At 34.9% G+C, this 115,343-nt stretch carries 99 protein-coding genes and 3 pseudogenes (2 of these 102 cut by a window edge); 21 read left to right on the top strand and 81 right to left on the bottom strand.

Annotation, left to right across the window (positions count from 1 at the left end; all coding sequences use genetic code 11):
• The 10 genes from NST98_RS16610 to NST98_RS16565 all read right to left on the bottom strand — a co-directional run.
• Window positions 1-852 carry the 5' portion of a murein hydrolase activator EnvC family protein gene (locus NST98_RS16610; protein ID WP_016839255.1) on the bottom strand. Its footprint begins 378 nt before the window's first position, so 852 of the gene's 1,230 nt are visible here — the first part of the coding sequence; the start codon lies at window positions 850-852; its stop codon lies beyond the left edge, outside the window.
• 20 nt (window positions 853-872) lie between these two features.
• Window positions 873-1,772, bottom strand: coding sequence for a permease-like cell division protein FtsX (gene ftsX, locus NST98_RS16605; RefSeq protein ID WP_340715756.1), 900 nt, complete (start codon window positions 1,770-1,772; stop codon window positions 873-875).
• A complete protein-coding gene (ftsE, locus tag NST98_RS16600; protein ID WP_016839253.1) occupies window positions 1,762-2,448 on the bottom strand; it encodes a cell division ATP-binding protein FtsE in 687 nt (228 codons plus the stop codon). Before ftsE ends, ftsX begins: the two co-directional genes overlap by 11 nt.
• A 633-nt stretch (window positions 2,449-3,081) precedes the next feature.
• The gene (locus NST98_RS16595; protein ID WP_016839252.1) at window positions 3,082-3,534 is read right to left on the bottom strand and encodes a GNAT family N-acetyltransferase; all 453 of its coding nucleotides are present in this window, start codon (window positions 3,532-3,534) and stop codon (window positions 3,082-3,084) included.
• A gap of 219 nt (window positions 3,535-3,753) precedes the next feature.
• Window positions 3,754-4,983, bottom strand: a complete 1,230-nt coding sequence (locus NST98_RS16590) for a DUF4097 family beta strand repeat-containing protein (protein WP_340715588.1) — start codon at window positions 4,981-4,983, stop codon at window positions 3,754-3,756.
• A gap of 683 nt (window positions 4,984-5,666) precedes the next feature.
• Window positions 5,667-6,218 (bottom strand): ECF transporter S component, encoded by a 552-nt coding sequence (locus NST98_RS16585; RefSeq protein WP_340704372.1) that lies wholly within the window; start codon window positions 6,216-6,218, stop codon window positions 5,667-5,669.
• A 276-nt stretch (window positions 6,219-6,494) separates the two neighbouring features.
• Window positions 6,495-9,362, bottom strand: a complete 2,868-nt coding sequence (gene uvrA / locus NST98_RS16580) for an excinuclease ABC subunit UvrA (RefSeq protein WP_096550490.1) — start codon at window positions 9,360-9,362, stop codon at window positions 6,495-6,497.
• Window positions 9,363-9,497: 135 nt separating this feature from the next.
• Window positions 9,498-11,480 carry an excinuclease ABC subunit UvrB gene (gene uvrB / locus NST98_RS16575; protein ID WP_340715587.1) on the bottom strand — a complete coding sequence of 661 codons (1,983 nt, stop codon included), beginning with the start codon at window positions 11,478-11,480 and terminating at the stop codon, window positions 9,498-9,500.
• 544 nt (window positions 11,481-12,024) lie between these two features.
• On the bottom strand, window positions 12,025-12,357 hold the full coding sequence (locus NST98_RS16570) for a hypothetical protein (RefSeq protein WP_340715586.1): 333 nt from the start codon (window positions 12,355-12,357) through the stop codon (window positions 12,025-12,027).
• A 344-nt stretch (window positions 12,358-12,701) separates the two neighbouring features.
• Window positions 12,702-12,938 carry an IDEAL domain-containing protein gene (locus NST98_RS16565; protein ID WP_340715585.1) on the bottom strand — a complete coding sequence of 79 codons (237 nt, stop codon included), beginning with the start codon at window positions 12,936-12,938 and terminating at the stop codon, window positions 12,702-12,704.
• Between the two features lie 333 nt (window positions 12,939-13,271).
• Between NST98_RS16565 and NST98_RS16560 the strand changes: the two genes are divergently transcribed.
• Window positions 13,272-13,808 (top strand): competence protein ComK, encoded by a 537-nt coding sequence (locus NST98_RS16560; protein WP_016839246.1) that lies wholly within the window; start codon window positions 13,272-13,274, stop codon window positions 13,806-13,808.
• On the opposite strand, the gene NST98_RS16555 is transcribed toward NST98_RS16560, so the two are convergent.
• On the bottom strand, window positions 13,798-14,175 hold the full coding sequence (locus NST98_RS16555; RefSeq protein ID WP_016839245.1) for a hypothetical protein: 378 nt from the start codon (window positions 14,173-14,175) through the stop codon (window positions 13,798-13,800). The two genes, NST98_RS16560 and NST98_RS16555, sit on opposite strands and share 11 nt — an antisense overlap.
• A 444-nt stretch (window positions 14,176-14,619) precedes the next feature.
• On the opposite strand from NST98_RS16555, the gene NST98_RS16550 reads away from it, so the two are divergent.
• Both NST98_RS16550 and NST98_RS16545 read left to right on the top strand, forming a co-directional pair.
• Window positions 14,620-14,982, top strand: coding sequence for a transposase family protein (locus NST98_RS16550; protein ID WP_340715584.1), 363 nt, complete (start codon window positions 14,620-14,622; stop codon window positions 14,980-14,982).
• Entirely contained in the window at window positions 14,946-15,437 is a 492-nt protein-coding gene (locus NST98_RS16545) for a transposase (RefSeq protein ID WP_340715583.1), read from the top strand. Before NST98_RS16550 ends, NST98_RS16545 begins: the two co-directional genes overlap by 37 nt.
• A 95-nt stretch (window positions 15,438-15,532) precedes the next feature.
• Here the strand turns inward: NST98_RS16545 and NST98_RS16540 are convergent, their stop codons facing one another.
• From NST98_RS16540 to NST98_RS16525, 4 genes are all read right to left on the bottom strand, one after another.
• Window positions 15,533-16,129: a hypothetical protein gene (locus tag NST98_RS16540; protein ID WP_340715582.1), complete on the bottom strand. Its 597-nt coding sequence runs from the start codon at window positions 16,127-16,129 to the stop codon at window positions 15,533-15,535.
• Between the two features lie 210 nt (window positions 16,130-16,339).
• Window positions 16,340-16,546 (bottom strand): hypothetical protein, encoded by a 207-nt coding sequence (locus NST98_RS16535; RefSeq protein WP_340715581.1) that lies wholly within the window; start codon window positions 16,544-16,546, stop codon window positions 16,340-16,342.
• 187 nt (window positions 16,547-16,733) lie between these two features.
• Entirely contained in the window at window positions 16,734-17,042 is a 309-nt protein-coding gene (locus NST98_RS16530) for a hypothetical protein (protein WP_340435523.1), read from the bottom strand.
• Between the two features lie 157 nt (window positions 17,043-17,199).
• Complete coding sequence (locus NST98_RS16525) at window positions 17,200-17,358, bottom strand: hypothetical protein (protein WP_340715580.1); 159 nt, start codon at window positions 17,356-17,358, stop codon at window positions 17,200-17,202.
• A gap of 330 nt (window positions 17,359-17,688) precedes the next feature.
• Between NST98_RS16525 and NST98_RS16520 the strand changes: the two are divergent.
• From NST98_RS16520 to NST98_RS16510, 3 genes and pseudogenes are all read left to right on the top strand, one after another.
• Window positions 17,689-18,999 (top strand): annotated as a pseudogene (locus NST98_RS16520) (transposase).
• Window positions 19,000-19,205: 206 nt separating this feature from the next.
• On the top strand, window positions 19,206-19,709 hold the full coding sequence (locus NST98_RS16515; RefSeq protein WP_340715579.1) for an RNA polymerase sigma factor: 504 nt from the start codon (window positions 19,206-19,208) through the stop codon (window positions 19,707-19,709).
• Complete coding sequence (locus NST98_RS16510) at window positions 19,699-20,760, top strand: hypothetical protein (RefSeq protein WP_340433142.1); 1,062 nt, start codon at window positions 19,699-19,701, stop codon at window positions 20,758-20,760. The genes NST98_RS16515 and NST98_RS16510 overlap by 11 nt, the downstream gene beginning before the upstream one ends.
• Window positions 20,761-20,994: 234 nt before the next feature.
• Here the strand turns inward: NST98_RS16510 and NST98_RS16505 are convergent, their stop codons facing one another.
• Window positions 20,995-22,044, bottom strand: coding sequence for a 2,3-butanediol dehydrogenase (locus NST98_RS16505; protein WP_340715578.1), 1,050 nt, complete (start codon window positions 22,042-22,044; stop codon window positions 20,995-20,997).
• 281 nt (window positions 22,045-22,325) lie between these two features.
• Between NST98_RS16505 and NST98_RS16500 the strand changes: the two genes are divergently transcribed.
• Window positions 22,326-23,762 carry a DDE-type integrase/transposase/recombinase gene (locus NST98_RS16500; protein ID WP_340714312.1) on the top strand — a complete coding sequence of 479 codons (1,437 nt, stop codon included), beginning with the start codon at window positions 22,326-22,328 and terminating at the stop codon, window positions 23,760-23,762.
• A gap of 347 nt (window positions 23,763-24,109) precedes the next feature.
• A pseudogene (locus NST98_RS16495) lies at window positions 24,110-25,465 on the top strand (transposase).
• 145 nt (window positions 25,466-25,610) lie between these two features.
• Here NST98_RS16495 and prfB read toward each other — a convergent pair.
• Window positions 25,611-26,721 (bottom strand): peptide chain release factor 2 gene (gene prfB / locus NST98_RS16490; protein ID WP_184656240.1). Its coding sequence is split into 2 segments (ribosomal slippage): window positions 25,611-26,660 and window positions 26,662-26,721, totalling 1,110 coding nucleotides; the frame shifts between segments, so codons are not numbered across the junction.
• A 168-nt stretch (window positions 26,722-26,889) separates the two neighbouring features.
• Between prfB and NST98_RS16485 the strand changes: the two genes are divergently transcribed.
• Window positions 26,890-28,326, top strand: a complete 1,437-nt coding sequence (locus NST98_RS16485; RefSeq protein ID WP_340714634.1) for a DDE-type integrase/transposase/recombinase — start codon at window positions 26,890-26,892, stop codon at window positions 28,324-28,326.
• Between the two features lie 479 nt (window positions 28,327-28,805).
• Here the strand turns inward: NST98_RS16485 and secA are convergent, their stop codons facing one another.
• Complete coding sequence (secA, locus tag NST98_RS16480) at window positions 28,806-31,310, bottom strand: preprotein translocase subunit SecA (protein ID WP_340715577.1); 2,505 nt, start codon at window positions 31,308-31,310, stop codon at window positions 28,806-28,808.
• 175 nt (window positions 31,311-31,485) lie between these two features.
• On the opposite strand from secA, the pseudogene NST98_RS16475 reads away from it, so the two are divergent.
• A pseudogene (locus NST98_RS16475) lies at window positions 31,486-31,861 on the top strand (VOC family protein).
• A 63-nt stretch (window positions 31,862-31,924) separates the two neighbouring features.
• Here the strand turns inward: NST98_RS16475 and thiD are convergent.
• The gene (gene thiD, locus NST98_RS16470) at window positions 31,925-32,755 is read right to left on the bottom strand and encodes a bifunctional hydroxymethylpyrimidine kinase/phosphomethylpyrimidine kinase (RefSeq protein WP_340715576.1); all 831 of its coding nucleotides are present in this window, start codon (window positions 32,753-32,755) and stop codon (window positions 31,925-31,927) included.
• Between the two features lie 868 nt (window positions 32,756-33,623).
• Here thiD and NST98_RS16465 point away from each other — a divergent pair.
• Both NST98_RS16465 and NST98_RS16460 read left to right on the top strand, forming a co-directional pair.
• Window positions 33,624-33,908 carry a hypothetical protein gene (locus NST98_RS16465; RefSeq protein WP_340715575.1) on the top strand — a complete coding sequence of 95 codons (285 nt, stop codon included), beginning with the start codon at window positions 33,624-33,626 and terminating at the stop codon, window positions 33,906-33,908.
• 362 nt (window positions 33,909-34,270) lie between these two features.
• Window positions 34,271-35,167, top strand: a complete 897-nt coding sequence (locus NST98_RS16460; protein WP_340715574.1) for a DMT family transporter — start codon at window positions 34,271-34,273, stop codon at window positions 35,165-35,167.
• 237 nt (window positions 35,168-35,404) lie between these two features.
• On the opposite strand, the gene NST98_RS16455 is transcribed toward NST98_RS16460, so the two are convergent.
• From NST98_RS16455 to NST98_RS16435, 5 genes are all read right to left on the bottom strand, one after another.
• On the bottom strand, window positions 35,405-35,848 hold the full coding sequence (locus NST98_RS16455) for a hypothetical protein (RefSeq protein ID WP_016838018.1): 444 nt from the start codon (window positions 35,846-35,848) through the stop codon (window positions 35,405-35,407).
• A 23-nt stretch (window positions 35,849-35,871) separates the two neighbouring features.
• Window positions 35,872-36,687: a DUF3100 domain-containing protein gene (locus NST98_RS16450; protein ID WP_026019050.1), complete on the bottom strand. Its 816-nt coding sequence runs from the start codon at window positions 36,685-36,687 to the stop codon at window positions 35,872-35,874.
• Window positions 36,688-36,710: 23 nt separating this feature from the next.
• Window positions 36,711-37,583: an NAD(P)-dependent oxidoreductase gene (locus NST98_RS16445; protein ID WP_232019911.1), complete on the bottom strand. Its 873-nt coding sequence runs from the start codon at window positions 37,581-37,583 to the stop codon at window positions 36,711-36,713.
• Between the two features lie 23 nt (window positions 37,584-37,606).
• Window positions 37,607-38,011 carry a carboxymuconolactone decarboxylase family protein gene (locus tag NST98_RS16440; protein ID WP_340715573.1) on the bottom strand — a complete coding sequence of 135 codons (405 nt, stop codon included), beginning with the start codon at window positions 38,009-38,011 and terminating at the stop codon, window positions 37,607-37,609.
• A gap of 97 nt (window positions 38,012-38,108) precedes the next feature.
• On the bottom strand, window positions 38,109-39,308 hold the full coding sequence (locus NST98_RS16435; RefSeq protein WP_340715572.1) for a M20 metallopeptidase family protein: 1,200 nt from the start codon (window positions 39,306-39,308) through the stop codon (window positions 38,109-38,111).
• A gap of 224 nt (window positions 39,309-39,532) precedes the next feature.
• On the opposite strand from NST98_RS16435, the gene NST98_RS16430 reads away from it, so the two are divergent.
• Window positions 39,533-40,876, top strand: coding sequence for a hypothetical protein (locus NST98_RS16430; RefSeq protein ID WP_016838011.1), 1,344 nt, complete (start codon window positions 39,533-39,535; stop codon window positions 40,874-40,876).
• A gap of 443 nt (window positions 40,877-41,319) precedes the next feature.
• Here the strand turns inward: NST98_RS16430 and NST98_RS16425 are convergent, their stop codons facing one another.
• The 38 genes from NST98_RS16425 to NST98_RS16240 all read right to left on the bottom strand — a co-directional run bounded on the left by NST98_RS16425 (window position 41,320) and on the right by NST98_RS16240 (window position 75,993).
• A complete protein-coding gene (locus NST98_RS16425) occupies window positions 41,320-41,535 on the bottom strand; it encodes a hypothetical protein (protein ID WP_340715571.1) in 216 nt (71 codons plus the stop codon).
• A 158-nt stretch (window positions 41,536-41,693) separates the two neighbouring features.
• On the bottom strand, window positions 41,694-42,248 hold the full coding sequence (hpf, locus tag NST98_RS16420) for a ribosome hibernation-promoting factor, HPF/YfiA family (RefSeq protein WP_016838010.1): 555 nt from the start codon (window positions 42,246-42,248) through the stop codon (window positions 41,694-41,696).
• A gap of 134 nt (window positions 42,249-42,382) precedes the next feature.
• On the bottom strand, window positions 42,383-42,787 hold the full coding sequence (locus NST98_RS16415) for a PilZ domain-containing protein (protein WP_016838009.1): 405 nt from the start codon (window positions 42,785-42,787) through the stop codon (window positions 42,383-42,385).
• Between the two features lie 319 nt (window positions 42,788-43,106).
• A complete protein-coding gene (gene fliS, locus NST98_RS16410; RefSeq protein WP_016838008.1) occupies window positions 43,107-43,511 on the bottom strand; it encodes a flagellar export chaperone FliS in 405 nt (134 codons plus the stop codon).
• Window positions 43,512-43,604: 93 nt separating this feature from the next.
• The gene (locus tag NST98_RS16405) at window positions 43,605-43,964 is read right to left on the bottom strand and encodes a flagellar protein FliT (protein WP_016838007.1); all 360 of its coding nucleotides are present in this window, start codon (window positions 43,962-43,964) and stop codon (window positions 43,605-43,607) included.
• Between the two features lie 24 nt (window positions 43,965-43,988).
• Window positions 43,989-46,565, bottom strand: coding sequence for a flagellar filament capping protein FliD (gene fliD, locus NST98_RS16400; RefSeq protein ID WP_340715570.1), 2,577 nt, complete (start codon window positions 46,563-46,565; stop codon window positions 43,989-43,991).
• A 26-nt stretch (window positions 46,566-46,591) separates the two neighbouring features.
• Entirely contained in the window at window positions 46,592-46,957 is a 366-nt protein-coding gene (locus tag NST98_RS16395) for a flagellar protein FlaG (protein WP_339289073.1), read from the bottom strand.
• Between the two features lie 204 nt (window positions 46,958-47,161).
• Entirely contained in the window at window positions 47,162-47,671 is a 510-nt protein-coding gene (locus NST98_RS16390; protein ID WP_016838004.1) for a hypothetical protein, read from the bottom strand.
• Window positions 47,668-48,873, bottom strand: coding sequence for an ATP-grasp domain-containing protein (locus NST98_RS16385; RefSeq protein WP_340715569.1), 1,206 nt, complete (start codon window positions 48,871-48,873; stop codon window positions 47,668-47,670). Before NST98_RS16385 ends, NST98_RS16390 begins: the two co-directional genes overlap by 4 nt.
• On the bottom strand, window positions 48,860-49,969 hold the full coding sequence (locus NST98_RS16380; RefSeq protein ID WP_340715568.1) for a hypothetical protein: 1,110 nt from the start codon (window positions 49,967-49,969) through the stop codon (window positions 48,860-48,862). The genes NST98_RS16385 and NST98_RS16380 overlap by 14 nt, the downstream gene beginning before the upstream one ends.
• Before the next feature lie 61 nt (window positions 49,970-50,030).
• A complete protein-coding gene (gene rfbB, locus NST98_RS16375; protein WP_016838001.1) occupies window positions 50,031-51,053 on the bottom strand; it encodes a dTDP-glucose 4,6-dehydratase in 1,023 nt (340 codons plus the stop codon).
• Window positions 51,054-51,061: 8 nt separating this feature from the next.
• Window positions 51,062-52,141, bottom strand: a complete 1,080-nt coding sequence (locus tag NST98_RS16370) for a DegT/DnrJ/EryC1/StrS family aminotransferase (protein ID WP_340710226.1) — start codon at window positions 52,139-52,141, stop codon at window positions 51,062-51,064.
• Window positions 52,138-53,004 carry a glucose-1-phosphate thymidylyltransferase RfbA gene (rfbA, locus tag NST98_RS16365; protein WP_016837999.1) on the bottom strand — a complete coding sequence of 289 codons (867 nt, stop codon included), beginning with the start codon at window positions 53,002-53,004 and terminating at the stop codon, window positions 52,138-52,140. The genes NST98_RS16370 and rfbA overlap by 4 nt, the downstream gene beginning before the upstream one ends.
• Before the next feature lie 27 nt (window positions 53,005-53,031).
• On the bottom strand, window positions 53,032-54,207 hold the full coding sequence (locus NST98_RS16360; protein ID WP_340715567.1) for a glycosyltransferase: 1,176 nt from the start codon (window positions 54,205-54,207) through the stop codon (window positions 53,032-53,034).
• A gap of 215 nt (window positions 54,208-54,422) precedes the next feature.
• A complete protein-coding gene (locus NST98_RS16355; RefSeq protein WP_172597779.1) occupies window positions 54,423-54,566 on the bottom strand; it encodes a hypothetical protein in 144 nt (47 codons plus the stop codon).
• 528 nt (window positions 54,567-55,094) lie between these two features.
• Complete coding sequence (gene pseI, locus NST98_RS16350; RefSeq protein ID WP_016837997.1) at window positions 55,095-56,141, bottom strand: pseudaminic acid synthase; 1,047 nt, start codon at window positions 56,139-56,141, stop codon at window positions 55,095-55,097.
• 1 nt (window position 56,142) lies between these two features.
• Window positions 56,143-56,709, bottom strand: a complete 567-nt coding sequence (locus NST98_RS16345) for a formyltransferase family protein (RefSeq protein ID WP_016837996.1) — start codon at window positions 56,707-56,709, stop codon at window positions 56,143-56,145.
• Between the two features lie 15 nt (window positions 56,710-56,724).
• On the bottom strand, window positions 56,725-57,741 hold the full coding sequence (gene pseG, locus NST98_RS16340; RefSeq protein WP_016837995.1) for a UDP-2,4-diacetamido-2,4,6-trideoxy-beta-L-altropyranose hydrolase: 1,017 nt from the start codon (window positions 57,739-57,741) through the stop codon (window positions 56,725-56,727).
• Window positions 57,742-57,749: 8 nt separating this feature from the next.
• Window positions 57,750-58,478: a cytidylyltransferase domain-containing protein gene (locus tag NST98_RS16335; protein WP_016837994.1), complete on the bottom strand. Its 729-nt coding sequence runs from the start codon at window positions 58,476-58,478 to the stop codon at window positions 57,750-57,752.
• Window positions 58,475-59,632, bottom strand: a complete 1,158-nt coding sequence (pseC, locus tag NST98_RS16330) for a UDP-4-amino-4,6-dideoxy-N-acetyl-beta-L-altrosamine transaminase (RefSeq protein WP_016837993.1) — start codon at window positions 59,630-59,632, stop codon at window positions 58,475-58,477. Before pseC ends, NST98_RS16335 begins: the two co-directional genes overlap by 4 nt.
• 33 nt (window positions 59,633-59,665) lie before the next feature.
• Window positions 59,666-60,640, bottom strand: coding sequence for a UDP-N-acetylglucosamine 4,6-dehydratase (inverting) (pseB, locus tag NST98_RS16325; protein ID WP_016837992.1), 975 nt, complete (start codon window positions 60,638-60,640; stop codon window positions 59,666-59,668).
• A 14-nt stretch (window positions 60,641-60,654) separates the two neighbouring features.
• Window positions 60,655-60,996, bottom strand: coding sequence for a hypothetical protein (locus tag NST98_RS16320; protein WP_339289081.1), 342 nt, complete (start codon window positions 60,994-60,996; stop codon window positions 60,655-60,657).
• Window positions 60,993-62,696, bottom strand: coding sequence for a motility associated factor glycosyltransferase family protein (locus tag NST98_RS16315; RefSeq protein WP_340715566.1), 1,704 nt, complete (start codon window positions 62,694-62,696; stop codon window positions 60,993-60,995). The genes NST98_RS16320 and NST98_RS16315 overlap by 4 nt, the downstream gene beginning before the upstream one ends.
• Window positions 62,697-62,796: 100 nt before the next feature.
• Window positions 62,797-63,618, bottom strand: a complete 822-nt coding sequence (locus tag NST98_RS16310) for a flagellin N-terminal helical domain-containing protein (protein ID WP_340715565.1) — start codon at window positions 63,616-63,618, stop codon at window positions 62,797-62,799.
• Window positions 63,619-63,828: 210 nt separating this feature from the next.
• Entirely contained in the window at window positions 63,829-64,050 is a 222-nt protein-coding gene (csrA, locus tag NST98_RS16305) for a carbon storage regulator CsrA (RefSeq protein ID WP_016837988.1), read from the bottom strand.
• On the bottom strand, window positions 64,050-64,493 hold the full coding sequence (gene fliW / locus NST98_RS16300; protein WP_340715564.1) for a flagellar assembly protein FliW: 444 nt from the start codon (window positions 64,491-64,493) through the stop codon (window positions 64,050-64,052). The genes csrA and fliW overlap by 1 nt, the downstream gene beginning before the upstream one ends.
• A 14-nt stretch (window positions 64,494-64,507) precedes the next feature.
• A complete protein-coding gene (locus NST98_RS16295) occupies window positions 64,508-65,071 on the bottom strand; it encodes a DUF6470 family protein (protein WP_016837986.1) in 564 nt (187 codons plus the stop codon).
• Window positions 65,072-65,182: 111 nt separating this feature from the next.
• Window positions 65,183-66,094, bottom strand: a complete 912-nt coding sequence (gene flgL, locus NST98_RS16290; RefSeq protein ID WP_016837985.1) for a flagellar hook-associated protein FlgL — start codon at window positions 66,092-66,094, stop codon at window positions 65,183-65,185.
• Between the two features lie 41 nt (window positions 66,095-66,135).
• A complete protein-coding gene (flgK, locus tag NST98_RS16285; protein WP_340715563.1) occupies window positions 66,136-67,764 on the bottom strand; it encodes a flagellar hook-associated protein FlgK in 1,629 nt (542 codons plus the stop codon).
• Window positions 67,765-67,843: 79 nt separating this feature from the next.
• Window positions 67,844-68,341: a flagellar protein FlgN gene (locus tag NST98_RS16280; RefSeq protein WP_340715562.1), complete on the bottom strand. Its 498-nt coding sequence runs from the start codon at window positions 68,339-68,341 to the stop codon at window positions 67,844-67,846.
• A gap of 119 nt (window positions 68,342-68,460) precedes the next feature.
• A complete protein-coding gene (gene flgM, locus NST98_RS16275) occupies window positions 68,461-68,724 on the bottom strand; it encodes a flagellar biosynthesis anti-sigma factor FlgM (RefSeq protein ID WP_016837982.1) in 264 nt (87 codons plus the stop codon).
• 151 nt (window positions 68,725-68,875) lie between these two features.
• On the bottom strand, window positions 68,876-69,298 hold the full coding sequence (locus NST98_RS16270; RefSeq protein ID WP_016837981.1) for a TIGR03826 family flagellar region protein: 423 nt from the start codon (window positions 69,296-69,298) through the stop codon (window positions 68,876-68,878).
• A 274-nt stretch (window positions 69,299-69,572) separates the two neighbouring features.
• Complete coding sequence (locus NST98_RS16265) at window positions 69,573-70,193, bottom strand: ComF family protein (protein WP_016837980.1); 621 nt, start codon at window positions 70,191-70,193, stop codon at window positions 69,573-69,575.
• 26 nt (window positions 70,194-70,219) lie between these two features.
• Complete coding sequence (locus tag NST98_RS16260) at window positions 70,220-71,644, bottom strand: DEAD/DEAH box helicase (protein WP_340715561.1); 1,425 nt, start codon at window positions 71,642-71,644, stop codon at window positions 70,220-70,222.
• Window positions 71,645-71,716: 72 nt separating this feature from the next.
• Window positions 71,717-72,568, bottom strand: a complete 852-nt coding sequence (locus tag NST98_RS16255) for a DegV family protein (protein WP_016837978.1) — start codon at window positions 72,566-72,568, stop codon at window positions 71,717-71,719.
• Between the two features lie 622 nt (window positions 72,569-73,190).
• A complete protein-coding gene (locus NST98_RS16250) occupies window positions 73,191-73,736 on the bottom strand; it encodes a nuclear transport factor 2 family protein (protein ID WP_016837977.1) in 546 nt (181 codons plus the stop codon).
• A gap of 384 nt (window positions 73,737-74,120) precedes the next feature.
• Complete coding sequence (locus NST98_RS16245) at window positions 74,121-74,795, bottom strand: response regulator (protein ID WP_016837976.1); 675 nt, start codon at window positions 74,793-74,795, stop codon at window positions 74,121-74,123.
• Window positions 74,796-74,820: 25 nt separating this feature from the next.
• Complete coding sequence (locus tag NST98_RS16240; RefSeq protein ID WP_168412862.1) at window positions 74,821-75,993, bottom strand: sensor histidine kinase; 1,173 nt, start codon at window positions 75,991-75,993, stop codon at window positions 74,821-74,823.
• A gap of 168 nt (window positions 75,994-76,161) precedes the next feature.
• Here NST98_RS16240 and NST98_RS16235 point away from each other — a divergent pair, with 168 nt between their 5' ends.
• Complete coding sequence (locus NST98_RS16235; RefSeq protein WP_016837974.1) at window positions 76,162-76,797, top strand: YigZ family protein; 636 nt, start codon at window positions 76,162-76,164, stop codon at window positions 76,795-76,797.
• A gap of 218 nt (window positions 76,798-77,015) precedes the next feature.
• Window positions 77,016-78,101 carry an LCP family protein gene (locus tag NST98_RS16230; RefSeq protein ID WP_168412861.1) on the top strand — a complete coding sequence of 362 codons (1,086 nt, stop codon included), beginning with the start codon at window positions 77,016-77,018 and terminating at the stop codon, window positions 78,099-78,101.
• A 263-nt stretch (window positions 78,102-78,364) separates the two neighbouring features.
• Here NST98_RS16230 and NST98_RS16225 read toward each other — a convergent pair whose 3' ends face one another.
• The 7 genes from NST98_RS16225 to NST98_RS16195 all read right to left on the bottom strand — a co-directional run bounded on the left by NST98_RS16225 (window position 78,365) and on the right by NST98_RS16195 (window position 86,887).
• Entirely contained in the window at window positions 78,365-79,279 is a 915-nt protein-coding gene (locus tag NST98_RS16225; protein ID WP_340715560.1) for an ABC transporter ATP-binding protein, read from the bottom strand.
• Complete coding sequence (locus NST98_RS16220) at window positions 79,269-80,324, bottom strand: ABC transporter ATP-binding protein (RefSeq protein ID WP_016837971.1); 1,056 nt, start codon at window positions 80,322-80,324, stop codon at window positions 79,269-79,271. The genes NST98_RS16225 and NST98_RS16220 overlap by 11 nt, the downstream gene beginning before the upstream one ends.
• 14 nt (window positions 80,325-80,338) lie before the next feature.
• Window positions 80,339-81,232, bottom strand: a complete 894-nt coding sequence (locus NST98_RS16215) for an ABC transporter permease (RefSeq protein WP_238536185.1) — start codon at window positions 81,230-81,232, stop codon at window positions 80,339-80,341.
• A 41-nt stretch (window positions 81,233-81,273) separates the two neighbouring features.
• The gene (locus tag NST98_RS16210; RefSeq protein ID WP_016837969.1) at window positions 81,274-82,206 is read right to left on the bottom strand and encodes an ABC transporter permease; all 933 of its coding nucleotides are present in this window, start codon (window positions 82,204-82,206) and stop codon (window positions 81,274-81,276) included.
• 125 nt (window positions 82,207-82,331) lie between these two features.
• On the bottom strand, window positions 82,332-83,954 hold the full coding sequence (locus NST98_RS16205; RefSeq protein WP_340715559.1) for a peptide ABC transporter substrate-binding protein: 1,623 nt from the start codon (window positions 83,952-83,954) through the stop codon (window positions 82,332-82,334).
• Window positions 83,955-84,383: 429 nt separating this feature from the next.
• A complete protein-coding gene (locus tag NST98_RS16200; RefSeq protein ID WP_016837967.1) occupies window positions 84,384-85,448 on the bottom strand; it encodes a glycosyltransferase family 4 protein in 1,065 nt (354 codons plus the stop codon).
• Between the two features lie 323 nt (window positions 85,449-85,771).
• Window positions 85,772-86,887 carry an IS4 family transposase gene (locus NST98_RS16195; protein ID WP_340715558.1) on the bottom strand — a complete coding sequence of 372 codons (1,116 nt, stop codon included), beginning with the start codon at window positions 86,885-86,887 and terminating at the stop codon, window positions 85,772-85,774.
• 252 nt (window positions 86,888-87,139) lie between these two features.
• On the opposite strand from NST98_RS16195, the gene secA2 reads away from it, so the two are divergent.
• Window positions 87,140-89,500, top strand: coding sequence for an accessory Sec system translocase SecA2 (gene secA2, locus NST98_RS16190; RefSeq protein ID WP_340715557.1), 2,361 nt, complete (start codon window positions 87,140-87,142; stop codon window positions 89,498-89,500).
• Complete coding sequence (locus NST98_RS16185; RefSeq protein WP_340715556.1) at window positions 89,500-90,396, top strand: accessory Sec system S-layer assembly protein; 897 nt, start codon at window positions 89,500-89,502, stop codon at window positions 90,394-90,396. The genes secA2 and NST98_RS16185 overlap by 1 nt, the downstream gene beginning before the upstream one ends.
• A 351-nt stretch (window positions 90,397-90,747) precedes the next feature.
• Here NST98_RS16185 and NST98_RS16180 read toward each other — a convergent pair whose 3' ends face one another.
• Window positions 90,748-91,263, bottom strand: coding sequence for a C40 family peptidase (locus tag NST98_RS16180; RefSeq protein ID WP_340715555.1), 516 nt, complete (start codon window positions 91,261-91,263; stop codon window positions 90,748-90,750).
• Window positions 91,264-91,572: 309 nt separating this feature from the next.
• Complete coding sequence (locus NST98_RS16175; protein ID WP_340715554.1) at window positions 91,573-92,508, bottom strand: C40 family peptidase; 936 nt, start codon at window positions 92,506-92,508, stop codon at window positions 91,573-91,575.
• Between the two features lie 230 nt (window positions 92,509-92,738).
• On the opposite strand from NST98_RS16175, the gene brnQ reads away from it, so the two are divergent.
• Both brnQ and NST98_RS16165 read left to right on the top strand, forming a co-directional pair.
• The gene (gene brnQ / locus NST98_RS16170) at window positions 92,739-94,073 is read left to right on the top strand and encodes a branched-chain amino acid transport system II carrier protein (protein ID WP_340715553.1); all 1,335 of its coding nucleotides are present in this window, start codon (window positions 92,739-92,741) and stop codon (window positions 94,071-94,073) included.
• A gap of 480 nt (window positions 94,074-94,553) precedes the next feature.
• Window positions 94,554-95,993 carry a S41 family peptidase gene (locus NST98_RS16165; RefSeq protein WP_168412341.1) on the top strand — a complete coding sequence of 480 codons (1,440 nt, stop codon included), beginning with the start codon at window positions 94,554-94,556 and terminating at the stop codon, window positions 95,991-95,993.
• A gap of 185 nt (window positions 95,994-96,178) precedes the next feature.
• Here NST98_RS16165 and NST98_RS16160 read toward each other — a convergent pair whose 3' ends face one another.
• The 5 genes from NST98_RS16160 to NST98_RS16140 form a co-directional block, all read right to left on the bottom strand.
• Window positions 96,179-96,751, bottom strand: coding sequence for a TetR/AcrR family transcriptional regulator (locus NST98_RS16160; protein ID WP_016837960.1), 573 nt, complete (start codon window positions 96,749-96,751; stop codon window positions 96,179-96,181).
• 674 nt (window positions 96,752-97,425) lie between these two features.
• A complete protein-coding gene (gene murJ, locus NST98_RS16155) occupies window positions 97,426-98,961 on the bottom strand; it encodes a murein biosynthesis integral membrane protein MurJ (RefSeq protein ID WP_016837959.1) in 1,536 nt (511 codons plus the stop codon).
• A complete protein-coding gene (locus NST98_RS16150; protein ID WP_168412342.1) occupies window positions 98,958-100,058 on the bottom strand; it encodes a glycosyltransferase in 1,101 nt (366 codons plus the stop codon). The genes murJ and NST98_RS16150 overlap by 4 nt, the downstream gene beginning before the upstream one ends.
• Entirely contained in the window at window positions 100,055-101,200 is a 1,146-nt protein-coding gene (locus NST98_RS16145; protein ID WP_016837957.1) for a polysaccharide pyruvyl transferase family protein, read from the bottom strand. The genes NST98_RS16150 and NST98_RS16145 overlap by 4 nt, the downstream gene beginning before the upstream one ends.
• Window positions 101,201-101,403: 203 nt before the next feature.
• Window positions 101,404-103,680, bottom strand: a complete 2,277-nt coding sequence (locus tag NST98_RS16140) for an S-layer homology domain-containing protein (protein WP_016837956.1) — start codon at window positions 103,678-103,680, stop codon at window positions 101,404-101,406.
• Window positions 103,681-103,878: 198 nt separating this feature from the next.
• On the opposite strand from NST98_RS16140, the gene NST98_RS16135 reads away from it, so the two are divergent.
• Entirely contained in the window at window positions 103,879-105,792 is a 1,914-nt protein-coding gene (locus NST98_RS16135; protein WP_340715552.1) for an S-layer homology domain-containing protein, read from the top strand.
• A gap of 1,931 nt (window positions 105,793-107,723) precedes the next feature.
• On the opposite strand, the gene NST98_RS16130 is transcribed toward NST98_RS16135, so the two are convergent.
• The 5 genes from NST98_RS16130 to NST98_RS16110 all read right to left on the bottom strand — a co-directional run bounded on the left by NST98_RS16130 (window position 107,724) and on the right by NST98_RS16110 (window position 114,899).
• Window positions 107,724-109,010: an oligosaccharide repeat unit polymerase gene (locus NST98_RS16130; RefSeq protein WP_168412345.1), complete on the bottom strand. Its 1,287-nt coding sequence runs from the start codon at window positions 109,008-109,010 to the stop codon at window positions 107,724-107,726.
• Between the two features lie 392 nt (window positions 109,011-109,402).
• On the bottom strand, window positions 109,403-110,581 hold the full coding sequence (locus NST98_RS16125; protein ID WP_016837953.1) for a DHHW family protein: 1,179 nt from the start codon (window positions 110,579-110,581) through the stop codon (window positions 109,403-109,405).
• Window positions 110,582-110,626: 45 nt separating this feature from the next.
• The gene (locus tag NST98_RS16120; RefSeq protein WP_168412347.1) at window positions 110,627-112,051 is read right to left on the bottom strand and encodes an MBOAT family O-acyltransferase; all 1,425 of its coding nucleotides are present in this window, start codon (window positions 112,049-112,051) and stop codon (window positions 110,627-110,629) included.
• 182 nt (window positions 112,052-112,233) lie between these two features.
• Window positions 112,234-113,691 (bottom strand): N-acetylmuramoyl-L-alanine amidase, encoded by a 1,458-nt coding sequence (locus tag NST98_RS16115; RefSeq protein ID WP_168412348.1) that lies wholly within the window; start codon window positions 113,689-113,691, stop codon window positions 112,234-112,236.
• 296 nt (window positions 113,692-113,987) lie between these two features.
• Window positions 113,988-114,899, bottom strand: coding sequence for a C40 family peptidase (locus NST98_RS16110; RefSeq protein ID WP_339289123.1), 912 nt, complete (start codon window positions 114,897-114,899; stop codon window positions 113,988-113,990).
• A 257-nt stretch (window positions 114,900-115,156) separates the two neighbouring features.
• On the opposite strand from NST98_RS16110, the gene NST98_RS16105 reads away from it, so the two are divergent.
• Window positions 115,157-115,343 carry the beginning of an IS4 family transposase gene (locus NST98_RS16105; protein WP_340715551.1) on the top strand. 938 nt of this gene lie beyond the right edge of the window, so the window shows 187 of its 1,125 coding nt (coding positions 1-187); the start codon lies at window positions 115,157-115,159; the stop codon falls past the right edge of the window.

Genomic DNA, 115,343 nt, shown 5'->3' with positions numbered 1-115,343 from the left:
AACACCGTTAGTCGGTTTCATAAATCCGCTATCTGAAACTGGTAAATTACCTGCAGATTGAGCTTTACTTAATTGTTGTCTTTGGATTTCTGCTATTTGTTCTTGCAGTTCTTTACTGATTTCGAGATACTCGGAATATTGTTTTTCTAATAATTTTTTCTCGTTTAATAGTTTTTGTTGTTCTTGTTCGAGTTCATCAATCAATCTATTTTTTTCTTGTTTTTGAGAAGTTAAAGATGCTTTTAAATTTTCTAGTTTTGATTGTTGTTCTTCAAGTTTACGTTTCGTATTTTCAAGAACTAATTTTTGTTCTTCTAGTTTCTGTTGGTCATTTTTTTGATCACGAATAATTTGTCGATCCGCTTCAATTAATGTATTGACCGCTGAAAAACGATCAATAAAATCAACGAAGCTGTTTGAACCTAACAAAACATCTAAGAAAGTGACAGAACCATTTGCTTGAAGAGCACGTGCCCGTTCTTCCAACAATGCATTTCGCTCATCAATCTTTTTCTGAAGCTCTTCAATTTCTTCTTCTAAAGCTTCAATTTTTTCATTTGCTTGTCCAATCTCTTTTTCTACTTGTTTAATTTCTTCATTTGTTTTCGAAATTTGATTCACAAGCTGATCAATTTGAGCTAACAATTGTTCTTGTTTGGATTGATTTGATTTAATTTCATTGGATTTTTGATGAATTTGTGCATTCAATTGCTTTTTCTGTTGCTCTACTTGACTTTGTTTATTTTTTAAATCCGACAAATTCGCTGCATATGTAACTGGTATCTGTATGAATAATAGTACAGCTACTAGAGCAGCAAATAATTTGAAGTGGTGTTTTACATAGTTCCCCATCAAATGGTTCCTCCTTCAGCTTAATAGACTTTCAGGAATTTCCGTACAGACATGAAGCTACCCCAAACTCCTATAAAGATACCAAGCGCTAAAATTATTAAATTCACTTGATAGATTAGAGGAGTTACTTCTAATAGTTGTAACATTTTGCCATGAATTTTTGGGCTCAATTTATGGTAAAGGTTATAGTAAACGACAGATACGACAATCATTGGAATTATTGATCCAAATAAACCAAGCCACAATCCTTCAAATAAAAATGGAATTCGTACAAAAGAGCTTGTTGCACCTACAAGTTTCATAATTTCTATCTCATCACGACGAGCAATGATCGTAATGCGAATTGTATTGTAGATTAAGAAAATCGCCGTAAATAAAAGACCTAAAATTAATACGAGGCCAATATTGCGACCAGTATTTAGGAAATTAAATAAATTTTCAACTTTTTCTTCTCCGTAAATGACATCATATGTATGGTCAAACTTTTCGATTTTCTTCGCAAGACTCGCTGTTTGTTCCGGCTCTTTTGCCTTTACATATAATACGTTTCTTAATGGATTGCTTTGTTCATATAAGCTAAAATCTTCACCATAGTTTTCTATTAAAATCTGTAATTCATCTTCTTTTGAAGAGTATTTTACTTCTGCAACATCCGGTAAACTTTGCACTTGGCGAATCAACTTATCTTCTGCAATCTTCATTTCTTCAGGATCGTTAATAATATCAATCAAAACGCGAATTTCTACATCATTCTCAATATTGTCTGCAAAATTATTTAAATTCATCATCACCAATGCAAAAATACCAACTAACAAAAGGGTTACAGTAACTGCACTGATGGAAGCGATCGACATCCAACCGTTACGGCTCAAACTTTTCAAACTTTCTCGAAAATGACGTTGGAGGGTTCTATATTTCATAACCATATTCACCTCCGAAAACGTCTCTTACAATCATACCACCTTCAATTGCAATCACTCGCTTGCGAATTTGATTGACAATTTCTCGGTTGTGAGTTGCCATGACAACGGTCGTTCCCATCGTATTAATTTCTTCGAAGATCCTCATAATCTCCCAAGAGTTTTCCGGGTCAAGGTTTCCTGTAGGCTCGTCCGCAATCACAACTTTTGGCATATTCACAATGGATCGAGCAATCGAAACTCGTTGCTGTTCTCCCCCGGATAATTCGCTTGGAAACATGCGAACTTTATGTTTTAGCCCTACCAGTTCCAACACTTCCATAACCCGTTTACGAATCACTTTTGGATGTTCTTCAATTACTTCCATTGCAAAGGCAACGTTTTCGTAAACAGTTAATTTTGGAAGCAATTTAAAGTCTTGGAACACAATACCAAGCTGCCTTCTAAAGTGAGGAACTTCCTTTCGCTTTAATTTTGATGTATTGACGCCATTTATGATGACTTCTCCAGAAGTAGGTACTTCTTCACGATACATAAGTTTAATGAATGTCGATTTCCCAGCCCCTGAGGGACCGACAACATAAACAAATTCACCTTGCTTTATATCTACAGAAATACCGTTTACAGCTACTACACCATTCGGGTATTTTTTGTAAACTTCTTTCATATGTATCATTAATTTTCACCTAAGTTCTATCTATAGTAAATTCACCAATTAATATTATATCACTTTATAGAACGCATAATTTTACATTTTCGTTTCATTCCTCAACAAAACTCACCAATTTCCTAATAAACTAGCAAAAAAAAGCAAGCACCAGAAAATTTAATTCAATAATCAATAAAAAAAATCCTTCTATTTTCAAAAAAATATTAATAATTTATCGAATAGATTTCATATGTTCGATCTTTTTCGAGAAATTTTTTTAGAAGAAATTGTTTCATTACTTTTTGAAAAAAATATTTGCTTACTCTTAAAATTTTATAAATGAGCAATTCTTTTTTTTACATTCCATTTTGTGTTTTCCTCCCCTATAAGCTATAGGTAGACTAAATAAAAAAGGGCTAAGAACCCTTGAAACTTTAGGATTCTTAGCTATTGTAGTTATTAAAATCACGAGAAATATTGTATATCAAGGTTTGAACCATGTTTACTTAGGTTTTTATATTAATAATGAAAATGAATATTTGATTTCAGGACAAGTTTGGGCTGACTTTTGGGTTAAAATACTGATGAGCATGTATATGGTAATAGGTGAGTTGAACACCTTCAGTATGAATTTATAATTTTAAAATGCGTTATCCCCACTTAATTAGAGATATAAATAAGCGAATAATAACCATCTTCATCCGGTATCGAATTTTCAAATGAATATCCGACCGATTCAAAACATTTTAAGCAAGCAATGTTATCTGTCTCAATGTTTGCAATCCATTTTTTAATAGATTGAGTTGATGGTAAAGACATTACTTTTTTTACTAAGGCTTTACCATATCCTTTGCCACGCAAAATCGGGTTAATTACAAGCGCTATATAACCAACATAATTTGATTCTTGCTCTACCATGACGATTCCAATAGGTTGTTTATTTTCATCTAATGCCGTCCACACTTGGTAATCTTCTTTACTTGCGACATAATTATACCACTCGGATAGCGGTTGCATGCCTTCCAAACGACGTTGAACTTCTGCATCTTCAAACCATCCTTTAATCGTTACAATATCACTCTCTCTGAAAACTCTCAGCTCTGTTATACTCAATTTATTTCTACTCTCCTATCAATTATATTTTTTAGCTCGTAACCTATATATTTCAGCATATTGTCCCCCATTACTTATCAATTTCTCATGGGTACCAGTCTATTTTTTTCACTTCAAAATCGAAGGATTTCTTTTGTTTCCTATTTGAACTTACTTTTATTAGATCCATAAACATTCTGTTAGGGCTTATGATAAAAAAGGCCAGGAACCCTGAAAATATCAGGATTCCCCGCCTATCGTTGTATATCGAATGATGATGCTTCCTGTGCGGGATTCACCAGTCATTTTTAATACAGGAGCATTTTCGATAATCTTATCAAAATGCACTGTCTTCGTAAGGAATTGATCTTCTACTATACGTGTCATCACATCAGATAGACCAAGATCTACTTTCCCTACATTTGTTGCTGCAGATCCGTTAATGGAAACCGTTTTTGGAACATATAGCTCCACTGCCCCTGCAACGGTTTGTGCCTTCACTTTTCGAGCATTTTTATCATTGGTTGTCACGATAACTGCTCCGTTCACTGATTCCGCTTCTACTTCTCGAAGTTCTCCATCTACATAAATTCGGCCATTCACTGTTTGAACTTCTAAATCTTCACCTTTTACGCGAACAATTTCAATGGCACCATTTCCGGATTGCACATCGGCATTTTCAAATTGTCCATCCATATATTTTATTGAGCCATTATAAGTTCGTATTTTCACAAGTTTAGCATTTAACTCATTGATGGAAACGCCGCCATTCAGTAGTTTCATTAACACAATATCGTATTCTTTCTCAGGAATCATGATCCGTATATTTACTTGCGTTAATTTAGATGAGCATTTTAACTCTAGTTTCCCATCTTCAAATTTTACAAACTCCCGTTCAAATGCAGCAATTGTTTTCTCTTCATCATTATCGATCATGAATGTTTTTACTTTGGCAACCACTTTCAACTCACTTGTTTCAGAACGTACAGCTTCCACTTTCCCATTTTGAATTTCAATTTGAATTCCTCTCACTTCATTGCCATTAAAGGAATATTGCTTTTCAAAATCAATTTTTGTATTGTTCAATGGGAAATCTAAGTCAAAATCTTTCAGTTTTTTTAACGTTGTCCCAAATACGCCCATTAAACGACTTGAAAACTCGGTCAAATCTTCTTTGATTTCGTTCATGAACTCATCCATCTTTTTATTAAATTCTTTGTTGTTAAAGTTTTTCCCAAAAATATCTTCAAATCCAGTTGTTTTTTGGGAATGATCAGTAGTAGATTGCTGTTGAGATTGGTGACTTTGTTCTTCATTGGAAAGTGGTAATGAAACTGCGCTGGATTGAGATTGAGTTTGTGCTGATGATTCTTGTTTTTTATTTAACGCTTCAAGTAAAGTGATGGCTTCTTCCGCAGAGATGGCACCTTCTTCAACTAATTTAATAATCCGCTTACGTTCATTATCCATAATTACTGCCTCCCTCTATGTTCTATACCATTTATACGTTAGAATTCCCAAAAAAGTTTCTTTTTTCATCAAGTTTTATTTGGAATGCATGACGATATGATGAACGATTTTGAGAGGCATTATTCTATGAAATTTGAAATTTTCTAGTGAAGTTTTGTCTGCGGGTTTTCCGCTTACTTCAATAGAAATATTATTGAATTCGAATCATGAAATTGCCCCTTCAGGAAAACTATTTGTAGCTTCTGCCTTTGAGATATTGCTAAATCTCATAAGTTATTAGCTACTTTGGTTAAAAAATTGGCCACTTTCCCAAATTTATTTTCCTTTCAAAAAAATGCTACTTTTGCTTTTGCTATATTGGCCATTTCCTGTAAGTTATTAGCCACTTGCGATTATTTATTAGCCGCTTTCGCAAATTTATTTGCCTTTCAAATACTACTTCTGCTTTCGCTATATTGGCTATTTCCTGTAAGTTATTAGCCACTTGCGACTATTTATTGGCACTTTCCCAAATTTATTTGCCTTTCGAAAAAATGCTACTTTTGCTTTTGCTATATTGGCCAATTCCTGTATGTTATTAGCCACTTGCGATTATTTATTAGCCGCTTTCGCAAATTTATTTGCCTTTCAAAAGCCACTTTGGATTCTATTTTGGCCAATGTCATAACAATATCGGCCATTCATCATCTAGTAATTGAAGCAAAATAAGGAATTTTTTTCAGTACCATGCAAACTGGAATTGCAATGATTATGCCGATTCCATTTTGTACAAGATCGCCTGGAATAGAAGCTAGCGGCATAATGAAACTTGAAAACATAATCGCTTCACCGATGTAATATACCCCCACCATCACAGGAATGGATACAATCGTTGCAATGATATTTTTAGCAAGGCTATCTCCACGGCTTCCATTTGACCAAGCAATTTTTCCAACAATATACCCTTGTAAAGCTCTAGATATAATTGTGATTGGAGCCCAAACAAGCCATCCGCCAACGAGATCAAATAGCCCCATGCCGACAGCACCCGCAATTGCACCTTTTTTTGGACCAAATAAGATAGAAGCAATAAATAGCATTGCAGTTCCTAAATGTACTAGACCTCCATTTGATGCAATGGGCAACTTAATATTCAAAAATATCGTTGAAATGAAAACTAATGCAACCAACATTGCTTGAATGGCTAAATCGGTCGTTTTTCCACGTTGTTTTGAAAGAGTATTTGTCTTCTGCATTTTTTCAACCCCTCTGATGTAATAAAATTTATCATTACATTAGCAGAAGATTGGCACCTATAAAAGTGTCAATTATTATAAAAACTACAAGGTCAGTTTGATTTGTAAGTATTTTTATGCAAGCGTCGTTTTTGGTTTTGATTATTAAATTCAAAGAAAAATGCACTTGCTTAATAAGACGTTTGTCAACGTTACATTCACATTTACCAAACGAAAAAAATAGCAGCTCAAACGTTATCATCGTTTGAGCTGCTTATTCATATCTAGCTTATTTGCTTACTGATCCGCAATTTGCGCCAATAATTGTTCCATTCTTTTACGATCTCTCTCTAAAATAGGCTTTAAATATTGACCTGTATAGGAATTTTCATGGGCTGCAACCTCCTCAGGTGTACCAGTTGCTACGACTGTGCCCCCTTTATCTCCGCCTTCTGGACCTAAATCGATAATATAGTCTACCGTTTTTATTACATCTAAATTATGCTCAATCACAAGAACCGTATCCCCATTATCAACAAGGCGCTGCAACACTGTTAAAAGCCTTGCAATATCATCTGCATGAAGCCCTGTTGTTGGCTCATCTAAAATGTAGAAGGATTTACCTGTCGAACGACGATGCAATTCAGAAGCTAGCTTTACCCTCTGTGCTTCTCCTCCAGACATCGTTGTGGCAGGTTGTCCTAATTTCATATAACCTAGTCCTACATCTACAAGTGTTTGCAGCTTTCGATGGATTTTTGGAATATTCTCGAAGAACACGGTTGCTTCTTCAATGGTCATATCTAAAACTTCTGCAATGTTTTTGCCTTTATATTTTACTTCCAATGTTTCGCGATTATATCGTTTTCCGTGGCACACTTCACATGGTACATACACATCCGGTAAAAAGTGCATTTCAATTTTAATAATTCCGTCGCCGGAACAAGCTTCACAGCGGCCTCCTTTAATGTTGAAGCTAAAGCGGCCTTTTTTATAGCCCCGCACTTTCGCCTCATTAGTCGCTGCAAAGACATCACGAATATCATCAAATACCCCTGTATATGTTGCTGGATTGGAGCGAGGTGTACGGCCGATTGGCGACTGATCGATATCAATCACTTTGTCTAAATGCTCGAGTCCCGTAATTTCTTTATGTTTCCCTGGTTTTGTTCTTGCACGGTTTAAATCCTGTGCAAGTTTTTTATATAAAATTTCATTGACTAATGTCGACTTTCCAGAGCCTGAGACTCCTGTTACCGCCACAAACATGCCTAATGGAATGTCTACCTTAATATTTTTTAAGTTGTTTTCAGCGGCGCCTTTAATCGTTATTTTTCGACCATCTGGCTTTCTTCGTTCACGAGGAAGAGGGATGAATTTTTTACCGCTTAAATATTGTCCAGTAATGGATTTTTCATTTTTCATCACTTCTTCAGGTGTTCCCGCTGCCACAATTTCTCCACCGCGAGAACCAGCACCAGGGCCGACATCAATTAAATAATCTGCAGCAAGCATTGTATCTTCATCGTGTTCTACAACAAGCAACGTATTACCAATATCGCGCATTGTTCTTAACGTATTAATTAATTTGTCATTATCCCGCTGATGCAAACCAATAGACGGTTCATCCAGCACATATAAGACACCCGTTAACCGAGAACCGATTTGCGTCGCCAAACGAATGCGTTGCGCTTCACCGCCGGATAATGTTCCTGCTGTGCGGCTTAATGTTAAATATTCCAAGCCGACATTTAGTAAAAATTCTAGACGTTCTTTAATTTCTTTTAAAATTAAGCGGGCAATTTGCATATCTTTTTCTGAAAATTGGATGTTAAGAAAATAATTATAGAGTTCCGCTACAGATAAATTTGTCACTTCCGCAATATTTTTTCCGTCAATCCTTACAGCAAGGCTTTCTTTTTTTAGTCGTTGCCCTTTACAGGATGAACATCGCTGCTCATTCATGAATTTCTCCATCGTTTCACGCACCCAATCCGATGAAGAATCTCGATAGCGACGTTCAATATTGTGAACGACTCCTTCAAAGACAATTTCTTTGTTGTGGACGCTGCCATATTCACTTTCATAATGGAAGTGGATTTTTTCATCTTTTGAACCGTATAAAATAATATCCATTTGTTCATCCGACAGTTGGGATACCGGCACATCCATTGGAATGTTGAAATGTTTACATACCGCTTTCAACAATTGTGGATAATATTGGGAACTTGATGATTCCCAAGCAGCTATAGCATTTTCTTCTAATGTTTTATTCCAATCGGGAATCAATAAATCGATATCTACTTTTAATTTGGAGCCGAGCCCATCACATTCTGGACATGCCCCAAAAGGACTGTTGAATGAAAACATGCGAGGCTCTAATTCTCCAATGGAAAAGCCACATATCGGACAAGCATGATGTTCGCTAAATAATAGTTCCTCATGTTCCATTACATCGACAATCACACGACCATCTGCAAGTTTTAAGGCTGTTTCGAGAGAATCGCTTAATCGTACTTCAATGCCTTCTTTTACAACAATTCGGTCAACGACAACTTCAATATTATGCTTTTTATTTTTATCTAGCTCGATATGATCGTCTAAATCGCGCAATTCTCCATCGATTCGAACACGGACAAATCCTTGCTTTTTCAAATCCTCAATGAGTTTGGCATGAGTCCCTTTTTTCCCGGAAATCACCGGAGCAAGTAACTGCACTCTAGTTCGCTCCGGATATTCCATAATACGGTCAACCATTTGTTCAATCGTTTGCGATGTAATTTCAATATCATGAGTTGGACAAACAGGCTTCCCAATCCGAGCAAACAATAATCGCAAATAGTCATAGATTTCCGTAACCGTCCCTACAGTTGAACGAGGGTTACGGCTTGTTGTTTTTTGGTCAATGGAAATTGCCGGTGATAAACCTTCAATGGAATCAACATCTGGCTTGTCCATTTGCCCTAAAAATTGACGGGCATAGCTGGATAATGATTCTACATATCGTCGTTGCCCTTCTGCATAAATCGTATCAAAAGCAAGCGATGATTTACCGGAACCTGAAAGCCCTGTCAAGACAACAAGTTGATCCCGCGGTATCGTTACATCAATATTTTTTAAGTTATGTGAACGTGCCCCTCGCACGACAATTTGTTTATTTTCCACACTCGTCACCTTTCTAAATTCAAATGTATATTGTGCAGCACCTTTTTCACTTAAAGTAGTGAGACTTAAAGCAGTACGGGAAATTCATCTTTCCACTGGCAATCCCAAATTTGTGAAGCTTTTGGCGGTGGTCTGTCACCTTTCTGCTTTTAATTCAAAAATTGTATCTCGCAATTCAGCTGCGCGTTCAAAATCCAATGCTTTCGCAGCCTCTTTCATTTCTTGTTCAAGGGCTGCAATCAGTTTATCCAATTCGGATTTCGTTAATTTCTTACCTTTCGTTACTTTTGTAATATATTTTTCTTCTACTTCTGCTGTCTGTGTTGCACGAATAAGTTCAGGAATTTCTTTTCGAATCGTTTTTGGTGTTATACCGTGATCTTTATTATAAGCTTCTTGAATGGAGCGACGACGTTTTGTTTCTTCAATTGCTTTTCTCATCGAATCTGTTATCGTATCCGCGTACATAATAACATGTCCGTTTGCATTACGTGCTGCTCGTCCTATCGTTTGTATTAAAGATGTTTCCGAACGCAAGAATCCTTCTTTATCGGCATCGAGTATGGCGATTAACGAAACTTCTGGAATATCCAGCCCTTCTCGCAATAAGTTAATGCCCACAAGCACATCAAAGGTACCTTTTCTCAGTTCACGGATGATTTCAATTCGCTCGAGAGTTTTAATTTCAGAGTGAAGATACTCGACTTTAATTCCCATCTCTTTTAAATAATCCGTTAAATCTTCTGCCATTTTTTTCGTTAATGTGGTTACAAGTACTCGCTCATTCTTCTTCGCGCGTTTTTGAATTTCATCCACTAAATCATCAATTTGTCCTTCAATTGGACGAACGTCAATTGTTGGATCAAGAAGCCCAGTTGGTCGAATAATTTGTTCCACCATTTCGGAACAATGCTCTTTCTCGTATGGGCCAGGAGTTGCGGATACATAAATGGCTTGATGAATATGATTTTCAAACTCTTCAAATTTCAACGGACGGTTATCTAATGCTGAAGGCAGACGAAAACCATAATCTACTAATACTTGTTTCCGTGCTTGGTCACCATTATACATTCCCCGAATTTGTGGTAATGTAACGTGACTTTCATCGATTACGATTAAAAAATCATCAGGGAAGTAGTCAAGCAGCGTATACGGAGTTGCCCCTGGCTCACGCAATGTTAAGTGACGGGAATAGTTTTCAATTCCCGAGCAGAAGCCCATCTCACGCATCATTTCCAAGTCATACTTTGTTCGTTGTTCTAAACGTTGTGCTTCTAACAGTTTTCCTTCCGCTCTAAATTTCTCAAGCTGTTCTTCTAGTTCTTTCTCAATGTTTTCAATGGCCTTTTTCATTTTTTCTTCCCGAGTTACGAAGTGGGAAGCAGGATAAATCGCTACGTGGTTTCGTTCTCCTATAATTTCTCCTGTTAATGCATCTACCTCTCGGATACGATCTACTTCATCACCGAAAAATTCGATGCGAATGCAATGCTCATCTCGGGAGGCTGGGAAAATTTCCACAACATCTCCACGTACTCGGAACGTTCCCCGTTGAAAATTCACATCATTTCTTTCATATTGAACATCTACTAGTCGACGGAGCAGCTGGTTACGCTCAATTTCCATTCCTTTACGAATTGATACGACTAACTCGCGATATTCATCTGGATTACCTAAGCCATAGATGCATGAAACCGATGCGACGATGATGACATCTCTTCTTTCGAACAATGCGCTCGTGGCAGAGTGTCGGAGTTTATCGATTTCGTCGTTGATGCTGGCATCCTTTTCGATGTATGTATCCGATTGAGGCACATACGCTTCCGGTTGATAATAGTCGTAGTAACTAACAAAATACTCTACAGCATTATTCGGAAAAAATTGTTTGAATTCGCTATATAATTGACCGGCTAGTGTTTTATTATGAGCAATGACCAACGTCGGTTTATTAACTTCTTTAATGACATTCGAAATAGTAAAAGTCTTTCCAGTTCCTGTAGCCCCGAGCAAAGTTTGATGCTTTTTCCCTTCTCTGATGCCTTGTACAAGCTTTTCAATCGCTTTTGGCTGATCGCCACTCGGCTTATAAGAAGAATGCAGTTCAAAAGTATCGGCCATAGTCAATCGTCCTTTCCCAATATATCGTATGACTATTTTAGCATATCCAATTGTAAATATCATTCATTTTGCGAACGTATATTCTTAAATCGAGTACACTTAGATAGCATTTTTTGGATGTAATTGTGAATATTATGAATCTCACAACGACTATTTTTCTCACAAACGCACAGGACTGATATACTTTTCCACCTATTTCATTAAATATTTCTCCCTGAAATTTATTGATTTCGTATCGAGTAGGGAATACTCTCTAGACAAATAATCTCCACAGCTTTTATTTTTTGTTCCTTTGTATATTGTCGTTGAGAAAAATAAGAATCAAATACAGCTTCACCAATAGCTGCGTATTTTCAAAACTTTCCTTTAAAGTACTTTTTGAATGTATATTGTTTATTTAATATCAATTCCTTTGGATTTTTATAAAAAGACATAATAAAAAGCCCCCTATTAAGTAGAAATGATTTTTCTCTTTCTACTTAATTGGGAGCACTTCATTTTCTGGACAGCAAGCAGTTAAAAATAGTTCAAATAATAAATAACATTATTTTTTTCTTAAATATAATCCTTCAGTTGTAGTAATCGTCTCAATAAGCTTCCTAGATTTTTCATCTTGATAATATAGAGAAACAATTAATTCATTTACCCAAGCAATCACCTTTAATTCTGGTAAATAGATTATAGTTTGTTCATACCCTCTAAGACTCAGTTTTAAGAGACACGCTAATTCTATGGGGTTATTCACTTGAATAAATAGATAATCCTTAATTTTTTTAAAGGTTGCTGGCTCTTCTAGGTTCTTATCGATTTCAACAATTACCTTGAAAAAAAACACCTCATTCTTGGATATAGTGAATTTGAGAGAAAATACCACCAAACAGAAGAGATGCTTCCTTTTGTTTGGTAGAGCATAATATTTGGTGAACAATAAAAGGCTATCTTCGAAGGAATTATACAAGGCGCGCACCTGTTTTCGGCAAGAAAAGCATCATACGATCCATTCAAACCATCATGGCACGCTCACCATATTTTTAGCCCCAAAGATAGCCCCATTTAGCTCCAAAATCATTCATTTTAAATGCACCAATATTCAATTTGAAAATTTAAGTAAACATTGTTCAAACCTTGATATGCCAATATTTTTTGTTTTTAATAACTAAATATTCCTTCTTTAATGGAATATTTTTGTGCAATAGACGACTTCTCATTTATGGGAAATGCCTAATTCAATGAATCCTGCAATTCAATTAATTCTTCAACATACTTATAAAACGCTTCTTCATTTCTTTCATCCAATGCTTGATCGATGAATTCCCTTAATTGCTCAATACGATGTAATCTTTGTAATCTGTTTAAAAACAGATCTACGTAAATCTCATTTAACAATTTTTCAGAATCGTTTACTACTGGATTTGAACCTGCTGCACTAAAATCTGCGTATGAATTATTTTTATCCATCGACATCACCCCGATTCCTTTTTTCTATTATAAAAAATCAGGGGTTAATTTTCAATATATTTAGAAAAATAAAACTCTCACAGTATAATATTAGGAAATTCTACTTTATTTCCCATTTCATTTAGGTGTGAAAATTACTTATGTGTTGAATATTGCCTCCATCCAACGTTAGAAAAGGGGTAAAAATTAAATTTTGGACGCCAAAAAACGCCCAAAAATAAATTTTGTCAGTTTTTTCTGTATATTCCAAATTTTTATTGATTTTATTCCGTTTTCTCATTATTATGATAATAAGACTATGAAATTTCCAATTTTTTAGAAAGGGTGAATTTTATGGTAGATACAGAGGTAATTGATTGGTACTACATAACTCCTAACACGTATTTAATTGAACCTGTAGAGCATAAGGGAAAACATTGCTCGCTTGTCTATGACAAATTCGGCATTTTTTACGTTGACAAAAAACCTTTGAAGCTTGTGGGTGATACTTTAAAAAAATTAGGTACTACTTACAAAGCATCAACAGACTTTTCAAAAAGGTTTTTTGGTAAGGAGAAGCACAAACTTCCAATCGTTTTGTCTTATGATCAACCTTACGCCTTTTTCCCGCTCTTATCACCCTATTCTTCTAAAAATATTTGGATAGCTCAGCACGCGATTATCAACATACAAAAATGTGAAGATAGTACAATCATAACTTTAAAAAATGATTATGAAATTACTTTACCAATACACTATCCTTCTTTTTGCACTCAATACGTATGCGCAACAATGCTTCTGAAATTCGCTTTGAAACAAAGGGAAGCCATTCATAAGGAATTAGGCCTTCTACAGATTGCTAAAGAAAAAGAAAATGCAATTATTGAATAGCTGAATGTGCTTGTGATGCCTTATTTAAGTACAAATTTAGCAATTCTTCAACCCGATTTCTCAACCGAATATTCGAATATCGTCTAACCTCTAAAATTTGTTTGTAATGAAAATGATATTCAGTAAATAATTCATCTCTTTCACCTTGGACAACTTTTAAATAATGGCTTTTTAAATATGCTTTTACATCTTGTAAATCTCTTTGTGCCAATTTTTTTGCTTCTTCAATTAAGTGGACATAAGGGCGCTTTAGCTTAAATTGTCCATGCTCTATTAACTCGTAATCTTTTTCTAAAACGATGAGCAGCATCGGTAAATAGATTGCTGATTCCAAATACGGGACAGCTTCAATGGGAATATGCGCCACAAAAACTCCTCCCTACTAAATTTAATGATACCATCAAGAAGGGAACGTATGTTCTTTTAATATTATAATACATCTTCGTAAGAAAAATGCAATGACTTATAAAAAAATTTGTCTCAGCTATTGACAAAATCGGTGAAATTAGTTAAAAAATATAGTAAATAAAGAAATTGTATCCAGTTCATTCAAGCTTATAAATTATTTAAAGGCTTGAATCAGGATATGATTTCTAATGAGTGCACTTCATTATATAAAGGAGTAATTGCAAAACCCTTTTCATTTCCGATTGGCAACGATGCAACCAATCGGATTTTTTTGGCTCTATAATATTTGGTGTTGGTGAGTATAAACCAGCACCAATTTTTTTGAACAAAAAAAAATGAGACATGTGACAAACTCTGGTAAAATGTAATCGACCAAAACCACATTTACAAGGAGTGATGTCACATGTCTCATCATTATTCTATACGTAATTTATTAAATATTAAAGACAAAAATATCACATTTGATGAAAATTTTTGTGCAGAAGAACTCATTAAAGGGGTCCAATCAAAAGTCTTTTATGGCCAATTAACTTACCAACCAAAAGCTTGTTATGCTTGTGGACATGTCTTCGATGATCAAATCATTAAACACGGTTTTAAAACGTCTCTCATTAAAATGCCTAGCATTTCAGGTTTTCATACATACTTAAAATTGCGTAAACAGCGTTATTTCTGTAAACATTGTCATTCCGCGTTTACTTTAAAAACGAGTGTCGTGGCTAAAAACTGTTGTATTTCCAACAATACCAAAGTTCGATTGCTTTAAACGCCAAAGATAAAATCTCCGAAAAAGATATTGCCATCAAACACAATGTATCTCATGCCACTGTCAGTCGTGTCATTGACAGCTTTTATAGTTACTATCAGCCGAATGTTCACTATCTTCCTAAGCACCTGTGTTTTGACGAGTTTAAATCAGTGAAATCCGCAGCTAGAGCGATGTCCTTTATTTTCTGTGACTCTGGAACGGGGGAGATTGTGGATATCGTGGAGGACCGGAGATTACCTGTCCTCAAAGAGTATTTCTTACGGTATTCCAAGAAGGCGAGAGATGCGGTAAAAACGATTGTCATCGATATGTACAGCCCTTATATTTCCTTAATCCACGAAGTTTTCCCTAAAAAAGTGATTAAACGCATTTCTTTCGGTTATCGATCCTTCTATCACTTTAGAAACCGAATATTCATTACCCAAAACTTAGCGAAAATAAAAACAGCTTAGGGGAACCTCGAATTTCCCCTAAGCCATCCGATTACATATTACCAAATAATGTCACTAACATTTATTCACCAACACCATTTGACAAAGAACCTTAATTATCTTATTACGTATTCAAAAGTTTCTCCATTGACTGTTATTACAGCTTTTAATGGTTTTCCATCTGTTTCCACTTGCGTTGGGACAGAAGCTATATAATGAATGATGCCCGTATTTAAAGGTTCAATAGAAGTAATGTTTGTGTAAGTAAAATCTGAACCCCCGCCCTCTTCAATTGTAGAAAATGTAAGATATTCATATTTATTATCATATACTATTTTTACATTTACAAATTCATCCGCACTTCTACCGCTCGTTAATAAACTTTTCACTGCGATAACAGTATCTAAAAATGTTTCATCTGCCTCACTATTCTTATAATAGCTATAGAAGCTATCTGGATTAGGAGGATTTATTACTTTACCAAACACAGCTTTTTGTACTGTAATTTCTGCAAAGTCAGTTACTTCAGCTGGTTCTCCAGCGTTAATCGTTGAAATCTTAGGTTCTTCTTTCTTTTCTGCAATTTCTACTTTTTCAGCTTCCTGATTTTCAGTTGTATCAACATTTTCTGTTGAAGAGGAAGAATCGTTATTTTCTTGTGTCTTTGATGAATCATTACCACAAGCAGCTAAAATAATAGACAAACTTAACAATAAAATCAATTTTTTCAATAAAATCAGTCCTTTGAATGATAAATATCCAAAAATTTATATTTTTCTAGGTCTATCTTTATTAGTTTACATCATTACTATCTTAGTATAAGCTCCAATTTTAAACTTGTATAGATGCTTTAATTAACACTTTTACTTATATAAAAGCACACGTATATTCTTTTCTCTATTTCACTCCATAAACACACCTAATTATGGAATAATATGTAATTGCATAACACATATTATTCTAATTATATTAAGTGATAAATAGGACTTCCAATGGTTATATTTCTTCTTTGGATTACTGGCTCCATTAATTAATTTATCGTTATATAATGTTTTCAAAGCGTTAAATCTAGCAACATTGTTTTGTTCCATTAATGCTTTTTGTGCAGATTCTAATTTTTTTCTAACCATACTTAATTCGTTTTCAACTGAGAATCAAATGAAATTATCAAACGTATTCTGGATCATAATAAAAAATACGGTTTTCCAGCTAAGAAAAAAGAAAAAACGAAAACTAATAAATGAATGTTCCAACATAATTAAAAAAATACTGCTTACCATAGTTGGCAAGCAGTTTATAAATTTAGTTGGGATTTTATTAAAATTGTTCTTTATAATCACTGGGAATTATCGTTCTTAAGTAATACTTTTTAGTACTTTTATGAAAATCGTAAATAAGGGTATATTTATGGTTTTCTTCAATTAACACCCATGTGTTATGATCTTTGACATAAACCGTTACATTATTTTCAAGGATAATCCATTGTTCATCATCTGATTTATCTTTCTCAATCACTAGCAAGTTTGAAGTCGTACTTTCGGGTGTATAGGATGAAGCCATTGTAGAAACTAAAACTATGCCTACTATGGCAATCAATAATATGGGAATGTAAAGTCGTTTATTCAATTACGCAACTCCTCAATTCAATTTAAGAAAAATTAAAAGTTCCAAGTAGATTGAGTTGCAGCTTCATCAAATCCTGTTGATGAATTTGCGGTAATTTCAACATAACCAATAGTAACTCCTATGGAACCTGGGAACCCTATTTTGTGATAATATTTACCTATAATAAGTCCATAACCTCTTTTAATTGTTCGTCTATATTTTTGATATTTTCTTCACTAGGAGTATTGATAAATTCTTCTTTTGCTGCAGATACAGGAATTGCTGCAGAAATCACTAGAGAAATGCACACGACCAACGAAAATAAGATATTTCTCACTCAATCATCCTATTTCTTTTGGATACAATTCCACTTGTTGTGGCGACCAACGAAAATAAGATATTTCTCACTCAATCATCTCCTTTAAAAGTATTTAATCAACAGAAATTTTACACCTTTTTAATATATTTCCAATCCCTCCCTTCTATATATATAACGAGGCTGAAAAGATTCGTGATTCAAAATTTAATATTTTTTTAATTGAGTTAATTTCATAATTCTCACCCCTTGATTTTCAAGGGATTCAAGACAATAAAAAATGGGTACCTCCCCAAATTTCGTTATAATGGTAAGTAACCAAACAAACCATACGAAAGAGGTGAGTACCCTATGACTATTGTAAAACAAATTTCTCTTTTTGACATCCATCAATTATTAGAAATGGAAAGTTCCCATCGTTATGATGCCATTTTTAGTGTGATTGACATTCAACCTATTTTTCAATTGTTTTCTAAAAAGACATTGAAAGGTGCACCACGTGAATTGAATTATGGTGCAATGATTCAATCGCTGATTATTCGTATTGTCGAACGAATTCCAACAATGAAGGATTTAGTCAAACGTTTGGTCCATGATCCTTTATTTCGTTTCGACTGTGGATTCCTTGTGTCTGATGTCGTACCATCTGAAAGCTCTTATTCACGCATGATTCAAGTCATTAGTGAATCAGATGTGCTAGATAAAATGAACGATACACTCATCAAAACAGCGATGTTGGAAGGCTTTCTAAATGATGAACATGTCGCCATCGATGCGAGTCACTTTGAAGCTCGTGATGCTTTCACACCATCAGAAAAGAAAGCACCTAAAACTCCTAAAAAACGTGGTCGTAAAACTAAAGCTGAACGAGCTGTTTGGTTAGCCGAACAAGTAGAGAAAAAAGGAAATCAATCAACCTATGAAAAAGAACTGAAAGAACAGCTGGATATCCCATTAGAAACCCTTTGGAAGGATGTACCGATTGAGCCAAAATGGGGTGTGAAAAAGAATAGTAAAGGAAAAAATACATTCTGGTTTGGTTATAAAGCACATTTAGCTGTTTCGACGAAAAGTCAATATATCATCACTCGTTTGATGTCCTCAGGTAATTGAAGTGATTGTAAAGCTGCGATTCCATTATTGAAAAAACTTCATCACTTAGGAAACCCTATTTACCGTCAAGCCGTATCACAGTCCATGCGAGTCGTGATTCCTTACAACGTTCGCCGAGAAGGAGAATATATAGGATTCGATGAACATTTTCGTCCAACCTGTGTGCGTGAACATAGTTACCAATATGACAGCTTTGACGCTAAGTACAATACATTAAAATTCACACGTCCAAAGGAATGTGCAACTTGCCCATTACGAGAAGACACCCTTTGCCAAAAAGTTTTCAAAATCAAATGTGATATAGATATCCGTAAATTTACCTATCCAGCACGTGGGACAGAACGATGGAAACAGCTTTATCAAGAACGTACAGCAGTCGAACGCGTTAACGCTTATTTAAAGGAATACTTTCAATTAAACAATGTCCGTCATCGTACAGGAAAGAAAGCAAAAATGCATTTCAATCTGGTGACGTTAATTTATAATACCTGCAAACTAGCAGTTGATCGAATCAATGCTTTATTACAGCAACAAAACCAAGTTGCATAATTTAAAAAAAACAAAGTTTTTAGTATAGGGGTACTCTATACTTCAGAAAAACTATGATTTATGAAATTGATTCAGTTAAAATTTATATAAAATATTCCAAATTTTATCAAGGGAATTAATAGATATTAATTGTAAAAAAAAGGTTATAATATTTTTAATAATTTGAATCGCGATTGTTTTTTGCCTCGTTATATTAGTAGAGGGGGGTGCTTGAACTGAACTTTGGACAGATCTTAGAAGAGCACAGCGAACATTTATTACGCATTGCTTATTACTATACAAAAAACCTACATGCCGCAGAAGATATTGTTCAAGATGTTTTTATAAAATATTCGAAGAGTAATTACAAAGAGCAAGGCCAACTACGTGCATATTTAACGAAAATCACCATCAATAAAAGTAAAGATTATTTAAAAAGCTGGGCATATCGAAAAATTCAACTACAGGAACATTTACCAATCATCCCTTTTTTACAAAAAGATAGAGTAATACAAAAGGAATTACAGTCAACCATTGGGGAAACAATTCTATCATTATCCCTTAAATATAGAGAAGTAATTATTCTTTATTATTATGAAGAGCTGAATACAACGGAAATAGCGTCACTATTGCAAATTCCAGAAAGTACTGTTCGTACAAGACACAGAAGGGCTCTGGAAAAGCTACGCCCTGTTTTATCAAAAGAATGGGAGGAATTATATGGACAATGAAATCAAAAAGGCCCTATTGGATGTAACCCCTGATTTAGAAAAAAGTAAAAGCCGTGTAAAAAGAGCTGTTTTACAACCTGAATCAAAACCAAATAAAATGTTCTATTTTCCTCAAATCATGTTCGGTTGTTTTATTTTACTATCATTTATTTTGGTAACAACAAAATGGCAAAGTGATCATTATGTCCAAGGTTTTTCTGAAGAAACACTTAAAATGTATGGATTATTAGATGATGGTGATCACACACAGAGATATCAAAAAGATTTAATTATTGCAAAATATGGTGAAGTTAAAGGTATAAAAGTAAACAAGGAGGAAATTGAAAATTTAATTGAGTCTTATAAATCTCAATTACCTAGCACTTTTAACAAGGTATTAGAAAAAAATGAAATAACTGAAACAGCATATACGGAACAATATCTTACATTTAAAGCTCAGGTACAATTAATTCGTGATTCACTTTTACAGAATTACGAAAAAATGTACCCCCAATTCAATCAAGAAATTCATGCACAATTATTGCTACTAGACGCAATTGAAGAAGTTGGTCATGGGGATGTGTCATTTTGGGATGGGGTTAATATATCTGCTTTTGTCATATATGAAGGTGAAAACGCTCGAATACTTGCATTAATCGATGAGAAAAGATTTCTAGAACAACAACTGCTAATTATGCCTAAACGAGATTCATTACATTTTAAAGTTGGTGATAAAGTTCTATTGGAAAAAAGTCTAATAACAAATATTCGAACAGAAAATAACTTTAAACAATTTGTAGTTAGCAAGGATATAAAGGTTGTTAGAGACAATAAAACAATATCTATTTCAGCGAAGCAACAAAAGGTAAAGAAATTTTTTGATCAAGTAACTTGGCAACCTTTTTCACAAAGCGAGGAACCTAATATGAAAATTGAAACACTTAGCGGAGTGTATTCTATCTGGTTTGATGATAATGAAAACATTGTGATAGGTACTGGTGATAAAGGTTTTGTCATAACTAAAGAAGAATTACAAAATTGGGGAGAAGATTTAATTAATAAAAACAATTAGTATAATATTTATTCGCAAATACAAAAGATAAAACTTGTGTCACTGAATCTTTGAGCGGCTATGGTCATAGCTCCTTCATTAAAATGATAACAATTAATATTACAGTAGAACCTATTATTGAGATTACATTTTCTATCCTCATTTTCATAAATGGGAGAGAAATTAAAATTATTTATTAAGGAAAAATAAAATGGAATATTCACCCAATCAGTGAATATTCCATTTAAAAGTTTATTAGTTTGGTTTAACGAGAATTTTTGCTTGGCTTTTATCTTTTATTAATAGTTCTAACCCATCTTCTACAAGATTGTCAAGTTGGATTTGTTTCGTTATCACTTGTTTAACATCTAATTTACCTTCAGATATTAACTTGATAACTTCAGGGAATTCATTTGCATAAGCAAGGCTAAATACAATATTAGCTTCTTTTAATAGCAATGCATTCGGATCAATTGTAATTTCTCCAGCAAAACCAGCGATTACTAGAAGCGTACCTTGTTTTATCAGGCAGTTTAATGCACTTGTGACAGTTGGTTGAGCACCAGCTGCTTCGAATGCGACAGCAACACCATTCCCTGTAACTTCCATTATTTTAGCAACAGCATCTTCATTGAGAGGGTTAATCGTATAAGTTGCTCCTAATTCTTTTGCCTTATTTAATCGCTCTTCAGATACATCAATAACAAAAGTTTCTGATGCACCCGCTGCTTGCGCACAAAGTAATGTTAATAATCCAATTGGACCTGCACCGAAAATAGCTGCAGATTCACCAACTTTCAATCTACTTTTACGCACTGCATGAAAGGCAACTGCAGTCGGTTCAACTAATGCTCCTTCTTCAAGGGACATTTCGTTAGGTAGTTTATGGAAATACTTTGCATCAGCTACTACGAATTCTGCAAATCCTCCATCAGCAGCTAAACCAATGAAGCCTGCATTCGAAACTTCACACAGATGATAGTTTCCTTTACGGCAAGATTCACATTGTCCGCAATGTAAATTTGGTTCAATTGCCACTTTATCTCCAATTGCAACATTTGATACACCTTCGCCAATTTCAGTGACAGTACCAGAAAATTCATGCCCAAGAATTAATGGAACTTTTCTACCTGATATCGGATGTTCTTCGTAAGCAACTCCAAGTCCATGATGGTACGCATGTAGATCACTACCGCAAATACCTGTCCAAGCTACCGCTACTTTTACTTTACCAGCTGAAACTACTGGCTCTTTAACATCTTCGATACGAACGTCTTTTGTACCGTAAAACACAGCTGCTTTCATATGGATGAATCCCCCTAGTAAGATATATTTTCTAGAAACTCTTAAAAATGTATGTGCTTTCATTATATCATAAAAATCTTTTTAATAGTTTTTATATTTGAGTTAATTTCATAATTCTCACCCCTTGATTTTCAAGCGTATTGTCAAAACTTTATATAGAAATAGGTTATAGAATCCTATATTAGAGGGCTTTATAAGCAAAAAACTTGCCACCCCCTTAAAATTAGGGTATTTATGAGGTAACCACACACTCAAAAATCCCTAATAAAGGAAGTGACAAGTTGTTACCTCAATTATTAACCTATTTGCTTGAATATATCAAGTACCAAGATCAAATGATTCGAACATTACTTACCCTTCTGATTGGAAAAAACATGTTTGATAAGCCAACTGAAAAGCCTGTCAATAAGCCTTATCAAAAACTCCAGGTGGATGAGCTGCCAATCATTGAAACTCTACAAAAGCTCGATTATCAAATTCTTCTCAAAGAATATTTGGAGAAGAACGGGAAACCTCTCAAACCTGTTCAGAGGCGTTCCAATTCAAAAGGTAAAGTACCTTCATCCATGAAATGTCCAAGGTGTGGTGCTCCGTCAGATTATCTTTATGCCAATAACGGAGGTAAAGGACAGTATCAATGCAAGGTGTGTGCGTGTCTGTTTAATAAAAAGAATCAATATGCCAAGGAGGCTATACTAAAATGTCCACACTGTTCGAAAACACTCGAGAAGATCAAGGAAAGAAAAGATTTTCTCGTATTTAAGTGCAAAAACAATGACTGTCCGTATTACAAAAAGAAACTGCAAGGAATGTCTAAAAAAGAGAAAAAGCAGTTCGAAAAGGATTCTCCGTCTTTTAAAGTTCGATACATATTCCGTCAGTTTCAAATTGATTATCAGCCGTTAGCCAAACATTCACCTAAGAAGCCAAAAGTGGATTTGTCCAGGCTTCATGTGTCACCGCACACATTGGGGCTCATTTTAACCTACCATGTAAACTATGGCTTATCGGCTCGGAAAACAGCTGCACTGATGAAGGATGTTCATGGCGTACCCATCTCTCACCAGAGTATATTGAATTACGAAAACAGCGTAGCACTTCTTCTCAAACCTTATGTGGATCATTATCCTTACGAGCTTTCTGATCAATTCTGCGGAGACGAAACATACATTAAGGTGAATGGTCGTTGGCATTATCTTTTTTTCTTTTTTGATGCGGTAAAGAAAATTATTCTGTCCTACCCTGTTTCTCCAAATCGTGATACGGTATCAGCCATTCGTGCGATTGATGAGGCCTTATGGAAGATGAAAGAGATCCCGGAAGACCTCACCTTTGTCGTAGATGGCAATCCGATTTACCTTTTAGCACAACACTTTTTTGCCCAGCACGGTATTACGTTTGATGTGAAGCAGGTCATTGGACTAACCAACGAAGACCAGGTTTCAACGGAATACAGACCGCTAAAACAAATTATTGAAAGACTGAATCGAACATTTAAGGGCAATTACAGATCGACACACGGATTTGGATCCGATCACGGATCCGTTTCTTATGTGACTTTGTTTGTGGCTTATTTTAATTTCTTGCGGCCACATTCAGCCCTGGAAGGCAAAGTGCCTGTAGTTATTCCAGAGCTAAAAGGACTGCCGAATATGCCTGCACGTTGGACAAAACTGATTGGTTTAGCTCAACAATGGCTAGTAGAGCAAACTGCCTAACTTTTTGTTTAGCAGAGCCCTTACCAGCATCGGCGAAGCGAACTCTTGACAAACCGAACCAGTCAATGGTTTAAAATGGGAATTGGCAAGGGCTTCTTTGGTGTGCCTTCTTTTTGTTCCCTTCGCCCTTGTTGGTTCGAAATCAAACCATTGACGTGTTTGTCAAGAGCGATTGCGGCGGCATTTCCTCTAGTTTCGCTAGATCACATCCCTCCAAAACTAAGTTTTCATAGATTTTTTGACACTACCTTTTCAAGGGATTCAAGACAATAAAAAATGGGTACCTCCCCAAATTTCGTTATAATGGTAGGTAACCAAACAAACCATACGAAAGAGGTGAGTACCCTATGACTATTGTAAAACAAATTTCTCTTTTTGACATCCATCAATTATTAGAAATGGAAAGTTCCCATCGTTATGAAGCCATTTTTAGTGCTATCGACATTCAGCCTATATTTCAATTGTTTTCTAAAAAGACATTGAAAGGTGCACCACGTGAATTGAATTATGGTGCAATGATTCAATCGCTGATTATTCGTATTGTCGAACGTATTCCAACTATCAAGGATTTAGTCAAACGTTTGGTTCATGATCCTTTATTTCGTTTCGACTGTGGATTCCTTGTGTCTGATGTCGTACCATCTGAAAGCTCTTATTCACGCATGATTCAAGTCATTAGTGAATCAGATGTGCTAGATAAAATGAACGATACACTCATCAAAACAGCGATGTTGGAAGGCTTTCTAAATGATGAACATGTCGCCATCGATGCGAGTCACTTTGAAGCTCGTGATGCTTTCACACCATCAGAAAAGAAAGCACCTAAAACTCCTAAAAAACGTGGTCGTAAAACTAAAGCTGAACGAGCTGTTTGGTTAGCCGAACAAGTAGAGAAAAAAGGAAATCAATCAACCTATGAAAAAGAACTGAAAGAACAGCTGGATATCCCATTAGAAACCCTTTGGAAGGATGTACCGATTGAGCCAAAATGGGGTGTGAAAAAGAATAGTAAAGGAAAAAATACATTCTGGTTTGGTTATAAAGCACATTTAGCTGTTTCGACGAAAAGTCAATATATCATCACTCGTTTGATGTCCTCAGGTAATTGAAGTGATTGTAAAGCTGCGATTCCATTATTGAAAAAACTTCATCACTTAGGAAACGGTCATTTTACAATAGCTATATTTGATGCTGGTTATGATGTTGAACCTATTTACCGTCAAGCCGTATCACAGTCCATGCGAGTCGTGATTCCTTACAACGTTCGTCGAGAAGGAGAATATATAGGATTCGATGAACATTTTCGTCCAACCTGTGTGCGTGAACATAGTTACCAATATGACAGCTTTGACGCTAAGTACAATACATTAAAATTCACACGTCCAAAGGAATGTGCAACTTGCCCATTACGAGAAGACACCCTTTGCCAAAAAGTTTTCAAAATCAAATGTGATATAGATATCCGTAAATTTACCTATCCAGCACGTGGGACAGAACGATGGAAACAGCTTTATCAAGAACGTACAGCAGTCGAACGCGTTAACGCTTATTTAAAGGAATACTTTCAATTAAACAATGTCCGTCATCGTACAGGAAAGAAAGCAAAAATGCATTTCAATCTGGTGACGTTAATTTATAATACCTGCAAACTAGCAGTTGATCGAATCAATGCTTTATTACAGCAACAAAACCAAGTTGCATAATTTTAAAAAAAAAACAAAGTTTTTAGTATAGGGGTACTCTATTCTTCAGAAATACTATGATTTATGAAATTGATTCAATTAATAAAAAAATAAAAAGTGCACAAAACCAATGAAATGATTTTGCACACTTTGTTACTTATATCATTTAATTCTTCGCTGTGATTTGAGAGCGCAAATAAGCGTTAATGAATAAGTCAATATCGCCATCCATTACCGCTTGCACATTTCCAGTCTCCACATTCGTGCGGTGATCTTTTACCATCGAATATGGATGGAACACGTAAGAACGAATTTGAGAACCCCAACCAATTTCCTTTTGTTCACCGCGAAGTGCAGCAAGTTCTGCTTCCTGTTTTTCAATCTCTAATTGATACAATTTTGCTTTTAACATGTTCATTGCTTTTTCACGGTTTTTAATTTGCGAACGTTCCGCTTGGCAAGAAACAACGATTCCTGTTGGGATGTGCGTAATGCGGACAGCAGAATCCGTCGTGTTAACGTGTTGCCCCCCTGCACCTGTGGAACGATACGTATCTATTTTTAAATCTTCCTGGCGAACCTCGATTTCAATTTCATTATTGAACTCTGGCATCACTTCACAAGAAACGAAGGATGTGTGACGGCGACCATTAGAATCGAAAGGTGAAATACGCACTAAACGATGAACACCTTTTTCCGCCTTTAAATAACCGTAAGCGTTATGCCCTTTAATAAGCAATGTCACCGATTTGATACCCGCTTCATCCCCTGGTAAATAATCGAGGGTTTCCACTTTGAAGCCATGTTTATCTGCCCAACGAGTATACATACGAAGAAGCATTGAACCCCAATCTTGAGACTCTGTACCTCCAGCTCCTGGATGAAGCTCTAAAATGGCATTGTTTTTATCATATGGTTCGCTTAATAAAAGCTGTAACTCAAAGTTTTCTAACTTCTCCTCAAACTCTTTCAATTCCTGAACAAGCTCTGCTTGAAGATCCTCATCAGGCTCTTCTTTTAACAATTCAAGAGTCATTTCTAAGTTTTCTTGAGTGGATAATAAATCATTTAATTCATTTACGATGGCCTTTAAACCGTTTACCTCATTAATGATGCTTTGCGCTTTATTTTGGTCATCCCAAAAGTCGGGCATCATCATGATTTCTTCTAATTCTTGAATGCGGGCTTCTTTGTTTTCTAAGTCAAAGAGACCCCCTGAAATCCGCCAATTTTTCGGCTGTAGTTTCTAAAGTATTTCGCACATCAGATAATTCCATAAAAGCTCCTCCAATTTAATTAGCGTATTGTCAAAAATTACTTAATAAAAACTTACGTTTTTGTTGATATAACTAGTTTTATATAAAAAAAACTTGCCACCCCCTTAAAATTAGGGTATTTATGAGGTAACCACACACTCAAAAATCCCTAATAAAGGAAGTGACAAGTTGTTACCTCAATTATTAACCTATTTGCTTGAATATATCAAGTACCAAGATCAAATGATTCGAACATTACTTACCCTTCTGATTGGAAAAAACATGTTTGATAAGCCAACTGAAAAGCCTGTCAATAAGCCTTATCAAAAACTCCAGGTGGATGAGCTGCCAATCATTGAAACTCTACAAAAGCTCGATTATCAAATTCTTCTCAAAGAATATTTGGAGAAGAACGGGAAACCTCTCAAACCTGTTCAGAGGCGTTCCAATTCAAAAGGTAAAGTACCTTCATCCATGAAATGTCCAAGGTGTGGTGCTCCGTCAGATTATCTTTATGCCAATAACGGAGGTAAAGGACAGTATCAATGCAAGGTGTGTGCGTGTCTGTTTAATAAAAAGAATCAATATGCCAAGGAGGCTATACTAAAATGTCCACACTGTTCGAAAACACTCGAGAAGATCAAGGAAAGAAAAGATTTTCTCGTATTTAAGTGCAAAAACAATGACTGTCCGTATTACAAAAAGAAACTGCAAGGAATGTCTAAAAAAGAGAAAAAGCAGTTCGAAAAGGATCCTCCGTCTTTTAAAGTTCGATACATATTCCGTCAGTTTCAAATTGATTATCAGCCGTTAGCCAAACATTCACCTAAGAAGCCAAAAGTGGATTTGTCCAGGCTTCATGTGTCACCGCACACATTGGGGCTCATTTTAACCTACCATGTAAACTATGGCTTATCGGCTCGGAAAACAGCTGCACTGATGAAGGATGTTCATGGCGTACCCATCTCTCACCAGAGTATATTGAATTACGAAAACAGCGTAGCACTTCTTCTCAAACCTTATGTGGATCATTATCCTTACGAGCTTTCTGATCAATTCTGCGGAGACGAAACATACATTAAGGTGAATGGTCGTTGGCATTATCTTTTTTTCTTTTTTGATGCGGTAAAGAAAATTATTCTGTCCTACCCTGTTTCTCCAAATCGTGATACGGTATCAGCCATTCGTGCGATTGATGAGGCCTTATGGAAGATGAAAGAGATCCCGGAAGACCTCACCTTTGTCGTAGATGGCAATCCGATTTACCTTTTAGCACAACACTTTTTTGCCCAGCACGGTATTACGTTTGATGTGAAGCAGGTCATTGGACTAACCAACGAAGACCAGGTTTCAACGGAATACAGACCGCTAAAACAAATTATTGAAAGACTGAATCGAACATTTAAGGGCAATTACAGATCGACACACGGATTTGGATCCGATCACGGATCCGTTTCTTATGTGACTTTGTTTGTGGCTTATTTTAATTTCTTGCGGCCACATTCAGCCCTGGAAGGCAAAGTGCCTGTAGTTATTCCAGAGCTAAAAGGACTGCCGAATATGCCTGCACGTTGGACAAAACTGATTGGTTTAGCTCAACAATGGCTAGTAGAGCAAACTGCCTAACTTTTTGTTTAGCAGAGCCCTTACCAGCATCGGCGAAGCGAACTCTTGACAAACCGAACCAGTCAATGGTTTAAAATGGGAATTGGCAAGGGCTTCTTTGGTGTGCCTTCTTTTTGTTCCCTTCGCCCTTGTTGGTTCGAAATCAAACCATTGACGTGTTTGTCAAGAGCGATTGCGGCGGCATTTCCTCTAGTTTCGCTAGATCACATCCCTCCAAAACTAAGTTTTCATAGATTTTTTGACATTACCTTAATTAGATTTGAAGAAATAAAATGACTTAACGTGAGAAGGTCGGCAAACTTATCTTACTCAATTGAATAGAGAATGTTCGAACCTACCTTGCACCCCAATACAAATAAACAGAATCATTTAATATGGAAGTAAGTCTCTTACCAAATCGCGAAACAAAACCGTGCCATCAAAAAGGATGACAACGGTTTTGTAGAAAACGTTCAAAAGAGATGATGAGAGAAAATGAATTAAGATACTGCACCATGGCAGTTTTTATACTTCTTGCCGCTGCCGCATGGACATGGATCGTTTCGACCAACGTCTTGCTTTTTACGAATCGGCTGGCGTTTTGGTTTTTCCTCTTCTTTCGGATTCACTGCTTGACCTTTCGCCACTTCTTCTCGCTCCAGGTTATTGCGAATTTGGGCTTTCATTGCATACTTCGTGACATCTTCACGAATCGCAGCAACCATCTCTTCAAACATCGCAAATCCTTCTTGCTCATATTCACGAAGCGGATCTGTTTGACCATAAGCACGAAGATGAATACCTTGACGCAGTTGGTCCATTGCATCAATATGGTCAATCCATTTCGTATCGATGGAACGAAGTAAAATAACTTTTTCAAATTCACGCATACGTTCTGGCGTCAATTGTTCTTCTTTTTCATTGTAACGAGCCATTGCAGCAGCAAAGATGTAATCAATCATTTCTTCCGGTGATTTACCATGAAGATCATTTACAGTAATATCTCCCTCATCCAGAAGGTTTGCTTTAATATAATCTTCAATTGCTTTAAAATTCCATTCTTCTTTATTTCCAGAAGTATACGTATGGACTATATTTTCAATTGATTCGCGAATCATGTGTTCCACAACGTCGCGCATATTTTCTGATTCTAAAACAGCATTCCGCTCTTTATAGATGACTTCACGCTGTTGACGCAACACTTCATCGTATTGTAACAAACGTTTACGAGCGTCAAAGTTATTTCCTTCCACGCGTTTTTGTGCAGATTCCACCGCTTTTGACACCATTTTTGACTGAATAGGTTGGGAATCATCCATCCCAAGTTTCGTCATCATGGCTTTCATGCTATCTGAACCGAAGCGGCGCATTAAATCGTCTTCAAGGGATAAATAGAATTGAGTAATCCCTGGATCTCCTTGACGTCCGGAACGACCGCGCAACTGATTATCAATGCGGCGAGATTCGTGACGTTCTGTACCGATTACTGCAAGTCCGCCAAGCTCTTTTACACCTTCACCGAGCTTGATGTCCGTACCACGACCAGCCATGTTCGTCGCAATCGTCACAGCACCTTTTTGACCAGCTTGAGCGATGATTTCAGCTTCTCGTTCGTGGTTCTTTGCATTTAATACGTTGTGTGGAATTTTATGTTTCTTTAACAATTCTGAAATAATTTCAGACGTTTCAATCGCTACAGTACCAACAAGAACCGGCTGCCCTTTCTCGTGACGTTCCGCAATATCTTTTACAACAGCTTCAAACTTCCCTTGCATTGTTGCGAAAATAAGGTCTGGTTTGTCAATACGGGCTATTGGTTTGTTTGTTGGAATGACAACAACATTCATATTATAAATATTTCTAAATTCTTCTTCTTCCGTTTTTGCTGTACCTGTCATACCAGCTAATTTCTTATACATACGGAAGTAGTTTTGGAATGTGATGGTTGCCATTGTCATCGATTCGTTTTGGATTTCCACGCCTTCTTTTGCTTCAATCGCCTGGTGAAGACCATCTGAATAACGACGACCTTTCATTAAACGGCCAGTGAAGCTGTCAACAATCACTACTTCTCCATCTTGCACAACATAATCGACGTCTCTTTGCATTGAAACATGGGCTTTTAAGGATTGATTAATTGCATGAAGCAAACGAACGTGAGCCAAATCATATAAGTTGTCGATTCCGAAAGCTTTTTCCGCTTTCGTCATACCGCTTTCTGTAAGCGTAACCCCTTTAGTCGATTCATCGTAAGTGTAATCTTCATCCTTTTTTAACATGCGAACAAAGGCATTTGCTTGCACATAAAGTTTTGCCGAACGACCCGCATGTCCAGAAATGATTAATGGCGTTCTTGCTTCATCAATTAAAATCGAGTCCACTTCGTCAATCACCGCAAAGTTTAATGGGCGCTGAACCCGATCTTCCTTGTAAAGCACCATGTTATCCCGCAAATAGTCAAATCCCAGTTCATTATTTGTACTGTATGTAATGTCCGCTGCATAAGCTTCACGCTTTTCTTCTTTCGTCAAGCTATTTAAATTAAGACCAACAGATAAACCTAAAAATTCATATAATTTACCCATTTCAGTAGCATCACGTTTTGCCAGGTATTCATTGACCGTCACGACATGAACGCCTTCACCAGTAAGGGCATTTAAATAAACCGCCATTGTGGAAGTCAACGTTTTCCCTTCCCCGGTTTTCATTTCAGCGATGTTACCGTCATGTAGTACAGCTGCCCCCATCACTTGCACGCGATAAGGATACATGCCAAGCACTCTTCGGGAAGCCTCGCGACAAACAGCGAAAGCTTCTGGTAATAAGTCATCTAAAGTTTCACCGTTTTGATAACGAGATTTAAATTCTTCAGTTTTATTTTGAAGCGCTTCATCAGAAAGCTGTTCCATTTGTGGTGCTAATGCATCCACTTGGTCAGCAATTTTATTTAATTTCTTCAATTCTTTTTTGTTGAAATCAAATAATTTATTTAAAATATTTACCATTGAAAACATTCACTTCCCATTCAGTCTTAACTTTCATTTTATCATTGGTAGTATAATGGTGCAAATACACGCCTTTAATTTATCAGAATCATAATAAAAATCTTGTTTAATTATTGGAAAAAACGGCTAATGATATAACAGTAAATGATAAGGAGGATCAATTATGGCATAGTATATAGAGTTTTATGCAAAAGTGTTTGAAATGGAGAAGCCTTACATACAAACGTACGGAGAAGTTTACCAAGACAATTCAGAGTTTAACATGCCGGAAGAAGCAAAAAATCTATATGCATGCTAATCTAGACGTACGTGGCAGTCGACTAATGTTTTCCGATACATTTCCATGCAACCCTTATACAATAGGCAATAATATTACTGTCGCCTTCATTGATGATGATTTGAATTTTATGAAAAGGGCATTTGAGATGTTGAAAGAAGGGGGCAAAGTGGAAATGGAACTACAAGAAACGTTTTGGAGCAAAGCTTACGGATCACTAACTGACAAATTCGGAGTAAATTGGCAATTCAATCACGAAAGCAAAGAGCAATAAAGAAGAAAAGGCAGTCTAATGTTGAAAGTAAATCAACATACGCTACCTTTTTGATTCACTCCATTATATTCCAACCTCTGTCATCGTAACTTCATCTTCATCGTACATCTTATAGGCACGGTGATCAATCATCCCCGGTACCACTTCAAATGGAATGAAGCGTTTAATACCGGCAGTGACGAATTTTTTCGCATTGAACACTGCATCCTCAATTGATTTTCCTTTTGCCAGTTCCGCTGTGATTGCTGCTGAATATGAACAGCCTGCCCCATTTGTATGGATTGTATCGATTCGTGGAGCTTCCAATTTTATCATTTTATGACCATCATACAATACATCAATAGCTGGTCCTTCTAAACGTCCTCCTTTTACAAGAACATACTTTGGACCAAGTTTTAAAAGATCTCTTGCTGCATCTTGCAAATCCGCAACTGATGTAATTTCTTGTCCATTAAGTAAATAAGTTGCTTCCGGCATGTTTGGTGTAATAATTGTTGCTTGAGGGATCAGTTTAGTTTTTAGCGTTTCCATTGCATCAAAATCAAGTAAAGGAGACCCGAATTTACCGAACATTACCGGATCTACCACGATATTTTGAATGTTAGTTGTCGCCAACCAATCGGAAACAAGTTCGATAATTTCCTTTGAGAAAAGCATTCCCGTTTTTAATGCATCTAAATCCTCTTGTTCATTGATAATGAGGAGTTGTGCTTCAATTGCATCTAAAGGTTGAATGAATAAACTTTTTTCTTTGTTTGGATGTTTTGCATTGATGGCAGTGATAGCCGTAAAACCGTACACCCCAAGCTCTTGGAAAGTTTTTAAATCCGCTTGAATGCCGGCACCACTGCGAGCTGCAGCACCTGCAACTGTACATACTTTCGCTATTGTCATGTCTATTTCTCCTTTTGCTAATACCAAGTCAATCTATACTTGATTTTAAGGTTTTTAATAGAGGAATGGAAATATTCAGAATAGGCAATTTGATTGGGGTCAGATTTGTTGCGGGAGATCCTAATTACGTGTTTGAATTCAAACTTATGGAGAGTGATTTGAAAATATACTGGGAAAACTTGCGGGTTTGGCAGAAATACTTGCAAGTAAGCAAAATTCTATTATCAAGAACAAAATAATATCAGGATTACCCTATGTATTGGAAAATGCAACTGCTGCTTGTGAGATATTAGCCAAATCTAATAAGATAATTGCCAACTACGCCTAGATATTAGCCATCCTCCTAAAGATATTCGCCAATCGAAAAAATTCCTGCTTCTGCGATTAAGATATTAGTCATTCTCCATTCGATATTGGCCAACTACGCCTAGATATTAGCCATCCTCCGAAAGATATTTGCCTATCGAAAATATTTCTGCTCTGACGATTCGGATATTAGTCATTTTCCATTCGATAATAGTCAACTTCACCGAAATATTAGTCATTCTCGGAAAGATATTTGCCATTCGAAAATTTTCCTGCTTCTGCGATTGGGATATTAGTCAATCTCCAATCGATATTAGTCAACTTCGCAGAGATATTAGTCATTCTCAAGAAGATATTTGCCTATCGAAAATATTTCTGCTCTGACGATTCGGATATTATTCATTTTCCATTCGATAATAGTCAACTTCGCCGAAATATTAGTCATTCTCGGAAAGATATTTGCCATTCGAAAAATTTCCTGCTTCTGCGAGTGGGATATTAGTCAATCTCCAATCGATATTGGCCAACTTCGCCTTGATATTAGCCATTCTCGGAAAGATATTTGCCATTCGAAAAAATTCCTGCTTCTGCGAGTGGGATATTAGTCAATCTCTGTTCGATATTAGTCAACTTAACCAAAATATTAGCCATTCTTGGAAAGATATTTGCCATTCGAAAATTTTCCTGCTTCTGCGAGTGGGATATTAGTCAATCTCCATTCGATATTAGTCAACTTCGCCTTGATATTAGCCATTCTCGGAAAGATATTTGCCATTCGAAAAATTTCCTGCTTCTGCGATTAAGATATAAGTCAATCTCTAATCGATATTGGCCAACTTCACCTTGATATTAGCCACTTTCACGTAAATGTTTGCCAAACAAATAAATCGTTTACGCCATCATTTCAACCACAAATCATTCATCCTTTAATAGCAATTCTCTTCAAAAGACCTTACCCACTAAGCACCTACTACTGCATCTCAACATATACTAATGGGCACAGCTGGATTACGTATTTCAGAAAAATGCTTATCAAATCATGCGAAAGAAATTTTGATAAATTCGATTTATTAAGCTGAGTTCTTCATCATTTGGAGGTTTTAGTTGCTTCAGATAAAGTTATAAAACACAATTCAAGTATTAATTTCCTCTAATAAACTCAAAAACCTCACTCCAAAAACTAATTACATCATGGAAGAAGGTTGCTCATTGACAGAAAGTAAGAATCCGCTCGTCTCCTATTTACTTCTTGCATTGTTAATTATCATTTGGGGAGTTAGCTGGCCTATCTATAAACATGGCGTTAACTTCATGCCCCCACTCCTCTTTGCTGGAATCCGTTCATTTATCGCAGGAATTATTTTGTTAACCCTTGCTTGGAAAATGCGGCATCTCTTGAAATTTAAAGAACATTGGAAGTTTTACGTAATCTCAGCAATATTAAATAACATTCTCTACCTGGGACTTCAAACAGTTGGCATGGTGTATTTGCCAGGTGGATTATTTTCTGTACTAGTATACTTTCAACCAGTTATTCTGGGCATTTTATCTTGGTGGTTGTTGAATGAAGATATGACCGTTACGAAAATATTTGGCTTAGTGCTCGGATTTATCGGGATTGTGCTTGTAAGCATTGATGGATTAATTATCCATCTTTCTGCCATTGGTGTTGCACTCGCCCTCGCCACAGCTCTTTCTTGGGCAAGTGGAGTCGTATTTGTCAAAAAATTAAAATCCAGAGTCGACTTTTATTGGATGGTCGTTATGCAATTGATACTCGGTGGGGGATCGCTACTTGTTTTAGGATATTTCTTAGAAAATATCAATGCCATCGTTTGGAACATTGACTTAATCAGTACCATTATTTGGGGCGGAACAGCAGGAATGGCCGCGGGGCAAGTGATTTATTTTAAATTAATGAATGAAGGTGAAGCAAGCAAAGTCGGTTCCTACACCTTTTTAGTACCTATTATTTCAGTGGTTGTCAGTGCGATTTTTTTGAATGAAGCCATCACAAAAAATTTATTTATCGGCATGATTTTAGTAGGATCAAGCATCTATTTAGTAAATAAACAAATAGAAAAAACTAAAACTTTGGAAGAATAGTGCTGTTTTATTAAAATAGCGAAGACATCCTGATTTGGACACCTTCGCTAATCATCTCTATTCCGCTTCAACACCATATAATCAAGAATAACAAACTTCAAATAAAAAACACTCTAAAATGCCTCAACACCAATTTCAACACCGCTATTACTACTTCTTCATCCAACCACTTTACCTTTTCCATATCATCTCCTTTCAATAAAATTCATGTTATCTATAGCTAAATTAAATTAGTTACTATTTAAATTGTCCCGTTAATCTAAATCCGATTTCCGCAATCAATGTAGCTAACAAGAAAGTTCCCGTGTACACAAAAAGTGATACGACAACAATTCGCCAGCCGAGCTTTTTAAATTCTTTTAAATCTTTTCCAAATGATAGACCCGCATAAGCTAAAATTGGAGTTGCTAACGCCATAAAGTTAATTTGCGTTGTGGCATCTACAATTGTTTGTTGCCAAGGGAAAATCGCTGAAGTCACAAATAACGCAATGACGGACACCCAAATAACAACTGGAATTTTTAATGGGACAATTTTTTCAATGGCATATCCTAAAATCGTAATTGCCGCAATAATCATCATTCCAGGTAAAGCATCAATTGGAGAGACACCATATCCAATCCAGTTTCCAACTATCGCAATGATTCCAATCAATATGAACGTTAATGTTTTATCCAACATACGTGTACCCCCACTTAGCTCAATTAATTTTCACCATCTGTTTGAATTCTAGAACGTCTCCCCAAAATTGGTTCCAAATGTTTATATAAGAAATTTGTAAATGGTAGAGAGAAAACAACGCATACAAACGTACCAACAATCGTTGTAATTAAGTTAGCAGCCCCAGCAAACACTGCGATATCATCACTAGCTTCCGGAAAAATAATGGCTAATGCACCGGTCATTGCAGCCATCATACTACCGGATCCTACCCCAGCTCCCATTGCGAGAGAAATTGGATGGAACCAGCCGATACTTGCTATTAAACTAGCAAGTAAAGATAAATAGAGTGCTCCAAATAATGTTCCGCAAATATAAACACCGATGGCACCGCGAGATTCAGGAGAGTCTGCACCATATTTTTCTGCTATAATCGCTAAATTCGGTTCCCGGTCGATGGAAAATGTCGCACCGATTGCTTCCCGTTTCATCCCAATTAGTAGAGCAACAGGTAAACCAAATACAATCGTTCCTAAAAAGTGACCTACCTCTTGCAACGTTAATGTTAGCCCAGCATCTAATAATTGCGGGATAGAAGGCCCCATCAACGTACCTAACTTTGCAACGAATAACATAAAGGAGATTCCCAATATTTTTGAAGCAATATCCATCTCTTTATCGGATAAAATTTTAAATCTTGGCAAACTAATGATTGCTCCCAAAATTAACGCATACAGCATCGGGAAGAAGGCAATCGCTCCAACCCCAATGTTTAAACTTTTTACCCCAATAAATTCAGCAATACATACTAATACAAATACGAATGCATGGATTTTCCAGTTTAAGAGTTCCCTCATCATTCCACTCCTTTAAAGCTCAATAATTACGTAGTTGATAAAACCAATTTTTCAATAAATTGGCAAACCGCGGTTGTATCTTTGCTACCAAGTCCTTGAGATTTGGCAGCTTCAAAAAGTTGATACGTTTGTGCTCCCAATAAAACAGGAACTTGTAACTCTGCAGCTGTTTTTGTATAGAGAGAAACATCCTTATGCATATGGTCCAAACTAAACAAAACATTGTCATACGCTTTCTTTAAAATATTGTCTCCAAAAACTGCAAGAACTCTTGAAGCACTTCCTTTTGAAAGGATTTCTTCTAATTTTTCTAAATCTAAGCCAGCTTTTGATGCAACTGTATATGCCTCCCCAATGCTTGCAATGGTTGATGCAACGACGATATTATGACAAAGTTTTGCAATTTGGCCGTTTCCGTTTTTCCCTAAATAAATGATGTCCTTCCCTACAACCTGCAAAATAGGAAGAATTTCATTAAACTTCTCTTGATCACCAGCAACCATCAATGTCAATGTGCCATTTCTCGCTCCATTAGGCCCACCACTTACTGGTGAGTCAAAAAAATACATTCCTTTTTCATTGTAAATCGATGCGATTTCTATCGCTGTGCCAGCATCTGTTGTGCTCATATCTACAATTACAGAACCAGGTTTTAACACATTTAACAATGCATTTAAATACACATCTTTTACGGCTTCAACTGTCGGTAACGATGAAATAATGAACTCCACTTTCTCCCCTAATTGTTGAAGAGAATCAACTGCAATGCCCCCATTTTCTTGGATCCAATCTTTTACTTGTGGATTTGTATCGTAAATATATACGTCATCCTTATTTTGAATGTAGTTGTAGGCAATGCCTTTTCCCATAAGTCCGCAGCCGATTATTCCAATCTTCACACACATCCCCCCGTGAATGGAAACTATTTACTTTCTATTTCTTTAAAAAATTCGAGTGCTGTCGCAATCCCATTTCCTGCTACAGGAATGCCGCAATAAACGGCACATTGTAAGAAGACCTCCTCTATCTCTTCCTTTGTACAGCCATTATTGATAGCCCCTTGCAAATGAATTTTTAGTTCGTGTTGATAATTTAATGCTGTTAACAATGCTATATTAATTAAACTTCTCGTTTTTCGATCGAGATTTGGGCGATTCCATATTTCTCCCCAACAATACTGCATAGCCAGTTCATGAAAAGAACGATTAAACTCATTCGTATTCCTAATGAACTGTTGGACATTTTCCTCGCCTAAAACTTCCTCTCTTGCTTTAAACCCTTCTTTATACATTTCTCTAAACGTTTCTTTAAATTTTTCTATCGTCACACACAACACCCCGCGATATTTTTGAAATGGGCTAATTCGTCTCCATGCTCTGTTAGGCATGATTCCTATATGAATTCATGCAATAAAAAAACCCGTTTTATTTTCTAATAAATGGCGTTGTAGCTAATGCAATATATAGAGCAATGCCAAATTTCATCGCTTCTGCATTAGGTAAAAATTTCTCATGATGGAGTTTATATGAACCCCCTTCATCATCTCCAACACCTAAAAACAAGAATGCACCCGGCACATGCTCAAGATAGAAAGCAAAATCTTCACTTGCCATACTTGGCTTTTCTAATATCTCTACAGCATCCGATCCAAATAATGCTTCTGCTAATTGTTGGGCATGCAACACATATTGTTTTGTATTGTTTGTAACGGGATAGCCAAAGTTGTATGTGATATCTGCCTCAAGACGTAACGCGCTGCTCATGCCATAAATAATTCTCAAAAACTTTTTTTGAATACCTTTTCTTGTCTTATCACTCAACGTTCGAACGGTTCCTTTAAATACAGCTTTTTCTGGAATAATATTAAAGGCATTTCCAGCTTCCAGTTTCCCGATCGTAATCACCGCTGAATCTACCGGATCTATTTCTCTACTAATCACACTTTGTAAAGATGCAATAATATTGGCACTGCCAACAATGGCATCAATTCCTTGATGTGGAGCTGCTCCATGACCAGCTTGACCAGTCAGTGCCACTTCAAATGTATCCATGCTCGCCATCAATGGCCCACTCTTAAAACCTATTTTTCCAATTGGTAGATCAGGCCACACATGAAAGCCATAAATGTAATCCACATTCGGATTAGTTAATGCACCATCTTGTATCATATATTTCGCACCAGCCAACATTTCTTCTGCCGGTTGAAAAATAAATTTAATTGTTCCAGCAATATGATCTTTGTATTTTGAAAGAATTTTCGCCGCACCGAGTAACATGGCCATGTGCATATCATGTCCACATGCATGCATTGCCTGTTCATGTTGTGACGCAAAATCTACCCCTGTACATTCTTTAATCGGCAATGCATCCATATCCGCGCGCAATCCAATAACCGGCCCCTCTTTCCCACCTTTTAATATGCCGACCACTCCAGTTTTCGCATATCCTGATTGCACTTCTATACCACAATTATTTAGAAAGTTTTTTACGATTTGAGATGTTTTATGTAAATCAAATCCGATTTCAGGGTATTTGTGTAAAGTCTTACGCAATTCAACAATTTCATCAAACTCATCTTCTATCCATTGTTGTATTAAATCAGAAGATAAAATGGTTTGGTTCATCAGACTCCCTCCTATCCAGATTCAAAAGAGTAATATATTTATGGACAGGTTGATAAATAGTCCTAAAAATATTAAGAACAAATTAGCACATTTTCTATTATTTGTAAATATTCACTTTTCAGTATTTTAGAAATACTCAAAATTGACTAGTCAAAATCTCATTGTAAAAAGCAAATATTTCTTATAAAATTTTTCTAAAAGCATATTTGAGGCAGGGAGAAGTAATGGTTGTATACAATATTGGAATAGTCGGACCAGAAGATCTTGCAACAAAATTTAAAACACAGCTAGAGGAATTAAACTTGCTCAATGTATCCATTAACCTTTCAATTGTAAATCAATTTGAGGATACGAAGAAATTAGAGCTCTCTTTTGTCGAAAAATGCGATTTATTATGTTTTATGGGGCCAATTGGTTATGAAATATATCGTGAAGAAATTGTTCCTCGACTGAAAACAATCCCTCCTATCTCATTACATATTCGTTATGATAGCTCCGCTCTATACTTATGTCTTTATAAACTGTTAAGCAAAAAACAAGGGGATATTAATTTATTTACACCTTTTTCCATAGACTTATTAGCTGAAAAAGAGGTTAAAGTTGCACTTGAGGAAATCGATTTATCGCCCGATCATTATTTTCTAATTCATGGCGATACTTCCTATACAACAGAACACTGGGCAAATATTCACGAAGAATATTACCGGAAAGGAAAAACGAAATATGCAATTACTTGTTTGACAAGTGTTGCCTATGAACTTCAAAAACGCCAAGTTCCAGTGATGCGCATTAAACCAACTTACGCTGCAATCTCAATGACAACCGAAATATTAATCGCAAAATTAGAACAATTAATTAGCAATGAGCTCAAAACCATTGCCATATTAGTCAAATGGCACGAAGCAGATCGCCGTCCAAAAAATCGATATACATTTTATAAGCAAAAATTAAAGTTCCAAGAAGCCATTATTAATTTTTGTGAGAAATATGAAATGTCACTCACTTTCGAAAACGATTTCAAAGCCATACTTTATACAAATCAATCAATTTTAAAAGAACTTACCAAAAATTATAAAGTGTTCCCTTTTACAAAAGAGATTGAGGAAATTTTAGGAACGAGAATCTCGATCGGTATCGGTGTTGGAAATGATGCAGCCCGTGCTGAAATTTATGCAAATCGTGCGTTAAAATTTGCTGAAGCAAAGCATACTTCGACCACATACTTAGCATATCAAAATGGCAGCATTATAGGGCCATTAAACAGTGAAGAAGTAGAACCCCTTTCCTTTTCAACGCATTTGAATAATCGTCATTTACAAGATATTGCAAAGAAGACTTCATTAAGTGCCATTACAATTTCAAAATTACGCTCACTTATTCAAAATCAAGAACATCCATATATAACAAGCCATCAAATTGCTGAAGCATTTGACATATCATTGCGCACAGCCAATCGAATATTACACACATTAGAAAGCTATCGATTTGCGAAAGTAATAGGTGAAGAACAACCTCCTGGAAGAGGTAGACCAAGAAAGCTATACGAACTGAAATTGACGGAAGAGTGATTGGATTTCGGATTTGGCTATTATTTTACCTGGGTTGACTATTATCTTGGGCAGGTTGGCTATTATCTTATTGGATTTGACTATTATCCTTTCTTTGCTGGAGCGAATTTTCGGCTTTGGCTATTATTTTACCTAGATTGACTATTATCTTGGCCGAGTTGGCTATTATCCCTTTGAATTTGACTATTATTTCATTTCTGCTGGAGCAAATTTTTGGCTTTGGCTATTATTTTACCTAGATTGACTATTATCTTCGGCGAGTTGGCTATTATCCCTTTGAATTTGACTATTATTTCATTTCTGCTGGAGCAAATTTTTGGCTTTGGCTATTATTTTACCTAGATTGACTATTATCTTCGGCGAGTTGGCTATTATCTCTTTGAATTTGACTATTATCTTATCTTTACTAAAGTGATTTCTCGGTTTTTACTTACAATTTTTTCTTATTTAGATCCACTCCATATATCTATTCGGTATTCGTTCAATCGTGTGGTTAGCTCCATTGCTGGATTAGAAAAACACCTTGCTCGGGCAAATTGCTTCTCAACTTGTATAGATAACTCCTTATTTTTGAGAGGACCACGAATCGTTAAGGGTGGAATTGAATCAGAATCGGATTCCAAATTGACAGGAACGATATTTAGTTTTTCAACTGCCAAACAAAAACACCTCCTCTGTAATCGATAACTCTATCTTACAGGGAGGTACGATCGATTGATATGCGTCGTTTGAGGGCTTACCATTGTATAAAATGCTTTCTACATGCGAAAATGGAAATTCCCCCTGCCTAAAGCAGAGGGGAATAGGGGTCTATTAATTAATTTGTTTCAATTAAACCGTATTTTCCGTCTTTTCGTCTGTATACGATGTTTGTATTGTTTGTTTCCGCATCTGTATAAACATAAAAGTCATGCCCGAGCAAGTTCATTTGGAGAATGGCTTCATCTTCATCCATTGGTTTTAAGTCAAACTGTTTTGTACGAACAATTTCAAAATCTTCATCTTTGCCGCTATCATTGTTATTCGGAGTAATATTATTAGCGAAATAAACGCCTACACCTTCGCGATCACGAAGTTTGCGGTTGACTTTTGTTTTATGTTTACGAATTTGTCGTTCGAGTTTATCTACAATTAAGTCAATACCAGCATACATATCTTCATGGCGCTCTTCAGCACGAAGCGTTAAGTTTTTTAACGGAATGGTTACTTCCACTTTTGTTTTCTTATCATTATACACTTTCAAGTTTACATTGGCAGAAGCATTGACACCTTCGTTGAAAAACTTTTCAATTTTCTGAACTTTGTTGATGACGTAATCTCGAATAGCTGGAGTTACTTCAATGTTTTCACCGCGAATGTTAAAGTTTAACATGTAAACTCCTCCTTTATTGACCCTATGTAAATTATATTCTACATAAGTTTGCAAATTCCTTCTAGAAACTATGTATTCTTTTTAGGAATTCGACAAATTTTTTACCTTTTAAAAACCGATATATTTTTTACCTTTTAAAAACCGATATATTTTTTTGAAATAACTTCTTTTCTTCTCCGGCGCTTCATTTCGCTAATAATCAATTCTTCAATATCTGGTTGATTTTTAAATTGCAATCCAAAATGAGCACCCATACCAAAAGGTTTACTCCAACGTACATAACCAATAGCTTGAATTCTTGTAATATCCAAAACAAAATGCATCTGAAACTGCAACGATTCAGGAGGAAGGTTGTATATTTTAGAAATATCTGAGTTCGTATACACTTTCATTCCCCGAGGACTAATATCAATAATTTTACATGGATGCATCTCACTATCAATCCGACGTCCGTTTACAAGCACAGAAAATTGTGCATCTAATGGTTGATTAAAAACGAATCGAAACGCCTCTTTGCGCTTATATTTTTTAGATATCATATTCATTCCCCCAAATTAACAGTCCTGCCAAACTCTTCTTATTATAAATATCGTTAATGAAAAGAAAATATCCACAATAAGAATTAATATTTTTCACAAAAATTTGTGACGATTTTTTAACTATTGTAAAGCGTTATTGATAATAAAAAAGCCCTAAACTTTGAGGATATTTGTACCTATCGCTTGAAAAATTCATAGTACTGAATAGCGAATAACGTAACTCCAATATACTTAGCGACTTTATTAAATAAAAAACGCCTTACAACCTTATATTTCGGGTGTAAGGCGTTTTAAGATCCAAATGATTAGTAAATTCCGACTACACTTGCTGCACATTTTGATATTGTTGTTGGCGATTTAGTTTAATAACTTCTTTCCAAGTATCACGGAATTCCGTAACCAATCCGATTACTTCATCAACGATTTCGACATCGTTTTTGATATTTGCTTCAATTAAGCGTCGATTCATATATTCATATAATGGAAGAATTTGTTTTGATATTTCGTAATCCATGTTGAGTGTAACGATTAGTTCGTTAATGATATTTTGAGCTTTTTGTAAATTAGTGTTTTTTTCTTCAATGTGTTTTTCTTCAATTGCCTTTCTAGCCAAATTCAAAAATTTAATACATCCATTGTAAAGCATTAATGTCAGTTCACCAGGGGAAGCTGTATTGATACTGTTTTGTTTATACGCATTATATGCGTTATTATGTAATGTCATATAAGACACTCCTTTAATCGCTAAGTAAAAAACCCTATGAGTTTTTTACTATCATTTTATCATAGAAGATACTTCATTTTTAGTGACTCTCTATTATTTTTTCTTATCATAATACATGCCGTCCATCACTTGTACGCTCGCATAAGGGTTTGAATATTGCTTTTCGTGTTTTTTCACATTTTGCAAATCTTTTAAATCCTTTTTCACTGCATCCATAACAAGCTGAAGTCTTTTTCGAATTCCTTCATCCAATTGCATTAGCATCGAATGATCTTTTAATTCAGGCTGAATTTGAAATCCTTGACGCTTTAAAGAGTCGATGATTTCTCCCCGTTCATCCAACAATTGATGGATGTTTTCTATATAATCGTCTCGTTCTTCTCCTTTTGGAATATCGGAAAGGAGTTGATACAGCTTAGCAGAAACTTGTAATAATTGTTTTGTTAAATCCATGTAATATCAACTCCTTTTCAATCATTAATATTGAGGCATGAATAAACTTGCTTGCATGTTTGCTTTATTGATAGCTTGCTCCATCGCAGTGAATTGTTTCCAGTAGCGTTGTTCAATCGTAATAAGCTTGTCTTTCCAAGTTTTGATACGAGACTCGATATCAGTTAAAGTTTTACCAAGAGTATACTGATTCGCAGTCATTGTAGTACGGCCAGCTTTTTTCTCGATTTTATTTTTGATATTTGTCATTTCCTCGCGGAGTTTTTGTAAGTATCCACGAGTATCAACTGTTTTTTCAACGCCATTTTCAATGATAGTATCGTCTTTTTTACCATAATTTGTGAATAGCGCTGCCACAGCATCCGGATCTTCCTCTAAAGCTTTGCGAAGTTTGTTTTCATCGATTTCAATAGTACCACCATCATTGTAATTTTTAGAAGTAGTGATTCCGATGCTAAAGAGTGTATTATATTTTGGATTGGAAACTGCCGGATTTGATTCATACAATAATGCACGCATTTTAGAAATACCTTCTCGAATAATCGAGTCGCTGCGCAGTAGACCACTTTTAGCTTTTTCTTCCCAAAGTTCAATTTCTTTTTCATCCATTTCTTTTCTTTGGGCTTCAGTTAAAGGTGGGTAATCTCTATATTTTGATTCTTTAATTAAATCATTTAATTCTTTGATTAAACCATTATATGTGTTTACAAAATCTTTTATTTTAGAAATAATGTCATCCACGTTGGTTGTAGATGTAATCGATACCGGACTTGTTGTTGGCGCACCTATTAAAGCATCTTCATCTATATCATCACCATTTAATATACCGGCATTTTGTGCATCTTCTTTTGCAGTATCAAAAGTATTTTGTGCATTCGTTAAACGAGTTTGAGCAGCATTTAATTCAGAATTTGCTTTAACATAATTACTTCTAATAATGTTTTGTTCCGCTAAATTTTTAAAATTGTTTAATTGTTCCTCTGTTAAACTATCTAATGCTTTTATTTGATTTTCAGTTAGCTTCTCTAGTTTATTGCGCAAAGTTTCATCGGTAATGGATGAAATTGCATCTTCTTGAGTAAAATCGATATTGCTAATTGTTTCAATTTCAGAGGCAGATAAATTATTAAAGAACGAATCACCAAGAGCGCTATATTTTGTTTTCAAATCATCTGCTTGAGCTTTTTGGTGATAAATCTCTAACGTACTTGGCGAAGTGGATAGTAAATTCGTTAAATCATCTTTAGATAGAGATTTAAGCACCTTTTTAACTTCATCGCTAAATTCAGGGTTATTATCAATATTCTCATGAATTGTCGTTAAGTCGTCATTACTATCATAAGCAAAGTTTTGGATAGCGGCAATTGCTGCTGCATCAAAATCTTTTAACTTTGTACCATAAACTTGATAATTTGCATGTAATCTATAATCTACTAATTCTTGTTCAGATAAATCAGCTAAAATTTGAATCTTATCATCAGATAGAGCTTTTAGGTTCGTATAATCACTTGCTTCGATTGCTGTTTTTAAATCATCTTTATTTTCTAAAATGAAATTAATTTCATCATCCGATAATTTTCTCCAAAATGCACTTCCGAGTTTATTAAAGAGTTCTTGTTCTGAAAGAGTTAGTGTATTTCCAAAAGCAACTTTATATGCATTGTTATGCGCAGTCGTATAACTCGGTGTTTCTGTAGCACCAACACCATAATAAGCATCTTTGGCATTATTATACTGATTAGTTTTATTTGTTAAGTTAATACCAGCTAATTCCAATTCTTTTTGAGCTGCAATATATTTTTCAGCGATTGTTTGAACACTATTGAAAGTGGACTTTAACGTAACGTTATAGCCAGAAATGCTAAATGAGTTGGATGCTCTTTCTGTAGCTATACCATTAACTTTAAAAATGGCATTTTTACCGTTATCAGCTAAATTTGTTGTGTCAGCAAATTGAAATGCTGCAAAAACTTCTTGACCAGAGTCAACAACAATTTCTGCTCCACCTTTTACATCACCAGTGTTTTTTGCAGTTATAGAAAGCCGTCCATTTTCGAACACGGCACTAACACCTGCAGCACTGCTATTAATCTTGCTGACGAATTGATCAATTGTCATATTTTCTGTAAATTCTATTCTTGTAGCTTTAGCAGCTAATGTACCGTCCTTTTGAATGGCACGAATTTCTATATAATTTTGACTTACTGTAACACCACTGTTCGCAAATAAATCTCCTAATGTTGTTGTACCAATCCCATTTACTTGCCCGCCTACTGCACGAGCAGCCGAAGCTAATTGAGAAACCCCTTCAATTGTCAAAGTTCCTGCAGCTGAACCAGTTGCAGTAGCTTCGACTAAACTAGAATTTGAGGAAGTGGCTGTTTTCGTATTGAAACTTTTTAGCAATAAATTATCCGCAATATAAGTATCAAAAGTTTGTAATTTTTTATTCACATTGCGATAGGCATCGCGAGTCCATTCGTAAATTTGTTTCTGTTGTTGTAATTTATCAAGTGGGATGCGCTCTGCTTGCATTAGTTTTTCAACTAGCGCATCTATATCCATACCAGAAGCTAATCCACCGATACGAAGTTGTGACATATAAAAACCTCCCTAATATGTTCCCGTTAAATTTTTTCGTCTACAATCATTCCAACAAGTTTTTGCATTTCATAGAAAGCATCAAGCAATTTTTTTGGCGGAATTTCTTTTATTACTTCTTCGGTATCCTGATCAATTACCGTGATGTAGTAGCGTTCCAAACCTTCATGATAAACAAATCTAGAACTTCTATGATTGATTTCTAAAAATTCATTCATCGATTTTACTGCTTGTTTTATTTTTTCTTTTGTAGATTCTTCGTTACCGATTATATTATTATCAATAACCAATGACTCATTGCTTCCGTGCTTATTGATTTTATCATCTGATGCATTTTCAACAGCTTTAACAACTGTTGAAGTATCTATAGCTGGTTGTGAAGAAATGCGCATAAGTACTCCTCCTTGATTAACCGAGCAAAAAGTTTATTTACTAATAGTTATATCGGATTGATTGAGCAAAATTTATACTAATTTCCATAAATGCACGATTATAAAATTAAAAATAAAGAGCAGAAATCCCCAACAAACCATGGAAATTTCTGCTGTATTTTTTCTATATTCGATGATTGTATATACTGCTAATAATAAAAATTATTATTTATAAAATTCGAAGCAATCGAAAATTGTTAAGAATGTTTTTAATTCCAACTCATCAAATTCTATACATAGATTTTGATTATAATAATTCGAATCATTTGTTACATTTTCTAGTAGAATAATATTGTCTGTTATTACTCCTTCATCTTCAATTTCTAATAAATAGTCGCATAACCCGTTGGACCTAATAAATTTATCCAAAAAAATATTGTTTTTTATGGATCTTCTTTTTGCAACAAATGAACACCCTATTAAATCAAAAAAATTCACTTCATCTTTATTTAAGTATTTTATTTCTTTTTCAAATAGATTATCATTTAATCTTATTTTACTAACTTGTACAAGTTTGGCTTTTAAAGTTTGAAAGTCGAAAATCACTTTAATCTTTGTATTTTCTTCATAACTTGCACTTAAGTACCATTGATAAATAAGAAATTCTTTGTCCCATAATTCCTTTTTTTCTATTACTTCAACTAGAAACTTTTCCTCTTTTTCTACAACTTTCATTTTTCCACCTTAAACAAATGTTCATTAACAAAATCATTAATGATCCACTGATTACCATCCGATTCATCATTTTCATGAATTACTGTAAAAATAAAGTCTGCATTGGATTCAAAACTATTCTTATTCTCAGGTCTTAATTGATTAACTAATAATTCAACATGACCAAATTTTAATGATAATTCATTTCTACATTCTTCAACATCGTATGTAATTTTCTTATTTGTTTCATTAAATACGTAAGTCATCATCAAATTTGTATTTTTAGGCAAATAAACATCAATTGGAAAACCACAAATTAAATCTAAATATAATTCAGTCAAATCAATGTTAAAAATTTTAGAAATAAAAGTTTTAAAATAAATCCCTCCACCAACACCGATATCCATTTCAATTAAGTTTATCTTATTTTCCTCAACGATAATGTCATATTTAATGATAGAGTTAACTATATTCATTTCTTTTATTAATTTGTTAGCATGTTCTACTATTCTTTTATAATTTAAACTATCTTTGCAAAAATACAATTTCCCTAAAAAAAATGTATTTTTAAAATTCTCTCTTTTCAGCGGTGCTAATAATTTTATTTCACTATTTTGGACAATTAATAATACACGATATTCCTGGCCGAAACTTACTTCCTGCACAACATTAGAAGCTTGAACCTCATTGTTTAAAATTTTATTTTTTAAATTTTTTCCTTCAATAAATAATACATCAGCTGATCCTCTTCCAATTGAAGGCTTTAAAACATAAAGTGTTTCATCGTTTAATAATTCTAAATTCTTATTAATATCATTAATAGTATAGGTTTTAATTTGAGAAAGCCCAAATTTTAAATATAATTGTTGCTGTTTTTCTTTTTCCATTCCGATGATTAAGTCATTAGGAACTTTTGTAGGTAAATTATAAAGATTCGTAATTTCTAACAATGTTTTAATAGCCCTTCCTCCAGCATAAGAACCAGCAGCTATAATATTTTCATCCAAAGCATTTAACCAATTGATTGCTTCATCAAAATTAGAAGTATCTATTTCTTCAAAATAATCACTAAGCTCTATTGCTTCACTATTATTTTTCCCTTTTCCAAACGAGGCAACTTTAATTCCTCTTTTTTTCGCTGCTTTAATAAAAGGTAATTGGTTAGTACCAGCGCCGACAGAAACTAAAACACTGTTTGAATAATTTTGTTTAATTTCTTTCATTAAAAATCTCCTTTGTGTCTTCCCGGTTATATAAGTCGAATTGAATCCAATCTTGAAGGCTATTTAAATTAAATTTATTATTAAAGGTCATTGGACTCTTATTATGTTTTTGATCCAAAAGTAACCCTTCAGACCAAAAATATTTTGCTTTTATAGGGTTATTTAGATTAATATCAATATCTAAAATTGACCATTCTTTTAAGAATATTTCAAAGAAATTATAACTTGCATCCACAAATAGTTGAGATGGCCCCCACAATCTTGGATTCGCCTCAATCATAATAAACTCATTTTGTCTCAACCGTAATTCAACCATTACCAAGCCAAAAAACTTTTTACTCAAAAAAAGTTTCTCATAATCCGATGATATTTTATTTTTATGGAAATCTGAAATTTCGGCTGCAATTATCGACTTGCCACCATATTGTTGTAAATAGTTTTCCTGAGATAATTTATAAACCTGTCCGTCTTTTGTGAAATAGTAAAGTAAATATATGCTTCTGCCTTCGACATACTCTTGATAATAAAATGCATTTAATGGATACTTTTTAATAAAATTAACAAAATCACTTTCATTCTCAATAATAACTGGGGAGCAAATCTTTCCATCATTAGTTTCATACTTTTTAGGTTTTGCAACGAATACATTCTCAAAGGTTTTAGGAAATTCAATATGAGAAGGTACTTTTAACCCTTGTTCTAAACAGCACTTTGTAAAATTTTCTTTATCGGAAATATCAATATACAAATTTTCATCAACTAGTGGTATTATTGCACCGACTTCTTCAAACATTTTCCTATATTTTAATAAAAATCTATTGATTGCCTCAGAACTAGGAATGATGACAATTTCTTCTAATTTATTTTTATTTAAAATATCCTTAATAATAGTAATAGTTAAATCAATATCTAATTTTAAACTTTCCCTAGTGTAAACAATTTTATCTTTATATTTTGTTTTAAATAATTCATCATCTTTTGACTTGGCTATAATAAAGTAATTTTCAAACTTATTTTTTTCTAATGTCCGCAAAAACGCTAATATCGCTCTTGGATTAAATCCAGAAAATAGTAATACTCCTTTTTTATTACTCATAATAATCCCCACTTAATATTGTTTGCGCAACCAATTTTCCTTAATATATTTGAACATACAATTAAATGTTTTTCTTTAAATAATAATCAATAGTTTGAACTAATCCTTTATACCAATTTGTTCTCGGAATCCACATTAGTTCATTTTTTAATTTACTTGAATCGATAGCATATCTATAATCATGCCCTGCTCGATCATCTACAAAAGATATTAAAGATTTAAATGACTTTATGCCAAAGGCTTGTAATTTATCAAATGCTGCTTTATCTAAAATTTCACATATAGTGTCAACAATTTCGATATTTGTTTTTTCATTATTTCCGCCAACTAAATATAACTCTCCTGCTTTTCCTTGATGATAGACGACATCAATTGCTGTACAATGATCCTCTACAAATAACCAGTCTCTCACATTCAACCCATTCCCATATATAGGAATTAATTCTCCCGCTAAAGCTTTTCTAATTATCGTTGGAATTAATTTTTCATCATGCTGCCTTGGGCCGAAATTATTGGAACAATTTGTTATTACAACATTCATTCCATATGTACGAAAATAACTTCTGACTAACATATCAGAAGCAGCTTTACTAGCGGAATATGGGCTATTTGGAGCATACGGACTTTCTTCATTAAAATATCCTTCATCGCCTAAGGAACCGAATACTTCATCTGTTGATATATGGTGAAATCGAGCATTTTTAAATTCGTTTTTTACTTTTCCTGGTGAATCCATCCAATATTTTCGTGCTACATCAAGAACGGTAAATGTTCCGTTCACATTCGTTTCTACAAAAGCACCAGGATTTTTTATTGAGTTGTCCACATGGGATTCGGCAGCAAAATGGAAAACTCCTTGAAATTGATATTTTTGAAATAAATGCTCAATTAATTCTCGATCACATACGTTCCCTTTTACAAACTCGTAATTTGGATGATTTTCAACTTCCGTTAAGTTTTCTAGTTTTCCCGCATATGTTAATAAATCTAAGTTAACTATTTTATATTCGGGATACTTATTTAACATATAAATAATAAAATTCGATCCAATAAATCCTGCTCCCCCTGTTACGAGTAAATTCATATTTTTCACTACCTTTCAATTGCAGAGTTAACTATAGATGCAATTTTTTGAACATCCTCCATAGCCAAATCTGCATATAATGGCAAACAAAGAACCCGCTTCGAAATATCTTCAGATATCGGACAATTATGTTTAGATTGAATATACGGTAAGTTATTTAATGAAGGATGAAAATATCTTCTTGATTGAATACTATTGGCTTGTAATAACTCTTTAACTTTTAATAACAATTCTTCACTTTCAAAAAGGATTGGAAAATATGCATAGTTATACTCTACTTCATTACCAATTTTTAAAACTTGAAGGCTAGGATTTAACAAATTATTGTACATTTCACTTAACTTTTTCCGCTTTATTAAATTTAAATCTATGTATTCTAAATTACATATCCCCATTGCCGCATGGAACTCTGAATTTTTCCCATTAATTCCTTCTACTATCGGTATATTATCTTGTTGACCAAAATTTTTTAATTGCACTATAAACATATCAATATCTGGTCCAACATTATTTACAATTCCGCCGCCTTCAATTGTATGAAAAACTTTAGTAGCATGAAAACTTAAAGTAGACAGATCCCCATATTGTAAAATGGACTCTCCTTTATATTTCACTCCAAAAGCATGAGCAGCATCATAAATAACTTTTAAATTATATTTTTTTGCAATTCGATTAATAGTTTCAACATCGCAAGGGATTCCGTACACATGGGTTGCAAGAATAGCTGATGTTTTTTCTGTGATTGCCTCTTCTATTTTATCTGCATCTATACATAAAGTATCTGGACGGATGTCAACATAAACAGGAGTACATCCTTCCCATAAAATTGCTGTTGTTGTTGCTACGAAAGAAAAAGGCGTTGTAATAATTTCCCCAGATAAATCTAATGCTTTAATCGCTAGTTGTAATGCTATTGTGCCATTAGAAACATAGTGTAAAGAAGAAACATTTAAGTATTGTTTTAATTTCATTTCAAGTTCTTGTACCAGCGGACCATTATTTGTTAACCAAGCTCTTTCCCAAATGCCTTTAACTAAGTTTGTATACTTTTCTTGTGGAGGGAGGAACGGTTTGGTTACATTAATCATTTTTTATCGTCCTTTTTGATTAAACTTAATACATATTGGTCGTAAGAATTCTTAGGAGGACTTGTTATTTCTGGCACATCAATCCATCCATTGTTCATTGCGATTTCTTCTAAACAAGCAATCATATACCCTTGCCTTTTTTGCACCGTTTCAACAAATTGGCTTGCTTCTAGAAGACTTTCAAAAGTACCGGTATCTAACCATGCAAAACCGCGGCCCAGTAATCGAACTTGGAGTTTTTTACGTTTTAAATATTCATTATTAATATCTGTTATTTCAATTTCACCTCTAGCGGAAGGTTTTAAATTTTTTGCTATTTGAATGACATCGTTATCATAAAAGTACAATCCAGTTACTGCATAATTAGATTTTGGAATACTTGGCTTTTCTTCAATTGAAATAACGTTTTTATTTTCATCAAATTCGACTACACCAAATCTTGAAGGATCTTTTACTTGATAACCAAATATAATAGACCCTTCTTTTAAAGTAGTTGCTTTTTTTAAAATAGGTGTAAAACCTTGTCCAAAAAATATATTGTCCCCTAATATTAAACAAACAGAATCATTTCCTATAAAATCTTCCCCAATGATGAATGCATCTGCGAGCCCTCTTGGTTTTTCTTGAACTTTATAAGTTATCTCCATTCCTAAACTTTTACCGCTTCCAAACAGACTCTGGAATGACTGTAAATCCTTTGGAGAGGTAATAATCAATACTTCCCGAATTCCAGCTAACATCAATACTGAAAGTGGGTAATAAATCATCGGTTTATCGTATATTGGTAAGAGTTGTTTAGAAATACCTCTTGTAATAGGATATAATCTTGTTCCACTACCGCCAGCTAAAATAATCCCTTTCACTGTTTCACCCCAAAAATTATGTATTGATTAAATAACATTTCTATATAAATCAACTAACGACGACATATATTTTTCATAGCTGAAATTATTAGTTGCGATTTCTCTACCTAACTCAATCATCCTATTGTATTTTTCTTTATTTTTAATAATTTCTTTAATTGTTTCAGAAATATGATTAATACTATTTAAGTTATAAAAAAGAGAAGATTGTTTTATATTTGGATGATTCGTTGTTAAATCTTCCATTTCATTCGAACAAAGCAATGTTGAATTAAAAAGGGCATTACTAATTCTTTCATGTGTAGTTTTAAAAAATGGTGTAACATTAAGTGCCACTTTACTCTGTGCAATAATGTTGATGCAATCTAAATACGATACAGATGGTTTTATAATCACATTAGGATATTTACTAAAGTATTGATGGGCATCACCATTTGAAAAAATCCACATTTGCAATCCTGTTTCAGCAAACTCTTGCAAAATGATTATTCTAGTGAAATTTCGATAAAAACTATCAATTATTGGAAACAAAGTACGACTAATGTTAATAATTTCAGATTCAGGTAGAGGTAGATTTTCCTTTAGGAAATTTTCAAAATAAATTTCAATGGATTCCTCTAGTAATTGTAATTCTGTGCTCAATTTGTTAATAATTACTTGAATAAATTGATTTACCAAATTATAAAGATTTTCACTTTTCTCTCGTAATTCATCAACTTTTTTATAAGGATCAATAATAGAACCAAAAAATACCATTGGAAAAATTTTATTATCGAATGGTATGTTAAACCTTTCAGTTGATGGACTGATGTTTAATATTGAGTAACGATTAACATTTAATTTTTCAAATGCACTTACATAAATCTGTTGCGGGGCAATTGTGAATACTGTTTTTGCATTTGGATTTTTCAATGCTCTTTCCCCAACATGATAGTACGGATGATCTCCCAATCTAACGATATGAGGAATATTAGTATACTCATGATGAGTAATTCCATCATAGAGATAACAAATCGGATTATTGGATATAGTAAAATCTGGTTTAAAAGTTTTAACTATTTCTAAATACTCTTGAGCAGAAACAATATTCAAATTACAGATTATATTTTCTATTCCGTAAGAACTCATTGCTTTTGAAAAAAAGGTTGTCGTTGTATTCAAAACGTCATATTGACTATTCCCTTGTAATAAAATGGCTTTCATATAATAACTCCTTGTATATTAAAGTAGAAAAACAATACCGAAACTTAGTAAGTTCATTATTGGCACTTATATAGCATTTACTTTTGACCAATTCCAAACTTCGTAATGTTAATAGATATTCTTTATACATGGTTTAATAAAATCGAGTAGGAGGGAGCGATTAACTCCCGTCCTCTCACACCACCGTACGTACGGTTCCGTATACGGCGGTTCAATTAAGATGATTGACGCAAGTCTTTATAACTTCCGTGAATAGCTGTTCTCTTTATGCCAGTGGTCACTCCACCCTCCAAGAGGTCTCCCACGGGATTCACCGCTTCCTTCCTCAAGTGAGGTACTACGTTTTCTGTGTTCATCATGACTCACTGAATGCCAAGGGCTATTCTCTCTTAATTGTTCGGTCCTTCTTAGTAGTTCTAAACCAACTAATACTATGACCTCTGCTGACTTCTGACGGTTCAGCTACTTATCACTAAGTAGGTTATGAAGCGTACTTCACATATCCGCCAGACCTCCCCGGGTAAGAATGTAATCTTTCCTTCCATCTATCTGCTTCATTTACTCTGTACCACCTTTGGCAGAAAGGACTTTGTTTTGTTTAGCAAACTCATCCAATGATACCTAGCCTTATATGAAGTTCGTGTTCCTCAGACCGGAAGTTTGCCGCTCGCTTCCTTCAGATTCCGCGTCACCACGGACACCCTTGCGTTAAGCTAACTGTTACTTCTGCCTTCACAGTTCGGGACTTACACCCTATAGATTACACCCATGCCAGGCGCACTAAAAAAGGTGATGGATTCAAAAATCTCATCACCTTCATAAATTACCGGAATATATAAAAGGTAACGGGTTTAATTATCCAAACAAAACTGAATTACAATTAAGAATTATAAGATTTGCTCCCATGTAATCGCAGTTCCCTTACTAATATTCTTTTTTGAAATATTCCCTAATATTTGTTCATAGTATTTTGGTTCAATTCCATATCCTGGTCTAACAATTCGAATATTATCTTTCGTAAATGGTTCACCTGCTTTAATATCTCTAGATGCATATATAGAGCGTCTAAATTTTAATGAAGCTTTCTCTTTATCCGTGATACCATACGTTACCTTTCCTAGTGCCAACCATGCTCTTTCAGTTTCCTCAACTAGTGCTTTCATTTCATCCGGTTCCAAAGAAAAAGCAGAATCGACGCCACCATCCGCACGTGATAAAGTAAAATGTTTTTCAATGACGGTTGCACCTAATGCAACACTTGCAACAGCTACACCAATTCCCATTGTATGATCCGATAGACCAACTTGAACATCATCAAACAATTGTTTCATATGTGGAATTGTTAAGATATTTGTATTTTCAGGTGAAGCCGGATAAGTACTTGTACATTTGAGTAATACTAAATCTTTACATCCAGCTTCTTTTACAGTTCGAACTAACTCATCTAGTTCTGCTAACGTCGCCATCCCTGTAGAAACTATCATTGGTTTTCCTGTTGAGGCAACCTTTTTAATTAATGGTAAATGGTTATTTTCAAATGAAGCAATTTTATATAATGGGGCGTCCAATTCTTCTAAAAAATCAACCGCGGTTTCATCAAAGGGGGTACTAAACGCAATCAATCCAAGCTCTTTCGCTCGATCAAAAATTGGTTTATGCCATTCCCAAGGTGTATAAGCTTCATTATATAATTCGTATAATGACTTTCCCTTCCATAAACTCTCATTATCTTGAATCATGAAGTCTTTGGTTTCTACATTTAAAGTCAGTGTATCTGCAGTGTATGTTTGTATTTTTATAGCATGTGCTCCAGATTTAGCAGCAGCTTCAACTATTTCGAGTGCTCTTTCAAGAGATTGATTATGGTTACCTGACATTTCAGCAATTATAAATGGTTTTGTCGTATTATGAAGTAATGACGTATCAAAATTCATTTTATTTCCTCATTTCTTTTAATTTTGATACTGGAGTATCCCAACCATCAACTAATAAATGTTCAAATTCTTTAATATCTTTTTTAAAATGGATAGATCCTTCCTCTAAATTCTGAGGAGTTGAATTACATTTTCCTAGTCTAATTTCTGGCCATTTTTCAATAAAGAGAGCTTCAATTTCTTTCGATAATACGTCATAACTTTCTCGTAAAGTAATATCCCCAGAAAAATTAATTTCTTTTTGAGCAATGATTGGGCCAGTATCTATACCCTCATCTATATAATGGATCGTTACTCCTTTTTTTGTATTTTCTAGGAAACTCCAAAAGTTTGGATCTGCTCCTCTATTCCAAGGAAGAAATGAAATATGTAAATTTATGATTTTGTTCTTCATATAATCAATAATATCTTTTCCAATGATATGCCGATATCCATAACTAACAATAAAATCAAAGTCTTTTACAAAGTCTTTAGAAATTTTTTCTTCAGTTTGTATCACTTCATCAGAAAAACTCTCTAAAAATGTAATCATATGTTGTCTATTAGGGCCTAAATATAAAATTTTCATAATAAGACTCCCGGTTTACATAAAAGTTTCTATTTTATTTCTTTGTGTTAAAAGTAAATCTGTTTTTAATAGTAAATACTGTAATTGATTATGTAAAACGTGTCGATCCACTTTATCATAATGCCCCAGATAAGTTATTAACCCTTTCTTATGTAAAGCGTTGGCAATTTCAATTTGATTTTCTGCTACTGAAATTACAATTGATGGTAACAATAAATACATTCTTTCCCATGTTGTTGCTCCACCAGCTCCAATAGCCAAATCAGCTTTAAGCATCAATTCTGAAATGTTATTAATTTGGCAATAATAACTTGTACCCTTTATAGATTTACAGAGTTCCTTAATTTTTTCTTTGTTAGGATTCGATTTTCCAACTACTACATCTACCATCAATTCAAATTTTTCAATTAGTGGTTTTATCGCTTGTAATACTTTTTCGGTTTCATTTGTCGGGTCACTTCCACCAAAAAAGATAAATAATCTCTCTACTTTTCCATTAAAAGGTTTTACTTTTTTTCGTGCTAATTTAAATTCTTCACGAAGTAAGGCATATTTTGGTCCGAGCAATAACTTTGTATGTTTTGGAACTAATCCTTCATAACGACTATTCATATCTAAATAAAAATTTTGATCTAATAATAAGTCACAATCATGTTTACGATTCGCCAAATCATCAATTACCATAATTTCTTTTGTATATGGACGAATCTTCTTTTCCCACTTTTCCTCTATTGAGTAATGATCAATAACGACTTGTTTAACTACATATTTTTTTAAAATTTGGATTGTCTGTTCAGCATCTGTCTCCCAAAATTTTTCCGTGTACTCCCATAAAGGCTGTTTTACTTCAGGTAATGCAAATACTTTAAATCCATTCTCTTCTATTAATTCAATGCAATCGCCGTTTTTTCTTCTACATATAAACGCTATTTTATTCCCTCTATTTTTTTGTTGGTGTGCGTATGTCAAACATCTCATTACATGACCTGTGCCTATTTCTACTGAAGCATCCACTCTTATAAAGATGTACATTCCATCACCTAAATTTTCTTTTGTTCAATATGTGCATTAATGTTAAACCAACTAGGATTACGCTCCATTAACTCAATTACATCGAACATTGTAAAATATGGATTTTTAAAATATAAGTGCTCAAGAATTAATTTTATTAACTCAAAATCTTCTTGAGTATCTACTGTCCATCTATATTTACTATAATCAACGCTGTTGCATACTGTTCCAATGTTAAACTTATCCTTATTCATATAAATGTATGGAGTAACATGTTCGCGATCTCTCTCTAAATAGGCATGATGAAAAGCTTCTTTTAATGCACTATAAGAGAAAACTTCAACGTCTAAACCTCTTGGGTATGTACGTTTTATTGTATTTGAAACATAATCATATTTTTTTGAATCTAAAAAATATTGAATCGTTTTATCTACTATTTCAGGGTCTATTATTGGACAATCTGAAGTTATACGAACGATAATGTCTGCATGAAAATTAACGGCTGTTTCATAATATCGTTCCAAAACATTTAATTCTGATCCTCTATAATATGAAACACCAAAATTTTTGCAAAACGTTTCAATAACATTATCTTGTTCTTCAATCGTTGTAGCTATCACTATTTCATCAATCAATCGTGACGCTTTCAAACGTTGTAATTGATATAAAAGCAAAGGTTTTCCTTTAACCTCTTTCATAATCTTCCCTGGTAATCTTGTTGATCCCATTCTTGCTTGAACTATTGCCACGATTTTCATTTTTTCACCTTCGAAATAACACTTTTTACCGATTGAATTACATCCGTTACATCATCATCAGTCATTTTTGGAAAGAGTGGTAACGTTATAATTCTTTCATACAATTTCTCAGCCTTTGGTAAACTTCCCTTTTTATAACCTAGTTTTTCATAATAGGACAAGGTGTGTACAGGTATATAATGGACATTAACACCTATATTTAAATTTAATAATTCTTCGAAAACTTCTTTCCTAGAAGCATTTAACTTTTCTAGTCTTAATTGAATAATATAAAGATGCCAACTAGAATCAGAAAATTCATGTTGATAAGGTGTAATGATCTCGCTAACTTGTGAAAATTCTTCATTATATCTATTCACAATTTCTTTTCTTCGCTTAATAAAACTATCTAATTTCTTCATTTGGCTTATTCCAAGTGCTGCTTGTATATCCGTCATGCGATAATTGAATCCAAGAAACTGCATATCATAATACCAAGGACCATCATTTTTCTCTAATAGCTTTGTGTTACGTGTAATTCCATGAGCACGGAATTGAAGAAGTTTTTCGTAATATTGTTCATTATTTGTTGTAATAATTCCGCCTTCACCAGTTGTAATATGTTTTACTGGATGAAAGCTAAACATAGTCATATCGCTAATTGAACCGATTTTTTTTCCTTTATATGTAGCCCCAAGTGCATGAGCAGCATCTTCAATCACAATTAAATTATGTTTTTTAGCAATTGCATGAATGGCATCTAAATCCACCGGTTGCCCTGTAAAATGTACTGGGATTATCGCTTTTGTTCTTTTAGTAATGTTTTTTTCAATTTCCTTAGGATCTATATTATATGTTTGCTCATCAATATCAGCGAATACAACATTTCCTCCAACATACCTCACACAATTAGCGCTTGCTGCAAAAGTAATTGGGGTTGTAATCACTTCATCCCCCTCACCAATACCTGCAACAAAACAAGCGCCATGTAAAGCAGCTGTACCGCTTGAAAATGCAACTGCATATTTTGCACCAACATATTTTGCAACAATATTTTCAAATTCCTGTATTTTAGGTCCCGTCGTTATAAAATCACTTTTTAATACATTTATTACTTCTTGAATATCCTCATTATCAATCCACTGATTTCCATAAGGTAAATATAATTCTCGCATATTTTTAATCTCCTAATAGAATATAGTCAATGACTACATTTCTTCCACTAACTCTTTTAACTCCTCAATTGTCAACCATTGCGAATTTGTGTCACTAGTATAAGCAAATCCATCTGGTAACGGTTTGCCGCCTGGAAGTGCTTCTGTTTTCCACCATGATAATTCAGGAAGAATAACATAATAATCATCAAATTCAACAGTATGTCGTGCGTCATCTTGTGTAATCATTGCTTCATGCAATTTTTCACCTGGACGAATACCAATAATTTCAATTTCACACTCAGGTGCAATTGCCTTTGCGAGATCAGTAACCTTCATACTAGGGATTTTCGGTACAAATATTTCTCCTCCCTGCATGCGCTTTAAATTATCTATAACAAATTGCACTCCTTGATCGAGTGTAATCCAAAATCGTGTCATCCGCTCGTCAGTAATAGGAATTGTCCCAGTGTGACGAATTTTTTTGAAAAAAGGAACTACGCTTCCGCGACTCCCCACTACATTTCCATATCGTACTACAGCAAAACGTGTTTTCTTTTCCCCTACATAAGCATTTGCAGCGACAAACAATTTATCTGAAGCTAGCTTAGTAGCTCCGTATAAATTAACAGGACTACAAGCCTTGTCGGTAGATAATGCTATAACTTTTTCTACTCCTCTATCTATTGCCGCTTCAATGATATTTTGTGCACCATGAATGTTTGTTTTGATCGCTTCAAATGGATTATATTCACAAGCATCCACATGTTTCATCGCTGCTGCATGAATGACAATATCCACACCATCAAAAGCACGATAAAGACGGTCTTTATCCCGAACGTCACCAATGAAAAATCTCAATCGTTCATCTTTAAACTCTTGTTTCATCTCATATTGCTTTAGTTCATCACGACTAAAAACAATTACTTTGGTTACTTTTGATTGTAATGCCTTAGAAACAAATTTCTTTCCAAAAGAACCTGTTCCTCCAGTTATTAATACCGTCTTGTTATCTAATATATGTGTCATTTTGTTTCAACCTTTCATTGTGTTACATATCTTGTAGCATTTTCAAAGAAATCTTTTATTTCATATTCAAATATATCCGCAACGATAATATAATCTTGAATTTCAAGCCCCTCATTGATTTCGTTTAAAAAATCATGAATTTTATCAATTTGTAAAGGATTGTTAATTCCCACTGAACGAAGCTTCTCATTCACTTCACATAACCAATTTACACCTTCTGAAAAATATAAAATTAACTTTAAAGCTTCTTCTATATTATTGTTTCGCAAATATTCTGCAATGCTAATACAACCTTCAGAAATTTTATTTAAATATCCATTATAACTTTCCATTACTTCTAATATTTCTGTATTCATCTATTTCTTTCTCCTTCTATTTTTAAATGTTCACATAAATTTTCTATATATTGTTGAGTAATTTCGATTGCCTCTAAGTATCCATTGTAAAGAGCTCTGTTTTGTTCAACAACACGACTATATGCTTCTTGAGGTGTCTCATTGTTTTTAGGAGTATAATTTTTTAATATGGCGATATTTAGAGGGCCCATTATTACTTGTAAACTAGTTTTATTTCGTTTCTCTTCAATTTCTTTATCATTTCTATCCATCTTTTTCAAAATATTCTCAGAAAAGTGAGTATTATATTTGTTAGATGATATTAAACTCAAATTTTCTACTACTAAACGTTTTATTTTTTTTAAAATTTCCAGTTCATTATTAAATAATTGAATGATCTCATTATTATTTACTTCTATGATTTCCTTCTTGTAGGATTCGGTAGAAATATGGTCTGTTACAAATGTTTCAATAAATTGTTTAAAAGGAATTTGTTTAAAGTGATGTATTTTCGCTCCGCCTTCTGTACAGTTAAATATATTTTCGTTGACAGGAATGGTTTTAATTAATCTTTCAAATGATTCTTTCATAGCTAAAAACGCACTATCTGTTAACACTTTATCTCCATAATATCCCTCTGTATAGAACATTCCTCTTTTAATAATATCTTCTTCAGTAATCATTTTAAAATGTTTATTATTTTCAGCGTGAGATTTATTATCCGTATATGCTAAGTCTTGACCAATTAATGCGATTGGACCACTAGAAATATAATTTGCAATGGTAAAGGCATAGTTTGCCACCGATTCGCCACCATAGATTCCTTCCACTTTTGTATGAACGATGTTATTTAAATGGGACGCTAATGCTTTTTCATTTTTTTGAACAAAATAAAAAGCATCATTATAAAAACTTTCTCGAATTTTATAATGATTGAACATGCTATATATTAGTTTAGCATGCTTCAGTTTTAAGTCCTTAAAATGATTATAATTAACCTCTTGGCTATCAATTGATACTACATAATCCGGTTCGATATTTTCTTTTAGCAATGTGTTTACAGTAGATCCAGAAGCAATTAATAGCACTTTATCCCTTATTTTTTTTAATAACGGAATCTGTTTAGTAAGAGATGGGCCGCCTGAGGCAATTACAACGGGTGAATTCGTATATTTATGAAGTACATGAATAGAATGGTCATGAATTCCATTTTTTATATTATATAAATAGTTTCGTTGCCATTCGTGAGCCATTTTATTTATTGAATTTATATTAATTCTATTAATAGAGACTCTTTCTTTTAATTTAATTAGTAATTCTTTATATAAATTTTGGAATATTTTATCATAATTGGGAGAACAGATAATATGTACATTGTTTAGAACAAACATTTGGGAATTCTTATTAACTTCCTCAGCTATTTCATCAATAGAATTTGATTGTATAAAAACAATACCTTCCTTGTCTAATCCACTATTTGTTAATATTGGTTCAATAACAATCAAATTCTCATTTGATTTAAATTCATTTAATAAGGCTTCTACAAAATAACCTTTTCCATAACCAAACAGTATATGTACATGACCCGGTCTATAGTTTTTTTTAGCAAATTCATTCGCTTCTCTTATAGGATCATATTTACTATGTAAAAAGTAACCATTTACTTTCATCGTTTCGATGCCTGTTTTCCCTTTTACATATTCAATTTGCACGTCTGTCATTATTTACACCTCTCTACTTAATATATCGGTAACTAATTATATTTCATAAATAAAAAAACTCGCATTCCAAAGAAATGCGAGTTTTTTATTTACTTCATTATTATTGTAATAATTGAAGTACACCTTGTGGTTGTTGGTTAGCTTGAGCTAACATAGATTGAGCTGCTTGTAATAAGATGTTATTCTTAGTGAATTCCATCATTTCTTTCGCCATGTCTGTATCGCGGATACGAGATTCAGCAGCTGTTAAGTTTTCAGAAGCAGCACCTAAGTTGTTGATTGTGTGCTCTAAACGGTTTTGTACCGCACCAAGTGCAGAACGTTGTGTAGAAACTTTTTCAATAGCATCGTCAATAGATACGATTGCATCACTTGCTCCGCCACCAGATGAAATAGAGATAGAAGCAACTCCTAATGAAGATGTACCCATATCATTGATTGCTAAGCTCATAGTTTGACCTTCGTTAGCACCAATTTGGAAAGTTAAAGCGCCAGAACCAGCAAGGTCACCGTTTAATAATTTTTGAGTGTTGAACTCAGTAGTATCAGCAATACGATCGATTTCTTCGATTAATTGTGCAATCTCATCTTGTAAGAATTTACGGTCTAATTCTACGTTTGTGTCGTTACGAGATTGTACAGCTAGTTCACGCATACGTTGTAAGATAGCGTGAGTTTCGTTAAGAGCACCTTCAGCTGTTTGGATTAAAGAAATTGAGTCTTGAGCGTTTTTAGATGCCATGTCAAGACCGCGAACTTGAGCGCGCATTTTTTCAGAGATTGCTAAACCTGCAGCGTCATCTCCAGCGCGGTTGATTTTGTAACCTGAAGATAATTTCTCAAGGTTTTTAGCTGCTTGAGAGTTATTGAATGTTAGGTTACGGTGAGTGTTTAAAGCTGAAATATTGTGTTGAATTCTCATTATGAATTCCTCCTTGAAATTGTTATTAATTCATCCACATCCGTGTGGAAAATTTCGACTCAAGTCTAGTTATGTATTTCTCGAGCCTTACACTTTATATATCGTAATGAAATTAAATTGTTTAATAGTTTTTGAAAAAATTTTCTAGCCTTTTATTCTGAAATTTTTAATTTAAAAAAGCCACCACATCTTGTGATGGCCAATTCTGAATTATTTTCTATTCGTTAGTTTGTGAATTATATTTGTATCAATATTTAATGCTGCTTTGTTTTGCTCTTGAATGGCTTCAAACACTTCACTTCGGTGGACTTTTACGGATTTTGGTGCAACTATACCTAATTTTACTTGTTCTCCTTCAATTGCTAATACTTTTATTTCAATATGATCTCCAATGATGATTGACTCGTTTGTTTTTCTCGATAAAACTAACATCACTTTACACTTCCTTTTAGTTCAGCGATAGGAAAGCGTAAAGGATAAGCTTGATTGTCTTGCAATACAATTTGTTTTCCACATTTTTTTACGCTATTAATTACAATTGGAGCAAGTAAATTTAGGGTTGATTCTTCAAAAGGTTCTTTTAATGTTACAATCGAATAAGCAATTACATCTTCCTCTTTTTCAACTTGTAACTCTTTTCTATCTACTTCACTAATATCAAATGCATAATCTTTTTTAAAGGCAAAAGGATACGCAACAACAAAACCTATTTGCGATTCTTCAATGGATTGAAATATCGCCAATGGACTATCCTTATCTAAAGGAAGTAATACATATTTCGTATATTCTTCAAATCCTAAAAGTCCGCTCGTTAACGTGATAACTTCTTCTTCCTGTATTTCAACTTCACCTAAAAACTTTGTGTGAATTTGCATTTTTCTTCTCCTATCTATAAGATGACATCGATTTCAACTCTTGGGTATTGTAGTACTTCACCCGTTACTTTCCCAGGTGTATATTCATGAATTGGTTTATTCACTTGCACATCGATTTTCGGTTTTTGTGGTGTAATATTTATTTCCGTTTCACCAGGGATATAATCAATTTTTACAGAGCCTACAGACGGGACAAATTTTACATTGAATGGTACTCGTTTTGGTCCATGGTTCTGCTTCGCAATATTTTGGATTGTTTGACGTCCTAAGTCTTTCCCGGCATTCTTCATCATTTGTCGCCCTTCTCTAGCTCTTCTTGCGATCCCTTCCAGCACGGCCTTTTTTCCTTCTTTGGCATAATTTTCAACCGATTCTAATGGACCAATCATTCCAATGTCACGTCGAGCTTGAGATGAATCGATTATCAATTGTCCACGTGTAGTGTTTATTTCTAAAATAGCAGCAGGTTGTTCAATATGCTGTGTGGCTTTTGGTTGACGAATAATTTGAACAGGATCATGAATTTGTAAATCCAGGATGATATCGTATGTACGAATTTGAATTTGGGGAAACTTCATTTAAAATCACCTTCATTTCAAGAAAAGCGTTTGAACAAATTGTCCAAACGCCTAATTTTATCTTAGTTTATATTTCAATGAAGTTATCTTGTAGTAACTAACCTGCAACAATTATCGAATAAAATCGACTAGAGTTTGTTGAATAATCTTTGCTCCGACAGAAAGAGCTGCTTGGTGAATCGATTCCGCTGTCACCATTTCCGTTATAGCTTTTGCATAGTCAACATCTTCATTTTCAGATAATCGTTTTGTAATATTAATCCCATGTTTTGATAAACGGTGTGTCATCATTTCTACTCTGTTTTGACGAGCACCTACATCAGAGCGTTCAGCTAATACATTTTCGTATAATTTGTCTAGTGCCGGTATTGTTCCGGTACCATCATTCAATTCCATACCAAGAGCTTCTGTGATTTGCGAACCTGACGCTCCACTATCTAAAAGATTATAGACTTGAGCCATAAAATCATCTATATCTTTAAATAGCACTTCTCCTGTTATATTCACATTTAACGTAATGCCATCAAATACTTCAATAATAACATCTTCTGAATTTATGTTATCACCATTATATTGACCATCTGTATTGAATATAGGAGAATGAGTTTTTGTACCTGAGAATATATATTTATCCGCTACTTTCGTATTTGCTATATCTTTCAATTGTTGACGGATTTGGTTAATTTCAACTTTAATTTTATCACGATCCTCTTTTGTATTCGTGTCATTGGCAGCTTGAACAATAAGTTCCTTAACTCTCTGCAAGGCGGATCCTACTTGATCAAGTGCATCATCAGTAGTATCTAACCAAGTATTTACCATCAACATATTGCGAGTAAACTGTTCCGCTTTATTTAAGTCTGTTCGATAGCTCATACCTCGAACCGCTGAAACGGGATCATCAGATAAACGCACAAATTTTTTGCCAGAAGTAATTTGTTCTTGTAATTTCCCCATTTTCGAATAACTATTGCTTAAGTTTCGAAGCATGTTATTTGATAACATGGATTGTGTTACGCGCATATTCTTGCTCCTTTCCATTGCGATTAAAGGACGTTAAACGATTACAATCCTACTCTACCCATACCGTTAATAATTTTATCTAAAGTTTCATCGATGACTGTAATCATGCGAGCGCTAGCGTTATATGCTTGTTGGAAACGAATCATATCCGTCATCTCCTCGTCGAGAGAAACAGAGCTCATCGAAGCACGGTTGTTTTCAACTGTTAGACGAATCGTTTCTGAGTTTGTTTTAAGCAAATTCGCTTTCTGACCATCGACTCCAAGTTGTCCAACGAGTCCTTGATAGAAGGATTGGAAAGTTGCACCATCTAAATCTATATCTGGAGATAATGTTAATGTTACCTGGATTACCTCAGTACCTACCTCAGCTCCATTTGCCATTGGCATCGATTGCAAATTTGCTAAAATAAGCGCCCATTTACCGTTTCCTTCTTCATCTTCCACATCCGATGCAGCTAATAAATTAGGGTTATTAATAATTTCATCTCGTACTTTCACTTGCCCTGTTGCATCTCTTTCAAAGAATGTAATACCAGTTGGGGAAGGTTGATCATCAGTACCTAACGTATATCCTGCTTCGTGTACAGTATTAAAAACTTCTATGAACGCATCAGCTAACTTCTTTAAATTACTCAACATTTCTGGGTAATAGCCTTTTTCAGTTTCATACCCATATGAATCAATTAAAGATACTAGCTTACCTTTAAACTCTTCAAATTCACCCTTTTGAACGGTTGTTACATTACCATTTGCTTCTACAATTTCTAAGTGTTGGAACAGGTAGTATGTGTCACTTGTTCCAATGTTATCGACAACCCCATCAACTTCAGTACCATTTGTATCAATTGCTTTTAGAGTGGCAGCATTTCTACCATCAACTAATACAATTTCTATCGGTTTACCACTAGCATCTTTTTTACCAGTATTTAAAGTAATTTTTAAACTTCCTTCCGCTACTTTCGATGCATTCCCTCCAGAAGGAATTCGCTCAATGGAAACTGGTAAATATTCATTTAATTTATCCACTAATAAATCTCGTTGGTCATATAAATCATTTGGCACATAGCCGTTTGGTTCAACCGCTTGAATTTGTCGGTTAATGTCGGCGATTTGTTCTAATATAGAATTGATGTCTGCAACCGAAACTTTAATTTCGTTTCCTAAGTTTCCTTGAATTTGCTTTAACTGTGTCTCAATATAATTGAAAGAATCTGCTAAATGCACTGCTCTTTGAATCGCTACTTTCCGAGCAGCTGTATCTTCCGGGTTTGTACTTACATCTTGAAGGGCGCTCCAAAACATGCGAAATGCTTCATCCAATCCATACTCAGAAGGTTCTGACATAATATCTTCCATTTGAGCAATCGCTTTTGCTTTCGAATCCCAATATCCAAGTTTGTTCGTTTCTTGACGATATTGGCGATCAATAAATTCATCTCGAATTCGCTGTACAGACCCTGCTTTAACACCTGTCCCAATAAATCCAGCAGTTTTTGGTGCATTTAACCCCATACCTGGATATCCTAAAGTCGGCTCCATGTTTACCCTCTGACGAGAATAACCAACCGTATTCGCATTCGCAATATTATGTCCTGTTGTATAGAGAGCGCTTTGTTGAGTAAAAATACCACGCTTACTTGTTTCTAACCCCATAAATGTGGAGCGCATATAGACTCCTCCTTACCTAAAATATGTATTCAAGATTTTGGAAGGGGCCAAGTGTCCCCTCCTCCATACAATCGTTCCTCTATGCTTGCGAATCAAACAGCGACTGACGGGGAGCATTTCCACCGCGCACCGTTTTTTCAGAATAGTTAATTTCTTCAGGCTGCGGTCGCAACATATTCAATGTCACATTCACTAATTGCAGTGAATTGTAAATAAGCTGTTGATTCAAATCATTTTGAATTTTTAAATTTTCAACTAGTTTCAATAATCGATTGCGAACATCCGCTAACTTTTGCCGCTCTTCTTCGTCTTCCACCGCTTCCAATAACTCCGCAATCGTTGGAACACTAGACATTTCGATGCCTTTTGACTGAAAATATTCCACAACCTTCTTTTGACGCAGCTGTTCTAATTGTTCGATCGCAGCCACATGTGATTGTTCAACTTTTAATATTTTATCCAGTTCTTCCATGTCATTGTTTTTCACAAGTTCCGTCTTTCTATACGCATGCTCCAGCAAACTTTTATGCATTTTTTCAAGCTTCTCTAAAATTGAAATAATCGGTTGAACTGACATGGTTTTGAACTCCTTTAAATAAATTCCTTTTGATCTCAAGAAATCTTTTCATCGAGCTTGCTTAATATAAGCTCATTGAAAAAATTTCTTTTATCTCGATGATTTTGTTTTGAGTCATCTTAACGGAGACGGTAATATTTCAACATATCCTCAGCCACTTTCTGAGCATCGACTTTATATTGACCTGATTGGATTTCCTTTTTTAATTTTTGGATTTTTTCCGCACGCTCTTGACTATAATCGGACACTACCTGCATTTCTTTTGCTGCATCTGAAATTTCTATTCTATCTGCAAAAGCATTTTTTGCTTTTACAGTATTCACATTTCGCTGTTGTTTCGTATAAGGATTTACTGAATTCGTATTGATTGGATTGATTTTCACAAGTTAGCCCCCCTTCATAACCTGTCTAGTTATTATTTCGGTTTGTTCACGAAAATGTTAAATGAGTTAAATAAAAAAACTCACATCTGCTTTACACCATTATTTAGTATAACAACAATGGCGACGTGAGCAAATTGTGAGCCGTTTATTATTATTTTTTATTTTTTTCCTTATCAGCTAGATAAGTAAGACGTTCACTTTTTTCAATACTTTCTCTAAATTCTTTCGCCGCTTCAAAAGTACGCAAATCTGATTTTAATTCAGTAACGCAACTTTCACATAGCTTCCCTTTTTTCGTTAAACGTCCACAGTTATCGCATGGATAGCCTAAGTTTGGAAAAACTGCTGGATGAAGGCGCCCTTTACGTACCCATTTAAACAATAATTCCTTATCTACTCCTGTTGCCTCTACTATTCGATCCACTGTCGCAGCACGGTTTTCTCGTTTTCTTAAAAAACGATAAACAATTTGATACATTTCTTCTTCTTTTTGAGAACATTTATAACAAACATCTCTAATGCCTGTATAGTTAAAAAATTCACCACAACTCGGACAATTTCGGATCTCTGCCAAAACTAGCCCCCCTATCAATAAAGAAGATTGACTAAAATATCCACATCGTATTAAAACCATTATACAACAATATAGTAAATTGTCATATTTTGATAAAAAAATACTATTATCTAGTAACTAATTTTGTAAATAATGTTCACACTTTTTTAACATTTTGGCAAGATTTTAATTGTGACATTTTGTGTAGTATATGCTAAAAAAACAGATTTTTTAATGGATCGCTCATTGCTCAGTTTCTTATCTCTACTCATAGGAGTTATTGCAAATTTTCTCTTCATTTATAGAAACCCGACTTTATTAACGTAAAAGCTTTTACCGATTTGGCACCTCCTTCAATAAGGACCCGTTTGGCATGTCTGATTGTCGTTCCTGTCGTATATATATCATCAACAAGGAGAATTTCTTTTCCTTCCACTTGTACGGTTTTTTTTAATTTAAAAATTTGTGGCGTATTCATCCGTTCCTTTCTCGTTTTTCCTCCTTGAGTTTCTGTCGTTATTTTCTCCAACAAATGAACATAAGGGATTCGTGCTTCCTTCAGTAATTCATCCACATGGCTAAAGGTGCGTTCCTTTAATTTTTCAGGATGCATCGGTATTGGGACTATCATTTCTTTCCGATTTTTTAAATTGTAATAAATTTCTTCACGAAACACTTTTGCGAGCAGCACATCATGCATGAACTTATAACGATGTAAATAATCTTGCATCGCTTCGTTATAGTAATATAACGATACTACTTCTTCATCCTGTTCATGGAGACACCACTCGAATTGATTCTCGCATTCTTGGCAAATAACTTTCGGAAATCGATTGAAGAAAAGCCGTTTCCAATCCATCTGACTATTTAATGGTGCGTTGCAAAGAAGGCAATTCTCGACTTCGTTACGATTCATTTTATCCTCCTTTTTATTCGATTGTCCTATTGAAATCCCTCCTTATTTAATCGAAGGATTTCATTTCTCGCTGCATCCATTTCAACCGAGATTCCGTGATGGAAAAAGACGATCTCACCGCCAGGAAAATTTACATTTCTCCCAACACGACCGCTTATTTGAATCAACGCGCTCGATGTAAAAATTTTTGATTCTGCCCCTACGACCGCAACTTGCACATTGCTGATTGTTACCCCTCTTTCTAATATTGTCGTTGTTAATAATCCAGGGATTTCTTCATTTCTCAATTTCATGACTTTCTCTTTCCGTTCTGGATCTTTGGCATGAACGCTTAAAATGTCAGGATGAATTTGTTGAAATAGTGGTGCGGCTTTTTGCATTAAGTGAATCGTCGGAAAGAAAATGAAAAAGGGTTCTCCTTGCTCAATTCTCGATTTCGTCCATAGCGCTAATTTTTTTGGAATTCTTCCTTTATTTATTTGCCTTTCATAAAACCAAAGGGACTCAAATCGAGGTACTGGGAGCGAATGACCATGATATCGCTTCGGAATAAACGAATAACCCCATCCGTCTTTTTTAACTTTCGATAAAATTTGAACAGATGGAGTTGCCGTGACAAGTGCGACAGGAGCTCCTTTCTTCTTTGATTTCCATACCGCCTTTTGCAATGAAATATCGTAAGTATATGGAAACGCATCCGCTTCATCCACTATGACCATATCAAATGCCTCTTCAAAGCGATAAAGTTGATGTGTCGTTGCGATGACGAGTTGAGCGGTTCCCTTTTGTTTTGGGGCATTGCCATAATAGGCATGGATAACCGTATTCGGAAAAACTTTTTGAAAACGAGGAAATAATTCTAATACGACATCTGTTCTTGGCGTTGCAATACAAATTCTTAATCCTTCTTGTAAACAATGGAAAACGGCGGGAAACAAAATCTCAGTTTTACCCGCACCACACACCGCATGCAAGAGATGGTTCCGTTGTTGGATTATGCTGTCTAGCAGCTCTTTTGAAGCTTTTTGCTGAAGCTCCGTAAACATGCCATTCCAGTCGAGTATGTGATGTTTAGGAAATTTTTCACTCGGACCATTCCAAAGGAGGAGATCTGTACAACTACTCATTCTCCCCATATTGATGCAATGTCTACAGTAAACGCAAATTTTCCTGCATCGCGCACATTCAAATTCTACAAATTCTTGTTGAATATCATTAGAACAGCGGTTGCAAATATATTTTTTATTAAAGAAGGGGAAAAAAGAATGTTTTTCTGAAATAGCAGGCTTTACTTTGAAATAGTTGTTTTCGATATAACGATCAATCTTTTCTTTTGAAAAAGGAGTATTTTCCCTGGACCAAACTTTCCCGATAAAGAATTCACGAATTTCAGGTTCTACGATGATTCCTTTATATTGTCTTGCTTTAGTTAGCTGCACTTTGCGTTTCATACAATCCTCCTTTTAAATCTCCTAATATCAATAAAAAAAGCCTCTACTATTTACAGTAGAGACTACAAACTTTTACTCTTCCATTACCGGAACCCAGCCTAATCCTAATGAGCCTTCTCCTAAATGAGTGCCAATCACTGGTCCAAAATAACTTAAATGAAATTCCACGTTTGGAAACTTTTCTTGCATTTTCGCCATCCACTCTAGTGCTTCTTGTTCACGATTGGCATGAATCACCATAGCATGAATGCGATCATATTTAGCTGCATCTTGCGAAAGCAGTTCTTCCACACGGCTTAAGGCTTTTTTCTTCGTGCGAATCTTTTCAAATGGGACAATAACTTTATTTTCGAAATGAAGAACTGGCTTAATTTGCAACAATCCTCCCACAATGGCAGCTGCAGATGATAATCTTCCTCCCCGTTGTAAATGAGACAAGTCATCAACAATAAAATAAGCACGCATGCGACTTTTTATTTCTTCTAATTTCTCTAATATTTCATCAGAAGTTTTTCCTTCTTTCGCCATTTTTGCTGCCTGCACTGCGTAGTATCCTTGCGGCGCACAAGAAATTTCACTATCAAAGCCATGCACTTTAATACCTTCTATTATATTACCTGCCTGCAATGCACTTTGAAATGTCCCGCTAATTCCGCTCGATAAATGGATGCAGATAACTTCATCATAGTCTTTCGATAATGTTTCAAATAATTCCATAAATTTACCAATAGGCGGTTGAGTCGTCTTTGGGAACACCTTTGCTTCACGAACTTTATCGTAAAACTCTTTTGCATGAATTTCGACTTCTTCTTCAAACACACCATCTTCTAATGTCACACTTAATGGAATCATATAAATATTGTATTTTTCACGTTCTTCAGGCGATAAATAAGCTGTACTGTCCGTTACAACTGCGATGCTCATATATTCACTCTCCTATGTAATTTATCATACAGTAATAATGCATTCTTGTTAATAAGAAAAAAACTACAAAAAGAATGATTGTGAGACTTGAAAGAGAAAAAACTTGCTCATGTGATATTAACAAAATTTAAGTATTAAAATTTTCTAAAAGGATAATAGTCAAACTTCGGTAGATATTAGCCAATGTGAGCATGATAATAGTCAAATTCAAGAAAATAATTGCCAAGCGATAAAAATCAATCCCCTGAAGATGGGATAATAGTCAAACTTCGGTAGATATTAGCCAATGTGAGCATGATAATAGTCAAATTCAAGAAAATAATTGCCAAGCGATAAAAATCAATCCCCTGAAGATGGGATAATAGTCAAACTTCAGAAGATATTAGCCAATTCGAGCTAGATAATAGTCAAATTCGGGAAAATATTTGCCAAGCAATAAAAATCAATCTCCTGAAGATAGGATAATAGTCAAACTTCGGTAGATAATAGCCAATTTTCGAAATATAATAGCCAAGCCAAAAAACACTTCCTTAATTATGTTCGAAAGATATTAGCCACTCCCGCCTACCTTCCTGCACAAAAAAATATCATCCAATCCAAAGTTGGATGATCCTTTTTTCTTTTACTGGTCTAATTTTTCCATTCCTACAATCCTTGTTATTTTCCAATCATCATTTTCCTTTACAAAGATTGTTACTTGTCTAACCGTACGATTAAGTGTTGCATCTGTTCCATGTTCTTTCACATGATAATCAATATTCGCAACCACATGAGCTTCGTCTTCGTTATACTTCACAATCGTTGCATCTGAATCCTTTAATTTCACATCATGATTTTTAAATGTTTCTTTTAACATTTTAATTTCTTCTTCATAATTAAATCCAATTGCATTTTTGGAAAGAACATTTGCGTAGCGATCAATATCTTTCGCATTAAATGAATTAATATATTCATCAAAGGCAGCAATAATTTTTACTTTTTCATCTGTAGGAACATTCGTCGCTTCAACAAATTGGTCACCGATCATTTCAAATCCAATTGCCTCATCTGACTCCCCAGTTGTATTTTCTACGGATGAAATTGCTTCAGGTTCAGAATCAGCATTATTATTTCCACATGCAGTTAGCAGGAATACTGCTGCAACTACCAAAATCAACCAGTTCTTCATTTACCCTTACCTCCCAAGGTAATATTGTAGCATATGAGCAACTACCATTTCTATTGATGCAGATTTTTGTCGAAAATACAAGAAACTTTTCATCATCTACTTAAGACGAAATCACCTTAAACTTAGTTGCCTCGATTTACAAATCCTCTCCATTACGCACCATTTGCATAATTGAATTCAAAAAAAAACAAGAACAAAAGGTTTTCAGCCTATAAAAAAAACCGAACGATTATTTGAAACTCTATTTTGAGCTTCAATATCGTTCGGTTTTTTAATTATATACCAAAATGCGTATGATAATTCTTTTTAAGAAGGCTAATTTTAGTTCTGTCCCAACCTCTTACAAAATTACAGTATGTAAATTTGTTCTTGGTGCTTATGGAATTATCGTACTTCCACCCAACCGTTTTTAATAGCGGTTACGACAGCTTGTGTACGGTCATTTACATTCATTTTTTGTAGAATGCTAGATACGTGGTTTTTCACTGTCTTTTCAGAAATGAACAATGTTTCACCAATTGCACGGTTAGATTGTCCATCAGTTAATAATTGCAGTACTTCACATTCACGTTTTGTGAGCAAGTGGAATGGACGACGAATTTCTGTTTGATGGAAGTTTCCTTTATTTTCATGCTCACTTAGGCGACGGAATTCAGCTACTAAATTTTTCGTTACTTTTGGATGCAAGTAAGATCCTCCATTTGCAACAACCTTGATTGCTTCTACTATTTCATCTGCATCCATTTCTTTCAGCATATATCCTAAAGCACCGGATTTTAAAGCGTGCGTAACATATGATTCATCATCATGAATCGAAAGCATAATTACTTTTGCATCTGGAAATTCTTGAATTAATTCTTTTGTTGCATCTACGCCATTTTTACCTGGCATATTGATATCCATTAACACTACATCTGGTAAATAGTCTCTATATAAACTGATGATGTCGCTGCCGTCATCGCCTTCTGCAACAACCTCAAAGGATTCTTCAAACTCTAAAATACGTTTTACTCCTTCTCGGAATAATTGGTGATCGTCAATAATGATTATTCTTGTCACAAAGCATTCCCCCTTAACAAGTATATTACAGTTGAAATTTCTGTTCGTTATTTGGATATGGTATTTTAAACATAACTACAGTTCCATTTCCAATTTTCGTTTTAATATCCATCGAACCTTTTAAAATTTCAACTCGTTCTCTCATTCCAATAATTCCAAAAGATTGCTCTCTTTTGGCTTCTAAGTCGAAACCACTACCGTTATCTTTTACAATAACATTTAAATTGTTAAGATTCCATTCTAGTTTAACCCAAATATCTGTTGGGTTTCCATGTTTTACTGAATTATTCACGCATTCCTGCACTAATCGGAAAATTGCGACTTCATAATTTGAAGGAAGTCTCGTTTCATTATTAAGAGATTGAAAATGAATGTCTACACCCTTGTTATATTCCATAATTGTGGACAAATATTTTTTTAATGTCGGCACAATGCCAAGATCATCTAATGCCATAGGACGTAAATCGTAAATAATCCTTCTTACTTCAGACAATGCTTCTCTAACTGTTTTCTTGAGTTCTGAAATTTCCTTTATAGCGGCATCAATGCCTCTTTCACGATATGTTTTCTCAATTAAATCAGCTCGCATCAAAACATTTGCCATGATTTGTGCAGGTCCATCGTGAATTTCACGAGACAATTTTTTTCTTTCCTCTTCTTGAGCGGCAATGATATTTATGCCAAATTCATGTTTTAATTTTGCCTGCTCAAGTGCTGCACCCACATTTTTCAAATCGGATGTTAAATAATTTAACACGACATTCACTTGATTAACGATATGGTCGGCTCGTTGTATTGTATCGTATAATACTTTTAGACGCCGTTCAAGGTCATCACGTTTCTCTCGTAGGCTTTTTTCTTCGGCCTCGGAAAGTGATAACCGAATTTGCAAGTCGTTGGCAGTTTCATAAGCCTCTCTGACTTGCTGTTCTGAATATTTATCGAAATGTCTGCTAACTTCTACTAGCCTTTGTTTTGCCAGTTGCGTTTGGCGAGCTAAATTATCACTATTCTGAATAACTACTTTTAATTTCTGCTTAATTAATTCCAATTCGATTTTCATTTCCTCAAAGCTTCTACGGCTTTGTTCGCTGATTATAAAAATATCGTTTTTCGAATTGGTAATATTTTCAATCATCCGATTAAAAATAAAATCAATCGATTGGATATCAATTTTGTTTTTTTCATCAAAATACATGATTTGTCCCCAATCCAATTGGTGTAATATAATAAATTATATGTGAGCAACTATTAGTATTTAATGATTATATTATTCTAACATTATTATACCATTTTCCAGTAAACTTTTAAGAAAATTTTTTATTACAAGGAATTCGTTTTTTTGGAAAATAAAGGAGTTTTTGTAATGCGAAAGGACTACAAAACTGTTAAGGGTTATGGAGAAAAAGAGATTGTTATATCGAAATCTCGATTTATCGCTTATGTTGACAGGGCTGAAACTGAAGAAGAAGCTATTAATTTTATTAATAAAATAAAAAAGATGCATTATAATGCTACCCACAACTGTTCTTGCTATATGATTGGCGAGCATAATCAAATTCAAAAAGCGAACGATGATGGGGAACCTAGCGGAACTGCTGGCGTTCCTATGTTAGAGGTGCTAAAAAAACAAGGACTACAAGATACTGTCGTTGTTGTTACTCGATATTTCGGTGGCATTAAACTTGGAGCTGGAGGGCTTGTTCGGGCATACGGAAAAGCTACTACAGAAGGGATTGCGGCTGCCCAAGTAGTGGAAAGAAGACTACATCATGTAATGAAAGTAACGATTGATTATACATGGCTTGGTAAAGTGGAAAATGAAATTCGAAATTCGAAATATACATTAGCTGAAATCCAATATGCTGACAATGTCGATATCATCGTTCATGTCTTAAAAGACGAAGAACAAGCCTTTGTCGAATGGATGACAGAATTAACTAACGGACAAGCGACAATTACATGTATTGACAAAATGTTTATTGAAAAAGTCATTTCATAATCGTTTCAGTCCTCGAAAAAATTTCTTTTTTGTCAATATTTCATTGTCATAATTTTTCAATTTACTGTTTTTCGACAACATTGTATAATTATACGTATTGAACAATTTTGCTTTTCACATAAGATTTACCTGTGATGAATCTTAAGTTGAAATCCATAATAAACATAACAAGCCGTACAAAATCAACATTCCTACATATATAGAGGAGAGTATATATAATGAAACGAATGCAGAAAAAGGAGAAAAAAGGAAAACGTTCGACAAAGTTTTCGCTAGTACTTAAAGTATTAGCACTTTTGTCGGCTTCATTCTTAATTTGTGCAACAGCTTATGGAATTTATTTAACGAAAAAAGCTGAATACGCAGCAAAACAATCTTACGAAGAGCTTGAGGAACGACAATCTTCTCCTAAAAGGGAAATAAAAGCTGAAGCTGAAATCGATAACATTTCCATATTGTTTATCGGTGTGGATGACAGCGAGACACGGGGTCAAGGTTCCGATCATTCTCGTTCAGACGCCCTTTTATTAATGACACTTAATCGTGAAGCAAAAACAGCAAAATTAGTCAGTATCCCTCGGGATTCATATGTGTACATACCAAAAGTAGGATATCAAGATAAAATTACGCACGCACATGCTTTTGGAGGCACAGTGGCAACAATCGAAACAATAGAAGAATTATTTGATATTCCTGTCGACTATTATGTACGCATGAATTTTAATGCATTTATCGATGTAGTCGATGCGCTTGGCGGTATCGATTTAGAAGTTAACATTCCATATGCCTTCTATGAAAAAGACGAAAACGACCGCTATTCTATTTATTTAGAGCCTGGATACCATCATCTAGATGGGCGAAAAGCATTAGCATTAGCACGAACTCGTAAACATGATACAGATTTTGCTCGTGGTGAGCGTCAACAAGATATTATTAAAGCCATTGCCAATAAAGCACTTTCCTTATCCTCCATCACGAAATACGATGAAGTTCTTTTGGCAATCGGTGACAACATGAAAACTAACTTAACATTCGATGATATGAAATCGTTCCTTACGTATTTCTCAGGTGGCATGCCACAAATTGATACTTTAACGTTACAAGGTCAAGGTGATATGTCTACAGGAATTTATTATTACATGTTAGATCGAGAATCTTTAGAAGAGACAAAACAAATCTTAAAAAGCCATTTAGAAATCATCCCAAGCAATGCAAGTTCTAATATCTCTGAAATCGGTAGCGACGATGAAACACAGCAAGTAGATGTTGGTTCATATTCTTACTCATCAAATTGGAATCGATAAATAATTGACAATAGGCAAAATACACTCTCAGTAGCTTGAGAGTGTATTTTTTATATTGGAAAGGGGAGTAGTATTTTCATTCTCCAGTTTGAACAGTTGTATATAAATTTATTCATTGAAAAATTGAAATTTGGATAGTTGAGGAAAACCTTAATTCAACATTTAGCAATAATAAAACGGCTTAAGGGGAATTCATGTCCCCTTAAGCAACAGATTACATTTTAATTTGAAAAGAAAGTTGCATCTAACAAACAGCATTATAGTTAGGCTTGTTTTAACCATTTATTTAGCTGTTCATCCGTACCATATACGAAATGATTCGGCAATGGTTCGTGCATTGATGCAAAATCCGACGTTTCTTCTTGTACATACGGAATTCGTTTCCGTTTTCTTTCCAAAATCGGATCTGGGAGCGGAACTGCTGATAGTAATGATTTTGTATATGGATGAATAGGGTGATGATAAATTTCTTCTGCATCCCCTAACTCCACAATTTTTCCGCGATACATCACAGCAATTCGATCGCTGATATATTTCACCATCGATAAATCATGCGCAATAAATAAGTACGTTAAATTCCGTTCTTCTTGAAGTTCTTTTAATAAATTGACAACTTGTGCTTGAATGGAAACGTCTAGTGCTGAAATGGGTTCATCAGCAATAATAAAACTCGGATTTAAACTTAACGCTCTTGCAATACCAATACGTTGTCTTTGTCCACCGGAAAATTCATGGGGATATCTTGTCATATGTTCACGATTTAAACCAACGGCTTCTAATAAGGAAACAATTCTTTCTTGGCGTTCTTTTTTATTTTTATAAAGACCGTGAATATCAAATGCTTCACTGATGATTTCACCTGCTGTCATACGCGGATTCAATGAAGCATATGGATCTTGGAAAATCATTTGCATTTCACGTTTTAATTGCTTTTGCTCTTTCTTTGATTTGATTTTGTGAACATTTTTTCCTTTAAAAATCACTTCGCCATCGGTCATGTTATAAAGACCAATAATGGAACGACCTGTCGTTGATTTACCGGAACCAGATTCACCAACAAGTCCTAACGTTTCCCCTTCAAAAATATGGAAACTAATTCCATCAACTGCTTTAATAGGATTGGAAGGAGAGCCGAAATATTGAGTTAAATTTTTTACCTCTAATAACTTATGATTCACTTAATTCAGCCTCCTTTTTATATCTTTCCATTCTTCTGACGATAGGTTCCGGAATGTCAATTTTCGGTGCATATTCATGCAACAACCATGTTTTTGCATAATGTGTTTCCGATACTTTAAACATTGGCGGTTCTTTTTCAAAATCAATTGCTAATGCATATTTGTTTCGAGGTGCAAAAGCATCTCCTTTTGGCGGATTTGTTAAATCTGGTGGAGAACCTGGAATTGCAAACAATTTTTCGTCGCTTTTATTATTTAAATCAGGCATAGAGCCAAGTAATCCCCAAGTGTAAGGATGTTTAGGATTGTAGAAAATATCGTTGACTGTTCCGTATTCCACAATTTGGCCAGCGTACATCACCGCTACACGATCTGCAACATTTGCTACAACCCCTAAATCATGGGTAATAAAAATAATAGACGTTTTCCGTTCCTTTTGAATTTCCTTCAATAATTCCAAAATTTGCGCTTGAATTGTAACATCAAGTGCAGTTGTTGGTTCATCAGCAATTAGCAATTTCGGATCAGCGGCAAGAGCAATGGCAATAACCACACGCTGACGCATCCCACCGCTAAATTCATGCGGATATTGGTTAAACCGTTTTTCAGGCATTGGTATACCTACTTGGCGAAGCAACTCTATCGCTCTTTCTTTCGCTTCTTGTTTAGAAACTTTTTTATGTTTTAAAATGACTTCCATTATCTGCTTTCCAACACGGATAGTTGGGTTTAAAGCCGTCATCGGATCTTGGAAAATCATCGCGATATCATTACCGCGAATTTTTGACATTTCTTTATCTGAAAGCGGAATTAAATCTTTTCCTTCAAATAAGATTTGTCCATCTGCATAAATGCCAGGCGGCTCAGGAATCAATTTCATAATCGCATTACTGGTAACACTTTTTCCCGAACCTGATTCGCCAACAATTGCTAAAGTTTCGCCTTCATATAATGTAAATTCTACCCCTCGTACCGCTTGAACAAGTCCTGCATATGTTTTAAAGTTTATTTTTAAATTCTTTACTTCTAACAATGGTTTTTTCATCTTTCCACCCCTTTCTACTTTCGTAATTTTGGATCAAGTGCATCGCGTAAACCATCACCAATTGCGTTAAAAGCAAAAATTGTTAAGGAAATGAAGAATGCAGGGAAGAATAAACGCCAAGGGGCTATTCTTAAACCACCCATACCTTCTGATGCCATCGTTCCCCAACTAGCAACCGGTTGAGTTACACCTAAACCTAAAAAGCTTAAGAAAGATTCAGTGAATATTGCTGTTGGAATTGTCAATGTCATTGTTACAAGAATCGCACCTAAAGCATTCGGTATAATGTGGCGGATAATTAAATGCCAAGTACTTGCTCCAAGTGTTCTTGAGGCTAGTACGAATTCTCGATTTTTAATCGATAAAACTTCACCACGGACAATTCGCGCCATGTTTACCCAACCTGTAATCGATAAAGCAATAATCATTGGAAGAAGACCTTGTTCCATTACAACAAGTAAAATGATTACCACTAATAAGTAAGGGATGGCAGATAAAATATCGACAAAACGCATCATTATGTCATCTACACGTCCGCCAATCAGACCTGAAATGCTGCCCCATAAAACACCGATGATTACATCAATGATAGCGGCCGTAATACCAATAAATAATGAAATGCGTGCACCATACCATACACGAACAAATACATCCCGACCTAAATCATCCGTACCAAACCAATGAGTCTTTGAAGGCGCTTCATTATAAACACCTAATTGATCACGATAACTATATTGTGAAAATTCTGGTACAAATGTCGCCAGTAGTACAATGATGAACAGAATAATTACGCCCGAAACCGCTAATTTGTTTTGTTTAAATCGGAGGAATACTTCTTTCCAGAAAGATACAGACTTTTTTGTCATTTTATCGCTTTCTTCTAATCGGGGCCCAACTACTGTAAACATTTCTGGAGTTAAATTGTCAATCGTTTCATGCTGCTTTGCCATTATTTTTTTGCTCCTCCTTTCAACTTAATGCGCGGATCAATGAGAGTATATAAAATGTCTACTATTAAAACTGCGAACATTAAAATAATTGCATAGAATACCGTTGTGCCCATAATCACTGTATAATCCCGGTTTGTAATACTTTGAACGAAATGTCTACCTAATCCAGGAATAGCAAAAATTTGTTCTACTATAAAACTTCCTGTTACAACCCCGGCTGTTAAAGGCCCTAAATACGTGATAACAGGCATTAATGCATTGCGCAACGTATGTTTAAATACAACCGTCCATTTGCCAAGCCCTTTTGCGCGAGCTAATTTTACATATTCGCTATTGTTTTGTTCTAACATGCTTGAACGAACTAATTTTGCAATATAACCTGCATGTGTTAATGCAATCGCTAATGCTGGCAAGACGGTATACTTAAATCCATTCCAACCTGCTACAGGGAACAAACCTAATTTTAAGGAGATAAAGTATTGCATTAATCCAGCTAATACAAAGGACGGGATTGATATTCCTAAAACAGCGAGCGACGAGGCAGCATAATCGAAGAAACGATTATGATAAAATGCTGCAATGATGCCAAGTGATACCCCTATTCCAACCGCAATGAACATGGCTTCAAGTCCAAGGGCTAACGAAACAGGAAACCCGTCCGCAATAATATCGTTAGTGGAGCGGTTTTTATATTTCATTGACTCTCCAAAGTCAAAAGTCAGCGTATTGAGTAAATAATCTTTATATTGAATATACCAAGGGTTGTCCAGTCCATATTTCGCTTTTAAATTGGCTTCTATTGCAGGCGGAAAATCCCTTTCACTTGCAAAAGGATTACCAGGCGCTGCCTTCATTAAGAAAAAGGTTGCCGTGATGATAATAAATAAAGCAATTAAAATATGAATAATTCTTTTGATAATGTACTTTAGCAAAGTGTTCCCTCCTTTATATAAAAATCCCGTGGACACCTAAAAAATAGCAAAAGGCTGCCTCTGATCAATGAAATCGATTTCAGCAGCCTTTACAACTATTAAAATAAATTTTTTAAATTGACCAATTATAATTCAATATCTACATATTTTAAATAAATGTAACCTAAGTTATCCGGCTTCATGTTTTTCACATGATCCTTTGCAACATATAGATTTGTGTAGTAATAAATTGGAGCTACTGGCATTTCATCAATAATAAGTGCTTCTGCTTGTTTAAGCATTGCAAGACGTTTTTCTTCATCCGTTTCTTGATTCGCTTCTCTTAATAGTTTCGTATACTCTGGGTTTTCCCAACCTGTATCGTTGTTGCCGTTTTCTGCAGAATCATATGGCTCTAAGAATGTGTATGCATCGTTAAAGTCTGCAATCCAACCAAGACGTCCAACTTGGTAATCTAAATTTGAAAGTTTGTCTAAGAAAACTTGCCATTCTGAATTATCAATTGTTGAGTTAATTCCTAAGTTTTTGCGCCAGTTTTCTTGAATGAATTGTGCGATTGCAGAATGCGCTTCACTTGTATTAATTGAAATTTTAATATTAATTTCGCTTGGATCTTTAATTCCTAGCTCTTTCATACCTTCCTCTAGAGCTTTTTTCGCTTCTTCAACATCATTATCTTTGAAGTAGCCGCGATCTTCTTCAAATCCTTTAATTGCTATTGGTACCATACCTAGTGCCGGTTTTTGTTCACCTTTTGTTACATTGTCGATTAATGATTGACGATCAATTGCAAGAGCTAAAGCTTTACGAATATTTTGGTTTTTCAGAAGTTCATCTGTTGTATTGAATTTGTACAAGTAAATGGCTGCATAGTCTTCGATATTTAAAATTCCCTCTGCTTTATATTGATCGATTGCATCCAACGCTACTGTTTGGTAAGGAGAACCTATGAAATCAATTTCACCATTATCAAACATTGTAGCTGCTGTTTGTTCAGATTCAACCATTGTTATATTTACTTGATCAAGTGCGACATGTTCAGCATCCCAGTAATCTGGATTTTTCTTTAATGTAATGTCTTTGTCGTGGTTCCATGAATCTAATAAGAATGGACCGTTTGTTACATAATCTTCTCCAGCTTCTGTGTACCATTTCGGATTTTTCTCCGCTACATTTTTATTTACTGGGTAATATGTTTTAAATGCAACTAATTCCAAGAAATAAGGTATCGGTTGTTCCAATGTTACAACTAAAGTTTTGTCGTCTTCCGCTTTCACACCAACATCTTCAGCTGTTGCTTCACCTTTATGGTAAGCTTCTGCGTTTTTGATTGGGTAAAGGATTGAAGCATATTCGGAAACGTTTTCAGGATTTAATACCCATTTCCAAGCGAATTCAAAATCATGTGCCGTTACAGGATCTCCGTTTGACCATTTATTATCACGTAATTTGAATGTATAAGTCAGTTGGTCATCGCTGACTGTAATCTCTTCTGCTGCTCCATTCACAACTTCTCCATATTTGTGAGTTGTTAACCCTTCAAATACATTAATGAGTATTGCACTAGAAGTGTTATCAGTTGCAAGTCCTGGATGTAATGAAGGCGGCTCAGAAGGAATCACTAAATTAATTTCTTTTTTCCCTGAAGAATCGCTTCCTTCCTCTTTGTTGTCACTTCCGCTACATGCACCTAGCACAAAACTAAGTGTTAATAGCGCTACTAAGAATAGCAAATACTTCTTTTTCATATTTTCCCCCCACTCATTTTTTCAATATTTCATGTTACTCTATTTCATTTTAATAACAATCTTAGCTTAATATGCTTATTTCTAAAAAATTCCTTGGAACATAGCTCTAGCTAATAAAAAAGTCAACCATGATTTTTCTTGTCATGATTGACTATTTTTTACGGAAAAGGTTGTTCTCAGTTATAAGTTTTTGGATTCCAAATGCTATTTTGGATTTCACACAATTTTCAGTCCGAGGGAAATCGAAAGTAAAAAGAAATCGGCCACGCATGAATAACCACAAATTAAAAATACACTACGAGAGGAAAAACCGGTTGAAAATGTAAAAGGAGAGTTGTGTTAAACAACTCCCCTTTAAATTAGAGGTTGAAAATTCTTTTATCTCAACCTCTTCTTATCTATTCAATATAACTCTATACAAATTGACGATTATTTACTAAACATCTTCACTAAATTAATGAGCGGTCGGTAGTTTTTGCCCGCAAGACCTATTACTTCTACAAACAATTCAATGGCAACTAAAATAACAGTGATAAGAAGAATTGCTCCCCAAAGTTTTGCCATAGAGAATATGATAGATGCAATTCCAAACATTACTGCAATTCCATAGATAATCAATACCGTTTGTCGATGAGAGAATCCCATTTTCATTAAACAATGGTGCAAGTGAGATTTATCTGGATCCGACCATTTTTGCTTATTGCGTACGCGACGCACGATTGCAAAGAATGTATCTGAAATCGGCACACCTAACAAAATAACTGGGATAATGAATGATACTAACGTTAAGTTTTTAAAACCTAACAATGAAAGCACAGCAATCATAAATCCTAAAAACAGTGCACCCGTATCGCCCATAAAAATTTTTGCCGGATGAAAGTTAAAGAATAAAAATCCAATCGTACTACATGCTAATATTGCAGCAACGGCAAGTACAAATCCATTGCCCATAATATAGGCCATCGTTGCAAGAGTAATTAATGCAATCGTTGACACGCCTGCTGCTAGTCCATCTAAACCGTCAATTAAATTTACCGCATTCGTAATTCCAACAATCCACAATAGTGTTAACGGAATACTCAATAATCCAAAATTTAAAATACCGTTATCAAAAGGCAAGTTAATGAAGTCAATTTGCACACCGCCCATAAAAATAACAATGGAAGCGGCAACAATTTGCCCTAACATTTTTGCCTTTGCACTTATTTGATATTTATCATCTAAAATACCAGTAATAACAATTACCAAAGCACCTAATACAATCGATAAAGGCATTAATGAACTTTCATATCGAGGACTTTCCGGTCTTAGTATCGCTAGTCCTATTAAAAAGGATAAAAATATAGCTAAACCACCTAGACGTGGCATTATTTTTTGATGCACTTTCCGATAATTCGGTGCGTCCACAGCACCTATGCGAAACGCTAATCGTCTAACAATCGGAGTCAGTATTATGGACGCGACTAGCGCCACTGCTAAAGACACGTAAACCATGTCTATCCTCCTTAGAAAAAGAATTCCATTTATTATTAAACCTAAGATATTATAGCATGAATAAATAAGAAAACCTAGTCTTTCCTTTAAAATGTAATTAAATATCCAATAAAAATGAATCATCAATCAAATTACTATAAAAAGACAATATTGGAAATACTAATGATTACAATATCACTAGTGTTGCATAAATATTGTCGTAATTTTCAGTTTTATTATTTTTCCTGTTTAGAGCCAAAAAGGTAAATACCCAATTAAAGGTGACACCATCCATTTGGAAATTTATTGACAATTAGACCTGTGCGACGACGACAATTTACTTATTAAGGGATGGCTTTTCCTTCAATTTTTCGAAGCCAGATATGCGCTGGTTTCCACAATGCAGCCCTTAAATAACGGCTAATTTGTAAGGTTTTTCGCGTACTATTTGTTTCGATTTGTGCCAGAACATGTAGGCAAAAAACAATAAGTGCGATAAATACTTGATTTTGAATCGCCCATTCACTTTGACCATAGAATTTTTTGATGCTGAGATGTTGTTTGATCCATTTAAAAAACAGTTCAATAGCCCATCGTGATTTGTACATCTCGGAAATTTCTTCGGCGCTTAAATCAAAACGATTTGTGATTAAATGGAGTTCATTTCCTTTTGAATCCATCACTTTTAGAAGGCGAAAGTAATTTTCAGCACGGTTTTGAGTTGTGCCAATCAATACCATTTGATCCGACAAAACACTCGTATCTTCGGGTAGTTTAAAATCATAAACTTCCCGTATAACAGCGTTTTTCCGTAGTCTGGAAAGAAAGAAGTAGCCGTCATCCGTCATACGATCAAATCGCTCATAGTCTAGATAGCCACGGTCAAACACATACATGCATTCCTTGTCATCCACCATGATTTCAAGCTGTCCACGGTCATGTTCTCTTGCCGTTGTCATCAAAGCTTTTTCAGGATAGGATATCCCCTTTTCCATAAACACAAGGCGCAAATGCAGCTTTACACCAGCCTTTGTTTTGCGAAACTTCGCCCATTTATGATTGGTCAAATTAAGTGGCAATGTGCTTGAATCAATGATTTTTAAAGGCATGACCCGTTTTGTGTATTGTGTTTTGGCATGAATTTTTGCGACTAAATCAAGAAAAAGCTTTTGAAATAGATCTGGGTTTATACCATTTAATCGCCGTGACAACTGTGAAATACTAATAGAATTAAGGTCGACGCCTTTTTGAAGTTGGTCATCAAAAAGGCAATCGCTTAGCGCATGGAGACTTTCGATTTCTTCCAATTGCGCAAAAAGCAGTAATTTTAGAAATGACTCTGTCGTTAATTTTTTCGTATAGTAATCTAATTTCATCGTTTTCACCTGTTCTTCAAATAATTGAAGATTTATTGGCGAAAACCATTGTCCAAATGAAGTTTTTCGTGTAATCTTGTCCATGAGTTGGGTCCTTTTTAGTGGATTTGGACGGGTTACCACCTGACTTATCCATTATAAAGGACTTTTTCTTTTCACAAAATAAAATAAGTGAAGATTGTGAGTCTTTTTAATATTAAAATTAAATTAATGCAACACTAGTGACAATATCTTCATACTTATTTTCCCCGTGATTGAAGTAGTCATACATTCAAAAGTTTGATAGAATAACAAAGGTGTCTATATTTATTTAGACCACAAAAGGAGCGTAAAAAAATGTTCTCAATTTTCAAAAATAAGGAAAGAACAAGTAAACGAGAATTAAAACATTACTATAAAATAGTAGAAAAAATTAATCAACTCGAAGCTACATACTCATCGATGTCTGATGATGAGCTTAAAAATATGACTGTAAAATTTAAAGAACGCCTTGCAAATGGTGAAGATTTAACAAATATCATACCTGATGCCTTTGCTGTCGTTCGAGAAGCATCAAAACGCGTCCTCAACATGCGACATTTTGACGTTCAATTAATTGGTGGTCTCGTTCTAACAGAAGGAAATATAGCTGAAATGCCTACTGGTGAAGGGAAAACTTTAGTTGCTTCTCTTCCTTCTTATGTGAGAGCCCTCGAAGGAAAAGGGGTTCATGTTATCACTGTCAATGATTACTTGGCAAAACGGGACTTCGAATTAATTGGTCAAATTCACAAATTCCTTGGCTTAAAAGTTGGTTTGAACTTGCCAATGATGGATTTAGAGCAAAAGAAAAAAGCTTACAATGCAGACATTACATACGGTGTCGGTACGGAATTTGGCTTTGACTATTTACGTGACAACATGGCTCGTAATGTGGAAGATAAAGTGCAGCGGCCATACCATTTTGCCATCATTGATGAGGTAGACTCTGTTCTAATTGATGAAGCAAAAACTCCACTTATCATTGCTGGGAAAACTCCTTCTCAAGAAGAACTGCACCGTATTGCTGCCATGCTTGCAAAAACCTTCAAAAAAGATGAAGATTATGAATTCGATGAAGAAACAAAAGCTACTTCTCTTACAGATCAAGGAATCGACAAAGTTGAAGAAGCTTTCGGCGTTGATAACTTATACGATTTAGATCATCAAGTATTGTACCACTACGTCATTCAAGCGGTACGTGCCCACGTGATGTTCGAACGCGACGTGGACTACATTGTGAAAGATGATAAAATTGAGCTAGTCGACATGTTTACTGGCCGAATCCTTGAAGGACGTTCTTTATCAGACGGTTTACACCAAGCCATTGAAGCAAAAGAAGGCGTCACGATTACTGCTGAAAATAAAGCACAAGCTCAAATTACTATCCAAAACTACTTCCGCATGTACCCTAAACTTGCCGGAATGACTGGAACTGCAAAAACGCAAGAAAAAGAATTCATTGAAGTATATAACATGCGAGTTGTTCAAATTCCAACAAACCGTCCAGTCATTCGTATTGATCAACCAGACATCGTTTTCGAAACGCGGGATGCAAAATACGAATACGTAGCACAAGAAGCAAAACGACGCCAAGAAAAAGGACAACCAATACTAATCGGAACAACTTCCATTCTACAATCGGAAGAAGTGGCAAAATATCTAGATAAATATGGACTAGAATACCAACTACTCAATGCGAAAACAGTTGAACAAGAAGTGGAATTAATCTCTCAAGCAGGACAAAAAGGGCGAATTACGGTTGCAACAAACATGGCGGGACGCGGTACGGACATTAAACTCGGAGAAGGGGTTCCAGAGCTTGGCGGTCTTTATGTAATCGGAACAGAAAAGCATGAAAGCCGTCGTATTGATAATCAGCTTCGCGGGCGCTCCGGTCGTCAAGGAGACCCTGGGGAAACCCGATTCATCATCTCATTGGAAGACGATATGTTCCGTCGTTTCGCTAAAGAAGACGTTGAAAAATTCAAGAAAAAAATGGTCGTTGATGAGAAAAAGCAAATTCAAAACAAAGATGTACAAGAATTAATTGACCGTACACAACGGATTGTTGAAGGCGCTCACTTTGCATTGCGCGAATACAACTTAAAATTAGACGATGTCATCAATGAGCAACGAAAAATATTGTATACTTTAAGAGATAAAGTTCTACACGAAGAAGACATTATCGAAATCATTCAAAAAATGCTCTTTGATGCAATCGACTTTGCTGTCCGCGATAATGCTGATGAAGAAATTGGCCACGATGAATGGAATTTTGATGCAATAGAACAAACATTAAACTCCTTCTACTTAGAGAAAATCACATTAGACCGTACAGTAGCAAAAGTTAATCACATTTTCGACCAAGTAGAACCTGGTTACTTGCAATTAAAAGAATTTATCCAATCCTTCGAGAACGATGAAAGAGTGCTTAGCATTTCACAACAAGTAATGCTCGGCTTCATTGATCGCATGTGGGTAAATCACTTGGCACAAATGACATATTTAAAAGAAGGCATCGGCTTACGCAGCTATCAAGGTGAAGATCCAATGCGAATCTATCAGCGAGAAGGACTCAAGTTATTCGGTAAGAACTTCCAGGAACTTCGCGTCCAAATCGTTACAGAATTGATGAAATTTATGAACATTCGCCGAAAAGAGGAGGAAAATGAATAATGGGGCTTTTTGATTTTTTTAAGAAAACCGATAAAGTTGGAACAGACAGTGCAATCGACTCAAGTAATTTAATTGAAGGAATTGAAGAATCATCCGAAAAAAAATTAGTGAAAACAAAACTATCACTTCATCCGGATTGGAAAGTACCGCAAGAACAAAAATACGTGTTTAGCTTTTTAGCAAACCAATTAGTGCCGCTACGTCCAAATCAATTGTCTCTTGCAGCCATTGATATCGATGAAGATAAAAAAACAGGAACTTGGTACGTACGTGCGTTCTTCCGCTCATCAATCCCCCACAATATTGAATTAGGGGAAATTGGGCTGCTTATATTAGATAAAAACAATAAACGCTTAGCTGGAAAAATATTTGATTTTAAAGAATTGGGTACTCTCCCACCAGAAAGCTGCCGTCCATGGGTATTCGTTTTTGAAAAGAAATATATCGAAACGGACGAACTTCCTGGCGAAGGTTGGAAAATTGCCTTTAACTTAAACACATTAAAAGAACATACGCTGGATTTAGATGAATCTTGGAAAAAGCAGCTTCCAATCGAACAACAAGAATTGCTTGCAAAAGTGGTAAGCAAACTGCCAGAACTAGGCCATAATGAAGTAAACTTCACTGGTTTACAAGCAAAATTGCGTGATGATAAGAGCTTATCTGTATCCATCTTCATTCGAAATGGAAATGATCGTGCAATCAATGTTGAACAATTACCATTAGAAATAATTGACGCGAACGGCAAAAAAATTGCAAAAGGATCATTTACATTAAATCCACCTTTAACAATCAAAGCTCGTACAACGAAACCGTGGACATTTGTTTTCCCACCAGAATTAGTGGATGCAGAAGGTGCAGATTTATCTCGCTGGAAAGCTGTCGTACCGCAATAAAAAAGTAACGCGTAGAGCAATCATGCTTCTACGCGTTTTTTGTATTGTATTATATCTTACAGCTAATAACATTTTTACACGGGTTAAAATTTAAACTTAATTTTCCGCTCTTTTGCTTTTCTTCAATTTATCTTTTTTCTAAAATTTTATTTTTGAACTTCTAAAGTTTTTTTGTATCTTTTCTTTTGGCGTTTTAATCCATTTCCTTTCTGTATTGATGCACTTTTTCTGAGATTAGTAAAATATTTCTAAATTTAGGAGTGGTTATTTACAGACAATTAAAAAGGGGAACCCACAAAAATAGGTTCCTCTCTACTTTTTATTTCCCCAAAATAATATATCTATAAAATTTTAATTTCCCTCAGAAATCAATTCCACATCCGCCACACGCTTAGCCCCTACAAAACGGTCATACCAGTAGTATTGATCAAAGAAGTTCGATAAACTTACCCCTTCTCCTGTTTGAGCATGAATCATTTTACCATCACCATAATAAATCGCAACATGGGAGATTCCTGACCCTGATGTATTATAGAACAATAAATCTCCTGGCCGAATTTCACCAATCTTCACTGGCTCCCCAATCTCATACATTTCCTTTGCGGTACGGGGCAATTCTATCCCTAAATCACTAAATACTTTTCTGACAAATCCTGAACAGTCAAAGCCTCTTGTTGACGTTCCTCCATACAAATATCTTATCCCTAAATATTTACTTGCAGTCTCCCGCAATTCCGTTGAATTAAAATCTGCTGAATTCTTTTCCGTTGCACCAACTGCTATAGGAGATAAACAAATGACTACACCAGCCACAGTTGCCAAAAGCAATTGTTGAATATTCTTTTGGAAAATGATTGTACCCTCCATCGTGAATTAGTCAGAAAATTCAATTATAAAAAGTGTAACATGTGGCGGTCTGTAGTAACATTACAGTTCATTTACATTCACATGACATCGAACATTCACGATATCGGCTGAATAAAACTTGTTAACCGGGGCCACAAAGCTTCTTACTGTAATGAATTTGTAAATCTATTTTACGAATATATCGAAAGAGAATCTAAGAAATCCTCTATTATTGCGTAATATTTGTAACTTGTATTTTTCTATAACATTAAAAGGGTATTTTTCTACTTTGATAGAAGAAATACCCTTTATAAAAACACGATAAAATTGTCAATTAATTCCTTTAAACCGTTTATATGTCACGAAATGTTTCTTCCAATAGTCATAATTAACGTTCGATACTTCTACTCCATTGTCTCCTGCATGGATGAATTTTCCGTCCCCTAAATATATCCCCATATGAGATATGCCTGTTTTGTACGTATTTTTAAAGAAAATCACGTCGCCAGGAACTGGGTTTTTTACTACAGTGGTATCTTGGTTAAAATAGTCTTCACTGCTTTTTCGCTGAATATCCAATCCCGCATTAGCAAAAACGTACCGTATAAATCCAGAACAATCAAATCCTTCTGGTGTATTTCCCCCAAATAGATAAGGTACACCTAGTTGAGCATTAGCAATTTCCAACACTTTGTTATATATAGCTTGTCCTTTTTCTGAAGGATCCTTATCAATCATCTGTTCTTTTTCTAACTGTTTTTTAATTACTTCATCAACTAACAATTCATCATGCGGGGGATTCTTCACTTCATTCTCGATATGTTGGTTAGGTAAGTCTCCCTGCTCCTCATGATTTAGAGATTGAGAGGATGAATAAATTGTCAATATTTGACCAGCATATATCACATCAGCAGAACTTAACTGATTCCAATTCATCATGTCTTCAACAGTCACATTGAATTTTTTGGAAATTTTTGTTAAAGTATCACCTTTAACCACTTTATATGTAATTTGAGAGGCAAGTTGTCGATCTGGAATATTTAATTTTGTCATTCTAGCTTTAGATAAAGTTTCTTTTCTCGTTTTAGAACGATCGATATACGAAAAATTATTAGGTAAAACGTTATTTTTTATGTTAAAATGTTCAAGTGCTTTTTTGTCGCTGATTTTATCACTTTCCGTGGATGCATAAACACTTTGGGCGAAAATACAACTTGCCAACAAACCCGCACTTATTAATACAATCGACTTTTTTCGCCGGTACACTCTATCTCCCTCCTTATAAAAAGATTAACTATATCATACTTAATATTTCGGCTAAAAACTAATAATTTTTTAGAAATAATTAAACATTAAGTAAGGAATTCTTAAAATATCCAAAAATATTATTTGTCTTTCTCGACGATAAATGATATAATTCGACATTGTTACCGTTCTAATTATTTATTATTTTTAGAAATTTTCCGCTATTCGAAAATAAAGGAGAAAATGCAACTATGAAAAACTTAGGAGATCTTGTAAAAAACCATTTAGCTGTAGGATTTATGTTGTTCGCTCTATTTTTAGGAGCTGGTAATATTATCTTTCCACCGCTATTAGGGCAACTGGCAGGAGAAAACATCGTACCTGCAATGATCGGTTTCCTTATTACTGGAGTGGGGTTACCGCTTCTAGGTATCGTAGCTGTTGCAAAGAATGGCGGGGATTTGCAAGAAGTAGCTAGTCGCATTCACCCTTGGTTTGGTGTTATTTTTACATCAGTCGTTTATTTATCAATTGGACCGCTTTTTGCGATTCCTCGTACAGGCGCAGTTACATATGAAATCGGTATTGCCCCTTACTTATCTGATGCACAAGCTGATAGCTGGGTACCATTATTTATAAGTTCATTTATTTATTTTGCTATTAGTTTATATTTAGCATTAAACCCAACAAAATTAGTTGACCGTATTGGAAAAATATTAACTCCAGCATTATTGATTGTCATCCTGTTGCTTGCACTAAAAAGTGTGATTACTCCATTGGGTCCTCTTCAAGAAGCACATGGAGATTATATTACAAAAGCATTTTCAAAAGGGTTTGTTGAAGGTTACTTAACAATGGACGTGCTCGCTTCCCTTGTATTCGGAATCGTTGTCGTGCAATCCATTCAAGCAAAAGGCATCATAGTTCGTGCCAAACAAGTAACCATTACAATTTTTGCAGGAATTATAGCAGCCATTGGATTAGCATTTGTTTACGTTTCTTTATCATGGATTGGAGCATCAAGTCCATCAGCTATAGGCTATTTTAATGAAGGTGGTAGCGTTATCTCAGCTGCATCCAAAGCATTGTATGGTAGTGGAGGAAGCATCATTTTATCATTAGTCATCATTCTTGCTTGTATCACTACTTCTGTGGGATTAATTACAGCGAATGCCACATATTTCGCTAAAATCTTCCCAAAAGCATCTTATAAATTATTAGTTGTAATCTTTACAGTATTTTCATTCTTCATTTCCAACTTTGGATTAGCGAAATTAATCGCGATTACTTTACCAGTTTTATTATTTATTTACCCTATTGCAATCGTACTCATGTTTATGGTGATGTTCGATAAAGCATGGAACCGAGCACCAATCGTTTACAGTCTTGCTCTAATTGCCACTGCTTTTGTAAGCTTATACGATGGAATTCAAGGGGCAGGATTTGAAATTAAGTGGTATGCAAATATTGTAAGTTCATTACCATTACACAGTCAAAGTCTTGGATGGTTACTTCCTGCAATAGTTGGATTAGTGATTGGTTGGGGGATTCATTTAATTACTAAATCTGCAAAACATGCTAAATAATTAAACTGTCTGAAAATTCATATTTAGACAAATCCTTTGCGATGAAACTACCGCAGAAGCAAAAATTTAGTAAAAATCAAGATAATGAAAAAATAAGGGTGTTTAGAAAGGTTTTGGCTTTCTAGACACCCAATTTATTGTTACAAAAATATTTCAAAAACAACGAACTTTTCGTTTTAATTACACTTCAATGTACATATGGTGTATTAAAGAAGACAAACTATTCTATTCTTTCTTATACATATAAAATCCTCAATTTCTGTCTTTTCTCCACTAAAGATTTACATAATCTATCGATGTTGAATTATTTATATTTCGTTTCTCTTGGGAAGGGCATCTCAATCTATTTCCTCATTATCCTTCTCACTCACCAAGAAACAACCAGACTCTATCAAAATTTTACAAACGTATTAATATTCAATTCTATTACGAAAAGTCAATTGCTATAATGGATATATCTAGAAAGAAGAGGTGTGCTATATGAAAAAATGGTTTCCAATAATCTCTATGATTTTTCTATTTCTTGCAATGCCATTCAATGTACAAGCTGCAACAACATTGCAAGAAATAAAAGAGATTGTCAAAAGTGAATATGTGGGCGAAATAAATGGAAATATCGATCAAGCGAATACCATCAATGAAATAATGGAAATGCTTGATCCATACTCCAACTATTATACCCCTGAACAATATGAAAGCTTTATCAAAAGCGTTGATATGAAGCAAATCGGCATTGGTGTTGTGATTCAAAAACATGAAAACGGATTGTTAATTACGGACGTATTAGAAAATGGAAGTGCTTACGAACAAGGGTTAGTAGTTGGAGACATCATTACAAAAGTCAATTCAATATCCCTTAAAGGAAAATCAGTTGAGGAAGGCCAGTCATTACTTTTAGGAAAAGAAAATACAACGGTAAAGCTTGAAATTTTAAAAGAAAATGGTACAACCGTTGTAAAGCAATTGACACGTAAAGCTTTCTCAATACCAAATACCACGAGTCAAATTCTATACGGAAATATTGGCTACATACAGCTTCAATCATTTTCTGAAGATGCTGCTGACCTTGTCAAAAAGGAATATGAAAAATTAACCCAAAAAGGTGCAACTTCCTTTATTCTCGATTTGCAAAATAATGGCGGCGGTTATGTAGAATCTGCCGAAGAATTAATCGCTTTATTTAAAAACGCAATGTTTGCATACAAAGTCAAATATCAGGAAGGCAATACACAATATTATTTATATTACGATCGAGATCATTATAAATATCTATTAGAGCCAGACGGTACTCTGTTGGTAAACTTACCTTATTTTGTGCAACCAATTTTTGATAGTAATACGAAAGTACTTGTCAATCGTTATAGTGCAAGCGCTTCTGAAATGACAGTCGCTGCTTTATCGGATTATGACGCTGCTGTTGTTTATGGTGAAAAAACTTATGGAAAAGGCACGATGCAAGGGTTTTATCAATTATCAGATGGCAGTTATTTAAAATTAACAATAGGAGAATTTTTCGGCCCAAAAGGAACAGTCATTCGCGATCAGGGAATAATGCCACATATTAACACAAATTCAAATCCTATTTATCAAGCACACTTCGATGCAATTGCAGAAAATCTAGTAAACTATAAAGAGTTGAAAGCATTATTAGATGTTCCGACGACGAAAACATTTAATATCACATTAAATCGTCCATTAGGTGCTATAAATGAAAAGGATGTTGAATTAGTTGAATTAGGTGGGAATAAAGTAGATGTTAATATATTAACGGATGGGAATCAATTAATTGTGACACCGAAAAAACCGTTGAATGAAGGTGGAGAATATATGCTTCTCATTCATCCAACATTAAAAGACAATCAAAATCATCAACTGAAAAAAGGTGCTTACTTGCACATAACAGTAAAAAAAGAATTTTAAAAGGAACATCTAAAATGAGTCATATTTATTGGAGCGGAAAATAAATAATGGCTCATTTTTTATGTTTATTTAAGGAACCAAAAAAAATAATCCTTAAAAAGTTAAACTTTTTTAAGGATTCCAATTGATGAAGCAATCTAGTATTGGCAGAACTTTTCTATTAAGGTCCATCATGTAATTTATCTTTATCTACATATTAATTCTTTAGCAAAATAAATATTAATGAGTTCGGAAGCTAATTGCTCCGGCTCTTTTTCTTTTGTAAACAACATCGTTAGTGTAAGCCGCTCAATAGCACCAACAATACTGTTTATAAAAATACGAATATCATGATCCGAAAATTCTACTCGTTCTTTTAATTTTTCCTCAAGAATTTGTGAAAAGATGTTTTTTAATTCCTCCGACTCTTCTGTTTGGTAGAAACCGATTTTTGTCAGGTGTGGATTACTGGCGAAGAATTTAAAAAGAGCTGTAAAGTTTGTTTGTAATTTTTCGATGAAATTATCTTCATTCCCCACATTGATACGATTTACATTTTCTAAAAATTCATTTCTAAATTGTAATATCAAATCATTATATAGTGATTCTTTATTTTCAAAATAAAGATAGAATGTAGGTTGTGTTAAATTAGCAGCCTTTACGATATCGCTAATTTTAGTTTCATGATACCCAAATTGTGAAAATAATTCTATCGCCTTTTCTTGAAGTAATTTTTTACTTTTTTCTCCACTAGAGTTGACTTTTCGACCCCTCGGCAACTGGACTACCCCCATTCCAAAAACGGTGTGTTGAGTGTTGTGTAAGAATGAAATCGGCTCTTACGGAATTATATTCTTTTAAGAAAAAAGTCGTTTGTTGACAATATTTCCACTACGTAAAAAGTGTTTTAGTAATATAACGTTTCGAACTTTTCGTAAGAGGCATTTCATTTTATTATTAAATCAAGTTCATTATAAAATGGAAATACTTTAAATTGAAGATATTTATCATAATAATACAATTTTCAATCATAAAAGTAGATAAAATCAAACTATGTTTAAAAAATAATGCAAAAATAATCTAGTATTATTATCACAATACATTAGGTATTATGTATTAAATGTATTTTAATATTTTATACCTATATTAATAATAAAACATTAAATTTCTTATTCTTCCATTTAATTACTTACTAATAATATCTTAATATAACTTAAATTTCGACAATTAATGTTAGCAAATTTCATTTATCCTACAATAGCAAATAGTAGGCTACCGTATTAATATGTCACCATTAATAAAAAAGTGGAATTTACTATAACCCATCGGGAATTGTTGGATCTTAAACAATCCCGATAAAGTTAGTAAATTCCACTTCTTATTCATTATCCAATTAATTCACTGAGCATTATAACCTGTGATTTAACTTTAAGATTGAATCTAATTAATTTAATTACTTATTGCTAAAATACTTCTTTTTGATTCCGTTAATATAGTCCTCAACTTCTTTTATTCTAAACAGCATGAATAGACCAATCGTACTTACACTGAAAATAACCAATCCTGTAATAAATGTAACCCACTTATAATCAAAAACGAGATATTTGCTCGATAAATACGTGATACAACCGATTAAAATAAGCGGTATGGATAGTTTGAAGAAATCCTTTAGTTTTCCATTACCTAGCTTCAATCCATATCTAAAGTGTGCATAGATAATTAGCAACACTGTATTGACAACTGAACTGATTAACGTACCCCAAGCGATAGAATTAACTCCTGTTGAATCGGCAAGTAAATACATCACCGCAATATTCACGATGAATACATTGACGATGCTGAAAATAACCGGAGCGATCGAGTCTCCTTTTGCATAATAGAAACGAGTAATATACGTATTCGCAGCTAAGAAGAACATAGATAACACGAAAATTTGCATTACTGGTGTCGTTAATTTAGTTCCTTCTTTAGTAAAATTTCCGTACTCAAAAATCACTTGAATAATATTTTCCGCGTAGAAATATGCAAATATGGATACAGGAATCATCAACAATACTAAATAACGTAACCCTCTGCTATATAAACTTTTAATGGATTCATGATCATCTTCTGCTTCTTTGCGGCTTAATATTGGGTAGATTACCGTCGTCACCGCTGTAATTAAAATCGTTTGTGGAAACTGTGTTAAACGGGAAGCATAGTTTACAACGGAAATCGCACTTTCTCCAAACCCTAAAAGCTGAGCAAAGAAACGTTGCAACATGGCATAAATCTGAATTGTTCCACCACCAATCATGATGGGTACAACCATTATCCATAAGTCTTTTGTCGTCGCATCTCGTTTAAATGAGATTCCGATTGGATGTGAAGAATCCAGCTTGCGATAACCTACAATTAAGAAGTAAATCATAATGATGGAACTGGCAAAAGCACTTATACCGTAAGCGATTGGACCAATCACAAAAGATAATGCGACTGCAATAACTAGAAACGCCACATTATATATTAAAATCGAAAAACTGGATAAATGAAATTTATTATGAACATTTAGTAAACCGCTATAATACGATGCGAGAATTAAGAAAATTGATGAAGGCATCATCCAGTAAAATAAATGCTTCGTTAATTCAATTGCATCAGGTGCAATGTCTTCATTATTCTCAAATAACATTTTAATAATTGGGTCGGTAAATAGGAGTAATACCGCTGTCATGACGATTCCAGAGGTTAACACAATCGTGAAGGACTGTTTCACAAATTCCGATTGGTTCGTCGTTTTCCTATTATATAGAGAAATCACAGCTGTCGTAAAAGCACCGCCGACTACTAAATATAAAAAGTTCGGCACCATATAAGCGGTAAAAATACTGTCCGCTGCATAGGAAAATCCGTACTGGTACCCAACGGCCATTTCCCGGAAAAACCCGAAGATGCGGGCTGCTATATTAATGATAGCTACCGCTCCAACGATTTTTAAAAATTTATTCATAGGCTAGAACCTCCGTTCACCGCAGATTCATATAGCCTAATGACACGTTTCGTAATTTCATCAGCATCATGAATATGCAAAATCTCATCACATGCCTCTTGATTGGTATACTGTTCTTTTGGTGTCGTTAGAGCATTGAACATTTCATCAGCCAGCGCTTTCGGATTTTTTGGCTCTACTAAATGCCCAGCACCATCTTTTAATAAATAAGTTAAACCTCCAACATCCGATGCAATGACAGGCGTTCCGCTAGCTATTGCTTCTAAAGCCACTAAACCGAAGCCTTCTAAATGCGAAGGTAATACAAACACATCGCTCGCTTGATACCATTTCACAAGCTCGTTTTGTTTCATTGGTCCATACATTAGCACGTCATCATCCATTAATGGCGATAGACTATTCACAAAACTTCTATCTCGTTGAGAACCAATGATCACAAGCTTTACTTTTCGATTCGCCTCTTTTTTCACTTGCTGGAAAGCAATTAACAGCTCTTCTACACCTTTTTGCTTAATGACATTCCCAACAAATAAATAGATAAAGGCATCATCATCTAGATTTAATTCTTTTCTTACTATTTCTTTATTTCCAGGTTTGAATTGTTGCCTATTCACACCCATACTGCAAACTAGAATTCGATCACGAGGAATCCCATAATCCTTTTCAATTTGATCTGCTAACACTGGACCAACGGCAATTACATAGCTGCTTTCTTGTAAAATCTTTTCTGTCCAATTGCGAATGCTGGCACTTTTCTTCGCCATCCGTTCAATATCGCCACCATGGGCAGTCACCACATACGGAATATTGAACATTTTCTTCATCATGAATGAAAAAACACCGGATGGAAAAACGTAATGAGCATGCGTAATGGAAATTTCCTTTTTATATTTTAAAGCTTTCGAAAGAACCTCTTTTGCCCACTTACTATATTTCAATATGGTATTTTTCTTACCTGTCTTTGGATTATCATTTGCTGCGACAATTACATCAATATTCGAATTTCGCAGTGCTTCCACTTGATTTTTTACGAAAATACCAAACGAGAGATGTTCTTTTGAAGGATACATATTGCTAATTACAAATACTTTTTTCATTTGTCCTTCACTGCCTTCATCATCAATTCTTTGCCTTTACTCGCCTCTTCATATGCCTTTGCAGCAATTTTTTTCGTTTCACTCACAACTTCTTTCCAATTTTCTCGAATATCGCTAAAGGAACGGGATATAATCATTTCATCCTTTTGAATATCTTCAATCGTAAGACATCTTTTTTCGTTTCCTGTTAATCTCATAAAATTGGTTACTTTTGGATGATAAGAAATCGCAATCACTGGAGTTGCAGAACATGTTGCAATAATTAAGGAGTGCAAACGTGTACCGATGACTGCATCGTATTTACTCACCACATCAATTAATTTCATCGGTTTTAAATTCTCATCAATAATTTTTGTCTTCGATTGATGCTTCATTTTCTTTTGAATATCCTTCGTCACATAGACATCTTGAGGATATTTCGTAGCGAAAAAGGTAATATTGACATGTTCCTTTTCGATTAAATGATCTAAATTTTTAGCCATTCCAGTAGTGTAACTTTCATATTTGTCGACGTCACCAAATGGCCAATAGTTCGCGTTATACATTGGAACACAAGATACGGCGACTTCCTTTGGCTCGTTAGAATAGCTATCTTTTGGACTGTATAAAGTAAAGGCAGGATCACCAATCACTTTAATTTCTTTTTTGACACCTATTTTTTCTAATAGGTCTTTTGATTCTGGATCTCTCACTGAAATATTGAAGGCATGTTTACACATTAATCGAATCATTAGGCGACCGGTAATGGTATCGAGAGGACCAGCACCACAGCCGTAAACGATATATGGCACTTTCGCATGCTTTGCCATCAGTGCATATGTGCTATATAGGTGAGCTTCACGGCGATAAAAATCCATTAAAATCCCGCCGCCACCAATAATGAGTAAATCAAATTGAGAAACATATTTTTTATTCGATTGATATGTAGTATAAAAAGTTTTATATAAATTTTTGCGTTTATAATATAATGGATAGCTTTGAACTCCATATTGTTCACTCGTTTGTTGAGTGTTATTGCTAAAAACGGTGATATCTTCACGGGAGATATTAAATGCTTGCTCAAGCTGCATAATGATGCTGAGCAAAATCGATTCATCCCCGTTATTATCATTACCGTAATTACCTACGATTCCGATTTTCATGAACCTACATCCTTTATAACTTAATAATGAACAATTATATCATATAAAAACTCTCCTCCACATCAAAGTAGGGGAGAGTTTTTTATGATGAACCTTTTTCTATTCAAAGGGATATGCCCCTTTATAGATAAGGTTGGCTATTTAACGTTAAATGACAAAGTACAGAACGCCTGTCTTTATAATACCATTCTACTAACTTTCAATTAACGATGTATAGCACGATATACGAATAGAACAAAATGTTGACGATTGATATTTTCATTTGGTTTAAATGTTCCATCTTCGTATCCCGTTGTGACTTTGCTATAAGCTAATGCATCGATATAAGGATATGCCCAATGATTTGTTGGAACATCTTTAAATTTTGTTGATTTACTTTCTGAACCATGCAATTCAAAGGCAATCGCTAAAATTTTCGCCATTTGTGCACGCGTCAGCTTACCTTTAGGATCAAAAGTGCCATCGTTTTTACCGCTCACTAATCCGTAGTTTGCTGCCGCTGCAATTTCTTTGTAATAAGGATAATTCGTTGGAACGTCTTTGAAGTTCGGATTTTGAACATTTGTCGTATCTAATTTCAGAACTCTCGTTAAAATGACAGCTGCATGCTCCCGGGAAATATTTTCTGTCGGTCTAAATGTGCCATCACTGTACCCTGTGACGATATTGTTTTTTACGCTATAACTAATTTCATTGAAATATGGGTGATTTGTAGGGACATCTTTAAAGATTACTTTCTCTTTTACTTTTACAGGAATTGAAACAGTCTTTGAACCTAACGTTGCAATAATTTTACCGCTACCTGCAGTCGTTGCTTTAAATTGTCCTGTAGAAGTAATGGTTCCGATATTTCCTTCTACCGACCATTTCACTTGATTTGCATTATAAATTAAATTTTTACCTTCCGCATCTTTTGCTTCAACTGTATAATTCTGCGTTGCTCCAACGACTACTTCTTGTGCTCCTTTAATTGTCATTTGACTTGGTGCATCAACAATTGTCACTGGGAAAGATTGAACGACTTTTCCATTATACATAATGTAAATACGATCTTGTCCTGCTTTTGTTGTTGTAAATGTCGTACCACTAATCGTTAAAGTTCCATTTTGTGATGCTAGACTAATAGAATCAGGAGTAATTGGCAGCGGATTATAGTACTCGTCCAATACATATTGTACGCTGACAGTGGAACTTGTTCCTTCCAACATCGTACCGACATTTGTACGAGTAAATTTCATTATCTTCGCCTCTCCAAGCGGTGCAGTGCTAATTGCTTCTAAAATCGCATGTACTGCACGTTGGGACCCACCTGATGGTTTATTCACGACAACTACATCATTGCTTCCATATTTACGCATTGCCATTGTTGTTGAACCGCCACCATCAAGGTTAATGGCCGTATCTACTCCTAAAGAAACTAGATAATCTGCAAGTTCTTTCATATTCATCCCTTTACTGTGGGACTGTCTTCCATCTACAGTAATGAAATGAACGGTTTTCTTATCTTTACTCACTGCTACAACTGTTCTAGGCGCTACTTCTCTTGCTCGGCTAGAAGCAGTGCTCATCATAATATAGGGTTTACCATCGCGCACTAAAAAAGGCCCTGTTGCAACAATAAATTGTGCATCTTGCCATTTTGAGTCGATGGAAAAGTTCACATCAATCTGTTGACCAATTTGTAAACTAGACAACGTTTTACTTAAAGGTGAGCCGCCTTGGACAGATAGAATGAAACCATTTTTCGGAATAGGATGTTTTGATTCCCCATAAGGAGCGATTTCTTTCACTACCCCAGAAATCGTATCTCCGAAATATATTTCTCCGATTGGTGTATCTCCTTCAACAATAATGTCGAATCCATATTGATTATTATCTGTATAGCCTTTGTAATAGTTCGGTGTATAAACGATGACCTCATTGCCATTCCGAACACGGTCCATGCCAGTCAGTTGATACGATTGGCCATTTGTCGTCATCGTAATTTGAAAATCAAAATAATCGATAATGCCTTGTCCGTTTTTATCGATACCGAAAGCTGTTGGAACGTTCAAATATTGATCCGCACCTTCAGAGATCGCCCCACCGTTAATAATGCGATTATTTTTTGCAATTAAAAACAATGGAACCCCATCGCTCATATTGAAAAATGCAGCATTAATAGCTCCTACTACTCTATTACCATCTTTAGAGTCTCGATTTGCTATTGCCGTTACCGTTTCTCGCTTATTGTAAGCACTAGGTAAGCCAATATCTACTTTCGTAAATGGATCATTTAAATTAATTGATAGATGATTGATTACATTTGTTTTTGAAGTTTTATATGTATATTGACTATACACCACTCCAGAAGACACTGGATATTGCTCATTGACTGATTGATTCGCTTGAGCAGGTGCCACAGTCCCAAACAAAAGCACAAAAGCAAATAATATTGAAATAATTTTCTTCATTTGATTTTGCTCAAAAAGAGCCCTCACCTTCCTTCCCCCCATACTTTCATTTCTTTTCCATTAAATCATATTAAACTATAAATATAAAAGGAAAAACACTAGAAATATAAAATAATACTTTTTTCACTATTATTATTATAAAATTCATATAATTGACCATTTATCCTATTAATAACTTAATAGAAATTTGTTAGTATGGGAGGTAGAGAAAGGAGAAGGTACTACATGAAAAAATTTCTATTAATGGCTTTCAGTATTTTGCTAGTTTTTTCGCTCTGTTCAACTGGCAAAGTACAAGCTGCAGACGATGTAACAGGCAACTATCATGAACGGGGATTACGCTATTTAATTATGAAAGGGGCTTTAACGCCTGATGCGAATGGCAATTACAATCCAAATGCTACTGTAACACGCGGCCAATTCGCAGCGTTTATCTCCAGAGTGATCGGCTTACCAAAAGCTGAAGAGAATATTGATTTTAAGGACGTACCAACAAATAGTCCCTATTATCAAGATATCCAAAACGCCGCAGCATCAGGGATTATTACCGGATATGAAGACGGCACATTCAAACCGAATGATCCGATTACTCGCCAACATATGGCTGTCATGATTGAGCGAGCAATGAAACATTTAAAGATTCCTACGAGCACGGCGAAAGATTTGCAATTTAAAGATAAACATCAAATTTATAAAGAATATTATTCTGCGGTTGCAACAGGTGCAGAAAAGGGAATTATTCAAGGTTCCACAATGCCTAATGGCGTGTATTTTTATCCATTAAAAAATACGCCGGTATCACAAGCTGCAACGTTCATCATTCGGATGATGGAGGTAGCTGGTAATCAAGAAGCGATTAACTTTGGACCATATGAATTAAAAGATATTCAGGGTGGACAACTCGTTTCTACAAAAATTACTTCTTTTGATTACGACGCTGTATTAAAAAGCGTTTCAAAAGACACTCATGTTATTACAAAAAATAACAACATCATCTACATGAAACCAGGTTCTGGTTTCGTCGTTGCAAAATCTTACACGGTTTTAGACTCTCAAACGGTAAAAGATAAGATCAGCGTAGCTGCAGAAACAGAAATGCAATATCTTCAATCTGAAGGCAACCGTGTGAAAGTGAATTTAGCAGGACAAGTTGGATATGTGGATGCAAACACTGTATCATTAATTCCTTTCGCCTTATCAAAAGGTCGCCACTATTACTTAAACGATCGCGGAGAAATGAAACACGTCCTAGTAGATCACAAAACAGGAAACAATAAAGCAAGCTATATTTATGGAAAAGCACCAAGCCAAATGAAACCCGGGGTAAAATACTACAGCTGGGACGGCATTAATTTCTACAATGGTGGGGAAAAGTTTATATACTACAATTATTACCAATTCCTACCTGTTCACTCAAAAACACAGTATTCAGCTGAAGAAATCGACAAGTACATTCAATACGCATTAGCAGAGCGAGAAAAAGTTGGCGGCCGTTATGTTGATGCTTCTAAGAAAAGCAAATTGATAGGATTAGGTAAACAGTTGAAAGCCATTGAAGAATACTACGGGATTAATGCGATGATGATACTTGCCCTTGCAATGCACGAAAGCGACATGGGGATGAGTAATTACGCGCAGCAATACAACAACTTATTCGGTTTGTATGTGTATGACACTGATCCATTAAAGGTGAAATTCGATTCTCCTGAAGCAAGCATTCGTGAACTGATGGAAAAATTCTGGTGGAAAAACTACATTCCAGCAAATGCACCATTCGCTCACGGTCCTGTATTCGGAACAAAACGAATCGGATTTAATGTGAAATACGCATCCGATCCTTATTGGGGTGCCAAAGCAGCTGGCCACTACTACCGTGCAGATAAGTATTTAGGATTTAAAGATGCAAATAACGCATATACAATCGGATTAACCAATATTGAAGGACTAAATGTTCGTTCTGTAGCGACAACTTATAACAACACGCCAATTTATCGATACAGCCGGACAAATATTCCAGTCATTATTACAAGCACAAACCTTGCAGCAAACGGTTGGTATGAAATCATTCCAGACAGCCGTGACCATAAAGTCGCATACGTAAGCTCACAATACATTATCATTTTGGATACTGTTAAATAGAAGTAAGGATTGCTTCGAAATTAAAAAAGTGAAATCGACATAAACGAGTCGATTTCACTTTTTTTATCTTATAGACACTTTGCGTTTACATTCGGGCGAAATACAAACTTGATAGAGAATCTTGATTTTTTGGCTTTGGCTATTATTTTATCTAGATTGACTATTATCAAGGGCGTTTTGGCTATTATCTCTTTGATTTTGACTATTATTTCATCTCTACTGGAGCGAATTTTTGGCTTTGACTATTATTTTACTTAGATTGACTATTATCTCGGCCGAGTTGGCCATTATCTCTTTGGTTTTGACTATTATCTTATCTTTACTGGAGCGAATTTTTGGCTTTGGCTATTATTTTATCTGGGTTGACTATTATCTCGGCCGTGTTGGCTATTATCTCTTGGGATTTGACTATTATCCCATCTCTGCTGATACGTATTTTTGGCTTTGGCTATTATTTTACCTGGGTTGACTATTATCTTGAGCAGGTTGGCTATTATCTTATTGATTTTGACTATTATTTCATCTCTGCTGGAGCAAATTTTTTGCTTTGGCTATTATTTTACCTAGATTGACTATTATCTCGGCCGGAGCAAATTTTTGGCTTTGGCTATTATTTTACCTAGATTGACTATTATCTCGGCCGACTATTATCGCTTTGATTTTGACTATTATTTCATCTCTGCTGGAGCAAATTTTTGGCTTTGGCTATTATTTTACCTAGATTGACTATTATCTCGGCCGAGTTGGCTATTATCGCTTTGATTTTGACTATTATTTCATCTCTGCTGGAGCAAATTTTTGGCTTTGGCTATTATTTTACCTAGATTGACTATTATCCCTTTGAATTTGACTATTATCTTATCTTTACTAAAGTGATTTCTCGGTTTTTACTTACAATTTTTTCTTATTTAGATCCACTCCATATATCTATTCGGAATTCGTTCAATCGTGTGGTTAGCTCATTTGCTGGAATAGAAAAACATCTTAACCCTTTGATTTACATCTAACTCGAGTGGGTAAACGTCTTCCTTATGTAGATATATCCCCTGCTCGGGCAGATCCCCCTTCTCATGTGTAGATTAATCCCCTACTCGTTCGAATAAACTCCCTACTTGCGCAGATAATCTCCTAACTCGTTCGAATAAACTCCCTACTTGTGCAGATAATCCCCTACTCGTTCGAATAAACTCCCTACTTGTGCAGATAATCCCCTACTCGTTCGAATAAACTCCCTACTTGTGCAGATAATCTCCTAACTCGTTCGAATAAACTCCCTACTTGTGCAGATAATCTCCTAACTCGTTCGAATAAACTCCCTACTTGTGCAGATAATCTCCTAACTCGTTCGAATAAACTCCCTACTTGTGCAGATAATCTCCTAACTCGTTCGAATAAACTCCCTACTTGTGCAGATAATCCCCTAACTCGTTCGAATAAACTCCCTACTTGTGCAGATAATCCCCTAACTCGTTCGAATAAACTCCCTACTTGTGCAGATAATCCCCTACTCGTTCGAATAAACTCCCTACTTGTGCAGATAATCCCCTACTCGTTCGAATAAACTCCCTACTTGTGCAGATAATCTCCTAACTCGTTCGAATAAACTCCCTACTTGTGCAGATAATCTCCTAACTCGTTCGAATAAACTCCCTACTTGTGCAGATAATCTCCTAACTCGTTCGAATAAACTCCCTACTTGTGCAGATAATCTCCTAACTCGTTCGCATTAACTCCCTACTTTTGCAAATTATCACGTTACTCGTGCGGATAGCTCCTCATGCTGCATATAATCCCTACCCTTATCTTGTCAGCTAATCCAACCAACAATCCGTGCAATTAAAAAACACCCTTTGAATGAATCGCTTCATTCAAAAGGTGTCAATACACTCAAAACACGAGTATAAATCTATTCGTCCAAAAACTACCTAAAGCTATAACATTACCCGATCCTTATCAGTCTTGCTAATTGCTGAAGCAAGGATTACGAAGCCTAGCATTAAGATGAAAATTAAATCTAGTAACCCTGTATGAATGGTTACGGTAAATAAAGTTAATACAAAAGCGTATGCAATTGTGTGGAAGCTTTTTACGCCTGCTTGTTTCACCTTATTATAAAGCATTGATACAAGTGCACCATAAAGCAAGAAGCCAATAATTACAAGTATATAGCCGCCATCTAAATACAATTGTCCAATGAATGTTGGGGTTGTCGTTCTACCAGGACGAGTAATATACTTCCCTTCTTCAACGCTTAAGGAGTTCACTACTTCAGTTACTTGCATACGAGGTGAAATTTGTTCACCTGGTAATACTGTACTAAAAATGCCTTTATGGATTTCTCCACCGAGATACCCTTCTTCTTCGGTATACTCAATAATTTTACTTAACACAATATGACCTGTAACCATTTCACCATTTAAAGCTAAAATCCATTTTGGTGTCGCATTTACTCTGTCTTCAGCAGTTAATAACTTCTCTAATTCATCTTCCTCTAAATGCTCGCGATCTGGTTGTTCTCGCGTATTAAATTCTTGTGATGTATCTTCCATTACAACTCGGAAAAATCCGAATAAAGCAAATGATATTGCAACAACTGTAAGAAACGTAAGGAACCAAGTGAGCTTAACTCGCTTCACCACATAATGGAATACGATAAAGCCTGTAAATAACATTAACGCTAATGGTGTTCTATATCCCATTAATAAAAATAGGAACATCACTACACCATATAACCCAGCATAAACGAATGCTTTTTTCATTGTCATGTTTTTTTCTTTAATCATTTTATAAGAAAGGAGCAACAATACCCCGTACCATAATAAATGGCTGAAGAAATTTAATTTCGGGTCTAAATTTCGACGAACAGATTCATCAGAAAGCCCGATCATTCCTTGGGCAATCATCAATACGTACGCCACTAAACCGATTGTAGTTAAGATGACAATAAAATGAACAATAAATTTACTTAACTTAGACAGCCCAAACGTTGGCAATGTCCAATTTCTTCGGTCAGCAATATATACACCTATGTAATAACAAAGAACGGACAAAATGACTGCCGGCCAAATCGATTTTCTAACATTAAATAAATCAAATCGCCAGAAGTCAAATAAACTAATGACAAAATAAGCCATTAAAATAAAAGGTAAAAAGAAATATGGCGAAAAAGTATCTATTTTATTTATATTCTTTACGGTTGCTTTTATCCTATCTTTCATAAACCATTGCGAACATCGATTGCAATTGGATGCTCTTCATTTCCCTCTCTTCATTATGTATTTTTTTCGACAAATCAAAGGCTATTATAGCACAATAAAGTGCTTGATTCATTTCTATCAAAAAATAAGTAGATTTCAATGCATTAACAATTTCAGATAGCTCACTAGTCCCTCATCCACATTCATGCATTTTACATTAGATAAAATCGATTCGCAAATGTATTTTCGATAGAGGCACTTGGTAATACTAATGAGTTGAGATAAAATATGGCAAATAGGAAGTTATTATGTTTAAATAATAATTCCTGTCTGCCACAACATTTTCTCTTCTAACTTTCTAATTTCAGTATGGCTGAGCTTGAAACAATTATGAAAAGCAAACGATGCAAAATTTATTCATTTTTTAGATAAACATTCATATTTCGGTCATTATACGCTAAAACAACGTAATCTGGTTGAATTTCCAACAAATATTCAATTAGCGGCTTATCAAAATAGCGTAAATCAATCACCGTCAACTGACGGAAATGAGAAGCCACATGAAATTGAATTGGATTAAAATAAGAATCTTTAATCACTACAAGATGCTTGTCCACTTGAGGTTTTTCATTAAAAATATTCAATTCTAAAAAGTCGCGACTATATCCCTCGCTATAGTTGACTGGCCGTGATTCGTCAAACCCCTTTGCCACTCCATAAATTTGCTCTACATCCACTTGAAATTCTCTCGTAGCCGTTCTCTCATAAATCGTTAAAATCTCTGAAAAATCAATTGGCTCATTGTAACAAATTTGATCATCATGCTCTACCGTCATCGCCAAAATTTTATTCCAAGAACCTAAAAATTCATTTTTCAGACATACATTGTTGTTTTCATCATATGGCATTGGGGATAGAGCCCAGTCCATTCTTTCGTTTAACGTTCGAATCAATGCTTCATAAGCCGCATATGCTCCTCTCATCGTCCAATGATGATCTGTTTTAAAATACATTTCTTCGACCGAAATTGTATTGTCTATGTAATCTATTAAACGAACTTCATCTACATTTTGTTCCTTCAATAATTCATGGACTTTTTGATTTCTTACTTGTCCAACATCCTCTGGCATATAGTCAGGAGCTTTCAAAATATATGTGGCTTTTGCAGGAAAAGAATAATAAGTAAAAGGTATGCCCGCTGCTGTCAATTCTTTGGAAATGTCCGTTAATTCATTGACGAAATTTCTAACCGATTCATCTTCCATTTCCACTACTGGTTTAGCAGCAATCCAACCATCTTCTTCCACATAATACTTATCATTAAAATAGACTTTCCCAGTAAATTTTTGTAATAAAATATAATTTTTTAGCCAATCGTCTCGCTTTGGAAACTGATCTGTAAAATACTCCTCAAGATGTTTCGAATATTCGCCCGAAAAGATTTGTTCCATTGTTGGCTGTTTATTTAGCACCGTCAAATTGCGGTTTTCCATTTCAGAAACTTTCTGATCCGGAATGAAGGCATGCCAGACGAACATGCCAAATATGACGATGAAGAAACTAATGGGCAACAGCAATTCTAATTTTTTCATCTTATCACCTAGCATCTATGCATTACTAAACAAGCTTGCAATCAATTAGAATCTGAAATAAATGAACGGATTATGTGTTGAATTCACTAAAAACATTGTAACAATCGCAACAATGATTAAATAATACACTGTCTGTACGAGTTGTAGTGAAATATAATAACCGCTGTTTTCCTCGGCCTTTTGTTCACTCCATTTTAAATACAATTGATAAATCGGCATTGAGAAGATGATTCCAAGTGCAAAATAAATCGCATAATCATTCAAAAACAACAATGTTTGATAATCATACAAGGGAACATCATTTAAAAAGAACATTGTTTGAATGTACTCAAAAGAATAAGCAAAATCATCTGCACGGAAAAATACCCAACCGACCATAACAATCAGTAAAACATATACATGGCGGAACACTCTTGGAATTTTGTTTAACCATTTCAATAAAAACCACTTTTCTAAGCAAATTAATACTCCGTAATAAAATCCCCAAGCCATGAATGTCCAGCTGGCACCGTGCCAAAATCCTGTTAATGTCCATACGACTAATAAATTTCGATACACTTTCCACTGGGCATCGACGCGGCTTCCACCTAACGGGAAGTAGACATAATCTCTAAACCAATGGCTTAACGAAATATGCCATCTGCGCCAAAATTCTGTTATCGTTTGACTAATATATGGATAATTGAAGTTTTCCAAAAACTTAAATCCAAAAATGCGAGCTAATCCAATGGCCATATCGCTGTATCCAGAGAAATCAAAATAAATTTGTAGCGTATAAGCAATGATTCCAATCCAAGCTGTCCCTGTCGTTAAGCTATCACCTGAGAGTGCGAAACATTGGTCTGCAACAGCGCCCATTGGATTGGCGATTAACACCTTTTTCGCTAACCCTTGAATAAACCTGCGAGTACCAATCATTACATCTTCATTTTGTATAATTCTGTGCTTAATTTGATCAGCAATCGTTTGATAACGTACAATTGGACCCGCCACAAGCTGAGGGAATAAAGAAATAAATAGAGATAAATCAATTAAATTTCGCTGGGCTTTTACTTCTTGTCTGTATACGTCAATAATGTAGCTCATCGCTTGGAACGTGTAGAAAGAGATTCCAATCGGAAGAGGAACTTCCTCAAATGCAATGTCTACATGGAATAAATCTTCCCATATCCCAATGAAAAAGCCCGCATATTTGTAATAACCTAAAATCGCAATATTGATAACAAGCGTCAGAATCAACAAACGCTTCTTCTTAGCTGAAGGTGGCGTCTGATCAATGACAATCCCCATCACATAATTCACCAGTATGGAGATGAGCATTAAAAAGACGTACCTAGGTTCCCCCCACGCATAGAAAATCAAGCTCGCAATCAATAACAATATGTTGCGAAAACTTTTTGGGAATAAGAAATATGCAATGATTATCAAAGGTAAAAATAAATATAAAAACACTAAACTACTGAAAACCATGGTATTACCCCAATACTTATAAAATAGTGTTTAGTTTTTTCGTTGAAATTCGTCATAACCTATTGACTTATGTCAAAAATCTCTACTTTGTTCATTGTAAACTAAAGTCTTCATCAGTGCTATCTTTAATTATATAGGTTGGTGTTTAAAGAAAAAATCAGCAAGAAAATTCCTGCTGATCTTTAATTACTATAATAATGAACGATTCCTTGATAAATAGCGTTTCCAAATACTTGTTGATAATTGCTATTTACAAGTTTTGAAAGGTCCTCGTTATTTGTGATAAAACCTAATTCTACTAATACAGAAGGAAAGACGGAATGTCGAATTACATAATAGTCAGCTCGTTTTACTCCTCGATTTTGCATATTCGCTTGCTTTACAATTTCATTATTAATATTGGTTGCAAGAGCGCGATCTTCTAATTCGTTATCATTCGCTGAAATACTATAATAAGTTTCCGTTCCTTTAGCGCTAGAACTTGACGCTGAATTTACATGAATGCTGACGAACATTTCGGCATAGTGTTTATGAGCAAAATCTACTCGATCTTGCAATGTAGGATATGTATCTCCTTCGCGCGTCATATAAACAATTGCACCATCATTTTCTAACTTCCGCTTCACAACATTGGCAACAGCTAAGGCTATGCGTTTTTCTGCGTATTTCCCTTTTACTGTGCCCGGATCTTTTCCACCATGGCCAGGGTCAAGGACAATAATGCGATTTTTAACTTTAGAACCGCTTTGGCTTAACAATTTTAAATAGGTTTTATGTACATATCCAATAGAACCTTGGTAGTTTACTTTCGCCCACCAACCATCAATTGAAATGACATATATTTCATCTCCACGATTCAATTTCCCAATTATCTCGGAACGATCATTCGCTTCACTTCTAACATTTAAATTATTTACTGTTGCTCGACCAATCGTATCTGTTTTTTCTGGAGCTGTTTGATGTTGGCATGGATTTTGAGCGTTGACAGGTTTTACGGTTAAACGGAATTGCTTATCCATTGCCCGCGCAACAAATAAAGAAAATTGCATTCTTGTTAAATAACTATCTGGGTTAAATTTTCCTTTACTTCCTTGAGAAATACCATTGTAGTATAGGGCATTAATATATTTAAAATACGGATGATCCGAAGTAATATCGCAGAATGGTGATGGATAAGAAGCATATTCTTCTAAATCTAATTTGAAAGCAGTTGCCACAACTTTACTCATTTCTCCTCGAGTAAGTGGTGTGTGCGGTTTAAATCGTTTATCCGGTACCTCGTTAAATAAACCTAGACTCATTGCCCTTTCAACATATCCAGACAATTCCGGTTCTGTTTTTGGATCAATGTCGATAAAGGAAGATTGTGTTACTTTCAATGGTTTATAACCTGCACCTAATACAACCATTTTTGCAGCTTGTCCACGGGTAACATGTTGATATAATTTGAACACTCGTGTCCCATTTTCTGAATACCCTTCAATGATGCCCCTATCTTCCAAATAGTTGATTTGATGAAATGCTTCGTGGGTTGAAGGGACGTCTGCAAATCTCTGGCTTGCATATGCCTCTGAACTGAATATAGCAAATATTGCAATGGCTAAAAATGAAAATAGAATACTCGTTTTTTTCAAAGACATTCCTTTTGTATTCCTCCCTCCAATTAGTCCAAAATGTTATCCACTATTACCATTGATAACATTTTTTTGATGAAATTTAAAGCAATCACTCCATTTTTTTGGAATAAAAAATAGATTATTAGTATTTTTTCATAAGAATTTCCTCTCGATTTAGCGGTCTATTTCTTCTTTATTGCACAATATTTCTTAAAAAAATTCCTTAATAAACAAATTTCTGCACTGCTTCAATAAAAGAGAAGAATTTCAAAACCAATTAAAGTTCTTCTCTTTTCTAGCAATGCAGAACCACTCAAAAATTATTTACTAACCGCACGCTGTATAAAAGTCTCTAACTGTGTAAGTGTCACATAGTCATTCGGTCCATATAAGCCATTTCCTTTTCCAATCGTAATACCATGTTGAGCTAAAATTGTAATATAGTCATATGCCCAATGATTTTGATCCACATCCCGGAATTGCACAGTGTTTTTTCCAGTTGGTTTTAAATTGAAGGCAACTGTTAGAACCTTCGCCATTTGTGCGCGAGTAATTGGGGAATTCGGATTGAATTTTCCTTGCTCATTCCCTTCAAAAATTCTCAATTTATTTAGGGCTGTTGCGGCTCCTGCTACATAATCTGTCGACTTTACATCGATAAATGGAGAGTTCGTATCGGAAGTATCAAGCCCTAGTCCTTCTGCCAATCGAAGAGCTACTTTCCCGCGAGAGGCATAAAAGCCCAAATCAACCGATGCATTTTTCACTTCAGAAGCTTGTTGCTTCGAAAAATCGATTACTCGTTTTGCACCAACATAGCGATTTTTCCAGTAGCTATTATCCAATGAAGCAATGCTTACCCCTTTACTTGAAGAAGCGTTAATAAATTGATTGTTTCCTATATAAATCCCTACATGGGAAACACCTTGTCCTGATGTATTAAAGAATACTAAATCTCCAATTTGTAAATGTTGTTTTGAAACGGCTGTCCCTTGAGCAAATTGTCCAGCAGATGTTCGATTTAATGGGTATCCTAAATCAGCAAATACTTTTTGCGTGAATCCAGAGCAATCAAATCCACTCGATGTAGTGCCGCCCCAAGCATACGGTACGCCTATGTATTGTTTAGCTGTTGAAACCAATTCTTGTGGTGTTGCAGCTTCTGCATCAATCAAAGGAGATGTAAAAATCATGAATGATGCAAATACTGGAATTAACCACTTTTTTTTCACTGTCAATTCCTCCTTCAATTTCCTCTGTTCGCAATCTATTTCGAGCCTACCATAAATCCTGTCCCTGTGATTTTTCATTTATGTAACGTTTTATATTTCGTTATTGCAGAAATAAATCGATTCACTAGCGTCGCATTAAAATAATTTAACACCTTCAAATAAACCGAATTTTCTGAAATATAATCCAAACACAAAAAAATCCTTTATAATGGTTGGGTGGTAGTAAACCATCCAAATCCAATACAAAGGATAAAACCATGGATAAGTTTACACGAAAAACATCATTTGAACAATGGTTTTCACCGATTAATCGTCCATTATTTGACGACCTAGTGAAAACACATCAATTAAATCACTATACCAAGAAGCTTTATATGGCTTCATTTATGAAACTGCTTTTGTATGCCCAACTCCATGAAACCGAGAGTTTACGGGCGTTGAGTG

The organism is Ureibacillus sp. FSL W8-0352, from assembly GCF_038004345.1.
GTDB lineage: Bacteria > Bacillota > Bacilli > Bacillales_A > Planococcaceae > Ureibacillus > Ureibacillus thermosphaericus.
This window is presented reverse-complemented; position numbering and strand designations above follow the sequence as displayed.

Excerpts from the sequence above, each read along its gene's own strand:
- ftsX (WP_340715756.1), bottom strand. The coding sequence starts at position 1,772 with ATGAAATATAGAACCCTCCAACGTCATTTTCGAGAAAGTTTGAAAAGT.
- ftsE (WP_016839253.1), bottom strand. The coding sequence starts at position 2,448 with ATGATACATATGAAAGAAGTTTACAAAAAATACCCGAATGGTGTAGTA.
- NST98_RS16590 (WP_340715588.1), bottom strand. The coding sequence starts at position 4,983 with ATGGATAATGAACGTAAGCGGATTATTAAATTAGTTGAAGAAGGTGCC.
- NST98_RS16585 (WP_340704372.1), bottom strand. The coding sequence starts at position 6,218 with ATGCAGAAGACAAATACTCTTTCAAAACAACGTGGAAAAACGACCGAT.
- uvrB (WP_340715587.1), bottom strand. The coding sequence starts at position 11,480 with ATGGCCGATACTTTTGAACTGCATTCTTCTTATAAGCCGAGTGGCGAT.
- NST98_RS16565 (WP_340715585.1), bottom strand. The coding sequence starts at position 12,938 with ATGGATAAAAATAATTCATACGCAGATTTTAGTGCAGCAGGTTCAAAT.
- NST98_RS16560 (WP_016839246.1), top strand. The coding sequence starts at position 13,272 with ATGGTAGATACAGAGGTAATTGATTGGTACTACATAACTCCTAACACG.
- NST98_RS16550 (WP_340715584.1), top strand. The coding sequence starts at position 14,620 with ATGTCTCATCATTATTCTATACGTAATTTATTAAATATTAAAGACAAA.
- NST98_RS16535 (WP_340715581.1), bottom strand. The coding sequence starts at position 16,546 with ATGGTTAGAAAAAAATTAGAATCTGCACAAAAAGCATTAATGGAACAA.
- NST98_RS16510 (WP_340433142.1), top strand. The coding sequence starts at position 19,699 with ATGGACAATGAAATCAAAAAGGCCCTATTGGATGTAACCCCTGATTTA.
- NST98_RS16505 (WP_340715578.1), bottom strand. The coding sequence starts at position 22,044 with ATGAAAGCAGCTGTGTTTTACGGTACAAAAGACGTTCGTATCGAAGAT.
- secA (WP_340715577.1), bottom strand. The coding sequence starts at position 31,310 with ATGGTAAATATTTTAAATAAATTATTTGATTTCAACAAAAAAGAATTG.
- thiD (WP_340715576.1), bottom strand. The coding sequence starts at position 32,755 with ATGACAATAGCGAAAGTATGTACAGTTGCAGGTGCTGCAGCTCGCAGT.
- NST98_RS16455 (WP_016838018.1), bottom strand. The coding sequence starts at position 35,848 with ATGTTGGATAAAACATTAACGTTCATATTGATTGGAATCATTGCGATA.
- NST98_RS16450 (WP_026019050.1), bottom strand. The coding sequence starts at position 36,687 with ATGATGAGGGAACTCTTAAACTGGAAAATCCATGCATTCGTATTTGTA.
- NST98_RS16435 (WP_340715572.1), bottom strand. The coding sequence starts at position 39,308 with ATGAACCAAACCATTTTATCTTCTGATTTAATACAACAATGGATAGAA.
- NST98_RS16430 (WP_016838011.1), top strand. The coding sequence starts at position 39,533 with ATGGTTGTATACAATATTGGAATAGTCGGACCAGAAGATCTTGCAACA.
- hpf (WP_016838010.1), bottom strand. The coding sequence starts at position 42,248 with ATGTTAAACTTTAACATTCGCGGTGAAAACATTGAAGTAACTCCAGCT.
- NST98_RS16415 (WP_016838009.1), bottom strand. The coding sequence starts at position 42,787 with ATGATATCTAAAAAATATAAGCGCAAAGAGGCGTTTCGATTCGTTTTT.
- fliS (WP_016838008.1), bottom strand. The coding sequence starts at position 43,511 with ATGACATTACATAATAACGCATATAATGCGTATAAACAAAACAGTATC.
- NST98_RS16405 (WP_016838007.1), bottom strand. The coding sequence starts at position 43,964 with ATGGATTTAACAAAACAATTATTACAAGTTTCTGCTAAGCTGTATCAA.
- fliD (WP_340715570.1), bottom strand. The coding sequence starts at position 46,565 with ATGTCACAACTTCGTATCGGTGGATTAGCTTCTGGTATGGATATAGAT.
- NST98_RS16395 (WP_339289073.1), bottom strand. The coding sequence starts at position 46,957 with ATGCGCATTTCTTCACAACCAGCTATAGATACTTCAACAGTTGTTAAA.
- NST98_RS16390 (WP_016838004.1), bottom strand. The coding sequence starts at position 47,671 with ATGAAAGTTGTAGAAAAAGAGGAAAAGTTTCTAGTTGAAGTAATAGAA.
- NST98_RS16385 (WP_340715569.1), bottom strand. The coding sequence starts at position 48,873 with ATGAAAGAAATTAAACAAAATTATTCAAACAGTGTTTTAGTTTCTGTC.
- NST98_RS16380 (WP_340715568.1), bottom strand. The coding sequence starts at position 49,969 with ATGAGTAATAAAAAAGGAGTATTACTATTTTCTGGATTTAATCCAAGA.
- rfbB (WP_016838001.1), bottom strand. The coding sequence starts at position 51,053 with ATGAATTTACTCGTAACAGGGGGAGCAGGATTTATTGGATCGAATTTT.
- NST98_RS16370 (WP_340710226.1), bottom strand. The coding sequence starts at position 52,141 with ATGATTAATGTAACCAAACCGTTCCTCCCTCCACAAGAAAAGTATACA.
- NST98_RS16360 (WP_340715567.1), bottom strand. The coding sequence starts at position 54,207 with ATGAAAGCCATTTTATTACAAGGGAATAGTCAATATGACGTTTTGAAT.
- NST98_RS16355 (WP_172597779.1), bottom strand. The coding sequence starts at position 54,566 with ATGATGAACACAGAAAACGTAGTACCTCACTTGAGGAAGGAAGCGGTG.
- pseI (WP_016837997.1), bottom strand. The coding sequence starts at position 56,141 with ATGAATTTTGATACGTCATTACTTCATAATACGACAAAACCATTTATA.
- NST98_RS16345 (WP_016837996.1), bottom strand. The coding sequence starts at position 56,709 with ATGAAAATTTTATATTTAGGCCCTAATAGACAACATATGATTACATTT.
- pseG (WP_016837995.1), bottom strand. The coding sequence starts at position 57,741 with ATGTACATCTTTATAAGAGTGGATGCTTCAGTAGAAATAGGCACAGGT.
- NST98_RS16335 (WP_016837994.1), bottom strand. The coding sequence starts at position 58,478 with ATGAAAATCGTGGCAATAGTTCAAGCAAGAATGGGATCAACAAGATTA.
- pseC (WP_016837993.1), bottom strand. The coding sequence starts at position 59,632 with ATGCGAGAATTATATTTACCTTATGGAAATCAGTGGATTGATAATGAG.
- pseB (WP_016837992.1), bottom strand. The coding sequence starts at position 60,640 with ATGACACATATATTAGATAACAAGACGGTATTAATAACTGGAGGAACA.
- NST98_RS16320 (WP_339289081.1), bottom strand. The coding sequence starts at position 60,996 with ATGAATACAGAAATATTAGAAGTAATGGAAAGTTATAATGGATATTTA.
- NST98_RS16315 (WP_340715566.1), bottom strand. The coding sequence starts at position 62,696 with ATGACAGACGTGCAAATTGAATATGTAAAAGGGAAAACAGGCATCGAA.
- NST98_RS16310 (WP_340715565.1), bottom strand. The coding sequence starts at position 63,618 with ATGAGAATTCAACACAATATTTCAGCTTTAAACACTCACCGTAACCTA.
- csrA (WP_016837988.1), bottom strand. The coding sequence starts at position 64,050 with ATGTTAGTTTTATCGAGAAAAACAAACGAGTCAATCATCATTGGAGAT.
- fliW (WP_340715564.1), bottom strand. The coding sequence starts at position 64,493 with ATGCAAATTCACACAAAGTTTTTAGGTGAAGTTGAAATACAGGAAGAA.
- NST98_RS16295 (WP_016837986.1), bottom strand. The coding sequence starts at position 65,071 with ATGAAGTTTCCCCAAATTCAAATTCGTACATACGATATCATCCTGGAT.
- flgL (WP_016837985.1), bottom strand. The coding sequence starts at position 66,094 with ATGCGCGTAACACAATCCATGTTATCAAATAACATGCTTCGAAACTTA.
- flgK (WP_340715563.1), bottom strand. The coding sequence starts at position 67,764 with ATGCGCTCCACATTTATGGGGTTAGAAACAAGTAAGCGTGGTATTTTT.
- NST98_RS16280 (WP_340715562.1), bottom strand. The coding sequence starts at position 68,341 with ATGTCAGTTCAACCGATTATTTCAATTTTAGAGAAGCTTGAAAAAATG.
- NST98_RS16265 (WP_016837980.1), bottom strand. The coding sequence starts at position 70,193 with ATGAATCGTAACGAAGTCGAGAATTGCCTTCTTTGCAACGCACCATTA.
- NST98_RS16260 (WP_340715561.1), bottom strand. The coding sequence starts at position 71,644 with ATGAAACGCAAAGTGCAGCTAACTAAAGCAAGACAATATAAAGGAATC.
- NST98_RS16255 (WP_016837978.1), bottom strand. The coding sequence starts at position 72,568 with ATGAGCATCGCAGTTGTAACGGACAGTACAGCTTATTTATCGCCTGAA.
- NST98_RS16250 (WP_016837977.1), bottom strand. The coding sequence starts at position 73,736 with ATGAAGAACTGGTTGATTTTGGTAGTTGCAGCAGTATTCCTGCTAACT.
- NST98_RS16240 (WP_168412862.1), bottom strand. The coding sequence starts at position 75,993 with ATGTATTTTGATGAAAAAAACAAAATTGATATCCAATCGATTGATTTT.
- NST98_RS16235 (WP_016837974.1), top strand. The coding sequence starts at position 76,162 with ATGCGAAAGGACTACAAAACTGTTAAGGGTTATGGAGAAAAAGAGATT.
- NST98_RS16230 (WP_168412861.1), top strand. The coding sequence starts at position 77,016 with ATGAAACGAATGCAGAAAAAGGAGAAAAAAGGAAAACGTTCGACAAAG.
- NST98_RS16220 (WP_016837971.1), bottom strand. The coding sequence starts at position 80,324 with ATGAAAAAACCATTGTTAGAAGTAAAGAATTTAAAAATAAACTTTAAA.
- NST98_RS16215 (WP_238536185.1), bottom strand. The coding sequence starts at position 81,232 with ATGTTTACAGTAGTTGGGCCCCGATTAGAAGAAAGCGATAAAATGACA.
- NST98_RS16205 (WP_340715559.1), bottom strand. The coding sequence starts at position 83,954 with ATGAAAAAGAAGTATTTGCTATTCTTAGTAGCGCTATTAACACTTAGT.
- NST98_RS16200 (WP_016837967.1), bottom strand. The coding sequence starts at position 85,448 with ATGGTTTACGTGTCTTTAGCAGTGGCGCTAGTCGCGTCCATAATACTG.
- NST98_RS16195 (WP_340715558.1), bottom strand. The coding sequence starts at position 86,887 with ATGGACAAGATTACACGAAAAACTTCATTTGGACAATGGTTTTCGCCA.
- secA2 (WP_340715557.1), top strand. The coding sequence starts at position 87,140 with ATGTTCTCAATTTTCAAAAATAAGGAAAGAACAAGTAAACGAGAATTA.
- NST98_RS16185 (WP_340715556.1), top strand. The coding sequence starts at position 89,500 with ATGGGGCTTTTTGATTTTTTTAAGAAAACCGATAAAGTTGGAACAGAC.
- NST98_RS16180 (WP_340715555.1), bottom strand. The coding sequence starts at position 91,263 with ATGGAGGGTACAATCATTTTCCAAAAGAATATTCAACAATTGCTTTTG.
- brnQ (WP_340715553.1), top strand. The coding sequence starts at position 92,739 with ATGAAAAACTTAGGAGATCTTGTAAAAAACCATTTAGCTGTAGGATTT.
- NST98_RS16165 (WP_168412341.1), top strand. The coding sequence starts at position 94,554 with ATGAAAAAATGGTTTCCAATAATCTCTATGATTTTTCTATTTCTTGCA.
- murJ (WP_016837959.1), bottom strand. The coding sequence starts at position 98,961 with ATGAATAAATTTTTAAAAATCGTTGGAGCGGTAGCTATCATTAATATA.
- NST98_RS16150 (WP_168412342.1), bottom strand. The coding sequence starts at position 100,058 with ATGAAAAAAGTATTTGTAATTAGCAATATGTATCCTTCAAAAGAACAT.
- NST98_RS16145 (WP_016837957.1), bottom strand. The coding sequence starts at position 101,200 with ATGAAAATCGGAATCGTAGGTAATTACGGTAATGATAATAACGGGGAT.
- NST98_RS16135 (WP_340715552.1), top strand. The coding sequence starts at position 103,879 with ATGAAAAAATTTCTATTAATGGCTTTCAGTATTTTGCTAGTTTTTTCG.
- NST98_RS16130 (WP_168412345.1), bottom strand. The coding sequence starts at position 109,010 with ATGAAAGATAGGATAAAAGCAACCGTAAAGAATATAAATAAAATAGAT.
- NST98_RS16125 (WP_016837953.1), bottom strand. The coding sequence starts at position 110,581 with ATGAAAAAATTAGAATTGCTGTTGCCCATTAGTTTCTTCATCGTCATA.
- NST98_RS16120 (WP_168412347.1), bottom strand. The coding sequence starts at position 112,051 with ATGGTTTTCAGTAGTTTAGTGTTTTTATATTTATTTTTACCTTTGATA.
- NST98_RS16115 (WP_168412348.1), bottom strand. The coding sequence starts at position 113,691 with ATGTCTTTGAAAAAAACGAGTATTCTATTTTCATTTTTAGCCATTGCA.